Annotated in this window: 101 protein-coding genes, 2 tRNA genes, 3 rRNA genes, 1 other RNA gene and 1 pseudogene (2 of these 108 cut by a window edge); 48 read left to right on the top strand and 60 right to left on the bottom strand. The window is 59.2% G+C overall.

Annotation, left to right across the window (positions count from 1 at the left end):
• The 5 genes from ACA069_RS03845 to ACA069_RS03825 form a co-directional block, all read left to right on the top strand.
• Positions 1-2,374 carry the 3' portion of an FAD-binding and (Fe-S)-binding domain-containing protein gene (locus ACA069_RS03845; RefSeq protein WP_497616383.1) on the top strand. The gene continues 437 nt to the left of window position 1, outside the view, so only the last 2,374 of its 2,811 coding nucleotides appear in the window; the start codon falls outside the window, past its left edge; it ends in the stop codon at positions 2,372-2,374.
• A gap of 130 nt (positions 2,375-2,504) precedes the next feature.
• Complete coding sequence (locus ACA069_RS03840; protein ID WP_497616382.1) at positions 2,505-2,786, top strand: PA2433 domain-containing protein; 282 nt, start codon at positions 2,505-2,507, stop codon at positions 2,784-2,786.
• Positions 2,787-2,990: 204 nt separating this feature from the next.
• Positions 2,991-3,266: a PA2433 domain-containing protein gene (locus ACA069_RS03835; protein WP_489879272.1), complete on the top strand. Its 276-nt coding sequence runs from the start codon at positions 2,991-2,993 to the stop codon at positions 3,264-3,266.
• 96 nt (positions 3,267-3,362) lie between these two features.
• Positions 3,363-3,755, top strand: a transfer-messenger RNA (tmRNA) gene (gene ssrA / locus ACA069_RS03830).
• An 861-nt stretch (positions 3,756-4,616) separates the two neighbouring features.
• Entirely contained in the window at positions 4,617-5,240 is a 624-nt protein-coding gene (locus ACA069_RS03825) for a hypothetical protein (protein WP_497616381.1), read from the top strand.
• 297 nt (positions 5,241-5,537) lie between these two features.
• Here the strand turns inward: ACA069_RS03825 and qatC are convergent, their stop codons facing one another.
• The 4 genes from qatC to ACA069_RS03805 all read right to left on the bottom strand — a co-directional run bounded on the left by qatC (position 5,538) and on the right by ACA069_RS03805 (position 10,666).
• Positions 5,538-6,866: a Qat anti-phage system QueC-like protein QatC gene (gene qatC, locus ACA069_RS03820; RefSeq protein WP_497616379.1), complete on the bottom strand. Its 1,329-nt coding sequence runs from the start codon at positions 6,864-6,866 to the stop codon at positions 5,538-5,540.
• Positions 6,845-7,597 carry a Qat anti-phage system associated protein QatB gene (locus ACA069_RS03815; protein ID WP_497616377.1) on the bottom strand — a complete coding sequence of 251 codons (753 nt, stop codon included), beginning with the start codon at positions 7,595-7,597 and terminating at the stop codon, positions 6,845-6,847. Before ACA069_RS03815 ends, qatC begins: the two co-directional genes overlap by 22 nt.
• Positions 7,597-9,393: a KAP family P-loop NTPase fold protein gene (locus ACA069_RS03810; RefSeq protein WP_497616376.1), complete on the bottom strand. Its 1,797-nt coding sequence runs from the start codon at positions 9,391-9,393 to the stop codon at positions 7,597-7,599. Before ACA069_RS03810 ends, ACA069_RS03815 begins: the two co-directional genes overlap by 1 nt.
• Before the next feature lie 232 nt (positions 9,394-9,625).
• A complete protein-coding gene (locus ACA069_RS03805; RefSeq protein ID WP_497616375.1) occupies positions 9,626-10,666 on the bottom strand; it encodes a DMT family transporter in 1,041 nt (346 codons plus the stop codon).
• Positions 10,667-10,903: 237 nt separating this feature from the next.
• Between ACA069_RS03805 and ACA069_RS03800 the strand changes: the two genes are divergently transcribed.
• The 4 genes from ACA069_RS03800 to ACA069_RS03785 all read left to right on the top strand — a co-directional run bounded on the left by ACA069_RS03800 (position 10,904) and on the right by ACA069_RS03785 (position 14,742).
• Positions 10,904-11,830: a hypothetical protein gene (locus ACA069_RS03800; RefSeq protein WP_497616373.1), complete on the top strand. Its 927-nt coding sequence runs from the start codon at positions 10,904-10,906 to the stop codon at positions 11,828-11,830.
• A 197-nt stretch (positions 11,831-12,027) separates the two neighbouring features.
• Positions 12,028-12,399: a DUF6124 family protein gene (locus tag ACA069_RS03795; RefSeq protein WP_187676633.1), complete on the top strand. Its 372-nt coding sequence runs from the start codon at positions 12,028-12,030 to the stop codon at positions 12,397-12,399.
• 246 nt (positions 12,400-12,645) lie between these two features.
• The gene (gene rimJ / locus ACA069_RS03790) at positions 12,646-13,233 is read left to right on the top strand and encodes a ribosomal protein S5-alanine N-acetyltransferase (RefSeq protein WP_401270491.1); all 588 of its coding nucleotides are present in this window, start codon (positions 12,646-12,648) and stop codon (positions 13,231-13,233) included.
• Positions 13,234-13,302: 69 nt separating this feature from the next.
• Positions 13,303-14,742, top strand: coding sequence for an ArnT family glycosyltransferase (locus ACA069_RS03785; RefSeq protein ID WP_497616371.1), 1,440 nt, complete (start codon positions 13,303-13,305; stop codon positions 14,740-14,742).
• Here ACA069_RS03785 and ACA069_RS03780 read toward each other — a convergent pair.
• Positions 14,724-15,563: a phosphatase PAP2 family protein gene (locus ACA069_RS03780; RefSeq protein WP_497616370.1), complete on the bottom strand. Its 840-nt coding sequence runs from the start codon at positions 15,561-15,563 to the stop codon at positions 14,724-14,726. The genes ACA069_RS03785 and ACA069_RS03780 overlap by 19 nt on opposite strands.
• On the bottom strand, positions 15,560-16,231 hold the full coding sequence (pmrG, locus tag ACA069_RS03775; protein WP_497616369.1) for a lipopolysaccharide core heptose(II)-phosphate phosphatase PmrG: 672 nt from the start codon (positions 16,229-16,231) through the stop codon (positions 15,560-15,562). The genes ACA069_RS03780 and pmrG overlap by 4 nt, the downstream gene beginning before the upstream one ends.
• Before the next feature lie 244 nt (positions 16,232-16,475).
• Here pmrG and ACA069_RS03770 point away from each other — a divergent pair.
• Positions 16,476-17,537 (top strand): annotated as a pseudogene (locus tag ACA069_RS03770) (methyl-accepting chemotaxis protein); the annotation flags it as partial.
• Positions 17,532-18,395: a methyl-accepting chemotaxis protein gene (locus tag ACA069_RS03765; protein WP_497618187.1), complete on the top strand. Its 864-nt coding sequence runs from the start codon at positions 17,532-17,534 to the stop codon at positions 18,393-18,395. The pseudogene ACA069_RS03770 and the gene ACA069_RS03765, both read left to right, overlap by 6 nt.
• An 80-nt stretch (positions 18,396-18,475) precedes the next feature.
• On the opposite strand, the gene ACA069_RS03760 is transcribed toward ACA069_RS03765, so the two are convergent.
• From ACA069_RS03760 to ACA069_RS03750, 3 genes are all read right to left on the bottom strand, one after another.
• The gene (locus tag ACA069_RS03760) at positions 18,476-18,748 is read right to left on the bottom strand and encodes an RNA recognition motif domain-containing protein (protein WP_497616368.1); all 273 of its coding nucleotides are present in this window, start codon (positions 18,746-18,748) and stop codon (positions 18,476-18,478) included.
• A gap of 300 nt (positions 18,749-19,048) precedes the next feature.
• Complete coding sequence (locus ACA069_RS03755) at positions 19,049-19,468, bottom strand: type II toxin-antitoxin system VapC family toxin (protein ID WP_497616367.1); 420 nt, start codon at positions 19,466-19,468, stop codon at positions 19,049-19,051.
• Positions 19,465-19,710 carry a FitA-like ribbon-helix-helix domain-containing protein gene (locus tag ACA069_RS03750; protein WP_187676626.1) on the bottom strand — a complete coding sequence of 82 codons (246 nt, stop codon included), beginning with the start codon at positions 19,708-19,710 and terminating at the stop codon, positions 19,465-19,467. Before ACA069_RS03750 ends, ACA069_RS03755 begins: the two co-directional genes overlap by 4 nt.
• A gap of 193 nt (positions 19,711-19,903) precedes the next feature.
• Here ACA069_RS03750 and gliR point away from each other — a divergent pair, with 193 nt between their 5' ends.
• Both gliR and ACA069_RS03740 read left to right on the top strand, forming a co-directional pair.
• Entirely contained in the window at positions 19,904-20,920 is a 1,017-nt protein-coding gene (gliR, locus tag ACA069_RS03745) for an AraC family transcriptional regulator GliR (RefSeq protein ID WP_497616366.1), read from the top strand.
• Positions 20,921-21,335: 415 nt separating this feature from the next.
• Positions 21,336-21,701 carry a DUF6124 family protein gene (locus tag ACA069_RS03740; protein ID WP_187676624.1) on the top strand — a complete coding sequence of 122 codons (366 nt, stop codon included), beginning with the start codon at positions 21,336-21,338 and terminating at the stop codon, positions 21,699-21,701.
• A 227-nt stretch (positions 21,702-21,928) separates the two neighbouring features.
• Here the strand turns inward: ACA069_RS03740 and ACA069_RS03735 are convergent, their stop codons facing one another.
• The 4 genes from ACA069_RS03735 to ACA069_RS03720 form a co-directional block, all read right to left on the bottom strand.
• Positions 21,929-22,297, bottom strand: a complete 369-nt coding sequence (locus ACA069_RS03735) for a glyoxalase superfamily protein (RefSeq protein WP_497616364.1) — start codon at positions 22,295-22,297, stop codon at positions 21,929-21,931.
• Positions 22,298-22,415: 118 nt separating this feature from the next.
• The gene (locus ACA069_RS03730; protein ID WP_497616363.1) at positions 22,416-23,873 is read right to left on the bottom strand and encodes an N-acyl-D-amino-acid deacylase family protein; all 1,458 of its coding nucleotides are present in this window, start codon (positions 23,871-23,873) and stop codon (positions 22,416-22,418) included.
• Between the two features lies 1 nt (position 23,874).
• A complete protein-coding gene (locus ACA069_RS03725) occupies positions 23,875-24,735 on the bottom strand; it encodes a MurR/RpiR family transcriptional regulator (RefSeq protein WP_187676621.1) in 861 nt (286 codons plus the stop codon).
• A gap of 15 nt (positions 24,736-24,750) precedes the next feature.
• Positions 24,751-26,100: a GntP family permease gene (locus tag ACA069_RS03720; RefSeq protein ID WP_497616361.1), complete on the bottom strand. Its 1,350-nt coding sequence runs from the start codon at positions 26,098-26,100 to the stop codon at positions 24,751-24,753.
• Between the two features lie 476 nt (positions 26,101-26,576).
• On the opposite strand from ACA069_RS03720, the gene ACA069_RS03715 reads away from it, so the two are divergent.
• Entirely contained in the window at positions 26,577-26,738 is a 162-nt protein-coding gene (locus ACA069_RS03715; protein WP_187676619.1) for a hypothetical protein, read from the top strand.
• A gap of 375 nt (positions 26,739-27,113) precedes the next feature.
• Here ACA069_RS03715 and ACA069_RS03710 read toward each other — a convergent pair whose 3' ends face one another.
• The 3 genes from ACA069_RS03710 to mdaB all read right to left on the bottom strand — a co-directional run bounded on the left by ACA069_RS03710 (position 27,114) and on the right by mdaB (position 29,804).
• Positions 27,114-28,007, bottom strand: coding sequence for an NAD-dependent epimerase/dehydratase family protein (locus ACA069_RS03710; RefSeq protein WP_497616360.1), 894 nt, complete (start codon positions 28,005-28,007; stop codon positions 27,114-27,116).
• Positions 28,008-28,110: 103 nt separating this feature from the next.
• Positions 28,111-29,022: a LysR substrate-binding domain-containing protein gene (locus ACA069_RS03705; protein ID WP_497616358.1), complete on the bottom strand. Its 912-nt coding sequence runs from the start codon at positions 29,020-29,022 to the stop codon at positions 28,111-28,113.
• 191 nt (positions 29,023-29,213) lie between these two features.
• The gene (gene mdaB / locus ACA069_RS03700) at positions 29,214-29,804 is read right to left on the bottom strand and encodes an NADPH:quinone oxidoreductase MdaB (RefSeq protein WP_401270458.1); all 591 of its coding nucleotides are present in this window, start codon (positions 29,802-29,804) and stop codon (positions 29,214-29,216) included.
• Between the two features lie 182 nt (positions 29,805-29,986).
• Here mdaB and ACA069_RS03695 point away from each other — a divergent pair, with 182 nt between their 5' ends.
• Entirely contained in the window at positions 29,987-30,301 is a 315-nt protein-coding gene (locus ACA069_RS03695) for a putative quinol monooxygenase (RefSeq protein ID WP_497616357.1), read from the top strand.
• Here the strand turns inward: ACA069_RS03695 and ACA069_RS03690 are convergent.
• Positions 30,291-31,055, bottom strand: a complete 765-nt coding sequence (locus ACA069_RS03690; RefSeq protein ID WP_497616356.1) for a sulfite exporter TauE/SafE family protein — start codon at positions 31,053-31,055, stop codon at positions 30,291-30,293. The genes ACA069_RS03695 and ACA069_RS03690 overlap by 11 nt on opposite strands.
• A 134-nt stretch (positions 31,056-31,189) precedes the next feature.
• Between ACA069_RS03690 and ACA069_RS03685 the strand changes: the two genes are divergently transcribed.
• From ACA069_RS03685 to ACA069_RS03670, 4 genes are all read left to right on the top strand, one after another.
• The gene (locus tag ACA069_RS03685) at positions 31,190-32,071 is read left to right on the top strand and encodes a LysR family transcriptional regulator (protein ID WP_497616355.1); all 882 of its coding nucleotides are present in this window, start codon (positions 31,190-31,192) and stop codon (positions 32,069-32,071) included.
• Between the two features lie 46 nt (positions 32,072-32,117).
• A complete protein-coding gene (locus ACA069_RS03680) occupies positions 32,118-32,693 on the top strand; it encodes an NAD(P)H-dependent oxidoreductase (protein WP_401270448.1) in 576 nt (191 codons plus the stop codon).
• A 47-nt stretch (positions 32,694-32,740) separates the two neighbouring features.
• Positions 32,741-33,112 carry a MerR family transcriptional regulator gene (locus ACA069_RS03675; protein ID WP_401270446.1) on the top strand — a complete coding sequence of 124 codons (372 nt, stop codon included), beginning with the start codon at positions 32,741-32,743 and terminating at the stop codon, positions 33,110-33,112.
• A gap of 106 nt (positions 33,113-33,218) precedes the next feature.
• A complete protein-coding gene (locus tag ACA069_RS03670) occupies positions 33,219-33,569 on the top strand; it encodes a cupin domain-containing protein (protein WP_016770579.1) in 351 nt (116 codons plus the stop codon).
• A gap of 104 nt (positions 33,570-33,673) precedes the next feature.
• Here ACA069_RS03670 and mmsB read toward each other — a convergent pair whose 3' ends face one another.
• Together mmsB and ACA069_RS03660 are read right to left on the bottom strand one after the other, a co-directional pair.
• Positions 33,674-34,561 carry a 3-hydroxyisobutyrate dehydrogenase gene (gene mmsB, locus ACA069_RS03665; protein ID WP_497616354.1) on the bottom strand — a complete coding sequence of 296 codons (888 nt, stop codon included), beginning with the start codon at positions 34,559-34,561 and terminating at the stop codon, positions 33,674-33,676.
• A gap of 10 nt (positions 34,562-34,571) precedes the next feature.
• Positions 34,572-36,098 carry a CoA-acylating methylmalonate-semialdehyde dehydrogenase gene (locus ACA069_RS03660; protein ID WP_497616353.1) on the bottom strand — a complete coding sequence of 509 codons (1,527 nt, stop codon included), beginning with the start codon at positions 36,096-36,098 and terminating at the stop codon, positions 34,572-34,574.
• A gap of 149 nt (positions 36,099-36,247) precedes the next feature.
• On the opposite strand from ACA069_RS03660, the gene ACA069_RS03655 reads away from it, so the two are divergent.
• Entirely contained in the window at positions 36,248-37,195 is a 948-nt protein-coding gene (locus ACA069_RS03655; protein WP_187681270.1) for a LysR family transcriptional regulator, read from the top strand.
• Here the strand turns inward: ACA069_RS03655 and yfiB are convergent.
• The 13 genes from yfiB to aptA all read right to left on the bottom strand — a co-directional run bounded on the left by yfiB (position 37,192) and on the right by aptA (position 57,808).
• Positions 37,192-37,692, bottom strand: a complete 501-nt coding sequence (gene yfiB / locus ACA069_RS03650) for an outer membrane lipoprotein YfiB (protein WP_187681269.1) — start codon at positions 37,690-37,692, stop codon at positions 37,192-37,194. The genes ACA069_RS03655 and yfiB overlap by 4 nt on opposite strands.
• Complete coding sequence (gene dgcN / locus ACA069_RS03645) at positions 37,692-38,960, bottom strand: diguanylate cyclase DgcN/YfiN (RefSeq protein ID WP_187681268.1); 1,269 nt, start codon at positions 38,958-38,960, stop codon at positions 37,692-37,694. Before dgcN ends, yfiB begins: the two co-directional genes overlap by 1 nt.
• Complete coding sequence (gene yfiR, locus ACA069_RS03640; protein ID WP_187681267.1) at positions 38,957-39,532, bottom strand: regulatory sequestration protein YfiR; 576 nt, start codon at positions 39,530-39,532, stop codon at positions 38,957-38,959. Before yfiR ends, dgcN begins: the two co-directional genes overlap by 4 nt.
• A gap of 122 nt (positions 39,533-39,654) precedes the next feature.
• Positions 39,655-41,760 (bottom strand): exodeoxyribonuclease V subunit alpha, encoded by a 2,106-nt coding sequence (gene recD, locus ACA069_RS03635; RefSeq protein WP_497616351.1) that lies wholly within the window; start codon positions 41,758-41,760, stop codon positions 39,655-39,657.
• Positions 41,757-45,446 (bottom strand): exodeoxyribonuclease V subunit beta, encoded by a 3,690-nt coding sequence (gene recB / locus ACA069_RS03630; protein WP_497616350.1) that lies wholly within the window; start codon positions 45,444-45,446, stop codon positions 41,757-41,759. Before recB ends, recD begins: the two co-directional genes overlap by 4 nt.
• The gene (recC, locus tag ACA069_RS03625; RefSeq protein WP_497616348.1) at positions 45,443-48,895 is read right to left on the bottom strand and encodes an exodeoxyribonuclease V subunit gamma; all 3,453 of its coding nucleotides are present in this window, start codon (positions 48,893-48,895) and stop codon (positions 45,443-45,445) included. The genes recB and recC overlap by 4 nt, the downstream gene beginning before the upstream one ends.
• A 155-nt stretch (positions 48,896-49,050) precedes the next feature.
• Positions 49,051-49,166, bottom strand: a 5S ribosomal RNA gene (rrf, locus tag ACA069_RS03620).
• A gap of 149 nt (positions 49,167-49,315) precedes the next feature.
• Positions 49,316-52,209: ribosomal RNA gene (locus tag ACA069_RS03615) — 23S ribosomal RNA — on the bottom strand.
• A 250-nt stretch (positions 52,210-52,459) separates the two neighbouring features.
• Positions 52,460-52,535: transfer RNA gene (locus tag ACA069_RS03610), tRNA-Ala, on the bottom strand.
• 31 nt (positions 52,536-52,566) lie between these two features.
• Positions 52,567-52,643, bottom strand: a tRNA-Ile gene (locus tag ACA069_RS03605).
• An 82-nt stretch (positions 52,644-52,725) separates the two neighbouring features.
• A 16S ribosomal RNA gene (locus ACA069_RS03600) occupies positions 52,726-54,262 on the bottom strand.
• Together the 16S, 23S and 5S rRNA genes with 2 tRNA genes alongside form the textbook arrangement of a ribosomal RNA operon.
• 626 nt (positions 54,263-54,888) lie before the next feature.
• Entirely contained in the window at positions 54,889-56,382 is a 1,494-nt protein-coding gene (locus ACA069_RS03595) for a CoA-acylating methylmalonate-semialdehyde dehydrogenase (RefSeq protein WP_497616346.1), read from the bottom strand.
• A 76-nt stretch (positions 56,383-56,458) separates the two neighbouring features.
• Positions 56,459-57,808: an omega-aminotransferase AptA gene (gene aptA, locus ACA069_RS03590; protein WP_187681303.1), complete on the bottom strand. Its 1,350-nt coding sequence runs from the start codon at positions 57,806-57,808 to the stop codon at positions 56,459-56,461.
• A 138-nt stretch (positions 57,809-57,946) separates the two neighbouring features.
• Here aptA and ACA069_RS03585 point away from each other — a divergent pair, with 138 nt between their 5' ends.
• The 7 genes from ACA069_RS03585 to ACA069_RS03555 all read left to right on the top strand — a co-directional run bounded on the left by ACA069_RS03585 (position 57,947) and on the right by ACA069_RS03555 (position 65,849).
• On the top strand, positions 57,947-58,867 hold the full coding sequence (locus ACA069_RS03585; RefSeq protein WP_187681304.1) for a LysR family transcriptional regulator: 921 nt from the start codon (positions 57,947-57,949) through the stop codon (positions 58,865-58,867).
• Positions 58,868-59,000: 133 nt separating this feature from the next.
• On the top strand, positions 59,001-60,389 hold the full coding sequence (locus ACA069_RS03580; protein ID WP_489880620.1) for a uracil-xanthine permease family protein: 1,389 nt from the start codon (positions 59,001-59,003) through the stop codon (positions 60,387-60,389).
• An 89-nt stretch (positions 60,390-60,478) separates the two neighbouring features.
• On the top strand, positions 60,479-61,129 hold the full coding sequence (locus tag ACA069_RS03575; RefSeq protein WP_187681306.1) for a TetR/AcrR family transcriptional regulator: 651 nt from the start codon (positions 60,479-60,481) through the stop codon (positions 61,127-61,129).
• A 7-nt stretch (positions 61,130-61,136) separates the two neighbouring features.
• A complete protein-coding gene (locus ACA069_RS03570) occupies positions 61,137-61,718 on the top strand; it encodes an IMPACT family protein (RefSeq protein ID WP_401268713.1) in 582 nt (193 codons plus the stop codon).
• A 537-nt stretch (positions 61,719-62,255) separates the two neighbouring features.
• Positions 62,256-63,803 (top strand): ABC transporter ATP-binding protein, encoded by a 1,548-nt coding sequence (locus ACA069_RS03565; RefSeq protein WP_497616344.1) that lies wholly within the window; start codon positions 62,256-62,258, stop codon positions 63,801-63,803.
• A 13-nt stretch (positions 63,804-63,816) separates the two neighbouring features.
• Complete coding sequence (locus ACA069_RS03560; protein WP_187681309.1) at positions 63,817-64,923, top strand: ABC transporter permease; 1,107 nt, start codon at positions 63,817-63,819, stop codon at positions 64,921-64,923.
• On the top strand, positions 64,923-65,849 hold the full coding sequence (locus ACA069_RS03555) for an ABC transporter permease (RefSeq protein WP_497616342.1): 927 nt from the start codon (positions 64,923-64,925) through the stop codon (positions 65,847-65,849). The genes ACA069_RS03560 and ACA069_RS03555 overlap by 1 nt, the downstream gene beginning before the upstream one ends.
• A gap of 17 nt (positions 65,850-65,866) precedes the next feature.
• On the opposite strand, the gene ACA069_RS03550 is transcribed toward ACA069_RS03555, so the two are convergent.
• Positions 65,867-66,316 carry a hypothetical protein gene (locus tag ACA069_RS03550; protein WP_497618184.1) on the bottom strand — a complete coding sequence of 150 codons (450 nt, stop codon included), beginning with the start codon at positions 66,314-66,316 and terminating at the stop codon, positions 65,867-65,869.
• Positions 66,317-66,399: 83 nt separating this feature from the next.
• Here ACA069_RS03550 and ACA069_RS03545 point away from each other — a divergent pair, with 83 nt between their 5' ends.
• The 3 genes from ACA069_RS03545 to ACA069_RS03535 all read left to right on the top strand — a co-directional run bounded on the left by ACA069_RS03545 (position 66,400) and on the right by ACA069_RS03535 (position 69,063).
• Entirely contained in the window at positions 66,400-66,756 is a 357-nt protein-coding gene (locus ACA069_RS03545; protein WP_187681311.1) for a MerR family transcriptional regulator, read from the top strand.
• Positions 66,757-66,773: 17 nt separating this feature from the next.
• Positions 66,774-67,460: an SDR family oxidoreductase gene (locus ACA069_RS03540; RefSeq protein WP_497616341.1), complete on the top strand. Its 687-nt coding sequence runs from the start codon at positions 66,774-66,776 to the stop codon at positions 67,458-67,460.
• A gap of 244 nt (positions 67,461-67,704) precedes the next feature.
• Positions 67,705-69,063, top strand: coding sequence for an 8-oxoguanine deaminase (locus tag ACA069_RS03535; protein ID WP_489880625.1), 1,359 nt, complete (start codon positions 67,705-67,707; stop codon positions 69,061-69,063).
• A 52-nt stretch (positions 69,064-69,115) separates the two neighbouring features.
• Here ACA069_RS03535 and ACA069_RS03530 read toward each other — a convergent pair whose 3' ends face one another.
• On the bottom strand, positions 69,116-70,207 hold the full coding sequence (locus ACA069_RS03530) for a calcium:cation antiporter (RefSeq protein ID WP_497616339.1): 1,092 nt from the start codon (positions 70,205-70,207) through the stop codon (positions 69,116-69,118).
• A 275-nt stretch (positions 70,208-70,482) separates the two neighbouring features.
• Between ACA069_RS03530 and ACA069_RS03525 the strand changes: the two genes are divergently transcribed.
• The 3 genes from ACA069_RS03525 (at position 70,483) to ACA069_RS03515 (ending at position 73,698) form a co-directional block, all read left to right on the top strand.
• Positions 70,483-71,556, top strand: coding sequence for a BMP family ABC transporter substrate-binding protein (locus ACA069_RS03525; RefSeq protein ID WP_489880626.1), 1,074 nt, complete (start codon positions 70,483-70,485; stop codon positions 71,554-71,556).
• 142 nt (positions 71,557-71,698) lie between these two features.
• Positions 71,699-72,664, top strand: a complete 966-nt coding sequence (locus ACA069_RS03520) for a 2-oxoglutarate and iron-dependent oxygenase domain-containing protein (protein WP_497616337.1) — start codon at positions 71,699-71,701, stop codon at positions 72,662-72,664.
• 80 nt (positions 72,665-72,744) lie between these two features.
• Positions 72,745-73,698: an adenosine deaminase gene (locus tag ACA069_RS03515; RefSeq protein ID WP_497616335.1), complete on the top strand. Its 954-nt coding sequence runs from the start codon at positions 72,745-72,747 to the stop codon at positions 73,696-73,698.
• A gap of 46 nt (positions 73,699-73,744) precedes the next feature.
• On the opposite strand, the gene ACA069_RS03510 is transcribed toward ACA069_RS03515, so the two are convergent.
• From ACA069_RS03510 to vimR, 3 genes are all read right to left on the bottom strand, one after another.
• Positions 73,745-75,124, bottom strand: coding sequence for an MFS transporter (locus tag ACA069_RS03510; RefSeq protein WP_401268737.1), 1,380 nt, complete (start codon positions 75,122-75,124; stop codon positions 73,745-73,747).
• Between the two features lie 126 nt (positions 75,125-75,250).
• Positions 75,251-75,985, bottom strand: a complete 735-nt coding sequence (locus ACA069_RS03505; protein ID WP_401268739.1) for an ArsR/SmtB family transcription factor — start codon at positions 75,983-75,985, stop codon at positions 75,251-75,253.
• Positions 75,986-76,302: 317 nt separating this feature from the next.
• Positions 76,303-77,232, bottom strand: coding sequence for a transcription regulator VimR (vimR, locus tag ACA069_RS03500; RefSeq protein WP_497616333.1), 930 nt, complete (start codon positions 77,230-77,232; stop codon positions 76,303-76,305).
• Between the two features lie 128 nt (positions 77,233-77,360).
• On the opposite strand from vimR, the gene ACA069_RS03495 reads away from it, so the two are divergent.
• Positions 77,361-78,374, top strand: coding sequence for a zinc-binding alcohol dehydrogenase family protein (locus ACA069_RS03495; RefSeq protein WP_497616331.1), 1,014 nt, complete (start codon positions 77,361-77,363; stop codon positions 78,372-78,374).
• Positions 78,375-78,527: 153 nt separating this feature from the next.
• Positions 78,528-78,701 (top strand): hypothetical protein, encoded by a 174-nt coding sequence (locus ACA069_RS03490; protein WP_163024159.1) that lies wholly within the window; start codon positions 78,528-78,530, stop codon positions 78,699-78,701.
• A gap of 6 nt (positions 78,702-78,707) precedes the next feature.
• Here the strand turns inward: ACA069_RS03490 and ACA069_RS03485 are convergent, their stop codons facing one another.
• Positions 78,708-79,904 (bottom strand): multidrug effflux MFS transporter, encoded by a 1,197-nt coding sequence (locus ACA069_RS03485; RefSeq protein WP_497616329.1) that lies wholly within the window; start codon positions 79,902-79,904, stop codon positions 78,708-78,710.
• 90 nt (positions 79,905-79,994) lie between these two features.
• The gene (locus ACA069_RS03480; protein WP_497616328.1) at positions 79,995-80,192 is read right to left on the bottom strand and encodes a heavy-metal-associated domain-containing protein; all 198 of its coding nucleotides are present in this window, start codon (positions 80,190-80,192) and stop codon (positions 79,995-79,997) included.
• 148 nt (positions 80,193-80,340) lie between these two features.
• Here ACA069_RS03480 and ACA069_RS03475 point away from each other — a divergent pair, with 148 nt between their 5' ends.
• The 3 genes from ACA069_RS03475 (at position 80,341) to cueR (ending at position 83,651) form a co-directional block, all read left to right on the top strand.
• A complete protein-coding gene (locus ACA069_RS03475) occupies positions 80,341-80,724 on the top strand; it encodes a hypothetical protein (protein ID WP_489880633.1) in 384 nt (127 codons plus the stop codon).
• 123 nt (positions 80,725-80,847) lie between these two features.
• On the top strand, positions 80,848-83,241 hold the full coding sequence (gene cueA / locus ACA069_RS03470; RefSeq protein ID WP_497616326.1) for a copper resistance metal-translocating P1-type ATPase CueA: 2,394 nt from the start codon (positions 80,848-80,850) through the stop codon (positions 83,239-83,241).
• Positions 83,238-83,651 carry a Cu(I)-responsive transcriptional regulator gene (gene cueR, locus ACA069_RS03465; RefSeq protein ID WP_401268755.1) on the top strand — a complete coding sequence of 138 codons (414 nt, stop codon included), beginning with the start codon at positions 83,238-83,240 and terminating at the stop codon, positions 83,649-83,651. The genes cueA and cueR overlap by 4 nt, the downstream gene beginning before the upstream one ends.
• Here cueR and ACA069_RS03460 read toward each other — a convergent pair.
• From ACA069_RS03460 to ACA069_RS03450, 3 genes are all read right to left on the bottom strand, one after another.
• Positions 83,605-84,819, bottom strand: a complete 1,215-nt coding sequence (locus ACA069_RS03460; RefSeq protein ID WP_497616324.1) for an MFS transporter — start codon at positions 84,817-84,819, stop codon at positions 83,605-83,607. The genes cueR and ACA069_RS03460 overlap by 47 nt on opposite strands.
• Positions 84,820-84,963: 144 nt before the next feature.
• The gene (locus ACA069_RS03455; RefSeq protein WP_187681148.1) at positions 84,964-85,860 is read right to left on the bottom strand and encodes a PA4780 family RIO1-like protein kinase; all 897 of its coding nucleotides are present in this window, start codon (positions 85,858-85,860) and stop codon (positions 84,964-84,966) included.
• 231 nt (positions 85,861-86,091) lie between these two features.
• Positions 86,092-87,369: an acetyl-CoA C-acetyltransferase gene (locus ACA069_RS03450; RefSeq protein ID WP_497616322.1), complete on the bottom strand. Its 1,278-nt coding sequence runs from the start codon at positions 87,367-87,369 to the stop codon at positions 86,092-86,094.
• Positions 87,370-87,701: 332 nt separating this feature from the next.
• Here ACA069_RS03450 and ACA069_RS03445 point away from each other — a divergent pair, with 332 nt between their 5' ends.
• From ACA069_RS03445 to ACA069_RS03430, 4 genes are all read left to right on the top strand, one after another.
• Positions 87,702-89,054 (top strand): 3-oxoacyl-ACP reductase, encoded by a 1,353-nt coding sequence (locus tag ACA069_RS03445; protein WP_401268762.1) that lies wholly within the window; start codon positions 87,702-87,704, stop codon positions 89,052-89,054.
• A 2-nt stretch (positions 89,055-89,056) separates the two neighbouring features.
• Positions 89,057-89,911, top strand: a complete 855-nt coding sequence (locus ACA069_RS03440; RefSeq protein WP_497616320.1) for a MaoC family dehydratase — start codon at positions 89,057-89,059, stop codon at positions 89,909-89,911.
• A 506-nt stretch (positions 89,912-90,417) separates the two neighbouring features.
• Positions 90,418-91,965: a collagen-like triple helix repeat-containing protein gene (locus ACA069_RS03435; protein WP_497616318.1), complete on the top strand. Its 1,548-nt coding sequence runs from the start codon at positions 90,418-90,420 to the stop codon at positions 91,963-91,965.
• Between the two features lie 133 nt (positions 91,966-92,098).
• Positions 92,099-93,769 carry a ShlB/FhaC/HecB family hemolysin secretion/activation protein gene (locus ACA069_RS03430; protein WP_187681153.1) on the top strand — a complete coding sequence of 557 codons (1,671 nt, stop codon included), beginning with the start codon at positions 92,099-92,101 and terminating at the stop codon, positions 93,767-93,769.
• 116 nt (positions 93,770-93,885) lie between these two features.
• Here ACA069_RS03430 and ACA069_RS03425 read toward each other — a convergent pair whose 3' ends face one another.
• The 9 genes from ACA069_RS03425 to cpaB all read right to left on the bottom strand — a co-directional run bounded on the left by ACA069_RS03425 (position 93,886) and on the right by cpaB (position 102,222).
• Positions 93,886-94,245: a DUF6124 family protein gene (locus ACA069_RS03425; RefSeq protein WP_187681155.1), complete on the bottom strand. Its 360-nt coding sequence runs from the start codon at positions 94,243-94,245 to the stop codon at positions 93,886-93,888.
• Positions 94,246-94,760: 515 nt separating this feature from the next.
• The gene (locus ACA069_RS03420; RefSeq protein WP_187678492.1) at positions 94,761-95,033 is read right to left on the bottom strand and encodes a DUF3613 domain-containing protein; all 273 of its coding nucleotides are present in this window, start codon (positions 95,031-95,033) and stop codon (positions 94,761-94,763) included.
• An 11-nt stretch (positions 95,034-95,044) separates the two neighbouring features.
• Positions 95,045-95,734, bottom strand: coding sequence for a tetratricopeptide repeat protein (locus tag ACA069_RS03415; protein ID WP_401268775.1), 690 nt, complete (start codon positions 95,732-95,734; stop codon positions 95,045-95,047).
• A 10-nt stretch (positions 95,735-95,744) separates the two neighbouring features.
• On the bottom strand, positions 95,745-96,635 hold the full coding sequence (locus ACA069_RS03410; RefSeq protein ID WP_187678494.1) for a type II secretion system F family protein: 891 nt from the start codon (positions 96,633-96,635) through the stop codon (positions 95,745-95,747).
• Positions 96,632-97,516 (bottom strand): type II secretion system F family protein, encoded by an 885-nt coding sequence (locus ACA069_RS03405; RefSeq protein ID WP_187678495.1) that lies wholly within the window; start codon positions 97,514-97,516, stop codon positions 96,632-96,634. Before ACA069_RS03405 ends, ACA069_RS03410 begins: the two co-directional genes overlap by 4 nt.
• Positions 97,517-97,526: 10 nt before the next feature.
• Positions 97,527-98,798 (bottom strand): TadA family conjugal transfer-associated ATPase, encoded by a 1,272-nt coding sequence (locus ACA069_RS03400; RefSeq protein WP_401268782.1) that lies wholly within the window; start codon positions 98,796-98,798, stop codon positions 97,527-97,529.
• Entirely contained in the window at positions 98,795-99,985 is a 1,191-nt protein-coding gene (locus tag ACA069_RS03395; protein WP_187678497.1) for a CpaE/TadZ family protein, read from the bottom strand. Before ACA069_RS03395 ends, ACA069_RS03400 begins: the two co-directional genes overlap by 4 nt.
• On the bottom strand, positions 99,982-101,253 hold the full coding sequence (locus ACA069_RS03390) for a type II and III secretion system protein family protein (protein WP_401268785.1): 1,272 nt from the start codon (positions 101,251-101,253) through the stop codon (positions 99,982-99,984). The genes ACA069_RS03395 and ACA069_RS03390 overlap by 4 nt, the downstream gene beginning before the upstream one ends.
• A gap of 21 nt (positions 101,254-101,274) precedes the next feature.
• Positions 101,275-102,222, bottom strand: a complete 948-nt coding sequence (cpaB, locus tag ACA069_RS03385; protein ID WP_497616315.1) for a Flp pilus assembly protein CpaB — start codon at positions 102,220-102,222, stop codon at positions 101,275-101,277.
• 337 nt (positions 102,223-102,559) lie between these two features.
• On the opposite strand from cpaB, the gene ACA069_RS03380 reads away from it, so the two are divergent.
• Positions 102,560-102,769 (top strand): Flp family type IVb pilin, encoded by a 210-nt coding sequence (locus ACA069_RS03380; RefSeq protein WP_497616314.1) that lies wholly within the window; start codon positions 102,560-102,562, stop codon positions 102,767-102,769.
• Between the two features lie 71 nt (positions 102,770-102,840).
• Complete coding sequence (locus ACA069_RS03375; protein WP_401268794.1) at positions 102,841-103,248, top strand: response regulator; 408 nt, start codon at positions 102,841-102,843, stop codon at positions 103,246-103,248.
• 38 nt (positions 103,249-103,286) lie between these two features.
• Here ACA069_RS03375 and ACA069_RS03370 read toward each other — a convergent pair whose 3' ends face one another.
• Together ACA069_RS03370 and ACA069_RS03365 are read right to left on the bottom strand one after the other, a co-directional pair.
• A complete protein-coding gene (locus tag ACA069_RS03370; protein ID WP_497616312.1) occupies positions 103,287-104,066 on the bottom strand; it encodes a response regulator in 780 nt (259 codons plus the stop codon).
• 124 nt (positions 104,067-104,190) lie between these two features.
• Positions 104,191-104,661, bottom strand: a complete 471-nt coding sequence (locus ACA069_RS03365) for a prepilin peptidase (protein WP_401268798.1) — start codon at positions 104,659-104,661, stop codon at positions 104,191-104,193.
• Positions 104,662-104,736: 75 nt separating this feature from the next.
• Here ACA069_RS03365 and ACA069_RS03360 point away from each other — a divergent pair, with 75 nt between their 5' ends.
• Both ACA069_RS03360 and ACA069_RS03355 read left to right on the top strand, forming a co-directional pair.
• Positions 104,737-105,177 (top strand): TadE/TadG family type IV pilus assembly protein, encoded by a 441-nt coding sequence (locus ACA069_RS03360; RefSeq protein ID WP_497616310.1) that lies wholly within the window; start codon positions 104,737-104,739, stop codon positions 105,175-105,177.
• Positions 105,174-107,909, top strand: a complete 2,736-nt coding sequence (locus tag ACA069_RS03355) for a PAS domain-containing sensor histidine kinase (protein WP_497616309.1) — start codon at positions 105,174-105,176, stop codon at positions 107,907-107,909. Before ACA069_RS03360 ends, ACA069_RS03355 begins: the two co-directional genes overlap by 4 nt.
• Here the strand turns inward: ACA069_RS03355 and ACA069_RS03350 are convergent.
• The 5 genes from ACA069_RS03350 to ACA069_RS03330 all read right to left on the bottom strand — a co-directional run bounded on the left by ACA069_RS03350 (position 107,906) and on the right by ACA069_RS03330 (position 112,301).
• A complete protein-coding gene (locus ACA069_RS03350) occupies positions 107,906-109,894 on the bottom strand; it encodes a TadG family pilus assembly protein (RefSeq protein ID WP_497616307.1) in 1,989 nt (662 codons plus the stop codon). The genes ACA069_RS03355 and ACA069_RS03350 overlap by 4 nt on opposite strands.
• A gap of 116 nt (positions 109,895-110,010) precedes the next feature.
• Positions 110,011-110,568 (bottom strand): DUF4136 domain-containing protein, encoded by a 558-nt coding sequence (locus tag ACA069_RS03345; protein WP_401268807.1) that lies wholly within the window; start codon positions 110,566-110,568, stop codon positions 110,011-110,013.
• A 54-nt stretch (positions 110,569-110,622) separates the two neighbouring features.
• Complete coding sequence (locus ACA069_RS03340; RefSeq protein WP_187678508.1) at positions 110,623-111,237, bottom strand: DUF4136 domain-containing protein; 615 nt, start codon at positions 111,235-111,237, stop codon at positions 110,623-110,625.
• A 12-nt stretch (positions 111,238-111,249) separates the two neighbouring features.
• Positions 111,250-111,999 (bottom strand): methyltransferase, encoded by a 750-nt coding sequence (locus tag ACA069_RS03335; protein WP_401268809.1) that lies wholly within the window; start codon positions 111,997-111,999, stop codon positions 111,250-111,252.
• Positions 111,999-112,301: a MazG-like family protein gene (locus ACA069_RS03330; protein WP_187678510.1), complete on the bottom strand. Its 303-nt coding sequence runs from the start codon at positions 112,299-112,301 to the stop codon at positions 111,999-112,001. Before ACA069_RS03330 ends, ACA069_RS03335 begins: the two co-directional genes overlap by 1 nt.
• 134 nt (positions 112,302-112,435) lie before the next feature.
• On the opposite strand from ACA069_RS03330, the gene ACA069_RS03325 reads away from it, so the two are divergent.
• Both ACA069_RS03325 and ACA069_RS03320 read left to right on the top strand, forming a co-directional pair.
• Entirely contained in the window at positions 112,436-112,729 is a 294-nt protein-coding gene (locus tag ACA069_RS03325; protein WP_126359744.1) for a hypothetical protein, read from the top strand.
• Positions 112,730-112,892: 163 nt separating this feature from the next.
• A complete protein-coding gene (locus tag ACA069_RS03320) occupies positions 112,893-114,242 on the top strand; it encodes an MATE family efflux transporter (RefSeq protein ID WP_187678511.1) in 1,350 nt (449 codons plus the stop codon).
• Here ACA069_RS03320 and ACA069_RS03315 read toward each other — a convergent pair.
• On the bottom strand, positions 114,236-115,111 hold the full coding sequence (locus ACA069_RS03315) for an alpha/beta hydrolase (protein ID WP_497616305.1): 876 nt from the start codon (positions 115,109-115,111) through the stop codon (positions 114,236-114,238). The two genes, ACA069_RS03320 and ACA069_RS03315, sit on opposite strands and share 7 nt — an antisense overlap.
• Before the next feature lie 11 nt (positions 115,112-115,122).
• A protein-coding gene (locus tag ACA069_RS03310; RefSeq protein ID WP_497616303.1) for a DUF4123 domain-containing protein crosses the window boundary here: on the bottom strand, positions 115,123-115,343 show its 3' end. 574 nt of this gene lie beyond the right edge of the window; the window shows 221 of its 795 coding nt (coding positions 575-795); its start codon lies off the right edge, out of view — the gene reads right to left on this strand; it ends in the stop codon at positions 115,123-115,125.

Below are 115,343 nucleotides of genomic sequence, written 5' to 3'. Positions count from 1 at the left end.
CGCCAGCGGCATGTGCTGCGGCACCGCGCAAAACACTTATCACACGCTGGCCGGGATTCGTCTGGTACTGGCAGACGGCACGCGCCTTGATACGGAAGATGCCGCCAGTGTTGCGGCGTTTCACGCAAGCCATGCGGATCTACTGGAACGCTTGGCGACTCTGGGCCGCGAGACCCGCGCCAATGCCGAACTGGCTGCAAGAATTCGCCACAAGTATCGTCTGAAAAATACCACCGGCCTGTCGCTCAACGCCTTGGTGGATTTCGACGACCCTGTGGATATCTTGAGCCACTTGCTGGTGGGTTCCGAAGGCATCCTTGGCTTCATCAGTGCGGTGACTTACGACACGGTGATCGATCATCCGAACAAGGCTTCGGCGCTGATCGTATTCCCGGATGTGGAGACCTGCTGCAACGCCGTCACCGTACTGAAAAGCCAACCGGTGTCGGCGGTGGAGTTGCTGGATCGGCGGAGTCTTCGCTCGGTGCAGGACAAACCGGGCATGCCCTCTTTCGTACAACAGCTGTCGAATAATGCCTGTGCGTTACTGATCGAATCCCGCGCGGCGTCTTCCACGTTGCTACAGGAACAACTGGCGCAGATCATGACGTCGCTCATCGGCTTCCCGGTGGAAAAACAGGTCGACTTCACCGAAGACCCGGTCGAGAACGCCCGACTCTGGGCAATCCGCAAGGACACCTTCCCCGCCGTCGGTGCCGTGCGTAAAACCGGGACCACGGTGATCATTGAGGACGTGACCTTCCCGATCGAGCAACTGGCCATCGGTGTAAACCGCTTGATCGAACTGTTCGACAAACATTCCTACGACGAAGCGATCCTTTTCGGGCACGCCCTGGAAGGCAATCTGCATTTCGTCTTCACCCAAGGCTTCAACAGCCCGGAAGAAGTCGCACGCTATCAAGCGTTCATGGACGACGTCGCGCAACTGGTGGCGGTCGAATTCGGCGGTTCGCTGAAGGCTGAACACGGCACCGGGCGCAACATGGCGCCGTTCGTCGAGCTGGAATGGGGCAGCGATGCCTATCAATTGATGTGGCAACTCAAACGCCTGCTCGACCCGAGCGGCATTCTTAACCCGGACGTAGTGCTGAGTGAAGATCCGCAGATCCACCTCAAGCACCTGAAGCCGCTGCCGGCAGCCGACGAGATTGTCGATAAATGCATCGAGTGCGGTTTTTGCGAACCGGTCTGCCCGTCGAAAGGCCTGACCCTCAGCCCACGCCAGCGCATCGTGATCTGGCGCGACATTCAGGCGAAAAAACGTTCAGGCGTCGATACCACTGAACTGGAAAAAGCCTACGAGTATCAAGGCATCGAGACCTGCGCGGCGACCGGGTTGTGCGCACAACGTTGTCCTGTAGGCATCAACACCGGAGACCTGGTGAAAAAGCTCCGTGGCCGACACGCGACGCATCAGAAAACCGCTGACTGGATTGAAGGAAATTTCGCCAAGACCCTGCAAGGGGCGCGCTTCACCCTGCACGTGGCCAACGGTGCGCGGATGCTGCTGGGTGCGCCGCGTCTGGCGAAACTTTCGGCAACACTGACTCGCCTTTCCAAAGGTCAGGTACCGCTTTGGACGAATGCCATGCCGCAGCCGGAGAAAGCCATTCGCTTCAGCCCGAGCGTGTGGGATGAGCGCCCGCGTGTGGTCTATCTGGCCGCTTGTGTATCGCGGGTCATGGGCCCGGCGGCGGGTGATAAAGAGCAGATGTCGCTGTACGACAAAACCCGTGGATTGCTGGAAAAGGCTGGTTATCAAGTGATCTTCCCGGACAATCAGGACAACCTTTGCTGCGGCCAACCCTTCGCTTCCAAAGGCTATGCCGAACAAGCCGAACACAAGCGTCAGGAGTTGATCAGCGCACTGCTGCACGCGAGTCGCGGCGGGCTTGATCCGATCTATTGCGACACCAGCCCATGCACGTTGCGATTGGTGCAGGATGTGGGAGATGTTCGCCTGGACCTGTACGACCCGGTGCGTTTCATCCGTACGCATCTTCTTGATCGATTGGACTTCACCCCACAGGAAGCGCCGATTGCCGTACACGTGACCTGCAGCACTCAGCACCTTGGCGAAAGCCAGGCGCTGATTGATCTGGCGCGCAAGTGCAGTAAAAACGTGGTGATTCCGGAGGGCATTCACTGCTGTGGTTTTGCAGGCGACAAGGGCTTTACCACTCCAGAGCTGAACAGCCACTCGCTGCGCACACTCAAGGACGCGGTGCAGCATTGCAGCGAAGGAATTTCCACCAGCCGGACGTGCGAAATCGGCCTGACACAGCATGGCGGGATCGACTATCACGGATTGGTTTACCTGGTCGATCGGGTGACTCAGGCAAAGGCCTGCTGAAGAAAAACAGAACCCTTGAGCAAGACGACAGTCCACAGAACAAGCCCCGAACACTCGGGGCTTGTCCTCTTTTCGGTGGCCCGCTTTGACGGTCAGCGAAGTCTGGATTCCTCAGTGCAAGGAGATACTCATGAAGCGTTCTGTACTGTTAGGTCTGTTCGTTACTGCCTCGATGATAGCTTCCATTTCGTTCGCCGCAGGCAAGCCAGAAAGCCTGTGCGATGCCAATTTGAATCAAATCGAAAGTGCCAAGACGCAATACCAGACGTCGCCCGATCTGAATGCACGCGTCTCGGCCAGTGTTAGTAAAGCCCAGGCCCTCAGGGCCCAAGGCAAAACCGACGAATGTCTTGCCGAAACCCAGCAAACCCTTCTGGAAATCCAGAAATCGACGGGGAACACCAACAAATAACCCAAGAGCCGACTAACATTCGAGTCGGCCTGATCGGTTTGAAGGGGTGATCCTACTTTTTCATACCCGCTACAAAAAAACCGAATTCCTGCGTGCCGTCGCGGTCGATTGAACAGGTCCGCTACGAAACGCGGCCTGTTACGAACTCGGCATCGCCGCCAGATCATCCGGCAGCACCGAGCCCAACCGTTCAAGGAGATACCCATGAAGCTTTCTGCAATTGCTGGATTGTTCATCGCTGGTGCCCTGCTGACGTCGCCGGTGTTTGCGGCAGACAAAGACCTTTGTGCCGGGAATCTTCAAACCATAAAAGACTTCGTGACCAGTCAGCCATCCATTCCTGAATCGTCCATGAACAACGTCAAGGAAGCACAGGAGAAGGCCCAAGCGTCGCAGGCGGCCGGCAATGACAAAGATTGCGTAGAGGTCACCTCTGCCCTGATCACCAAAATGCAGATTCGCAATCCAACACGTAACTGACCCACCACAAGGCCAACCTTCGGGTTGGCCTTGCTCGCCGATTGGCGTACACTGCGCAGGCTTGTTGCTCACCAAGATGTACTGAGCAATGAGTTCGGGGCCGTTTAGGATTCGACGCCGGTTGCGAAACTTTAGGTGCATGCCGAGTTGGTAACAGAACTCGTAAATCCACTGTTGCAACTTCTTATAGTTGCCAATGACGAAACCTACGGGGAATACGCTCTCGCTGCGTAAGCAGCCTTAGCCTTCCCTTCTGGTACCTTCGGGTCCAGCAATCATCAGGGGATGTCTGTAAACCCAAAATGATTGTCATATAGAACAGAATCGCCGTGCAGTACGTTGTGGACGAAGCGGCTAAAACTTACACAACTCGCCCAAAGCACCCTGCCCGTCGGGTCGCTGAGGGTTAACTTAATAGACACGGCTACGCATGTAGTACCGACAGCGGAGTACTGGCGGACGGGGGTTCAAATCCCCCCGGCTCCACCAACTCTCAACGACAAGGCCCGCCCAGTGCGGGCTTTGTCGCATCTGGGGTTTGGACAATCCCGCCCCTGAGCTTTTTGCATGAGGAAAGTGAGTGGAGGGCCACTATGAAGCCACCCTACATCACTACCGCCTTGACACACCTGAATTGCTTACATTGTTGACATTTCACTTGACAGATGATTATCTCGGTGAAGATCGTGACATCTTCGCAGTTAAGAGCCGTCTAGGGGCAAGGGGCCTGCTTCACCGGCCCCTTGCCCCTAGACGGCACCATGAGACGTCGTATTTCGTCGGTTAATGCCTTGCAATCGCAGCTATTCGCCTATAAATGCGCAGACTGAATGTGCTAACCTAAAATCCAAGTCCATTTCACCCGTATGGGTACATTCGCCATGATCAGCGGCCACCAGCATTCAAATGACCTTAGCTTCGCGGAAATGATGAGCCTTAAAAGCAGCTCACGTGACCGGCAGGTTGATGCTGTCTATGCAGCTGACCCTCAGATGCTTGAAATGGCTGCTGCCCGTGCTAAAGCTGCCCTTCGTGGCAACTCTGCTTCAATCGCCCGCCCACAACGATTCTCTGCGCTAAGCAACTGATGCCCGAGGCGGTAAACGAAGACGCTCCGTTCTCCCTACTTGAACGTTCAGATCTCTTCGCTTTTCTGCTCGATCTAATTCAGCGCGTCTACCGACCCTCTGTTCTTTCCGCTGTTAACGATTACGGCCTTGTGATCGTGGGCGGCCAATCGCTCACGCTTTGGGCCCGGCAATACCTCATCGACGAAATGACAGGCGAGGACGTCGGATTCGTCACCAGCGATGACTTGGACTTTATCGGCAAGCCCAACTCAATTGATTATTGCGCCCGCATGATGGGCGTCCCTTTTCGCAAAGCGAAGATGGAAGACAACACAATAAATATGCAGCCGCGTACATTCACTGGATTGACGATAAAGAGGTCATCGTCGATATCCTCGAAATGGACAGCGTCGGGGGCGCGCCCAAAAAAGAGATTTTCAAGTATTTATCCGTCTTGGATATCGAAGGCGTGCAAGTCGCCGTCATCGACCCCATCACATGCCTAAAGTCTCGCCTGTTCAACCTATTTGCTCACTGGCAGGATCGGCGGCACAGGGAATCCGTGCGGGTGAAGATCGCAATTCGCGCCTCGAACCATTACCTGCGCGACCTGCTTGTACATGACGGATACCGAGCCATATCAGAACATATCCGCCGAATTAAGGCTTTGGCCCTGACACCGCTCGGCAAGCGTGTTTATGTCGAATATGGAATCGACGTGCTGGACGCCATTCCCTATGATCCGGCGCTGTATCCAACTGCCTACATGGATCGGGAGCGACCGAACATGCTCCGCCAAATTGGTGGCGTACGCCGACGAAAGTTAATTCAGTACCAACGATTCGCCTGTGGCCCTATTCACCCTAGCCATCTTCAGCCCGCCGCAGAGAACGATCCGAGATAAAGGAATCAGGACGACGCGAAACACTCGCGCCGTCATGACCTTGACTTCTTGCCTACAAATCTGATCTTTCCCGCACGCCTACGGCAAGCCTGAATCACCAAGCGGCCATTCAACAATGATGACAGCAATGCAATACCCAGACCTTGCAGTTCAAGCATGTGTACTGGTTTTACTCAATACCTGAAAGACCTTCCAGTGCCATCCGGTTTGCTATCGACTCACCACCCTATTGGCCTGGAAGCGATTAGGGTATCGCCGAAAGCCGCTATTCTCGCACTGAGGGATTACAGACCCCATTCACAGCAGACCGAGAGACGATAGATAGCTTCTAACCTCTCCCATGCCTCTAGTGGCCACGCCTATTAAATAATCACGAGACTGGCGGTGGAGTGGAAGCGGGCCGGATTGACGCACCCATTTCGCGACATCTTCTGCAGGCAATCTGCGGGCCGCCAGGATCATGGCCATCAAATCATCTCTGGCATTCGCATCCCGAACTACTGAAGTCAGATCCGCTCCTCTAGCATGGTACGCGGTGCCGTCCGTCATTCCGGCAGCGTGGAACGAGGCGCGTCGGATGACGCACGGGACGCACTTACCACACTGCTGGTGTGTCCGCTTCCACTTACCACACGATACCGTTTCCGATGCCAGAACCCTCAAGTTCGCTTGATCTAAGCACCCAGAAAGCATCTCTCCCTTCGTCTGAAGCGCGTACGGATTCTCGACTCGTACAGGCAGGCCGACCGTCTCCAGGATTTTTTGGAATAGGCCCAAAAAATGTGGGTGCGTCGTCCTAGTACTCAACGCGCCAATGCGGCGAGCAGTCATTGGAGGGTTCAGCGCAATGAGCCCGTTCTCGGGAACGAAAAGCTCTACTGGTGAGCCAGTGACTCGTAGCTGCGCCAGTGTGGCCCCAACCAGTGCACCATAGGCGAGGAAATTGAAGCTTCGAGTGCGCATCTGCACATCGGTTTTTCTCCCAGTCAAGGACACCGGATTTGCTACCGCAGCGAATCTTGAGACCTCCACCGGTAGATGATCCCGAACCATGATTTGCTTTTCCGAGTCACCTCGATATGCATGACTTATCAACAATGGGCGCCTGCCCTCTGCTAATAAATTCAACGCTCCAATGCCGCTATCCATCCCCCCCGAGAACAAACTGACGCAATCGTGGCCGGCCATAACGGTGATGCGACCACGGTTCTGAGACGTGAGCTGTCTGGGTCCATCAGGCAATAGGATGATCTCCCAAAGATCGCCGCTTAAGAAATGCAGAGCCTTCTGTAAAAGCGGTATCGCGGGCTGCCAAAGTTGCGGATCAGCGATGGGGATGAATAAGCGAAGCTCCCGGGCCCAACCATCATCAGCTTCTGCCTTATCAACAAAAGTATCTGCGGCTGTTACGGCCATGGCTATCGTCAACAAATCGAACCCAGTTCTACTGACCGGAGCACCCAAACGCCTCACTGCAGCGCGAACCGGCCCCCCAATAGAGCAAGTGCCCCGCGCCGGTGGGCGACTGCCGTACATCAGTACGGGAATTTCATCAGCCGTTTGCGTGCGAAGCTGATCAGCTTCGTGATGGAAAATGAGGTCTGTCACTCTTGGTATGCCTCCCATTCACTCCACACTTCGCGGATGGCGGCCATCTGAATCTTTTCAATTTGAGTGCTGGAGAGCGCTTTCAGACTGCCTCCCAACAAGGGACGCATGTGCTTGTCGGTCACCGATTCAACGAGAGAGTACAGTTCCTTCTCGGCCTGCTCGACTTGGCCAGGTGATTCAGCTTTTGCGAACGCATCGTTCGAATCGAGTACCACTTGTCCAAACACGCATTTGGTAACGTACACCAGCATCATCTGTACAAGCATCTCGTCAGTGATGCTCGCGAAATCAAACTCTTGGTAACCTTCTAGGCATTCAGAGAGCGCCTCGTTCATCGCAACCCGAACGCGATCAGAATCACCGTCCTCAGTGGCAAGCGCCTGCACGATCATGTCGATAGCAATGTCCGTGTCCTGGCCGTTCAACGCAGCGAGATCCAGCCCCAGAAGGGAATGCCCTTCCCTCAATGTGGCCATCGCACCAAATAAGGCTCCACCGGCTCCGGCCATGGAGCCAAACCGGGCAGGTCCAATGCTACTGCCACCGGTTGCACCGCCTGCATAGCTGCTTATCGCAGAGCGAAGGTAATCGCCGTCTCCTGTCGAGACGAATCTCCCCAGATTTGTGCGAAAGTCTTTAAATCGCTGCGGAGGAGCCTCGGGTACCTGCTGCCCACCGGTGTCCACCCACCCAGGCACAAATGGAGAGTTACCCCCAGGCCCTTTGCTTGACGTAGAGGTTCCCATTACTTCTTATCCCTCTCCTTGTACCAGCTCGCGCCCTTAAGCTTGCTGCTGAGCCAAGGCCGAATTTTGTCCGGCATTACGGTGTGAATGAAGTCCGATAGCAGCGCACCGGCTTCTGGTGACTTCTCGGCAAGCAACTGTGCACCGTCGAAGCCGACTGGCTTACTTGTCCACTCAGAATGCGACCGCATCGATTCAATTAACTGGGTCATGACGGCCGCGTGCTCACCACCGGATATGGTCTGTAGAGCAGCTTTTGCAGAAGGTGACGAGGTGTTGGACGTCCGTTTGAGCACAGCAAGCGCTTCGGCCGCATCAGCAGAAAGACCTGCGCGCAATACCCGTAAGGGAGTGGTTTCCCTGCTCAGATAAACGACCGGACGAAGGTCTACAGTCGAAAGCTGCGGTTCGAGCCTGATCCAATCTCGCACGAGATCTACTTTGGTCCATAAATCCGGACAAGCCTCCGCAAATTTCACGGGGTCTTCCAGTAGTCCCTCCAGTTCGGCCAGCACTTCAGGTTTGCCACCGGCAGCACCATTTATCATCGAGTAAAGATGGGCGACCGCTTTCTCCTCCATACAACGCTCAAAAAGAGCTACCTTGGCGATTAGGGCCTCGTTTACAGGCATTTCACGCAGTGCCGCTACCCGTACCCTCATTCGAACGACGTTGAGCATACGCTTCACGATTCTGGGGTTACCCAACACGGAGCTGGAGCTCGCGAGCATTGGCGCAATTCGATCAGCAATCGGAAAAGCTTCGGCAACCTCCACTGGCACTTTCGAGCCCAGCAACTCTAAGGCCCTCTCTGTGCTGATGGGCTCGTCTCTCCATGCCTTGCGCAAGTTATCTTCAAGTCCGAGCCTCAAGGCCTCGATGCGTTCGCCAGGGACCTTGTTACCGGCCGAGGCAAACAGCATGAATAGGTACGCCCGAACCTCCTGAACGCCCAACCTTGGCACACGAACAGGCACTTGAATAAGTTTGTCCAAGTAATCAGTTACATGACGATCACCAGGATCTTTGAAATGCTCACTGACCGAATGGCGAACCATCTCCTCATCTGCCGCCACGACAAAAGCCGTATGGTTCATGAAGAGGAATAGACGCAAAGCCTCCAAGGTATGGATCGTCTGCTTGGGCAAGCAGCGATCTAAGTTGTCGACAAAAACGACCAACGTTTTGTTGAGACCATTGAGGACATCTGAAAACTCCTTTCGGAACGCCTCGATCTGTTGGGGGGGAGTTTGCTGCTTTTCTGGGCCAAGCAGCCCGGTAAAGTTGTCCTTCGCTTTACCACCTTCATCTTTGATAGTTCCTAACGAGTCATGATCCGCTTCACCGGAAAAGAGCTTCCCCAGAGCTTCCACCCCTTTCGCACCAAAACCGAAAGCAGGCATACCCAAAGCAAGCGCTCCGCCTTCGACCATGAGACCAAGCATTCGCATTTTGTTGGCCCGCGCAAAAAGCTTCTTCGCTTCAGGTAGAAAGCTGGTTTCTTTGGCAGCGTCGATAAGGGTGGAGGCGATGACCTCCATTAGCGCTGCGCGGGAGTCATCGAAGCCCTGATACAACCAGGCGTCAAAACGAACGACGACGAATTCAGACGCTCCCTGAGGAGGGTTCAGTCCATGCTCGATCAGATTGAGCAGCGTGGACTTTCCAGTACCCCAGGAACCGAACACGCCTACGGTAACCGGACGCATGGACGGATCACGGATGACGTCCACAACAAGATCGGCCACTTCTGAGTAATTCAGAAAATCGTTTTTTGTATCGACATCAGCCCACATCTGAGCCTCCTTGCTTGCGGACCATCCCTTTCTTGCGAGTTGGGCTTGCTGCCACAGACACGCAGCATCGCCTTCATGATCGATCATCATTCGTTAAAAAGCGATTCAATGCCACTATTTCGGCATCTAGTGACAAACCTCTTCGTATCAGTCCGTCGGGCTTTTGTAGTCATGCCGCCCATGAATCCGACACGACACCCAGCACCTGCCGTCCTTCCCCCCTCCAAACGTATCAATGACCATGCCGATGATGAACATCGGGAAAGTGCGCATGCGTGTGGCGGATCGGCGAGTGCTTGTGCGGGTGAGTGTGACGCTCGGTTCCGTCCCACGCAAAGTCATGTTCATGCTGGTGATGTTCGTCGTGGGTGTGGCGATGGTCGTGCTCTAGCGGTTCATGTTGATGCTCGTGTGTATGGTTTTCCATCAGGTGAACCCACACACCGAAGGCCATCAACGCTGCCGCGAGTGCGAACATCAGCGATACCGACTCGCCCAGCACCATGATCGAAATAACCGCGCCGAGAAACGGCGCCGTGGAAAAGTACGCGCCCGTACGAGCGCTGCCCAGTCCGCGAAGGGCGAGAACGAACAGCACCAGGCTGACACCGTAGCCGAGAAATCCCACCAGCATGATTGAGACCAATGAGCCCGCAGCAGGCAGTTGCATGCCGATGACCAATGCCAGAGAGCAATTGACCACACCGGCCGCCAGACCTTTGCTGCCGGCGATAAACAGCGCGTCCGAGGCCGAGACTTTACGGGTCAGATTGTTATCGATCGCCCAACACAAACAAGCGAAAGCCACCGCCAGCGGCCCCGTCCAGTCATGGGTCGTCGCCGTCTCTTGTGGCCATGCCAGCACGACACCGCCCAGGACAATCGCGATCATGCCGATCACGATCCGGCGATCAGCATTTTCCTTGAACACCACCCACGCCAGCACCGCCGTCAGCACCGACTCAAGATTGAGCATCAGCGAGGCTGTGGCCCCGGTCGTTCGAGTCAGACCGAACATCAGGGCGGTCGGCGCCAGTACACCGCCAAAGACGATGGCACCGATCAGCCAGGGCCACTCTTCTGCCGTTAGCCCTGAACGCTGCCACGCTTGATCGCGAACAACACGAACAACGCCCAGCCCCAGACCACTTCCCAGATAGAGCAGCCCGGCCAACAGGACGGGGTTTGTCTCCACCCCCAAAAGCTTGGCGAGTGGCGTGCTGGCGCCGAACAATGCCGCAGCCGCCAACGCGTAGAGAACATTCAAATTCATAATGGAGCCGCCCTGTCTGGCCCAATGCACATGCCCGAACATCATAGCTTTGCTTGCGTAAGAATTATGTGAACAGCCGATGCGCAACTGACTGTCGCCTCATCGCCGGGCCAATCGGATGACTCACGTCAAACACACCCTGAAATCCACCGAGATTTAAGCAACGGTGCGGTTGGACGGGGGCGCGCCTGTGGAACTATCCTTCGAGGCACCCAGGCCATTACCCCAAGGACACTCATGAATATCTGGCTCGGCGCCGCACTGGCGGCCCTCGTTTCACTGTCTGCCAACGCAGCCAACAGCGAGAACCCTCCAAGGATCCAGCCAGTCGTCTACAAAAGCGGCTATGGCAGCGTGCAATTCAAACAGTCGATCAAGGGCTATAAAACGGCCGAGTACACGCTCAACGCCAAGGCTGGGCAGATCCTGACGGTGGGTTTTAAAACCTCCAACAATTCCGCCAACTTCAACGTCACCGCCAAAGGCGCTGATTACGCCCTGTTCAACAGCTCGATCATGGGCCATCACTTCACTGGCTCGCTGCCCGCCGATAGCGAATACACGGTTCAGGTCTATCTCATGCGCAATGCGGCACGGCGCGATGAAGTGGCCAATTACGAAGTTTCCCTGGTTCTCGCCAATGGCGACGCTGTGGATAACAGCCAATCCTTCGACAAGAACCTGGCGTTGCAGGGCATCGACTTTTATGTGAAAGCGGATGAGGTCGACGGCAAACCCGCCTTGCGCATCGAGCCTAAAGGGCTGGAAATCGATAACTCGACGATCACCCGCCCGCTCAACGGCAACATCGTGCGCGCCGAAGTCGCCGATCTGAATAACGACGGCTCCCCCGAGATCTACGTATTCACACGTCCTCCCGGGCGCAGCATGCCGGGCGAATTGATCGCCTACTCGGCCAACAACAAAAAATCCCTCAGCGAAATCTACCTGCCACCGGTCAGCGACAACCCGAAAATAGCCGAGGGCTACCAGGGCGAGGATTCATTCTCGGTGGTGGAAAATACGCTGGTGCAGCGCTTTCCGGTGTACGACAGCGCGGATGCCAACGCAGGGCGAACAGGGAAGATGCGACAGATTCAATACAAGTTGATACAGGGTGAAGCGGGATGGGTCTTGCGCGAGGATAAAGTCTCGGAGTACTGAAAAACCTCTCGGACGTGGTTAGCCAGCGACTTTCGCTTCCTACATTCCACGTCCTAGGAAATTTCCCTCAACACGCGTCGACTTTCATGAACTGGTGAACCGATTTTCAGGGCGCTACCCTCCAAGACTCGCTGCCCTCCAGCGGACGGTTTGACAGACCGCCCCCGCAGAGATTGTTCACTCCACGGAGCCACGTCATGAAAAAAATCACCCGACTTACGCTTGTTGGACCGGTACCTGCCGATGCGCAAATTTCCGGACCGCAACAACAACCCGGCACCACCGGTTCGAACCCACGCAAACGCCGCCGCACCGTTCCCCTCAAGCAGATGCTCAGCGTGCGCGACGATGTCGACACATTGACCCTGCTCACGCATGCCAGTGATCTGCTCGAGTCCCTTGTGGACATCAGTGCAAACTTTGCCGACGAATTCGATGGCTCCAAGCGCCATGTCGCTGTGGTCATGAAGCAATTGAGTGCGCTGGCCGAAATCGTGATCTGCCGGGCACGGGATCAGGTTGCTCAACAGGGATCGCCTGACTCGCCCACCCCTGAAGTTCGCCACTGACCCACGAAGTCTGTACAGGCCGGCAGCGGCATCGAAGCGGTCCATCGAGATGAATTTTTCTTCACTGCCGCTGTTCAGCCGAAGCTGTACAGTCCACTCGCTCATTCAAGAAACTACGGTTCGCCCGCGGCTCTCCCGCGGGCTTTTTTTTGCCTGGCATTCAACGTCCCCCCACTCTCCATCACTTGCCGAACCCTGGGTATTGCGCGAACCTGCCAGCAATCTTCTCGCCCACCGGAGCGCCCGATGCCGCTGCTGACTTTGCCCTGCCAACGCCTGACGCTGGCGATACTTGCTCCGGAGCAAGCAGAGCTGGAAAGTGATTTCTACCAACGCAACCAACGTCACCTCGCACCGTGGTCGCCGATCCGCACCACCGACTACTTTTCCACGGCACAGATTCGCCGCCGCCTCGACATCCAGGCCAGCGCCTTTGAAGCCGGGCTGGCCATGCATTTCGCCCTGCTGACGCCGGACGGCCAGCAGATGATCGGCGCGTGCAACTTCAGCGGCATCATTCGCGGGGCGTTTCAGGCGTGTTATCTGGGCTATCACATCGATGAAGGGCATCAGGGCCAAGGCTTGATGCAGGAAGGCCTGGAGGCTGGCATCGGCTACATGTTCGATACCCAGAACCTGCACCGGATCATGGCCAATTACGTTCCCGGCAACGAGCGCAGCGCACGATTGCTGGAGCGACTGGGCTTCGAACAGGAAGGCTATGCCAAGGCATATCTGAACATTGCCGGGCGCTGGCAGGATCATGTGCTGACGGCGCTGGTCAATCCGGCATTCGAAGCGCCAGATCAGCGTTGGTCGCGCCGTCTGGGGTGATGTTCACAATTTGTTCAGCAATGGCGATTTATGCTCAGGCCTCCCGCCCCTTCCGGTTGCCTGAAACCCATGTCGCGTGCCGCCACTTCGCTGTTTCTACTTGCTGCCCTGCTGTTTTTCTTCGCGCTGGGCAACCATCAATTGCAAGGTTCCACCGAAGCCCGCGTCGCCGGGATCGCCATGGAGATGCATCTGGACAATGACTGGGTGACGCCCCGTCTGTTCGGTGAGCCATTTCTAGAGAAACCGCCGCTGAGTTTGTGGCTGGATGCCGGCGCGATGCGCGTATTCGGCGTTTCGCCGTGGGCGGTGCGGCTGGCGTCGGCGGTGGCCGGGTTGGTCAGCGTAATGTTGCTGTACGGCATGCTGCGCCGCTTTGAACGGCCGAAAGCCATCGCGTGGACGGCCGGGATTCTGCTGGCGACGATGGCCAGTTACTGGAGCAACGTGCGTGGGGTTGGCGAGGACGCGCTGCTGGCGCTCGGCGTGACGGCAGCGCTGCTGGCGTTTTTCCAGGCGCAACGCGCATCAACTGCGGGCAATTCGCTGCTGTTTGTCGTCGGGATTGCCATCGCCACCTTGAGCAAAGGTGTGCTGGGACTGGCCATGCCGGGGGTGGTGATTTTTGCTTATCTGCTGGCCGATAACCTGATCGACAGACGTCTGAAGATCGGCGACTGGCTGCGCCCGGGATTGCTCACCTTGGCAGGGCTGATTCCACTGCTGATCTGGCTCGTCGTTCTTTATCAACACGGCGGTGTGCAAGCGGTAAAAGAAGTGTTGCTGACCAACAGCGTCGGTCGCTTCAGCGGATCGTTCGTCGAGGCCGGGCACTATGAGCCGTTCTATTACTACCTGGCCAAACTGCCCGAAGCGTTCCTGCCGTGGAACGTTCTGGTGTACCTGGGGCTGTGGCATTTCCGTAAACAGTTGAAGACCAATCGTTACCTGCTGTTTTTCAGCCTGTGGATAATTGCGCAATTCATCATGCTCACCCTGGCCTCAAGCAAGCGCACGGTGTACCTGATGTCGATGACACCAGCGGCTGCGGTGATTGCTGCGGAATATGCGAGCGTGCTGTTCGAGCGATTGAAAGAGTACGAAAGCACCAAACGATTTATCGGAAGGATCGCCCGTCATCGTCAGGCACTGGGCGCCGGTGTGCTGACCCTTGTGATCGCCAGTTATCTCGCCGCCGCGCAGTGGGCGCTGCCCCATGCCGATAAAAAACTGTCGTTCCTGCCGCTGACCGAACACATTCAGACGCTGCAAGCCGAAGGGCATCAGGTCGCATTGTTTCAAGCCAATGAGCGGGTCGGCGGCGCCAGCGTTTTCTACACCCAACAGGTGCTAAGGGGCTTGGACACCGACGCGCAACTGAGGGAATTCCTCGCGGCCGCGCCTGCGAACGTGGTGGTGATGGCCGGTGACAGCATTCCCGCCGCACCGCTCAAAGTGCTCAAGACCCTGATGGTCGGGCGCCAGGCGTATTACTTCGTCAGCGACTGAAGCCCATCAGATAGCGGCTTGGCGACGTAATCAGGCGGCTGAGGCTTGTGCAACACCGGTACCTGCAACCGTGCCCGCCCATAAAACGCCAGCGCCGTCAGCAAACATGCCAGCCACACAAAGATTCCGGCCCAGAACGTGTGGGACATGTAGTGCCACCCCTGCAGAACCCGCGTCGTGCCGTAGACGAAACCGAGCAACAACGAGCCCCACAACAATGCACTGGAAAAACGCCACTGGTAACGGCGCCCCACGAAATACAACGCCAGCATGGTGAAACCGCCGGATGCATGTCCGCCCGGCCAGCAGCGGCCACTACCCGCTTCGTGGAACAGCTGGAAATTGCTGTACCACTCGATGTGGGCCATTTTGCCGCCATACAACGTTGTCTCGATCGGGCAGTAAACGCTGGTGTGGGATTTGAGGAAATGGATCACCCCGGTACACACCGCGAAAGCAACGACAACAAACAGAAAATCCCTACGATGATCAGCGGCAAATCGCAGCACTGGCGCGACTTTACTGCGTTCCAGAAACGCGCCGAGTCGCGGGCGTTTCTGTGGATTGACCAACGGCCAGACCATCGACAGCATCGCGCCGATGAGGGCAATTTCGGCAGTCCAGTTCGGAATGATCCGCGCCCACTTGTGGGTGAGCTTTTCAAAGAAGTGAATCTTGTCGAGCGGGAAGCTCTGGGTCAGCGGATCGAATAGCAGATTGCTGAAGGCGATATCGATCTTGGTCATGTCGAACATCAGGAACACCAGCGCCGCGCAGACCAGCGGGATGCCGAAGTTGTAAGCGTAAAAACGTGATTTCATCGGGTGGTCACCGTGCGCCAGTCGGAGGCTTCAATAAAGCCGAGCATTTTTGGAGCCGCCGGGCTGGCAGCGGAAACAAACAGTGAAGCGCCGTAACCCAGATTGGACGTCGGTACTTTCAGGTCTTTTTCCAGTTGTGCCATGCATTCACTGTGGGTCACCAGAATCAGGTTGCGACCGGGAATCTTGTGGGCGAGTGCGTCCTGCAACATGCGGCCCTTGCAGTTGATCAGCCAGTCTTCGCCGCTGGCGGCATGGTTGAACATGTAACCGGCGGTTTGCACGGTACGCATTACCGGGCTGTTATAGATGTCGGCGTTGTTCAGGCCCAAATTCTCGAACTGCGCGCCAACGGCTACCGCGACACTGCGCGAGCGGTCGGTGATGCCGTCATGGCCACTCAGGCACGCAGCCTTGGAGTGATCGCAACGCTCGACATGGCGCACCAGCACGATCATGTCACCCTTGGCCCACCCTGCCGCCAACGCCTGCGCACCGGCGACATTGCCGTGGGCCAGATCCGGTACCGCCGCCGGAGCCAGCAGCCATAAGGTCAGCGGCAGCACCAGCACCGATGCCGCCAGCACCACCCAGGTGTTGCGAAAGCGCGCAAAACCACTCAGGTCAACCGAGCGCTTGACGCCGAACAGACTCAGTCTCAATTCCACAGAAAAGCCACCATCACTTGTCATTCGATGCGGCGAAGCTACCGATGTCCGCGTAGGCAGCCGGTGAAACCCTTGTGAAAAAAATCTTGGGATGAGCTTGTTACAAATTCTGTCGGACAAAATCCTTTCAGCTCTCGGGTTTGCGGCCGATACAAACCTGCTAACACCCTTGCTGGCTCAAAAAAACAACAATCTTCCAGCCTGACCGACGATCAAGAAGCACAACGTTCCTGGAGGAATTGTGATGAATAGCTGGTTCGGCAACATCAGCGTGAACATGAAATTGGGGCTGGGCTTCGGCCTTGTCCTGGCACTGACCTGCGTCCTGGCCCTGACCGGCTGGACGAGCCTGGGCGGCCTGATTGACCGCAGCAACTGGATGAGCGACATCACCCAGTTGAACTCTGGCCTGACCAAACTGCGCGTGGTGCGCCTGCAATACATGCTGACCAACGGCGACGAAACCGCCGCGCAGAATGTGCAGACCACCCTTGAAAGCTTCGCCGCACAGCAGCAGGCGCTGATCAGCAAATTCAAGAGCCCGGAAAACGTCAAACTGCTCAAGGCGCAGGCGGCGACCATCGCCGAGTACCAGACGTCCCTGAACAAAATGCGCAACGCCTACCGCACCGGTAACAGCGCCCGCGACGTCATGGGCACCAACGCCGACACCGCTTACAACCTGATCGAGTCGATCAGCAAGCGCGTCCAGCAGATGGACTTGAGCGAGCAGCGTTTCGAACAGTTCCAGGCCATCACCGCCGCCAAGGAAGCATTCATCCTCGCGCGCTATGAAGTGCGCGGCTACACCGCCAGCACCAATGCCGAAACCGAGCAGAAAGCCATCGGCCAGATCGACGTGGCAATCGCCAGCCTCAAGCAACTGAACGTGCGCTTCGCCGATACCCAGCAAGACGCTCTGCGTCAGTTGGAAACGGCATTGACCAACTATCGCAGCGCATTGATGGCGTACAAAAACGCCAACAGCGAAGCCGTGCAGGCACGTAAGGAAATGACCGATCAGGGCACCACCATCGTGAGCCTGAGCGAGCAGCTGTACCAGATCCAGCTTGACCGTCGTGACATCGAAAGCGCCCAGGCGCGCACCTTCCAGTTGATCAGCACCCTGCTGGCCCTGCTGGTCGGTGTGATTGCCGCCGTGATCATCACCCGTCAGATCACCCGTCCGCTGCAAGAAACCCTGGCCGTGGTCGAGCGCATCGCCAGCGGCGACCTGACCCAGAATGTCACCGTGACCCGCCGCGACGAACTCGGCGTGCTGCAACAAGGCATCGCCCGCATGGGCGTGACCCTGCGCGACCTGATCAGTGGCATCCGCGACGGCGTCACCCAGATCGCCAGCGCGGCTGAAGAACTGTCGGCCGTGACCGAACAGACCAGTGCCGGCGTGAACAGCCAGAAGATCGAGACCGATCAGGTCGCCACCGCCATGCACGAGATGACCGCCACCGTGCAAGAAGTCGCGCGCAACGCCGAAGAAGCCTCGCAAGCCGCAGCGGCCGCTGACGGCGAAGCCCGTGAAGGCGACAAGGTTGTGAATGAAGCCATTGCCCAGATCGAGCGTCTGGCCAGCGAAGTGGCGCGTTCCACCGAAGCCATGAGCGTGCTGCAACAGGAAAGCGACAAGATCGGCAGCGTCATGGACGTGATCAAGGCTGTTGCTGAACAGACCAACCTGCTGGCGCTCAACGCGGCCATTGAAGCGGCGCGTGCCGGTGAAGCCGGTCGTGGTTTTGCCGTGGTGGCCGACGAAGTCCGTGGCCTGGCCCAGCGTACCCAGAAATCCACCGAAGAAATCGAAGGCCTGGTCGCCGGTCTGCAAAACGGCACCCAGCAAGTCTCGGCCGTGATGAACAACAGCCGCGCCCTGACCGACAGCAGCGTCGCCCTGACCCGCAAGGCCGGCGTATCACTGGAAAACATCACCCGCACGGTGTCGAACATCCAGTCGATGAACCAGCAGATCGCCGCCGCTGCCGAACAGCAAAGCGCCGTGGCCGAAGAGATCAGCCGCAGCATCATCAACGTGCGCGACGTGTCTGAACAGACCGCCGCCGCCAGCGATGAAACCGCAGCGTCCAGTGTTGAACTGGCGCGGTTGGGTGGTCAGTTGCAGCAGATGGTGAGCCACTTCCGCGTCTGATTCAGTCACCTGGTAAACATCAACTACAAAGCCTTTGAGAACAAAGGCTTTGTAGTTAATAAGCTCCAGCGTTTGAAAACTTATCCCTCTTCAGTGAGGTCTCTAATCATTATGGTTCCACCTTCAAACTCCGTTCCACCCAGACCATCAACAGCACTTTGCGCATCTAATTGATCATTATAAATAACAAAGCCGAATCCTGTAGGCCGCCCCGTATCCCTACCGAGAACTACCCTTGCGTCTGTAACTACCCCATACACTTCGAACTTAGCTCTTAGTGACTCATCTGTAGTCATATGCGAAAGCCCGCCTACAAAAATCTTCGTTTTCGGTCCAATCGGTTTCACAGCCATAACCTGCACCTCTTGAAATATAGGTAGATTTCCTGCAATCCAAACCTAACTACTTCAAAAGAATTTGAGACCTGTAAAAAATACTAGTTTTTTAGAACATTTCGAACTAGGCACCAGTCCCGCCAGATATAAATTATTTTTTGTTTCAGCCAGTGGAAATCGACCGCACTGGGTAAGGCATTAATTAGGCGGCGCCAAGCAATTGGCATGGCTAAGCCATAAATCAAAACAGTTTCGGTTTCGCGCTCATAAATCCGCTCAGCCACCCATTCTGCAAAATGTCGCAGGTGCAAGAGTGCTTCAGGCTTGCCAAGGATTGATCACCTCAATTGCGGAAAACTCAAAATCCTTCACATTACGAGTGGCAATCGATGCGCCATGCGCTCGGCAGATGGCAGCTATTTGCGCATCAGCCATGGACACCGCGCGGCCCTTAGCTTCGCAATCAGCAACCAGTGTCGCGTATTCGACGGCGGCGTGAGCATCGAACGGCAAAATGCGCCCGGCGAAGTCCTCTTCGAACATGGCCATAGCATGCGCCTCAAGTTTTTGTTTGCGCTTGCCAGAGGGCAGGCGTGCGATGCCGTGGAGGATTTCTGCCACGGTGACGGCGCTGATTGCCAGATCCATCGCTGGCTGCGCATCTACCCAATCAAGCACCCGAGCTGCAGGCTCGGCTCGCATAAACTCTGAAAGAACATTGGTATCGAGCACTATCATTCAGAAAAATCCACCCCGGTGGCTTTCTCTGAACGCTTTGGTAACACCAGTTCCACTGCGTCCACATCGCTGAATCTGTTGCGTATCCGGCTGCCAAGTCCACCGGCGCGATCAACCGTCGCCAAGGCTCTGCCGAGAATCAGACGAGCCTCTTCTTCCATGGAGTGCCCGTTATGAGCAGCGGTGATGCGCAACTGTTCCTTGAGCTTCTCGTCAAGGTTTCGAATCGTGATGCTGGCCATGACGCCCCCTGCAATCAATGAAATCATTGATTGCAGGCTAGCACATCCCATCATGCTCAAATCCGGCAATCTTCCCGGCGGCGCATAGCAGCCTCACCGCATTCCACGCTGGGAATTTACTTCAGCCATGGTTTGCAACTACCTTTCAAGGCACTCATCCGCTCACGCGCGCCTTGATCCAGGAATGACGATCATGCAATCGCTCGGCTTCACCTCCGTTCCGCCGCTGCTCAAATACCTGCGCCATGCCGAGCATTTGGGCATGGCCATTGAGCCTGCGTTGGCGGCAGCCGGGTTGCAGGCGCAGCAGTTGAGCGACAACACCCTGCGCTTGCCGGGTGAGGCCCATGAAAAGTTGCTCGATTATTTCTGCGAACACTCGGGTGATCCGTTGTTCGGGCTTAACGCGGCGAAATTTGTGTTGCCCAATTCCTGGAGCGTGTTGGGTTACATCACCATGAACTGCGCGACGCTGGGCGATGCCATGAGCCGGATCATGCCGTTCGAAAAACTGGTGGGCGACATGGGCGTGAGTCGCGCCGAGGTGCAGGACGGCCATGTGCATCTGATCTGGAGCTGCCGCTATCAGCGCCCGCGGATTCGCCGGCATCTGGTGGAAAACGTGCTCGGTTCGTGGTTGCACTATGCGCGCTGGATTGCTGATACGCAGGTGTCGCCTGCCGCTGTCTGGCTGGAACATTCGCGCTCGGCCGAGACGACGTTGGCGCAGTACGAAGCGTTTTTCGGTTGTCCGGTTTTGTTCGATCAGCCTTATTCGGCGTTGATTGTGCCCTTGGCGTATCTGCAACTGCCGTTGCGCCAGGCCGATGCGCAATTGCTGCGCACGCTGGAGGAGCATGCCATGGGGTTGATGGCGACGCTGGAGGACGCATCGCTTGCGCAGCGGGTGAAAAACATTCTGCGTCAATTGCTCAAGGAGGGGCTGCCGCGCAAAGAGCAAGTGGCCGAGCAGCTCAAAGTGTCAGTGCGTACGTTGCAGCGTCAATTGCAGCAGGCGGGGACGTCGTATCAGCAGATTCTTGACGATCTGCGTCAGGAACTGGCTGAGCATTACTTGCTCAACAGCAATCTGCCCATCCAGGACATTGCGCAGTATCTGGGGTTTACCGAACCGCGCTCGTTTCATCGCACATTCAAGAGTCGGCGCGGGATGCCGCCCGGCGAGTTTCGGCAAATGCATCGAGGGTGACTGTTCGGGCCTCATCGCCGCCCGAATTCCGACAGGCAAATCCTCAATCTCTGTAGCGCAATAAACCCATTCCACCCTAGCCGTTTAAAGACACTCAGTGTTACGCCCGAAAGCCTACAAATCCTTGCGCCGCTGCCTACGCCTACGCCAGAATCCGCCGGCTTGTGCGCCCCGTAGCCCATCGGTAACTTGAGTCCGTCACTGATTTCCAGTGAACGGGTTTAGTAGCCCGAGGTAATTCGCTTGGTCGTACATTCATCACAGGTGCTTGCGTACCTGAGTTTTATGGTGGCTGTACGTAGGGCGCTTCGGCGCGCCGGCTTAAGCTGAGTTCCCCGGTCTACTAACCTGCGTACAGCTGCCACCCCTTCGTTTAGTAGCAAAGGGTTGGGGCTCAATGAAGGGAACACAGCTTATGTTCAAACCAACGCCTAACCCGCCGGTCACCGACCCGGGCTCTCCTTACGAATCGCCCGATTCAAAGAAATTCCACGACGCCGCCGAACGTGCCCTCGACCACTATCTCGGCCCACCGACCGCCGCCATCATGGCTGCGCCCTACAAACCCAACGCCTTGTACATGGCACACCCCGAGGCCAACACCGAATCCCTGATCGCGGACGCCAGTGAAACCCTAGGCTCGGCCATCGTGTTGCTGCACAACCATGTCGCGATGGTTGAAGGCACGCACCGCAAGACCCTGCAAGGCATCGCTCAGGTGGTGATGCTGGCCGAGTTGGCGGTCAATCGAGTGCTGGATAAGTTAGTGCCGACCGAGTAACGAAAAAACCCGCTGTCAGGCAGAACGGGTTTGGCAGCGGCCCTCACCCCAGCCCTCTCCCGGAGGGAGAGGGGGCCGACCGAGGTGTCTTGCGCTGTACATCGACCTGAACGCCCCAGTCGATTATGGATTCGGTCAATCACTTTCAGGTCGGCGTACTTCTCAAGCATCCCCCAATCAGTCCCCTCTCCCTCCGGGAGAGGGCTAGGGTGAGGGGTTTTTCCAGCTCAGACGCTGATCGCATTGGTAAACACCAACCGATTGCCAAACGGATCAGCAATGGTCATGTCCTGGCTGCCCCATGGCATCGCCTGAATCTGCGGGTGCGAGAATTTGTAGTCCTTGGCCACCAATTGCTGCTGAAACGCCTCCAGCTCATCGGTTTCAATCCGCAATGCCGACCCCGGCGTCGCATCACCATGGTGCTCGGACAAGTGCAGCACACACTCACCCCGCGACACCTGCAGATACAACGGGGAGTTCGCTTCGAAACGATGCTGCCAGTCGATCTTGAACCCGAGGAAGTCGACGTAGAATTCTACGGCTTTGGCTTCATCGAAAATCCGCAGGATCGGGGTGGTTTTGCCGAAGCTCATGGGGTGCTCCCTGACTGGTTGGCCCAAGAGTTTAGCTGGGCTTGATGTCAGCAATTCGGCTTGTTGATGGCTTTCTTTAATTGCAATGTGCCACTACTGTGACGCACTGCGCGAAACGTTAACAAAAGCCATCACGCAAATCGCCCTGCCGCGCAAGAAAACGCCCTTCCCTTCGACCGCTTGCCTGACCATCGCGGTAACTCAAAACGCCGTTTATCCAAACGCCGTCGATGCCCTGTGCCGCGCGTTGCGGGTCATTGAAATCAGCCACATCACGCACCGTCGCCGGATCAAACAACACCAGATCCGCCCAATGTCCTTCACGAATCTCACCCCTTTCCTTCAGCCCGAATCGCGCGGCCGACAGACCGGTCATCTTGTGCACGGCGGTGTGCAGCGGAAACAGCCCGACGTCGCGACTGAAATGTCCGAGCACCCGTGGGAAAGCGCCCCACAAACGTGGATGCGGGAACGGGTCTTCCGGTAGTCCGTCAGAGCCGACCATCGACAACGGATGCGCGAGGATTCTTCTTACATCGGCCTCGTCCATGCCGTAATACACCGCACCCGCCGGTTGCAGGCGTTTGGCGGCGTCGAGCAGCGGCAGGTTCCATTCGGCGGCGATGTCGATCAGGTCGCGGCCGCTGACTTCCGGATGCGGCGTCGACCAGGTGATGGTGATGCGGTGGGCGTCGGTGACTTGCTTCAGATCCAGCGTCGAAGAACTCGCCGCGTAGGGATAGCAATCGCAGCCCACCGGGTGAGTTTTCGCCGCTTCTTCCAGCGATGCAAGCAACTGCGGACTGCGCCCCCAGTTACCGACTCCGGCACACTTGAGGTGGGAAATGATCACCGGTGACTGTGCGTGTTTTCCGATGCGAAACGCCTCGTCCATTGCCTCCAGCACTGGTGCAAATTCGCTGCGTAGATGGGTGGTGTAAACGGCGCCGAATGCCGTGAGCTCTTCGGTCAGTTGCATGACTTCATCGGTGGAAGCGTTGTAGGCGCTGGCGTAGGCCAGGCCTGTGGATAACCCAAGCGCACCGGCCTCAAGGCTTTCGCGTAACTGCTCGCGCATGGCGCTGATTTCTTCCGCCGTTGCGGTGCGAAACAAATCGTCGAGGTGATTGCTGCGCAGTGCCGTGTGCCCAATCAACGCGGCCACGTTCAACGTGGTATTGGCCGCTTCGACCGCCGCGCGGTAATCGCTGAAGCGTGGATAAACGAACGCTGCGGCAGTGCCGAGCAGGTTCATCGGGTCCGGCGGATTGCCTTTCAAACTGACCGGTGAGGCGCTGATTCCGCAGTTGCCGACAATCACCGTGGTCACGCCTTGGCTAAGCTTGGGCAGCATCTCGGGTTGGCGGATGACCACGGTGTCGTCATGGGTGTGTACGTCGATAAAACCCGGCGCCAGCACGCGACCGGCGGCGTCGATTTGTTCGCTGGCGGTGGCGTCGTGCAAGTCGCCGATTCGCTCGATGCGACCATTGAGAATCGCCACGTCGGCGCGGTAACCGGGCGTGTTGCTGCCGTCGATGATCAGGGCATTGCGAATCAGCGTGTCGTATTGCATGTCAGTCTCCCAGTGGCAGGTGATCGTCGCCGCCACGGTATTCGTCGAGGGCGAGTTTGATCCGCCGCAGACGCTCTTGATTGTCTTCAGGATTGACCAGCGCCAGTTCGGTGGCGAGCACGTCGATGGCGAGCAACATGCCGTAGCGCGCCGCCGTCGGTTTGTAGATGAACGAGGTTTCTGCGCCTTGCAGCGGCAGGACGATGTCGGCCAGTTCGGCCAGTGGCGAGTCGGCGCGGGTGATGGCAAGAATGCGGGCGCCGTAATTGCGCGCCAGTTCGACGGTTTCCAGCAGTTCGGGGGTGATCCCGGTCAGCGAGCAGACGATGACGACTTGCTCGGCATTCAAGCTGGCGGCGGTGACGCGCATCATCACCGCGTCGTGACACACCGCAATCGGGTAGCCGAGGCGCACCAGCCGCACCTGCAATTCATCACTGCACAGGGTCGAGCAACCGCCCATGCCAAACGCGTGAATCATCCGCGCCTGGCCGAGCAATTTCACCGCGTCGGCGAAGCGTGATTCGTCGAATCCAGCGAGATGCTGACGCAGTGTGGTTTCGATATCGCCGACAATCTGCCCGTAAAACGCCGACTGCTCAGGCGTGCCCGCCGGGTCTAGAAAGCGACTGCCGACGCCGCTGGCCTGGGCCAGTTGCAGGCGCAGATCGCGCAGGTCACGACAGCCGACGGTGCGGGCAAATCGCGACAGTGTGGCGGTGCTGACTTCGGCCCGTTGCGCCAGATCTTCGAGGCTGGCGGAGGCGGCAAAGCCAACGTCGTCGAGCATCAGTCGGGCGATGCGGCCTTCGCCGGCGCTGAAGGAATCCTGGCGGGCGCGGATCTGGTAGAGGATGTCCATGGCGGCGGGCTCCGGTTACAGCAGGTAGGAAAGGCCGACGGTCAGACCGAAAGCGACCAGCGAGATCAAGGTCTCAAGCACGGTCCAGGTCTTGAACGTCTGCGCGACCGTCATGTTGAAGTATTCCTTGATCAACCAGAAGCCGCCGTCGTTGACGTGGGAAAAGATAACCGACCCGGCGCCGGTCGCCAGCACCAACAATTCAGGATGTGGATAACCCAGACCGATGGCGACGGGCGCGACCACGCCAGACGCGGTGGTCATCGCCACGGTTGCCGAGCCAGTGGCAACGCGCATCAGCGCCGCAAACAGCCAGCCCATGATCAGCGGCGACAGGTGGAATTCGTGGGCGAGGCCGACAATCTGATCGGTCACGCCTGCGTCCACCAGAATCCGGTTCAAGCCGCCGCCGGCGCCGACCAACAAGGTGATGCTGGCGGTCGGTGCCAGGCATTCGTTGGTGAATTTGAGGATCGATTCGCGGTTGAAACCCTGGGCAATCCCCAGCGTCCAGAAGCTCAGTAACGTTGCCAGCAACAGCGCAATCACCGAGTTGCCGATGAACAACAGGAATTGATTGAAACCGCTGCCCGGCGTGGAAATCAGGTTGGCCCAACCGCCAATCAGCATCAACACCACGGGCAACAGAATGGTCGCCATGGTGATGCCGAAACCCGGCAGTTTGTCGCGGGGTTCGCGGTCAAGTAATTGTTTCTCCAGCGGGTTATCCGCCGGCAACTGAATACGCGGGACGATGAATTTGGCGTACAGGGGACCGGCGATAATCGCCGTCGGAATGCCGATGGCAATCGCATACAGCAGCGTCTGCCCGACCGACGCCTGATAGACCTGCACCGCGAGCATCGCCGCCGGGTGCGGCGGCACCAGCGCGTGCACCACCGACAAGCCTGCAACCATCGGCAGGCCGACCATCAGAATCGACACGCCGACCCGCCGCGCCACGGTGAAGGCAATCGGCACCAGCAACACGAAACCGACTTCGAAGAACAGCGGCAGCCCTACCAGAAACGCGATGCAGACCATCGCCCAGTGCGCGTTTTTCTCGCCGAATTTGTCGATCAACGTGCGCGCCATCTGCTCGGCACCGCCGGACTCGGCCATCATCTTGCCGAGCATCGTGCCCAGCGCGACCACCAGCGCAATGTGCCCCAGCGTCTTGCCCACCCCGGCCTCATACGCGCCCACCACACCGGATGGCGGCATACCCGCCACCAGCGCCAGACCGATGGAAATCAGGGTGATGACAATGAACGGGTTGAGCCGGTAGCGAGCGATCAGCACGATCAAAGCGATGATGGCGACGGCGGCATAGACCAGCAGCCAATAGCCGAAGGAAGGCGTCATGCGGTACTCCTCGAAAGGGTCACGTTCGAATGGGTTGTGAAACTCATAAATCATTTCGAGATCGAGTTTTCAAACCACATGAAAGTAATTTTCGTGGAGAGGTAAGAGGTGTCGCTAATAGATATGCCGTGTCGCGATTAATGAAAATCGAGGGGCGGGATTTACATCACTTTCCGGTAGACGAGAAACCAAGGTGGGAGCGAGCCTGCTCGCGAAGATGGTCTCACATCAACATTTCTGTCGACTGAAGCACCGCTTTCGCGAGCAGGCTCGCTCCCACAATTGTTCGCATTCCTTCAACCAGAATGCAGACACCTGTGGGAGCTGGCTTGCCAGCGATGGCGGCGGCACGTTCAACATAGATGCTGACTGGTCGACCGCTGTCGCTGGCAAGGCAGCTCCCACAGGTTTAAGGGGTATTCGGAAAATTGAGGCAAGCGCTATACTCGCCTGACGTTCTCTATCGAGCCTGCGACATGACAACTGCGCGCCGCACCAGAAAAAAAATCACTGCCGAAACGCTGATCCGTGCAATCGCGAGCTCAACAGCCATCGAGACAGGTGAGAGTGTCGAGGCGATTGAACACAAGCTCAAAGTCAAATCCAGCAAGTTCCTGCACCTATCCCTGGCCAAGTAACGTCAAGTCCACAACGCCTGTCTTACCCAATACTCCATAGGTTCGTAGTTGCAGTTCAGACCTTGGTGGATCGCAGAAAAATAAGCCTCTTTATTTCGTTCCCAACTGCTGTAGTCCAGCGGTACGTAACCTGCCTGCACGGCCTTGTAATTCCCAGTTTATTGCTCAGCACTTGCTCATTAGAGCCTGGCTGAAAGCTGCTCTGTGCCCCTTCTGCGTCGTAACGGTTAATCATCCTTGTACCTGCTGAACTGGCAATTTTCAGAGCACCATAGGTCTGGCGTCACGCAAGAGCAAAGCCTGAAATAAAAACGGCTGCCCGATGGCAGCCGTTCTAAAGGTTGAAGGCGAAGCCCGGCGGGGCTTAAACGCCCATCACACCATTTCGTTACGAATCCATTCAACCACCGACGTACTCTTCGGCGCCCAGCCCAGCAATTCGCGGGCATGTTTGCCACGTACACGGCTGTTGGAGCCGAGGCCGTAGTTGGCCATTTCGTAGCCCCATTCGGCTTCGGCGTCTTTCAGTGGCCAGTCTTGTGGCTGGTCCAGATTCAGCGCTTGCGCCATGGCAGTGGTCATGTCGATGAACGACGCTTCGCCGCTTTCAACGAAGTAGAACGTGCCCGGGACGTTTTTGGTCAGCGCCAGCAGGTACAGCGCAACAACATCTTCGATGTGTACGTTGGACCAGATGTTCTGACCCGTGCCGACATGGCGCACCACGCCGCTTTTGCGCGCCTGTTTGAGCAAGCGCGGCAACTGCACGCTGTCGCGGTTGACGCCCAGGCTGTGGCCGTAGATCAGGGTGTTGCAGATCACCGCCGAGTTCACGCCGTCGTTTGCCGCTGCGAGGATCAGGTTGTCGATCGCCACGCGGGCGGCTTTGTCGACGGTCGGTTCCGGCAGGTTGTCTTCGTAGTAGATGACGTCGCTGGACTTACCGCCCGACGCATCGCCGACGATGCTCGAACCGCTGGTGTGCAGGAATACTTTATTGGAACCGCGCAAGGCGTCGAGCAAGGCTTCGACCGCGCCGCGATGGTCGCTGCTGGCGGCGTTGATCACCGCGTCGGCGGCGCGGGCCTGTTCGGCGAGCAGCGTTTTGTCGTCGAGGGTGCCGATCACCGGAGTGATGCCCAGAGCTTTCAGTTCATCAGCCTGCTCAGTGCTACGCACCAAGCCAGTGACGTTATGCCCGGCCTGAACCAGACCGGTGGCGATGGAGCCGCCGATAAAACCGGCAGCGCCGGTAACAAATACGTTCATGGAGAAACTCCCTGCGTGAATAAGTGATGGGACGAGTATCGACCGACGAGCCCTGTGGAAAAACCCGTCCTCGCCCAATTCACTCTTGCGCAGAGGTCACGAATCAGCCCTTGAAATCGGCGCTGGCGTAGGCAGCGAGTTTGCTCTGGATGAAGTCGAGGAAGCACTGAATGCGCAGCGCCAGTTGTGAGTTACGGTAGTACACGGCGTTGATCGGCTGGCGATAGCCGCTGTTGAATTCCGCCAGCACCACTTTCAAACGCCCGGCGCGGATGTCCTCAATCGTCATGAAGTGCGACAGGCACGCGATGCCCTGCCCCTTCAACGCCAGGTGCCGCACGGTCTCGCCGCTGGAGGCGCTGATCGCCGGGGTGATCGGCCAACGGTCACCGTGCACGTAACGCAGCGGCCATTGGTTGAGGCCTTCGTTCTGGGTGAAGCCGAGCAAGGTGTGTTCGCTCAAGTCCGCCACTTGTTGCGGCGCGCCATGTTTTTCCAGATACGCGGGACTGGCGACGATCAGCAGCGGACTGCAACCGAGCGAACGCGCGTGCAGCGTCGAATCAGCCAGGGTGCCGATGCGGATGGCGACGTCGGTGCTTTGTTCCAGCAGATCAATGATCAGGTCATTGCTGTTGAGTTCGAGCTGGATGTCCGGGTAGAGCCGGCGGAATTCGTCGATATACGGCACGACCGCATGAAGCATGAACGGCGACGCGGCGTTGATCCGCAGGCGTCCGGACGGGGTTTGCTGGCGTGAGGACAGCCGTTCTTCGAGTTGATCCATCTGATCGAGAATCAGCTTGGCCTGCTCGAAGAAATACTTGCCCTCCTCGGTCAGATCCATACGCCGCGTGGTGCGGTTGATCAGCGTGGTGTCGAGCTTGGCCTCCAGCCGCGACAACGTCCGGCTGACAGCCGATGGCGTCTGCCCGACCTGCTCGGCGGCGGCGGAAATCGAACCGCATTCGATCACGCAGACAAAAATCTGCAACTCATCGGATCTGGCTTTCACGGGTGTCCCTTAATTGATCGTCGGCACAAATTCATTGTGGAGAGAGAACACCTTTGTGGCGAGGGGATTTATCCCCGATGGACTGCGCAGCAGTCCCCTTCTTTATCAGGATCAAGAGCGGGGCCGCTGTGCGACCCATCGGGGATAAATCCCCTCACCACAGATAAATCCATTTGCCAGAGGAAAGCACCTCAAGCCTTGAGAGCGAACACCTCTTTCAGGTGCTGCTCATACCGCGCCACATCGTTTTCGATGTTCGGGCGTTTCATCACGTCTACGCAGAGGAACGTCGGCAAAGCAGTCATGCCTAAAAACTCGTTGGCCTTGTGAAACGGGAAGTACACGGCGTCGACGCCTTTGGCTTCGAAGAAATCGGTCGGGTCATCGAAGGCTTGCTGCGGCGCGTTCCAGGTCAGCGACAGCATGTATTGCTTGCCCTGAATCAGGCCGCCGCTGCCGTACTTCTGCGACGCATCGGAACGGGTGCGGCCATCGCTGGCGTAGAGGCTGCCGTGGCCTTCGGTGAAGACTTCGTCGAGGTACTTTTTCACCGTCCACGGCGCGCCCATCCACCAGCCCGGCATCTGATAAATGATCACGTCGGCCCAGAGGAATTTGGCCACTTCTTCGGCGACGTCATACCCCTCGTCGATGAAGGTGGTCTTGACGTCGAGACCGCCGCGATCCAGCACGCTCAGCGCGGCTTCGTGCAGGGTGGCGTTATAGCGACCGTCGGAGTGGGCGAATTTTTTACCGCCATTGAGCAACAAAACTTTTTTCATGAGAAAGCCTCGGCGCAGCCATTGGGCTGGAGGGAGAAGGGAAAATCGAATGGCGGCAGATTAACGATCTGCCTCGCGCGGAATAAGCCAGGGTTGCGCAAAATACATTTGAGTAAAACGCACGAATCAAGCGCCGATTGTTGCCGTAGCATTTGCAGCTATCAGAATTTGAGGAGTTTGTGATGACTGAACGTCTGGGTTTCATCCTGCACGCCAAGACCCGCCCGGAAAAAGCCGAGGCTTTCGAGGCGCTGTTCCGTGCCTACGTTGAGCCAAGCCGCGCCGAGCCGGGCTGTATCGAGTACCACATGCTGCGCGATAAAGAAGATCCGACGCTGTTCATCTTCTACGAGATCTGGGAATCCCAGGCGCATCTCGATGTGCATTCAACGCTGCCGCACATGAAGCAGTTTTACGATCAGCGCATGGACTTTCTGGAGCGCGATTTCGATATTCGCCTGATCGACATGCTCAGCGAAGCATCGGCTAACCGCTGATCAGCAAATGGGCGCCGAGCGTGCCCAGACCGATAAAGAACACGCGCTTGAACAGCACGGCGCTGATCCGCTGACGCAGCCATTGGCCGAGCAACATACCAAGCACCGCCGGGATAAACGCCAACAGCGACGCACTCAATTCGCCGCCGCCAAGGGCGCCGCGCCAGAGCAGTCCGGCGGCCAGTGCCAGGGTCGAAACGGTGAAGGACAAACCGAGCGCCTGCACCAGTTCATCGCGACTTAAATTGAGCGCCTGGATATACGGCACGGCCGGGATGACAAATACGCCGGTGGCCGACGTGATGACGCCAGTGATGACACCGCAGACCGGGCCGAGCCACGGTTCATGACGCGGCTTGATGTGCAGCGTTGGCAGGAATAATCCGCTCAACGCGTATAGCAACAGCGCCGCGCCGAGTCCGCGCCCGACCCAATGCCCACCCGCCATGCCGATCCACAACGTGCCGACGCCGGTACCGAGGAAGATCATCAACAGCATGGGCCACAAGCGTTCGATCAGCCCTTTCAAGTGACCGCCGAATGCCAGTTGCCAGAGATTGGTCAGTGTGGCCGGAATGATCAGCAACGCCGCAGCCTGTGACGGTGCCATAGCCAGACCAAGCAGGCCCATGGCGACGGTGGGCAGGCCGAGGCCGATCACGCCTTTGACCAGGCCGGCCAGGACGAAAGTGACGATCACCAATACAGACAGGGCGAGACCGAGGTTTTGGTAGAAATCTGCGAGTGTATTCATGGCGCTAATGTGCGCCGGTCGAGGGCGGTTGAAAATCTGCCATATACTGAGGTTGCCTCTCTCCATACAAGAGGCTGGCATTTTCTTTGAAGCTTCGGGCCTCAGCCCGGACACCACCACTCCAGAGGCTACCCATGCACTTCGACCTCACCGACCTGCGCCTCTACCTGCACATCCTCGACACCGGCAATATCACCGCCGGCGCCGCCCGCAGCCATCTGTCCCTCGCCGCCGCCAGCGCACGCATTCGCGCCATGGAAGCCTCATTGGGCACCGATTTCCTGGAGCGCGGCCGCCGCGGCGTCACCCCGACAGCGGCCGGCAAAGCCCTGGCACAGCACGCCCGCATCCTCCTGCAACAGGCCGAACGCATGCAGCAGGACTTGGCCGAATACGCCCAAGGCGTCAAAGGTCAGGTGCGTTTGTTGTGCAACACCACCGCGATCACCGAATACCTGCCGGAAGTGCTGGCGGACTTCTTGCGCAGTCATCCCAACCTCGACATTGATCTGCAAGAGTTGCCGAGCGCGCGCATTACTCACGCCTTGCGCCAGGGCGCGGCGGATCTCGGGATTGTTTCCGACGCGGTGGACACCAGCGACTTACAGACCCAGCCGTTTCGCGACGATCCACTGGTGCTGATTCTGCCCCTCGACCACCCCTTGTCCGACGCCGCCGAGGTCAGTTTCAGCGACACCCTGCACCATGACTTCGTAGGACTGAGCGCCGACAGCGCCTTGGCGATCTACCTCGAAGAACAGGCCCTGCACAGCGGCTCACGCCTGCAGATCCGTATCCGCGCGGATGGTTTCGATGGCGTGATCCGCATGGTCGCCCGTGGCGCCGGGTTGGCCATCGTGCCGCTGGCCGCCGTTGAGCGCGCAAAGCCGCAGTCATTCAAAAGCATCGCTCTCGATGAGCTGTGGGCGCGTCGCAGGTTGATGTTGTGCGCCAGGGATTTCAGCGCCCTGCCCAATTACGCCAAAGCCCTGCTGCACGCCTTGACTCTCCCCTAAGGGGCAGACTTCATCCTTGGCTTTTTCATCAGCAAGGACAGTGACCATGGGCAAACGCATTCTGCTGATTCTCGGCCATCCTTCGACGTCAAGCTTGTGCGCCGCACTCGCCGATGGGTACGCACAATCGGCACTCGATGCCGGACATGAAGTGCGCCAGTTGCGGCTGGGGGAACTGAACTTCGACCCCGTGTTGCGCGAGGGTTATCAGCAGATTCAGGCGCTGGAAGATGACTTGCGCGCAGCACAGTCCGACATCCTCTGGGCCGAACATCTGACCCTGGTTTACCCGATTTGGTGGGGCGGCATACCGGCACTGCTCAAAGGCTTTTTTGATCGGGTGTTGCTGCCGGGTTTCGCCTTCAAATACCGCAAAGGCAAAGCCTTCCCCGACAAATTGCTGAAGGGGCGCACTGCGGATTTGCTGGTGACCATGGACACGCCGCCCTGGTATTACCGCTGGTTTTATCGCATGCCGGGGCTGCATCAGGTACGCAAAACCACCCTTGATTTCTGCGGCATCAAACCACTGCGCACGCTCACGTTCGGCCCGGTGCTGGGCTCAAGCGATCAGCAGCGACACGCCTGGTTGCGACAGGTGCAGGCTATCGCGAGTCGCTGAGTGTGCTGATAATGCGCCGCACAGTTACACACTGAAAAAGGACTTTTATGTACATCGGCCAAGCCGCGCAACGCTCCGGCACCACCATCAAAAGCATCCGTCACTATGAGTCGATTGGTCTGTTGCCCACGCCCCGGCGACAGGGCAACTACCGCCTCTACGATCAACAGAGTGTCGAACTGCTGATCTTCATCAAATGCGCCAAAGACATGGGTTTCCGGCTCAAGGAGTTGCAGGTGATTTTCGCCGAGCATCACGGTGAGGCGATGCCGTGGGAGCGAGCCCGACAAGCTATCGAAATGAAGAAACGCGAAATCAGCGCGGCCCTGAGCGAACTCACCCGGCAATACGCGCAACTTGAAGTGTTCGAATCCAGCCTCGAACAGGCCAGGGTCAGTTGCCCGTTGGAAAAGCTATAACAGTCAGCGCGTTTCTGAGCAGCTCGATGTCGAGCACAGACAACTGACCCGCGACCGGGCGCTATAGGGTGCGACTTCAGTTCACAGCCAACCGCCCGGAGTTCTCATGACCGCCACCGCCCCTATCACCGTTCTGCGCGACACCCACCCACTACCGGTACTCGACGCCTGCAAATGGGAAAAACTCGAAGGCGACCCGCACACCGTCAACCTCAACGCCTACACCAGCGAAGACGGCAGCAAGATCATGGGCACGTGGATTTGCACCCCGGGCAAGTGGCGCGTGGATTACGTGAAGTGGGAGTACTGCCATTTCCAGGAAGGCTACTGCGTGATCACGCCGGATGGCATGGCACCGATTCATCTGCGCGCCGGCGATATCTTTGTGGTCGAGCCGGGCATGAAAGGCACGTGGGAAGTGGTCGAGACCGTGCGCAAATATTTCGTGTTCGCCTGATGCAAAAAAGCCGGGAGATCACCCGACGTGATTTCCCGGCAACACCTACTGCATCTGAAGGTTGGACACGGTGGCAAGATGCCTCGCCACCGTTCTACAAATGATTACTGCGGCTTGCGATAGCTGTTGATGATCGCCGAGAAGTCTTTCCCGCCGTCCCCACGCTGGCTCATCGCTTGATACAACTGCTGCGCCACCGCGCCGAGCACCACCGGCTGATGCGCCTGACGTGCCGCCTCCGTGGCCAGGCCCAGATCCTTAAGCATCAACTCCGCACCAAACCCGCCGGTATACCCGCGCGAGGCCGGCGCCGTTTCGACGATGCCCGGCCATGGGTTGTACATTTCCGAACTCCAGCAGCGACCGGTGGAGCTGTTGATGATCCCGGCCAGCACCGAGGTGTCGATCCCCAGTGCATCGCCCAACGCCATGGCTTCACTGACGCCGACCATCGAAATCGCCAGCAGCAGGTTGTTGCAGATCTTGGCGATCTGCCCGGTGCCGACTTCGCCACAATGGACAATGTTGCGGCCCATCTGCGCCAGCACCGGTTGCAGGGTAGCGAACAGCTCCGGGGTGGCGCCGACCATGAAGGTCAGTGTCCCTGCGGTCGCGCCACCCGTGCCGCCGGAGACCGGTGCATCAGCCATGGCCACGCCTTGTTTCGCAGCGGTCGCCGCCACATCGCGAGCGGTCTGCGGATCGATGGTGCTGCAATCGACTGCCGGCACGCCTTTGCCGATACCGGCCAAGACACCCTCCTCACCGAGCCAGACGCTGCGCACATGCACAGCGGCAGGGAGCATGGTGATTACCAGTTCGGCGTCCTCGGCAGCCTCGCGGGCCGAAGCGCGGATGGTACCGCCCAGTTGCTCCAGTTCCGCCAGCACGGTTTTGTTCAAGTCGACCAGATTCAGCGAATGGCCGGCCTTGATCAGGTTGCGCGCCATCGGCGCGCCCATGTTACCCAGACCGATAAATGCGATTTTCATGGCACGTTCCTCAGCGCAGGTTGATGGTGGTGTTCACGCCGTCGTTGACGCTGTCGTCATCGAACCAGCGCGCCGTGACCGTTTTGGTCTGCGTGTAGAACTGCACCACTTGCTTGCCGTACGGGCCGAGGTCGCCGAGTTTCGAACCACGGGAACCGGTGAAGCTGAAGAACGGCACGGGTACTGGAATCGGGATGTTGATGCCGACCTGACCGACGTCGATTTCAGTCTGGAATTTGCGCGCCGCTGCGCCGCTTTGGGTGAACAGGCCAGTGCCGTTGCCGAACGGGTTGGCGTTGACCAGCGCAATGGCCTGGTCGAGAGTGTCGACTTCCAGCACCACCAGCACCGGGCCGAAGATTTCCTGGGTGTAGATCTGCATGTCAGTCGTCACCCCGGAGAATAGGGTCGGGCCGACGAAGTTGCCTTGCTCGTAACCCGGCACGCTGATCTCGCGACCGTCCAGCTCAAGCTTGGCGCCTTCCTTGATGCCGCTTTCGATCAGGTCGAGAATCCGCGCCTTGGCCTTTTTCGAAATCACCGGGCCAACATCAGTGCCCGGCTCGCTGCCGGCGTTGACCTTGAGTTTCTGCGCCAGCGCTTTCAGATCCGGCAGCCATTGTTTCGCCGCAGCGACCAGCACCACCACCGAAGTGGCCATGCAGCGTTGCCCGGCAGCACCGAAACCGGCACCGACCAGGGCGTTCAGCGCTTGCTCGCGGTTGGCATCCGGCAGCACCACGGCATGGTTCTTCGCGCCCATCATCGATTGCACGCGTTTGCCGTGCTTGCCAGCCAAGTCGTAGACATGAGTGCCGACAGCGGTAGAACCGACGAACGAAATAGCCTTGATGTCCTTATGCGTGCACAGGCCATCCACCACATCTTTACCGCCATGCACCACGTTGAGCACGCCGGCCGGAACGCCAGCCTCGATGGCCAGTTCCACCAGCAGCATGGTCGACAACGGATCCTGCTCCGAAGGCTTCAATACGAAGGTGTTGCCGCAGGCGATGGCCATCGGGAACATCCACAGCGGAATCATCGCCGGGAAGTTGAACGGTGTGATGCCGGCGCAGACACCGATTGGCTGACGCAGGGTGTAGGTATCAACGCCGCCCGCCACGTTCTCGGCGAACTCGCCCATCTGCAGGCTGCCGATGGAGCAAGCGTGCTCGACCACTTCCAGGCCACGGAAAATATCGCCCTCGGCGTCGGCAATGGTTTTGCCCTGCTCGGCGCTCAGCACCACGGCGATGCGCTTGGAATGCTCGCGGATCAGCGCTTGCAGCTTGAGCATGATGCGCATGCGTGCGCCGATCGGGGTCAGTTTCCAGGTCTGGAAGGCGTGCTGCGCGGCGCTTACGGCGGCGTCGACTTCAGCGGCAGTGGCGAACGGGACTTTGGCCAGCACTTGTTGGGTCGCCGGGTTGACGATGTCGTGCCACTCGGTGGTCTGCGACTCGACCCATTCGCCGTTGATCAGCAGCTTGACCTTCTGGACCGTGGTTTCGTTGGGCGTAAGCGATGCGTTCATGCTGGTCTCCGAAATTTGTTTTTATCGTAGGAGCCAAGGCGAAAGGTTCGCCTTGAGATGAGGCGTGTGTCACGAATTGGTTGTCGGACTGTTTTTGGAGTATAGATGTGCAAACTTCTAATAAGAACGCACATATAAGCCCGTCCATCATGCAAAAAAACATCACCTCTCTAGGTTCACTGAACTGGGACGACCTCAAGTTTTTCCTCGAAGTCGCCCGCACCCGCAAGGCCAGCACCGCCGCCAAACGGCTGGCCGTCGACTACACCACGGTGTCGCGGCGGATCAGTTCGCTGGAAGCGGCGCTGGGTACATTGCTGTTCGAAAAGTCGCGCACCAGCGGCTTCGTCTTGACCACCGAAGGCCAGCGCTTGCTGGGTTATGCCGAGTCGATCGAAAGCACGCTGCATATGGCCTGCGAGCAGGTGTCAGGCTCCGGCGTGGCGCTGTCCGGACATGTGCGCATGGGCTGCACCGAAGGGTTCGGCAGCTTTTTCATCACCCCGCAGTTAAGCCATTTCGTCGACGCTTACCCGGCGATCTCAGTGGACATCCTGCCGCTGCCGCACTTCATCAGCCTGTCCAAGCGCGAGGCCGATATCGTCATTGCCCTGGAGCGCCCGGAGCACGGGCCATACGTGTGCTGCAAACTCTGCGACTACCGGTTGCAGCTGTACGCGACCCAGGACTACCTCGACAAACACCCACCGATCCGCCGCCCGGCGGATTTGAGCAAGCATCAATTCATCAGTTACGTGGATGACCTGGCGTTCAGTTCGGAGCTGCTGTACCTGGCAAACGTGCTGCCCGGCGCCAACGCACATTTGCGCAGCACCAGCGTGATCGCGCAATTCGTCGCGGCGCAGCAAGGGCGCTCACTGGCGATTCTGCCGTGCTTCCTCGCCGCGCAGGATCCGCGCCTGCTGCCAGTGCTGCCAGATGAAATCGACATCACCCGGCAGTTCTGGATGTACTGCCGCGAGGACCTGAGGAAGCTCAAGCGGATCACCCTGTTGTGGGATTACATCCGTGAGGTGACCGAGCGCAATCAGGGGCTGTTGATGGGGCAAACCCGCGAGATGCAGTTCGCCGATTAATCGGCGCTGACCACAATCGACACTCGGCGGTTTTCCGTGCGGCCCTCCGGGGTGTCGTTGGAGGCCACCGGTTCGCTGCTGCCCAGACCTTGCAGTTGAATGTTCTCTTGCTTCATGCCGACCGTGCCCAGCACTTTGGCGACACTTTTGGCTCGGCGCAGCGACAGTTGCTGATTGTAGGTTTCCTTGCCCGAGGCATCGGTGTGGCCATCGACCCGCACGCGCTCGATGCCGACGCCCAACAACGCCTTGCCGATACGTTCGACGATCTCGGTGCTCTGGTTGTTCAGGCTTTCGACATCGCTGCCAAACAGTACTTTGCCGGACAGGCCAAACTCCCAGCCCTCGTCGGTCAGCTCAAAGCCTTGTTGTTTGAGCACGGTGACTTGCGCCGGGGTCAGGCCTTTTTGCGGTGCGGTCTGGCAACCGGTCAGGGCCAGTGCGGCCATCAACAGCAAAGCGGAAAAAAATCGAGTAGGAAGTGTGAACACGGGCATCAGCTCCTGGATTGCACGGGATCGACCGGGTGCTCCGACCCGGCCGTGAATTGGGCGCCGCGCGACAAGCGTTTGGCTTGATACATCGCCGCATCTGCAGCATTGAGCAAGCCGCCCGGCGTAGCGCCATGATCGGGGTAAACCGCAATGCCGATACTGAGCGACGTCATGACACTAGACTCGTCCGGTAGCACGATGGGCATGTCCATGCTGGCCAGAATCTTGTCGGCGATGCGTTCGGCGTCTTCGACCTTGTGCAGCGGTGTGAGCAAGACGGCGAACTCGTCACCACCCAATCGCGCCACCAGATCTTCCTCGCGCAGTTGCGCGCGCACCCGACTGGCGATCGCCACCAACACCGCGTCACCGGCGGCATGACCGAAATTATCATTGATGCCTTTGAACCGATCACTGTCGAGAAACAGCACCGCCACCCGCTCGTTGAGTTTGCTGGCATTACGCAGCGCGCGAATCAATCGGCCCTCGAAAAAGGCGCGGTTCGGCAGCCCGGTCAGGCTGTCGTGACTGGCCTGGTGAGCGAGCGTTTCGTTTTCGTTTTGCAAATGGGTTTGCCAAGACTCGAGCTCATCGAGCAAGGCGTTGAAGTCGTTGCCGAGGTTGTCGAGTTCAGCGATCTTCGCGGGCGGCACTCGACGGTCCAGCGCTCGGTCGCTGCGAGCAGCGTGAGCCACAGCAGCCAGGCTGCGCAGCGGGCCAGTAATGCCGCGCAGTTGCCGACGCGCCAGATAGAGCGCGACCCAGGCACTGATCGCAGTACAGAGGATGATTCCCGCCAGACCGCTGAGCAGAAAGCGCATCAGACTGCCGCCGTGACCGGTGAGCAGGACGCGCCCGATTTCGCGATCCTGGTGCACGATCGGCAGGCTGACCGGTTTCTCCAGAAGGGTGCGGGTGACCTGCATTTCCAGCTCGGAGAACAGACCATTTTCCGGTCGCTGCCAACGTGCGAGCAACTGGCCCTTAGCATCGAGCACTTGGGCATCGGCCACCTCCTCGGTGGAGGCGATCAGCGCCAGTGCTTCAGTTGCAGCAGACTTGTCGTTGAACACTACTGCCGCTTCGACGGTGTAACTGATCGAGCGGGCGATCAGGTGCAAGTTGTGATCGGCGTAAACCCGTAGCGCCAGAACCCCCAGCAGGGTCAACGAGACACTGGCCATAGCCACGGCCACCAGCGCAACAATCAAATGCCCGCGACCGATGACCGAGCCCAGCGTGGGGCGGATTTTGGAACTGAACAGTTTCATGGCGCCGCCGGTTTGCGGCGCGACAACTGCAGCACGCTTGGGTGAATGCGCACACCGCTGCGGGCAACGGAGTCGAGATTGACTTCGAAAGACACCTGATCGTCGCCAACCCGCAGGCAGAACAGACTGCCAACCGTGCACTGATCGTCACTTTCACTGATGCTCAGCACCGGATGGCCAATCAATGAGGTAAACAGGCGACTGCGTTCATCCGCCGTGAGTTTGCCGATGTAAACCGCATCGCATTCGCTGATGATGGCCGGATTATCCGCCAACAGTCGTCGCACGATGACCGCCCGGCCAGTGGCTTGTGTAGTGCCTTTGACCAAGTCGTCGGTGTATTCGGTAGGGCCGACGATGCACAGGCGCAACTGCGCAGGCTCCACCGGCCAACGCGCGTAGCTGAGAATACCAAGCACGACTTTGGTGACAGACTGGGCACGTTGCTCGGCCATGCCCGTCGGCGTTGGCGATTGTGCGACGGCTGCCCCCGTCAACAACCAGAGCAGACCGACAAGCACTGCGTGCTTGCAGCCAACCACGCGATCTGTCGCCCAGACAGCCACCTTCATGCAGGGATTCTCTTGGATCGTAACGAAATGATGCCGCAACGATAGCACAGCGCTGAATCACCAGCGAGACAGCGAATCCTGACTGGCTGGTCAGTAATCGCCGCAAATCGCAGCGTTCATCATCACCGAACCTCAGCGCCCTCTTCCAGTTCCAGCATGAGCCCGCTAAGACGCTTCACCTTGCGCTGCACCGCCTCTTCAAAGACCCCGGCGCGCGGCTCGATCAAGGTGAACCAGTGCTTGGCCCGGGTGATACCGGTGTAGATCAACTCCTTGGTCAGCACGGGATTCAGCGCGTCCGGCAGGATCAACGCGGTATGGGCGAACTCCGAGCCCTGGGATTTGTGCACGGTCATGGCGTACACGGTTTCGACGTCGTTGAGCCGACTCGGCAACACGAAGCGCACGCCGCCCTGACCATCGTTACGCGGGAAGGCCACGCGCAACACCGGTTTGCCAGCGTCAGGCCCTTCGCGCTCGGGGAGTTTCAAGGCAATACCGATATCGCCGTTCATCAAACCCAGACCGTAGTCGTTGCGGGTCATCAACACCGGGCGGCCCTCGTACCATTGCTGGTCGCTTTCGATCAGGCGAGCCTTGAGCAGTGCGGCCGTGATGCGCTGGTTCAGACCTTCAACACCCCACGGGCCCTTGCGCACGGCGCACAGCAACTGGAAGGTGTCGAACGCTTGCAATACTTCACGGGCCCAATTGATCCAGTCCGGATGTTCGAGCGGCCTGCCGAGCGGTGGGCGCTGATTGCGCAGCACGCTCAGATAATGCCGATAACCTTGCGGGCCATCACCATGCCCCTCAAGCAGCAGTTGCTCCAGTTTGTGATCGTGCTCGCCTTTGAGCGGCAATGAATACACATCGTTGTAATGCCCCGCCGCCAGTAGCTGGCGCGCCTCATCCGGCAACTGTTGATTGACCCGCCGCGCGAGTTGGCCGATACCACTGCCTTCGCCGAATCGCCGGGAGTGGCGCAACATCACCACTTGTTGCGCAAGCGGATGGGTGCCGTCGACGTCTTCATGCAAACCGCTGTCCTGCAAGGTTTCACCGCTGACCGACTCAAGCCACTGCCGCGTCTGAGGGCTATACCAACCGCTTTCGGCGTCGCGGCACAGATCTCCCAGCACCGCTCCGGCCTCTACGGAAGCCAACTGATCCTTGTCACCCAGCAACACCAATCGCGCATGGGCCGGCAAGGCATCAAGCAGATTGGCCATCATTTCCAGGTCAATCATCGAGGCCTCATCGACCACCAGCACATCCAGTGGCAAGCGATTGCCTGCATGGTGGCGGAAGTGTCGGGTGCCGGGACGGCTACCGAGCAAGCGGTGCACCGTGGTCACGTCGCAGGGGATTTTGGCCCGCACGTCTTCAGCGACTTTCAGCGATTGCACTTGCTGACTGATGGACTCGGTCAACCGTGCCGCCGCTTTGCCAGTCGGCGCCGCCAGACGAATTCGCAACGGATGCCCCGCCTCCACCGCTGGCGCCTGAAGCAATGCCAGCAAACGCACCACCGTGGTGGTTTTGCCGGTGCCCGGGCCGCCAGTGACAATGCTGAAGGCTCCGCGTGTCGCGATGGCGCAGGCGAGTTTCTGCCAGTCGATCACATCGTCGGTTTTGGCCACTCCGAACAATCCGTTCAGCCGTTGTGGTAGATCAATTGGCGTCGCTTCGCCCTGAGAAAGGCGTTGGCGCAACGCCGTATCGATGCGGCGCTCATAGGTCCAATAGCGTCTCAGGTAAAGCCGTTTGCCAGACAACACCAGTGGACGTTGCTGTGCGGAATCACTGCTATCAGCCGACAATGCAACTAACGGGCTGCCTGCCAGCGCTTTGCACCAGTGTGCACCGTCGAGTGCCTCCAGCAATTGCGAAGGCAGCAACAGCACCCCGCCTTGTACATCGCCTTCGGGCGGTAGCGACAGGGCGAAATCCGGCGCTTTGAGGGTTTCGAACAGGTCCAGGCATACATGGCCATGACCGAGTTGATGGCTGGTCAGTGCGGCGGCGAGCAACACCAATGGATCAGTATCGGGGTCTAGCTCGTGAAGAAACGCGACGAATGCTTTGTCCAGCGCACGCAGCCAGCCTCGCTCGACCCACCGGGTGAGCAGCAACAGCAGATCATCGGAGCGCGTCAGTGGCGAGAGTGAAGACAAGCTGTCCGCAGTCAGCGGCGTCGGTAAGAGATCGTCGAAGGTGCGGCTCATAGCAGGACTCCCTGTTCCCATGCGGGTTGGGCTTTGGGTTCGGGTTTGCCTTGAAACATCCGGTCAAGACGCTCGATCAGCTCACGCGGCGGACGGGCAAAGTAAACGCCGCGACTGTCCGCGCGAGTACCGCGCAGGAACAGGTACAGCGCGCCACCGACATGCCGGTCGTAATCGTAGTCGGGCAATCGTGCCTTGAGCTGGCGATGCAACGCCAACAGGTACAACACGTATTGCAGGTCGTAGCGGTTTTCGAGGATCGACTGCTCCATGGCCTGTTCGGTGTAGGCCAGGTCATCGGCACCCAGCCAGTTGGATTTGTAGTCGGCCACGTAATAGCGACCGTCGTGCTCGAAGGTCAGGTCGATGAAGCCTTTGAACATGCCATTGAGCTGCACCGGTTCGGCCGCCACCCGCGCCACGCCATTGTGGGTGTACTGGCGCACCAGCTCGTCGAGTTTGAGTACGTCGACTTTATGGCTGGCGAACCAGAATTCCATTTCGACCCGGTACTGTTTCAGTTGCTCAAGAATGACCGGTGCTTGCCCGCCACCAACCAGTAGCGGGGATTTGAGCAAGTGTTGCAGCCAGTCAGTCAGGGTAATTATCCAGCCCTCCCAGCCGCGCAAATTACAACGCCGGGCAATCGCGTCCTCCAATGCCTCACGGGTAACGGCGAAACCATCGTCACCCGCCCACTCCAGCAAACCATGGAGAAACGTTCCCGGATTTGGGCCACGGGGGAAGCGATGGATATCGGCACCACCGGCAATGATTTCTCGCGGAGCATCGGGGTCGAGACGTTCGTCATCGAACAGTTTCTGGGCCTGAGGACTGTCCGGCGCTTCATCACTGCCGACACTCAATACGTCGCTGATGCGCAATGCGCTGTATGACGCGATCCACCAGTTTTCGCTGGCCTTGCGTTTGGGTAACAGAGTGGCACTGAGGACCGAGTCATTGCGCGGTGGCTGGTAATGCTCGTCGGTGGGTTGCGGCATTTCACCCATGCTGATGGCCGTGCAGTCTTGTTGCAGATCTTGCAGCCAACGACTCAGTCCGATGGACTCCTTCAAGGAGTCGCCACCACCCAGCAAGTAACCCAGCGCAGAAAGATTCAGAACGGAGCTATTGTTGTTGCCCCGTTTGAGATCCGTCACCCCGAGCCAGCAAGCATGTTGCGCCCGGGTCAGGGCGACGTAGAGCAAGCGTAAATCCTCGGCCAGACGCTCATCGTCCGCTTGCGCAATCAGCTCGGGGGTTGGCTTCAAGCTCACTTGAGCCTTGCCCGAAGCGTCGTGGTAATGCAGCGGCAATCGACTACCGTCCACCGGTTTTGCCGAGCAGATGAAGGGCAAAAACACCAACGGATATTCGAGGCCTTTCGACTTGTGGATGGTCACGACTTTGACCAGTTGTTCGTCGCTTTCCAGGCGCAGAATCTGCTCTTCGCCGGCCTGACCGGACAACGCCAGAAGCTCGGCCAGATGACGGATCAACGCTTGCTCACCATCCAGTTCGGCGGCGGCTTGCTGCATCAGTTCCGACAGATGCAAAAGGTTGGTCAGCACACGCTCACCATCGCTACGTGCGATCAAGTTCTGCGGCAAGTGGAAGTCATGCAGCAGGCGCCGCAACATCGGCAGTACGCCTTGCTTGCGCCAAAGCTCGCGATAGCCCCGGAACTGCATGACGCGAGTTTCCCAGACCAGCTCATCCTGGTTCAGGCGTTCGAGCTCTGCCAACGGCAGGTTCAGGGTGATACAGGCCAGCGCCGCTTTCAGGGAACGTTCGACATCAGGCTCGGCGCAGGCCTTGAGCCAGGACAACAAGTCGTGAGCTTCCTGAGCCGCGAAAACCGAATCCTTGTCGGACAGATAAACGCTGCGCACACCGCGGTTGGCGAGTTCCCCGCGAACAGCCTGGGCCTCTTTTCCGTCACGTACGAGGATCGCAATGTCGGACGGTCGCAGGCCTCTGAAGGATTTGCCATCCTGAATGAACCCTGCGCTACCGGTTTGCCCGCCATTGAGCAGAGCGGTGATTTCGCTCGCGCAGGAAGCTGCCAACTGTTGACGGTAGACCGCGCCTGACAGGGGTTGATCGGTGGACAAGTGCCAGACATTCAGCGCCGCGACGTCCTGTCCGGCGATCTGCAGTTTTTCTTTACGACCCTGAGATTCCACCGGTTGAAACGGTACAGGGTTTTCACCACTTTTTTCCCGGAACAAAAACGCACCGCGTCCCTGCTCTCGGGACTCAGCGCGCTCGAATAGATGGTTGACCGCTGTCACCATGCCATGGCTGGAACGGAAGTTGGTGCCCAGCGTATGCAGACGACCGGTAGTGGCTTGGCGAGCGCGTAAATAGGTGTAGATGTCTGCGCCACGAAAAGCGTAAATCGCCTGCTTGGGATCGCCGATCAGAAACAGACCAGTATCGGGATTGTTTTCTTCGATGCGGTAGATGCTTTCGAAGATTCGGTATTGCACCGGGTCGGTGTCCTGAAACTCGTCGATCAGCGCGACCGGGAATTGCTCGCGGATCAGCGTTGCGAGACGTTCGCCGCCCTCCGATTGCAGCGCCGCATCCAGGCGCAGCAGCATGTCGTCGAAGCCCATCTCGGCGCGGCGACGTTTCTCTTCTTCGAAGCGCGCCCCTACCCATTTGGCGGCGTGCTGCAACACCGCCGCATCGGGGGTTGGCAAAGAATCGAGGCTCGACTTTAGCCCCGGCATCGCGTCGAGTCCCGGATGACTCGGGGCTTGGCCTTTCCAGGCTTCGGCCATCCCGTCGGGCGTCAGTCGCGTGAATCCGGTGCCAATGTCCAGTTGCTCCAATGACTCGTCTTCGGCCCAGGTCCTGAGCTTTTCGAACCACGGTTCAAAGTACCGTGCCTGCATCTTGCGACCGTCGACGGTTTTACTGGCAACGCCCTGATGACAGATCGCGAGCAACTCATCGGCCCATTGCCGCCATGGCATTTTCAGTTCGATCAAAGCTGCGCGGCGCTCTTGCAAGCACTCTTCGATCAGCTCTGCCGGAGCTTTGCCTTCATCGCTGTCGCGCTCACTGGCGAACAAACCGCGCACCCGAGGTAACAACGCCGCAGGCCCACCCCAATTGCTGCGAACCCAATTCAAGGCGTCACCTTGCATCGGGTAACAGAACAGGCGCCAGTAGTCGCGCAGCACTTCGCCGAGCAAATCGCTGTGGTCGGTTTCCAGGGATTGGGTGAACAAGCTGCCGCTATCGAAAGCATGCTCGCGCAGCATGCGCTGACACCAACTGTGAATGGTGGAGACGGCTGCTTCGTCCATCCATTGCGCAGCGATATCCAGACGATTGGCGCAACCGGGCCATTGCTGAGGGTCGAATTGATCGCGTAGTTCGGCGATCAGTGCATCAGGGGCTGGCGTTTCGTCACGGAAGAATCGCGCGGCCTCGGCAAGGCGTGTGCGAATCCGCTCACGCAGTTCTTTGGTCGCTGCATCGGTGAACGTCACCACTAGAATCTGAGGCGGCAACAGTTCGCGGGCGAAGCCGTTTGACTCGCCACCATGGCCAAGGATCAGCCGCAGGTAGAGCGCAGAAATAGTGAAGGTTTTGCCAGTGCCGGCACTGGCTTCGATCAACTGGCTGCCCCGCAGAGGGAATGCCAGCGCAAGTGGTGTCTTCGTGCTCATGAGCGCGCCCCTTCACTGGACAATGACTGCCAGGGCGCTTCAAACAGAGGACGATACAAGGCGTCGCACCAACCTGAAAAGGTCTCGTCCGAGAGTAATGCAACGAAGTCGGTGAATTGTCGGGACAGTGCAGGACTTTCGCGGCGCTCGCCTTCACTGGTCTGTCCATCGCCTTCGTAGGTTTTACGGGCAGCGGCCTCGGCCTTGACTGGGTCGGTCTGGGACAGCCAGGCAAAAGCGGTCTTCACTGCGATCGGCAGAGGCTGGCGCATGCCCGCTTGCCAGGCGAGTAGAAGATCCCCGAGGAAACGAATGGCTCTCCCCTGCTCCATGGGTTCAAGCAGTAACGTGTCGTCACTGGCCACCAACGCCGTGGTCAGCGAGAGACCGCTGGCGCAGGCCGCAAGGTGATTGACCCAGGGCTTTGTGAGTCGATGCCATTTGCGGCTTTTGATCGAGCCGATGCTGTTGGGAATGGTCGTGACCGACAACAGACCTCCGTCAGCGCGCTGATGCAAAGCCGAGAGCCAGCCTTCAAGACGCAAGCCCTGCAACTCGAGGCTGATCGGGGTCGCACTGGTCAACGGCGTCGGCCACAGGGTCAGGAGTTGCTGATAGCGTTGCAGCAGGTCGGGTAACGGTTCGATCAGTTCCCGTTGAAGGCACTCGCCAAACCCTGCCATTGGCAATAACCCACTGTTTTGCAGGCGTCGGGCCTGGGCTTCCAGTGCCTGATCAACATTGTCCGGTTGCCTGAGCGCCGCTTCGAGCAAGCTGTCGCTGAGCGTATATCGTTGCAGAGCGTCCAGTACAAAAGGCTCTTCATCGGCCTGCGGCGCTTGCGCGGCTTCAAAGTACACTTTGAGTCTCTGAGTGAAAAAGTGCCGAACCGGGTTACGCAAGAAGTCCTGCAACAGGGTGAGACTCAATGGCTCCTCCTGGACGTGGGGCGCGAGCAATTCCGCCTCGTTTTGTTTCTCGTGGCTTTGATGCAAAACCTGCCATTCGCTGGCATAGCTGAACAACTGATCGCCTTCGTGGAAATAGCGCGCACTGAAGGGCTGCAGCGGGTGTTCTTCCGTCATGGCGCTTAACAGATCCTGGCTTTCGTCGATTGATCGCCAGCCGCTGGCGAGATGATCGCGTAACTGGCCGATCAGCACCGAAGCAGGTCGCTCGCTATTGTCACGAATGCTGCGGCCAACCCAACTGATGTAGAGCTGGTTACGTGCAGACAGGAGGGCTTCGAGCAAAAGATAGCGATCATCCTCGCGCCGTGAACGATCCCCCGGCCGGTAGTCGCTGCCCATCAGATCGAAGTCGAGTGGTGGTTGCGCGCGGGGATAATCGCCATCATTCATCCCCAGCAAACAGACAAGCTTGAATGGAATGGCACGCATGGGCATCAGCGTACAAAAGTTCACCGCGCCGGCAAGAAAGCGCTGAGACAAACGGCCCTGATCCAGTCCGGCGAGCCAGGCTTCACGAACGACGGTAAGCGGAAGATCATCTTCAAGTCCTACAGCCCCACAGGTCTCCAGCCAGGTTTCGCGAAGCTCTTCAAGCTGAGTGAGCAAGTAATCGTCGTGCTCGTTGCTGGCTTTGAAGAACAGCTGCATCAACGCCTGCAAGCGATGCCCCCACTCTTTGGGTTGAGCCGGTTGTGTGAGTTCCTGATGGGCGAGTTCCAGCGCATCGAGCAAAGCTACCAAGGGCCCAATCAACGCGGCATCCAGCCCCCCGATTTCATCGTAGGGCTCGATACCCGCGCAGTCTGTTGAGCTACCGACCGCGTAACCAAGGAGCATTCGACGCAGGCCGAAGTGCCAGCTGTTCTGCTCCAACTCGTCCGGCAAACCTAGCCCGGCACGTTGCTGGGCGTTCATGCCCCAGCGCACACCGGCGCCTTCAATCCAGCGGTGTAGCGTCGGCAAGTCGCGCTCTTCCACTCCAAAACGGGCGCGCAATGCGGGAACGTCAAGCAGGTCGAGGATTTCACTGACGGGGAAACGACTGTCCGGCAGTTTGAGCAGGTGCTCAACCGCAATCAGTAATGGATCACGCCCGCGCTGTCCCTGATCCGCCAAGGTGAATGGGATGAAGCGTGGGTCATAGCGATCAAGTTGACCAAAAACCGCACGGATATGAGGTGCATAGCTGTCGATGTCCGGCACCATCACAATCACGTCGCGAGGGCGTAGATCCGGATTGGCACTGAACCGCGCCAGTAGTTGGTCGTGAAGGATTTCCACCTCGCGTTGAGCGCTGTGGGCAATATGAAAACGGATCGACTTGTCGTGTGCCAGATCCACCACAGGCCAATGCTCGCGAGTCTCATCGAGTGGGCGCAGTTCCAGGATGTCGTCCTGAAGTTGATTGAGCAGATTATGTGGCTGGGTTTCGCTGAACAGGTCGATGCGTCCGTCGCGAAATGCCGATCGATAGCTGTTGGGATCGTCATAGCTGTCGAGCAGGTTGATGTAATCGCGACCTTGTTTTCCCCATGCCGCAAGGAGAGGGTGAGCATGTTGATGCAGGGTCTCGGGATCAAGTACTACGGGCATACCGCTCTTGCGCGATTGGCGCTTGTACTGGTGACGCAGCAAATCCTTGTCAGCGACGATGTCGGCCCAGTGATGGCGGCATGGGTTATGGACACACAGCAGAACCTGACTGAAACGCGCGAGTCCGGCCAACGCTTCAAGCACTTGGGCCGGCAATGAGGAAATCCCGAAAACGATCACTCGTGAAGGCAGCCCCGCTGGCGCTTCTGCGAGGTTACCGATGCGCTCGATAAAACGCTGATGAACACCGGCGCGGCTCTGAGCCATACCTTGGGCACCCACATCTTCCAACAACGCACGCCAGAGCTCAGCCTGCCAGCAACTGGTGGGCGATAGTGGCTTTACTTCGCCTCTGACGTTACGCAGTTGATGTCGACCTTCAGCCCAATCTTCAAGCCAGTCAGCTCTATACACCTGGTATTGGTCGAACAGATCCGCCAGGCGCTCGGATAATTGATATCGCTTGCGCAGGTCAGTGTCGTGAGTCAGGAAACGTTGCAAAGGTTCGAAATGCGCGCGGTCGATAACCTGAGGTAGCAGCCTCATGAGGCGCCAGGTCAGCGGGGCTTTATCGAGCAGGGATTTGGCCGGAATTTCATCTCGGCCCAAAACCATGCGGTAGAGCTGCCACATGAAACTACCGGGCAATTGCACATCAATCGCCGCAGCGATACCGCAACCCCCAAGGTCGTCTTCTTCAGGGTCCTCGGCCAAGGCCAATTTAAGCCACTGGGCGATGCCGTTACTCTGTACCAGGGCAATTTCATTTTCCAAGGGAGCCAGTGGATAGCGCCGCATGATGCTGACCACCAGGCTGCGCAGTTCGTCCAGGCTATTGCTCTGAACCACCATGAATGCAGCGTTGAGGGACTGGGCGTCCGGCATAAGACTTCCTTGGAGAAAAGTACAAAAGCTAGGTCAGAACCTTAGCATTGTCGGCAGGTGATGACAGCCGGACGGCGTCTGTGATTGCTGTACGAACTTTCCTGCGGACAAAACAAAACCCCAACTGCTTTCGCAATTGGGGTTTCGGAATTTAATCTTGACGATGACCTACTCTCACATGGGGAAACCCCACACTACCATCGGCGATGCATCGTTTCACTGCTGAGTTCGGGATGGGATCAGGTGGTTCCAACGCTCTATGGTCGTCAAGAAATTCGGGTACTGAGTCGTGACCTGATGGCCTCGCTTCAGCAAATTGGGTATGTGACAGCTATCGGTGTTTTGTGAACATCGAACTTTCGGTTCGTTTCGTCTTCACACCGCAACTTGGCCTTTCGACGCAAATTGCTTGGGTGTTATATGGTCAAGCCTCACGGGCAATTAGTATTGGTTAGCTCAACGCCTCACAGCGCTTACACACCCAACCTATCAACGTCGTAGTCTTCGACGGCCCTTCAGGGAACTCAAGGTTCCAGTGAGATCTCATCTTGAGGCAAGTTTCCCGCTTAGATGCTTTCAGCGGTTATCTTTCCCGAACATAGCTACCCGGCAATGCCACTGGCGTGACAACCGGAACACCAGAGGTTCGTCCACTCCGGTCCTCTCGTACTAGGAGCAGCCCCTCTCAAATCTCAAACGTCCACGGCAGATAGGGACCGAACTGTCTCACGACGTTCTAAACCCAGCTCGCGTACCACTTTAAATGGCGAACAGCCATACCCTTGGGACCGGCTTCAGCCCCAGGATGTGATGAGCCGACATCGAGGTGCCAAACACCGCCGTCGATATGAACTCTTGGGCGGTATCAGCCTGTTATCCCCGGAGTACCTTTTATCCGTTGAGCGATGGCCCTTCCATACAGAACCACCGGATCACTAAGACCTACTTTCGTACCTGCTCGACGTGTCTGTCTCGCAGTCAAGCGCGCTTTTGCCTTTATACTCTACGACCGATTTCCGACCGGTCTGAGCGCACCTTCGTACTCCTCCGTTACTCTTTAGGAGGAGACCGCCCCAGTCAAACTACCCACCATACACTGTCCTCGATCCGGATAACGGACCTGAGTTAGAACCTCAAAGTTGCCAGGGTGGTATTTCAAGGTTGGCTCCACGCGAACTGGCGTCCACGCTTCAAAGCCTCCCACCTATCCTACACAAGCAAATTCAAAGTCCAGTGCAAAGCTATAGTAAAGGTTCACGGGGTCTTTCCGTCTAGCCGCGGATACACTGCATCTTCACAGCGATTTCAATTTCACTGAGTCTCGGGTGGAGACAGCGCCGCCATCGTTACGCCATTCGTGCAGGTCGGAACTTACCCGACAAGGAATTTCGCTACCTTAGGACCGTTATAGTTACGGCCGCCGTTTACCGGGGCTTCGATCAAGAGCTTCGCGTTAGCTAACCCCATCAATTAACCTTCCGGCACCGGGCAGGCGTCACACCCTATACGTCCACTTTCGTGTTTGCAGAGTGCTGTGTTTTTAATAAACAGTCGCAGCGGCCTGGTATCTTCGACCGGCATGAGCTTACGGAGCAAGTCCTTCACCCTCACCGGCGCACCTTCTCCCGAAGTTACGGTGCCATTTTGCCTAGTTCCTTCACCCGAGTTCTCTCAAGCGCCTTGGTATTCTCTACCCAACCACCTGTGTCGGTTTGGGGTACGGTTCCTGGTTACCTGAAGCTTAGAAGCTTTTCTTGGAAGCATGGCATCAACCACTTCGTCATCTAAAAGATGACTCGTCATCAGCTCTCGGCCTTAGAATCCCGGATTTACCTAAGATTCCAGCCTACCACCTTAAACTTGGACAACCAACGCCAAGCTGGCCTAGCCTTCTCCGTCCCTCCATCGCAATAACCAGAAGTACAGGAATATTAACCTGTTTTCCATCGACTACGCTTTTCAGCCTCGCCTTAGGGACCGACTAACCCTGCGTCGATTAACGTTGCGCAGGAAACCTTGGTCTTTCGGCGTGGGTGTTTTTCACACCCATTGTCGTTACTCATGTCAGCATTCGCACTTCTGATACCTCCAGCAAGCTTCTCAACTCACCTTCACAGGCTTACAGAACGCTCCTCTACCGCATCACCCGAAGGTGATACCCGTAGCTTCGGTGTATGGTTTGAGCCCCGTTACATCTTCCGCGCAGGCCGACTCGACTAGTGAGCTATTACGCTTTCTTTAAAGGGTGGCTGCTTCTAAGCCAACCTCCTAGCTGTCTAAGCCTTCCCACATCGTTTCCCACTTAACCATAACTTTGGGACCTTAGCTGACGGTCTGGGTTGTTTCCCTTTTCACGACGGACGTTAGCACCCGCCGTGTGTCTCCCATGCTCGGCACTTGTAGGTATTCGGAGTTTGCATCGGTTTGGTAAGTCGGGATGACCCCCTAGCCGAAACAGTGCTCTACCCCCTACAGTGATACATGAGGCGCTACCTAAATAGCTTTCGAGGAGAACCAGCTATCTCCGAGCTTGATTAGCCTTTCACTCCGATCCACAGGTCATCCGCTAACTTTTCAACGGTAGTCGGTTCGGTCCTCCAGTTAGTGTTACCCAACCTTCAACCTGCCCATGGATAGATCGCCCGGTTTCGGGTCTATTCCCAGCGACTAGACGCCCTATTAAGACTCGCTTTCGCTACGCCTCCCCTATTCGGTTAAGCTCGCCACTGAAAATAAGTCGCTGACCCATTATACAAAAGGTACGCAGTCACCCAACAAAGTGGGCTCCCACTGCTTGTACGCATACGGTTTCAGGATCTATTTCACTCCCCTCTCCGGGGTTCTTTTCGCCTTTCCCTCACGGTACTAGTTCACTATCGGTCAGTCAGTAGTATTTAGCCTTGGAGGATGGTCCCCCCATATTCAGACAAAGTTTCTCGTGCTCCGTCCTACTCGATTTCATGACTAAGAGATTTTCGCGTACAGGGCTATCACCCACTATGGCCGCACTTTCCAGAGCGTTCCGCTAATCTCAAAGCCACTTAAGGGCTAGTCCCCGTTCGCTCGCCACTACTAAGGGAATCTCGGTTGATTTCTTTTCCTCAGGGTACTTAGATGTTTCAGTTCCCCTGGTTCGCCTCTTGCACCTATGTATTCAGTACAAGATAACCATCTTATGATGGCTGGGTTCCCCCATTCAGACATCTCCGGATCAAAGTCTGTTTGCCGACTCCCCGAAGCTTTTCGCAGGCTACCACGTCTTTCATCGCCTCTGACTGCCAAGGCATCCACCGTATGCGCTTCTTCACTTGACCATATAACCCCAAGCAATCTGGTTATACTGTGAAGACGACATTCGCCGAAAATTCGATAATACTCAATTCAGAGTAACTCACAAATTTTACCTTAGCCTGATCCGTTACCAGTGAAAGTAACGTTCAGTCTATCTTTCTATCACATACCCAAATTTTTAAAGAACGATCTAATCAAAGACTAGAAATCAACATTCATCATCATACTGATGGAATGCTCATTTCTAAGCTTTCAAAACTTCAGAAGCAGTAGTGGTGGAGCCAAGCGGGATCGAACCGCTGACCTCCTGCGTGCAAGGCAGGCGCTCTCCCAGCTGAGCTATGGCCCCGTATTCTCTACAGGCGTTTCCCACACAAAATTGGTGGGTCTGGGCAGATTCGAACTGCCGACCTCACCCTTATCAGGGGTGCGCTCTAACCAACTGAGCTACAGACCCAATTTCGGGCTGCTTCTTATCGTCTTCTTCAATGAATCAAGCAATTCGTGTGGGAACTTATGGAGCAGCTGATGTCGTCGATTAAGGAGGTGATCCAGCCGCAGGTTCCCCTACGGCTACCTTGTTACGACTTCACCCCAGTCATGAATCACACCGTGGTAACCGTCCTCCCGAAGGTTAGACTAGCTACTTCTGGTGCAACCCACTCCCATGGTGTGACGGGCGGTGTGTACAAGGCCCGGGAACGTATTCACCGTGACATTCTGATTCACGATTACTAGCGATTCCGACTTCACGCAGTCGAGTTGCAGACTGCGATCCGGACTACGATCGGTTTTATGGGATTAGCTCCACCTCGCGGCTTGGCAACCCTTTGTACCGACCATTGTAGCACGTGTGTAGCCCAGGCCGTAAGGGCCATGATGACTTGACGTCATCCCCACCTTCCTCCGGTTTGTCACCGGCAGTCTCCTTAGAGTGCCCACCATTACGTGCTGGTAACTAAGGACAAGGGTTGCGCTCGTTACGGGACTTAACCCAACATCTCACGACACGAGCTGACGACAGCCATGCAGCACCTGTCTCAATGTTCCCGAAGGCACCAATCCATCTCTGGAAAGTTCATTGGATGTCAAGGCCTGGTAAGGTTCTTCGCGTTGCTTCGAATTAAACCACATGCTCCACCGCTTGTGCGGGCCCCCGTCAATTCATTTGAGTTTTAACCTTGCGGCCGTACTCCCCAGGCGGTCAACTTAATGCGTTAGCTGCGCCACTAAGAGCTCAAGGCTCCCAACGGCTAGTTGACATCGTTTACGGCGTGGACTACCAGGGTATCTAATCCTGTTTGCTCCCCACGCTTTCGCACCTCAGTGTCAGTATCAGTCCAGGTGGTCGCCTTCGCCACTGGTGTTCCTTCCTATATCTACGCATTTCACCGCTACACAGGAAATTCCACCACCCTCTACCATACTCTAGCTTGTCAGTTTTGAATGCAGTTCCCAGGTTGAGCCCGGGGATTTCACATCCAACTTAACAAACCACCTACGCGCGCTTTACGCCCAGTAATTCCGATTAACGCTTGCACCCTCTGTATTACCGCGGCTGCTGGCACAGAGTTAGCCGGTGCTTATTCTGTCGGTAACGTCAAAACACTAACGTATTAGGTTAATGCCCTTCCTCCCAACTTAAAGTGCTTTACAATCCGAAGACCTTCTTCACACACGCGGCATGGCTGGATCAGGCTTTCGCCCATTGTCCAATATTCCCCACTGCTGCCTCCCGTAGGAGTCTGGACCGTGTCTCAGTTCCAGTGTGACTGATCATCCTCTCAGACCAGTTACGGATCGTCGCCTTGGTGAGCCATTACCTCACCAACTAGCTAATCCGACCTAGGCTCATCTGATAGCGCAAGGCCCGAAGGTCCCCTGCTTTCTCCCGTAGGACGTATGCGGTATTAGCGTTCCTTTCGAAACGTTGTCCCCCACTACCAGGCAGATTCCTAGGCATTACTCACCCGTCCGCCGCTGAATCCAGGAGCAAGCTCCTCTCATCCGCTCGACTTGCATGTGTTAGGCCTGCCGCCAGCGTTCAATCTGAGCCATGATCAAACTCTTCAGTTCAAACATCTTTGGGTTTTTAAGAAACCCTAAACTTGGCTCAGCAATCGTTGGTTACATCTTTGATTTCTCGCGGAGTAACTTGTGATGCTGATAATCTTGTTGACTATCAGTCTGACTCCACAAGCACCCACACGAATTGCTTGATTCAGTTGTTAAAGAGCGGTTGGTTAAGATCTTTCGTCTCAACCGAGGCGCGCATTCTACAGCAGCCTCATTTGATGTCAAGTGATTATTTTCAGAAGTTTTCGAAGAATTCTTCAACAACTTCAACCACTTGCGCTTCCGATCTCTCGTTAGCGGGAGGCGAATTCTACAGCGTTACTCGCTGTTGTCAACACCTCTTTTTCTCCGCTTTCGACCGAGAAGATCGAACCGTTAAAAGAGCCAAACATCACCGCTCTTTCAACTCCTTCCAGGCTTCGATGAACTGAAGCAACCCGCTGCCGAAAACCGTGTAACTCATTGAATCTCAAGGAGTTTTCCGTTTCGACTGCGCCGGAAGTGGGGCGAATTATAGACTTCCAGAATCTGCCGTCAACACCTATTTTCATAATTCTGTCATATAAGTCAAAAAAGCCCGAAAACACGAAGGCCGACCCTGAGGTCGGCCTTCTCATCCCCTCTACTTACAAGCTAGGGAAGGCGAATTGCGATGCTTCATGGCTTGCACGCTGCGGCCAGCGCTGGGTGATGGCCTTGCGACGGGTATAGAAGCGTACGCCATCCGGACCATAGGCATGCAGGTCGCCGAACAGCGAACGCTTCCAGCCGCCGAAGCTGTGATAAGCCACCGGTACCGGCAGAGGCACGTTGACGCCGACCATGCCGACTTCGATCTCGTCGCAGAACAGACGCGCCGGTTCACCGTCACGGGTGAAGATGCAGGTGCCATTACCGTATTCGTGATCGTTGATCAGTTGCATCGCCTCTTCCAGGCTGTTGACGCGAACGACGCACAGCACCGGTCCGAAGATCTCTTCTTTATAGATGCGCATCTCAGGGGTGACGTTGTCGAACAGGCAGCCACCGAGGAAGAAGCCTTCTTCATGACCGGCGACGCTCAGACCACGACCGTCAACCACCAGGGTCGCGCCCGCCGCCACGCCGTCATCGACATAACCGCTGACCTTGTCACGCGCCTGACCGGTGACCAGCGGCCCCATATCCAGACCACACGAAGTACCGGCACCGATTTTCAGCGCCTTGATCTGCGGCACCAGTTTGGCCACCAGCGCATCCGCCACCTGGTCACCGACGCACACCGCCACCGAGATCGCCATGCAACGCTCGCCGCAGGAACCGTAAGCCGCGCCCATCAGTGCGCTGACCGCGTTGTCCAGATCGGCATCCGGCATCAGCACCGCGTGGTTCTTCGCGCCGCCCAAGGCCTGAACGCGTTTTCCGCGCTTGGTGCCTTCGGCGTAGATGTATTCGGCAATCGGCGTCGAACCGACGAAGCTCAGTGCTTTGACTTCCGGTGCTTCGATCAGCGCGTCGACCGCAGTCTTGTCGCCATGCACCACGTTCATCACGCCTTTCGGCAGACCGGCTTCCAGCAGCAACTGAGCAATCAGCAGCGTGGAGCTTGGATCACGCTCGGACGGCTTGAGGATGAAGCAGTTGCCGCAGACGATCGCCAGTGGGTACATCCACAGCGGCACCATGGCCGGGAAGTTGAATGGCGTGATACCAGCCACCACGCCCAGCGGCTGGAAGTCCGACCAGGCATCGATATTCGGGCCGACGTTGCGGCTGTACTCGCCCTTGAGGATTTCCGGGGCGGCGCAGGCGAACTCGACGTTCTCGATACCGCGCTTCAGCTCACCAGCTGCGTCTTCGAGCGTCTTGCCATGCTCTTCGCTGATCAATTGCGAGATACGCGCTTCGTTCTGCTCCAGCAGTTGCTTGAAGCGGAACATCACTTGGGCACGTTTGGCCGGCGGTGTGTTGCGCCACGCTGGAAAAGCAGCCTTGGCGGCATCGATGGCTTTCTGAATGGTTGCCTGGCTGGCCAGTGGCAACTTGTGGATCGCCTGACCCGTGGACGGGTTGAACACATCTACCGCGCGACCGTTCTCGGTCACCAGTTCGCCATTGATCAAATGCGGGATAACGCTCATCGAGTAACTCCTGAATTCTTGTCCACAGACGTCCCCGAAGAGACGTCTGCTGTTTGTACTTATATAGAGGGAAAAATCAGTCGAGCTTGTTCAGCACTTCGCCGACCGCGTCGAACAGACGATCAAGGTCTTGCGGCTTGCTGTTGAAGGTTGGGCCGAACTGCAGGGTGTCGCCGCCGAAGCGCACGTAGAACCCGGCTTTCCACAGCGCCATACCCGCCTCGAACGGACGCACGATGGCGTCGCCGTCACGATGGGCAATCTGGATCGCACCGGCCAGACCGTAGTTACGAATGTCGACGACGTTCTTCGAACCTTTCAAGCCATGCAGCGCGTTCTCAAAGTGCGGCGCGACTTCGGCCACGCTCTGCACCAGATTTTCTTTTTGCAGCAGGTCGAGTGCCGCCAGGCCAGCGGCGCAAGCCACCGGGTGCGCCGAATAGGTGTAACCGTGGGGGAATTCCACCGCGTATTCTGGGGTCGGCTGATTCATGAAGGTCTGGTAGATCTCGGAGCTGGCAATCACCGCGCCCATCGGGATCGCGCCATTGGTGATTTGCTTGGCGATGCACATCAGGTCCGGGGTGACGCCAAAGCTGTCGGCGCCGAACATCGAACCGGTGCGGCCGAAACCGGTGATCACTTCGTCGAACACCAGCAGGATATTGTGCTGATCGCAGATTTCGCGCAGACGCTTCAGATACCCCTGAGGTGGAACCAACACGCCGGCGGAACCGGCCATTGGTTCAACGAACACGGCTGCGATGTTCGACGCATCGTGCAGTTCGATCAGCTTCAACAGTTCATCAGCCAAAGCGATGCCACCCTGCTCCGGCATGCCACGGGAGAACGCATTGCTCGCCAGTAAAGTGTGCGGCAGGTGATCGACGTCCATCATCGCCTGACCGAACATTTTGCGGTTGCCGTTGACGCCACCGAGGCTGGTGCCGGCGATGTTCACACCGTGGTAGCCACGGGCACGGCCAATCATTTTGGTTTTGGTCGCCTGACCTTTCAGGCGCCAGTAGGCACGCACCATTTTCACCGCAGTATCGGCGCACTCGGAGCCGGAGTCGGTGAAGAACACGTGGTTCAGGTTACCCGGGGTCAGGTCGGTGATTTTCTCGGCCAGCTGGAACGACAGCGGATGGCCGTACTGGAAGCCCGGCGAATAGTCGAGAGTACCCAGTTGTTTGGAGACTGCTTCCTGGATTTCCTTGCGGGTGTGCCCGGCGCCGCAGGTCCACAGACCGGACAGCGAATCGTAGATCTTGCGGCCCTTGTCATCGAACAGCCAGCTGCCTTCGGCCCCAACAATCAAACGCGGATCGCGCTGGAAGTTGCGGTTGGCGGTGTACGGCATCCAGTGCGCGTCCAGCTTCAGTTGGCTGGCCAGTGGCGACGGAGCGGTTTCAGGCATGTTCATCGGGCAAAACCTCGCAGGGCATAAGCGTCAGGGAGATAGAAAGCGTTGTTGCAGCTAAATTGCCACGCGGATAAAGTCGGTGAAATCCAACACTTCTAACCTTCAGTTAGATCATCACTAAACTTTGAGCGATCAAGCATGAGCAGCCGCCGTCCCGATCCGCTGGCCCAGGTCAGTGACTTTGATATTCGCCTGCTGCGGATTTTTCGCAGCGTTGTGGAATGTGGGGGGTTTTCAGCGGCGGAAACCGTGCTCGGCATTGGTCGATCGGCAATCAGCCAGCAGATGAGCGATCTGGAACAACGCCTCGGCCTGCGCCTGTGCCAACGCGGCCGCGCCGGATTCTCGCTGACCGAAGAAGGTCGCGAGGTCTACCAGTCAGCCCTACAGCTATTGAGTGCGCTGGAAAGTTTCCGCACTGAGGTCAACGGTCTGCACCAGCACTTGCGCGGTGAGTTGATCATCGGTCTGACCGACAACCTCGTCACCCTGCCCCACATGCGCATCACCCACGCCCTCGCCCAGTTAAAGGAACGCGGGCCGGACGTGCAGATTCAAATCCGCATGATCGCTCCCAATGAAGTCGAACAAGGCGTGCTCGATGGTCGGTTGCATGTCGGTGTGGTGCCGCAGGCCAGTGCGCTTTCCGGCCTGGAATACCAGCCGCTGTACAGCGAACGCTCGCTGCTTTACTGCGCGGTCGGTCATCCGCTGTTTTATGTCGATGACAAGCAACTGGATGACGAGCGCCTGAATAGTCAGGATGCGATTGCCCCGACGTTCCGGTTGCCGGCGGACATTCAGGCGCATTACCAGGCACTCAATTGCACCGCCAGCGCCTCCGACCGCGAAGGCATGGCGTTTCTGATTCTGACCGGGCGCTACATCGGTTACCTGCCGGATCACTACGCCAGCCTTTGGGTGCAACAGGGCCGCTTGCGTGCACTCAAGGCGCAGACGCGTTTTTATGACCTGAGCCTCGCATCGGTCACGCGCAAGGGCCGGCGCCCCCATTTGGTGCTGGAAAGCTTTCTTGAAAGCTTGGCGGCGACGCGTTGAAAGCAAGATCAAAAGATCGCAGCCTTCGGCAGCTCCTACATTTGAGGGTCCCAACCTCATAAAGCTGAGCAAGTGGACAGCTTTTTGCAAAGCAGGATCAACCTCGATCCTCCAAACAAGAAGCGCCCCACCCATGCAGCCAGATACCGAACCGAACAGCGATCTGATCTACGGCCTCAACGACCGTCCGAAACCACCCGCCGCGATCCTCGCCGCCCTGCAACATGTGCTCGCCAGTTTCGTCGGCATCATCACTCCGCCACTGGTGATCGGCTCGGCACTCGGGTTGACCGCGCATTTGCCTTATCTGATCAGCATGGCGCTGATGGTTTCCGGTGTCGGCACGTTTATTCAGGCGCGTCGGCCGTTCGGCATCGGTGCCGGGATGATCTGTTTGCAAGGCACCAGTTTCGCCTTTCTCGGCGCGGTGCTGTCGGCGGGTTTTCTGGTCAAACAGCGTGGCGGCAGCCCGGAGGACATTCTGGCGATGATCTTCGGCGTGTGCTTTTTCGGCGCGATTGTGCAGATCGTCCTCAGTCGTTTCATTGGCCAGTTGCGCCGCGTCGTTACGCCTCTGGTGACCGGGATTGTCATTACGCTGATCGGTATCAGCCTGATCAAGGTCGGCATCACCGATCTGGGCGGCGGCTTCAATGCGCCGGATTTTGGCGCGCCGGGTAATCTGGCGCTGGGTGTATTTGTTTTATTGACGATCATTCTGCTCAACCGCTCAAACACACCTTGGGTGCGGCTTTCGGCGATCATCATCGGCCTGGTGCTCGGCAGTCTGGCGGCGTGGTTCAGTGGGAAACTGGTGCCGCAGCCATTGCCTGACCTGCCACTGGTGAGTTTTCCCACACCATTCAAGTTCGGATTCAGCTTCGACTGGACGGCTTTCCTGCCGGTCGCGCTGATTTATCTGATCAGCACCATCGAAACCGTCGGCGACCTCACCGCCAATTGCATGCTCGCTCGCCAGCCAATCAGCGGTCCTTCTTATATAAGCCGCTTGCGTGGCGGCGTGCTCGGTGATGGCGTGAGCTGCATGATCGCCGCGACATTCAGCGCATTCCCCAACACCACGTTTGCGCAGAACAATGGCGTGATCCAGTTGACCGGGGTTGCCAGTCGCTATGTCGGGTTGTACATCGGCGCCATTCTGTTTTGCCTCGGTCTGTTTCCAATGATCGGCGCGGTACTGCAACAGATTCCGAAACCGGTGCTCGGCGGTGCGACGCTGGTGATGTTCGGTGCGGTCGCCGCTGCTGGCGTGCGCATCCTCGCGCAGTCGCCGCTGGATCGGCGCAGCATGTTGATCATCGCCACCTCGTTCGGCGTCGGCCTGGGCATCGCCGCGCAACCGAACCTTTTGCACCTGCTGCCGAAACTGGTGCAAAACCTGTTCGACTCGGCGATCACCAGCGGCGGGCTGACAGCGATCATCCTTTGCCTGCTGCTCCCGGAAGCCAAACCGGAGGCCGCAGAAGCCCATGCACCGCTGAACAAGATCGAACAGGCGTAACGGTTTTATTGCTTGAGGACTTGTCGGATGCCTGTGGGTGCGCTATCAACGCAACTGGTTGCACCCACAGACAAAACCCGGAAGTGCCTATGACCTTTGAAGTCCCAGCTCACGGCGGCAAGCCCGCCAGCCGCATTCGTCAGAAGAACGAAGAGACCATCCTCAAAGCCGCCGAAGACGAGTTCGCCCGTCACGGGTACAAAGGCACCAGCATGAACACCATCGCCCAGAATGCCGGGTTGCCCAAGGCGAATCTGCATTACTACTTCACCAACAAACTCGGTTTGTATGTGGCGGTGCTGAGCAACATCATCGAGCTGTGGGACAGCACCTTCAACACCCTCACGGCCGAGGACGATCCGGCCGAAGCGCTGACCCGTTATATCCGCGCCAAGATGGAATTCTCCCGCCGTCAGCCGCAAGCCTCGCGCATTTTCGCGATGGAAGTGATCAGTGGTGGCGAATGCCTGACCGAGTATTTCAATCAGGACTACCGCGCCTGGTTCACCGGACGGGCCGCCGTGTTCCAGGCGTGGATCGATGCCGGCAAGATGGACCCGGTGGACCCCGTACACCTGATCTTCCTGCTGTGGGGCAGCACCCAGCATTACGCCGACTTCGCCACGCAGATCTGCCGGGTCAGCGGTCGCAGCAAGTTGACCAAGCAGGATATGGAAGACGCCGGTAACAACCTGATCCGTATCATCCTCAAAGGCTGCGGCCTCACTCCTTCTATATAAGACGTTTATGCCTTTCACCCTCAGCGGTCTTTGCGAGTACCGCGAAGAGATTCGCAAAAGCCGCTTCATCACCTTCGCCGCACCGATCGGCAGCCCCGCCGACGCGCAGGCGTTCTTCGAACAACACAGCGACTTGAACGCCTCGCACAATTGTTGGGCGTGGAAACTCGGCGATCAGTACCGCAGCAATGACGACGGCGAACCCGGCGGCACGGCCGGGCGACCGATTCTGGCGGCGATCGAAGCGCAGGATTGCGATCAGGTCGCGGTGCTGGTGATCCGTTGGTACGGCGGCATTCAACTGGGTACTGGTGGGTTGGCCCGGGCCTATGGCGGCGGCGCGAACAAGTGCCTGCAAACGGCGGCGAAGGTCGAGTTGATCAGTCGCGTGCCGTTGAGTTGCGCCTGTGGGTTTGCCGAGTTGGCGTTGGTGAAGTTGCGGGTGGCGGATCTGGGCGGGTTGGTGGTGGAAGAGAATTTCACCGCCAATGGCGTTGAATTGCAGTTGGCGGTAGGTGAGGCGCAGATCGACATCCTGCAAACCCAGCTCGCCGATTTGAGCCGTGGGCGAATTCTGCTCCAGCGTTAGAAGGCTGCGATCTTTTAGGGCATCCACCCAATCTGTTATTCCAATGAGTTGCCCACACCTGCTGTGCACCCGACTGTGGATAACCTGAGCACATAACGCTGTAACCCTTCTGTCACGTGGCTTTGCGCGGTTTGTTCACTTTTCGCTCAATTCGTCCGACCAAGTATAAATTTCAAACAGAAACAAACAGTTAGCGTGGTTTATCACCATTAGAAGAAAGCACTGCAGTGCTTATGCCCGGGTTTGCGGCTTGCGCACAATAACTGTGGAACAACCTGTGGATAACCCGTTCATGGCTGGCGCAGTCGCAGGTTCTGCATAGGCCCGACGCTTTTGCTCGTTTTTTGATCAACTGCTCACGGGCAAAACTGGAGCCTGATCAACGGCTTTGCTCTCAATTGGTGCCGGCCACCACCACGATTCAGGCCGGGATGCTCTGCAATCGAGGCGCTGGAACAGCGGTTGCGCGAGTTCCTGACTCAATGGCCAGGAAATTGCTTTATCCACAGGCACAACTCCAAGTCAGTCGAGCCTGTCATGCCCACCCCCGATACAACGCCGCGCCTGCATCTGCGCCAAATCAGCAAACGCTATCCCGGTTGCCTGGCCAACGACGCCATCGACCTGAACATCGCGCCGGGTGAAATCCACGCGCTGCTCGGTGAAAACGGCGCGGGTAAAAGTACGCTGATGAAGATCATCTACGGCGTGACCCAGGCCGATTCTGGCGAGATGCTCTGGCAAGGTCAGCGGGTGAATATTCGCAACCCGGCGCAGGCGCGGCAGTTGGGGATCGGCATGGTGTTCCAGCATTTCTCGCTGTTCGACACCCTCAGCGTGGCGCAAAACATTGCACTGGCCATGGGTGCCAGGGCCGGCACGCCGAAACAACTTGAGCCGAAGATTCGCGAAGTTTCGCGTCGTTACGGCATGGCGCTGGAGCCGGAACGACTCGTCCACAGCCTGTCGATTGGTGAGCGGCAACGGGTGGAAATCATCCGCTGCCTGATGCAGGACATCCGTCTATTGATCCTCGATGAACCGACTTCGGTGCTGACGCCGCAAGAGGCCGACGAGTTGTTCATCACTTTGCGTCGCCTCGCCGCCGAGGGCTGCAGCATTCTGTTTATCAGCCACAAACTCGGTGAAGTCCGCGCGTTGTGCCACAGCGCGACGGTGTTGCGCGGTGGGCGCGTAGCCGGGCATTGCGTGCCGGCCGAATGCTCGGATCAGCAACTGGCGCAGTTGATGGTCGGCGAAGCGGCGGCGTTGATCGGTGATTATCCAAAGGTCAGCGGCGGCGCGGCGTTTTTGCAGGTCAGTGGCTTGAACTGGCACAACCCGGATCCGTTTGGTTGCTCGCTGGCGGATATCGACTTGCAAGTGCGCTGCGGTGAAATCGTCGGCATCGCCGGGGTTGCGGGCAATGGTCAGGATGAGTTGCTCGCCCTGCTCAGCGGCGAACAAACGCTGCCGCGCGCCGAGGCGGCGACGATTCGCTTCGGAGAACAATCTGTCGCCGATTTACGCCCTGATGCACGGCGCAAACTCGGTCTGGCGTTCGTGCCCGCCGAGCGCCTCGGCCATGGCGCGGTGCCGGAGTTGAGTCTGGCGGACAACGCTCTGCTCACGGCCTTCCAACAAGGATTGGTCAGTAACGGCCTGATCCAGCGCGGCAAGGTCGAAGCCCTCGCGCAACAAATCATTCAACGCTTCGGCGTAAAAACCCCGGACACGCAAACCGCTGCGCGCAGTCTGTCCGGCGGCAATTTGCAGAAATTCATTCTGGGCCGGGAAATCCTTCAGCAACCGAAACTGCTGATCGCCGCGCACCCGACCTGGGGCGTGGACGTCGGCGCTGCCGCCACCATTCACCGCGCACTGATTGCGTTGCGCGATGCCGGTGCGGCGATTCTGGTGATTTCCGAAGACCTCGACGAACTGTTCCAGATCAGCGACCGCCTCGGCGCGTTGTGCGGCGGGAACATATCTGCACTGCACAACACGGCGGACACCCAACTGAGCGATGTCGGCGGCTGGATGGCCGGCCAGTTCGATACCCCTCAACAACACGCCACGGTTTAACGGAGTTTTCAACATGCTGCTTTCCCTCGAACCCCGTGGCCAGCAATCGCGCCTGATGCTCTGGTGCTCGCCGTTGTTGGCGGCGGCGTTGACGCTCGGTTGCGGTTCGCTGCTGTTTATCGCGCTCGGCCACGACCCACTGCAAACCTTGCACACTTTGTTGATCGCGCCGGTGAGCGACTTGTATGGCGTGTCGGAATTGCTGGTCAAAGCCCTGCCGATTCTGCTCTGCGCACTGGGGCTGGCGGTGGCGTATCAGGCGCGGATCTGGAACATCGGCGCCGAAGGTCAACTGCTGCTCGGCGCATTGGCCGGCAGTGCCTTGGCGGTGAACATCATCGATATGCAAAGCCGTTGGGCGCTGGTGCTGATTCTGCTCACCGGCACCCTCGCCGGCGCTGCGTGGGCCGGGCTGACGGCGTGGCTGCGCACGCGCTTCAACGCCAACGAAATCCTCACCAGCATCATGCTCAATTACATCGCACTGAACCTGCTGTTGTTCTGCGTCCACGGGCCGTTGAAAGACCCGGCTGGCTTCAACTTTCCCGAGTCGGCGATGTTCGGCGACGCCAGCCGTTTACCGCTGTTGATGGAGGATGGCCGCGTGCATGCCGGGGTGTATTTCGCCCTGCTCGCACTGGTTGCGGTGTGGGTGTTGTTGCAGAAAAGCTTTGTCGGTTTCCAGATCAAAGTGCTCGGGCTGGATAAGCGCGCGGCCGGGTTTGTCGGCTTTCGCGAGAAGCGCTTGATCTGGCTGGCGCTGTTGATCAGCGGTGGGTTGGCGGGGCTCGCCGGAGTCTGCGAAGTCACGGGGCCGATAGGCCAACTCGTGCCGCAAGTGTCGCCGGGTTATGGCTATGCGGCGATCACCGTGGCGTTTCTCGGGCGCCTCAATCCGCTCGGGATTCTGTTTTCCAGTCTGCTGATGGCGCTGCTGTACATCGGTGGCGAGAGTGCGCAGATGAGCCTGAATCTGCCGCAAGCGATTACCCAACTGTTCCAGGGAATGATGCTGTTTTTCCTGCTGGCCTGTGACGTGCTGATTCTCTATCGGCCACGGCTGAAACTGCGCTGGACGCGGCGCACCTCGACCACCGCCGTAACCGCCGGAGCGCTGTGATGGATATCGATCTGCTGAGCAATATTTTCTACGCCATGGTGCGTTGCGGTACACCGCTGCTGTTGGTGGCGTTGGGTGAACTGATCTGCGAGAAGAGCGGCGTGCTCAACCTTGGGCAGGAAGGGATGATGCTGTTCGGCGCGGTCATCGGTTTTATTGTCGCGCTGAACAGCGGCAACCTGTGGCTCGGCGTGTTGTTGGCGATGCTCGCGGGGATGCTGTTGTCGTCGCTGTTTGCTCTGGTGGCGCTGGTGTTCAACGCCAATCAGGTGGCGACTGGTCTGGCGCTGACGATTTTTGGCGTGGGCCTGTCGACGTTTGTCGGGGCGGCGTGGGTCGGTAAACCGCTGGCGGGATTTGAGCCAGTGACGATTCCGTATCTGAGTGACATTCCGCTGATCGGGCGGATGCTGTTTGCTCAGGATCTGTTGGTGTATCTGTCGTTTGCGCTGTTTGCGCTGGTGGCGTGGGTGATCATCAAAAGCCGTGTCGGGCTGATCATTCAAGCGGTTGGCGAGAACCCGGATGCGGCCAGTGCGATGGGCTTGCCAGTGTTGACCGTGCGCACGTTGGCGGTGCTGTTTGGCGGGGCGATGGCGGGTTTGGCCGGGGCTTATCTGTCGCTGGCATATACGCCGATGTGGGCCGAGAACATGACCGCCGGGCGTGGCTGGATCGCGCTGGCGCTGGTGGTGTTCGCCAGTTGGCGAGTGTGGCGGTTGTTGCTCGGGGCGTATCTGTTTGGCCTCGCCAGCATCCTGCACCTGGTAGCGCAGGGGTTGGGGCTGGCGATTCCGTCGAGTTTGCTGGCGATGCTGCCGTATGTCGCGACGATTGTGGTGCTGGTGTTGTTGTCGCGCGATGCGGTGAGGACACGGTTGTATGCGCCGGTGTCGCTGGGGCAGCCTTGGCAGGCAGGGCATTAATTGTTTTCTGAGCGGGCCTATTCGCGAGCCGGCTCGCTCCCACAGTAAACCGCATTCCCCTGTGGGAGCGAGCCTGCTCGCGAAAGCGTACTGACAGGCAACACCTGAGCAATGCCCCAAGCCAGTTCGAAGACCAGAAAAACAATCAAAATTGAACTGGCGCCCTGCAGCAAGGCATATCCCTGCCAAGCCGCAAACAGAAATCGCGCCACCGCGTCATACCGTCCATAAAGCGCCTGCGGATCCCGAATCCGCAGCACTGCCCACACACAAACCACCGAGCCCAACAGATTCGCCATCAACATGTGCACCGGTTGGAATGCCGGCAGTTCTCCGGGAAAATCCAGCGCGGTTAACAGCTCATGTAAAACAGCAAAACTCCACGGCGTAACAAACGCCGCCGTGACGATCAGGTCATACCAGGCACTGCCGCGCACCACGTTTCGATACTGGGTTGCCGTCCACATCATCCATGCTCCAGAAATTTGAGGAGCAACCACGGTAAAGCCTGGAGTATGCTCCAGGGTCAAGCCCTATTGAGTGCAGCACAATGCGCATCGGTGAGTTAGCCCAAGCCAGCGCCGTCAGCCGTGACACGCTGCGTTTCTACGAGCAGCGCGGATTGATCGCGGCGCAACGCAGTGCCAACGGTTATCGCGACTATCCGTCGGAGATGGTGCAACTGGTGCTCTACATCAAGACTGCGCAACGACTGGGCTTTACCCTCGGCGAGATCGGCGCCAGTGTTGCCGCGTTATGGAACGCTCCCGATCCGGAAAACGCCGTGGCGCAATTGCTGCGCGACAAACTGCAACTGATCGAAACCCGCATGAGTGAGCTCGACGCCTTGCGTCAGGAGTTGCAACTACGGCTCGGTCAGGCGTGTCCATTGAATCCTGAACTCTGACTTTCAAGGAACCCATCATGTCCCAGGCAAAAAACGCACTGATCATCGGCGCCTCCCGTGGCTTGGGTCTCGGTTTGGTGAAAACCCTGCTGGCCGATGGCTGGCAAGTGACGGCCACGGTGCGCAATCCGCAAAAAGCCGAGGCGTTGCAAGCGCTGGGCAAGGTGCGCATCGAGAAGCTCGACATGGATGACCAGCAAGCAGTGATCGCCCTGAGTCAGCAACTCAAAGGTGAAACCTTCGACCTGCTGTTCGTCAACGCCGGAGTCAAAGGCCCGGACGTGCAAACCCCGGGCGGCGCGACACTGGCTGAAGTCGGGAAATTGTTTTTCACCAACGCCGTGGCACCGATCAATCTGGCCCAGCGCTTTGTCGGGCAGATTCGCGACGGCAGCGGCGTGCTGGCGTTCATGAGTTCGAGGCTGGGCAGCGTGACTACGCCTGACGAGCCGGAACTGGCGCTGTATAAAGCGAGCAAGGCTGCGCTGAACTCGATGACCAACACCTTTGTGAGCCAACTGGGCGAGCAGAAACTGACCGTGCTGTCGCTGCATCCGGGTTGGGTGAAGACGGACATGGGCGGCGAAGGCGCCAACGTTGATGTCGAGACCAGCACGCGCGGCCTGGTTGATCAGGTGAATGCGTATACCGGCAAGGGCGGGCATCACTTTGTGAACTACAAGGGTGAAACCATTCCCTGGTAAGCACACAAATCTCCCTGTAGGAGCTGCCGAAGGCTGCGATCTTTTGATTTTAAAAAACAGGATCAAAAGATCGCAGCCTTCGGCAGCTCCTACAGGGGATCGTGGTGTCCTGTCGGGTGGGGGTTGCCCATAAAGCGGTTTTGTTTGAAACTCCGCACCTCGTCCCCGCGACGACCCTGGATCAGCAGACAGGGCAACACTGAGCTGGCAACCCTGAACCCCATTTTCAGAGGAGCCGGCCACAATGCCTGCCATCCGTACCTGGTTAAAAAATCCCCTCGCCATTTTCACGTCCAACGAGCTCGATGCCCGTGGCGGTCTGGTGCTGCAAGACGGTGTGATCGTCGAAGTCCTCGCTGCCGGTCAGCAGCCGTCCGCGCCATGCAATGAAGTGTTCGACGCCCGCGAACACGTGATCCTGCCGGGCCTGATCAACACCCATCACCACTTCTACCAAACACTCACCCGCGCCTGGGCCCCGGTGGTCAATCAGCCGTTGTTTCCGTGGCTGAAAACCCTGTACCCGGTGTGGGCGCGCCTGACCCCGGAAAAACTCGCCCTCGCGACGAAAGTGGCTTTGGCTGAATTGCTGCTGTCGGGCTGCACCACCGCCGCCGACCACCACTATCTGTTCCCGGACGGTCTGGAAAACGCCATCGACGTACAAGTCGAAACCGTGCGTGAACTGGGCATGCGCGCCATGCTGACCCGAGGTTCGATGAGTCTCGGCGAGAAGGACGGTGGCCTGCCGCCGCAGCAGACCGTACAGGAAGGTCAGGTGATTCTCGACGACAGCCAGCGCCTGATTCACGAGTATCACGAGCGCGGTGACGGCGCGCAGATCCAGATCGCTTTGGCGCCGTGCTCGCCGTTTTCGGTGACGCCGGAAATCATGTCGGCCAGCGCTGAACTGGCGAATAAGCTCGACGTGCGCCTGCACACGCACCTGGCCGAAACCCTCGATGAAGAAGATTTCTGCCTGCAGCGTTTCGGCCTGCGCACCGTGGATTATCTAGACAGCGTCGGCTGGCTCGGCCCGCGCACCTGGCTGGCCCATGGCATCCACTTCAACCCGGACGAAATCGCCCGCCTCGGTCAGGCGGGCACCGGCATTTGCCACTGCCCGAGTTCGAACATGCGCCTGGCTTCCGGCATTTGCCCGAGTATCGACCTGACCGACGCTGGTGCGCTGTTTGGTCTGGGCGTCGACGGTTCGGCGTCCAACGATGCGTCGAACATGATCCTTGAAGCGCGTCAGGCGCTGTACATCCAGCGCCTGCGTTACGGCGCCGAGAAGATTACTCCGGAACGTGTTTTGGGCTGGGCAACCAAGGGTTCGGCGAGCCTGTTGGGGCGTACTGACATTGGCGAACTGGCGGTGGGCAAGCAGGCGGATCTGGCGTTGTTCAAGCTCGATGAACTGCGTTTCTCGGGTAGCCATGATCCGGTTTCGGCGTTGCTGTTGTGCGGCGCAGATCGGGCTGATCGGGTGATGATTGGTGGCAAGTGGCGTGTCATCGATGGTCAGGTTGAAGGGCTGGATCTCAAAGGTCTGATCGCTGATCACAGCCAGGCGGCGCGTCAGTTGATTGCTGGTACCTGATCTTTCCCAATCTGATCGTTCCCACGCTCTGCGTGGGAACGATCATCCGTCGTTAGAGGCCCAGCAAGGACAACATGATAAACGTCGCAAACAACACGAAGTGCGTCATGCCTTCGATGGCATTGGTCTCGCCGTCATTGAGGTTGATCGCGCTGACGATCAGCGTCAGGAAAATCATCACCGTCTGCACCGGTGTCATCGCCATCTGAAACGGCTGGCCGGTATACAGCGCCATCGCCTCCATCACCGGCACAGTCAGGATCACCGTCGACAGTGACGCGCCCATCGCAATATTGACCACCGACTGCATGCGGTTGGCCAATGCGGCGCGCAACGCGGTCAAAATCTCCGGCGCGGCCGAGATCGCCGCCACCAGAATCGCCGTGATCACCGGCGGCGCCCCCGTGCCTTCCAGGCCCAGATCGAGGGTCTTGGACATCACCTCGGCCAGTGCGCCGATCACCACTACACCCGCGACCAGAATCCCGATAGACAGCGCCAGGCTGACCGGTTTCGGCTCCTGTTCCGCCGGCTCTTTTTTGCGGCGTTTGTCCGGGTAGCTGTAGCTGAAAAAGTAGCTGTGCGGGCCGACCTGCATGCGCAGGAACAACGCGTAAAGCACCACCATCGCGCCGATGGTGAACGCCGAATAAATCTTCCAGTTGGCCTCGGGAATGAACTCCGGCACCACCATCGACACGCCCATGGCGGTGAGGATCATCACGCTGTAGCTGCGCGCCGAATCATCGTTGTAGGACTGCTCGCCGTGCTTGATCCCGCCCATCAGCGCGGCGAGGCCGAGGATGCCGTTGATATCGAGCATCACTGCGGAATAGATGGTGTCGCGCACCAGCGTCGCCGAGGCTTCGTTGCTCATCATGATCGCCAGGATCACCACTTCCACCAGCACGGCGGCCAGGGTGAGGATCATCGTGCCGTAGGGATCGCCGACTTTTTCCGCCAGCAGTTCAGCTTGATGGGCGACACGCATCGAGGCGGCGACGATGAAAGCGATCAGTACCAGACCTGAAATCAGCGCGACCATCTGGCCGCTGTGCAGCATCCAGTGTTCCAGTGGATAAGCGACGAGTGCGGCGAGCAGGGCCAGCACAAGAAAGCTTTCTTGCTTGAGGATTGAGAGCATTGCGGGCCTTTTTACCGAAGAGTGCGAATGAGCTACTGACTGCGGGGCGGCGCTAACGTTTCGTTACACCTTAGCGCACCAGTGGATGGCGTGAATTCGCAGAGTTGCACTGCGTTGGTTCCGGCCTGAAAAGATCGCAGCCTTCGGCAGCTCCTACAGGAGTACGCCGATCCAATGTAGGAGCTGCCGAAGGCTGCGATCTTTTGATTTTTTGTCCTGTTGGTCAGCAATTTGCATTGGTGCTGACCACACACAACAAAATGGAGCTCCAATTCATGCAAATACGTCCGCTGCACAAACTGCTGTGCGCCGCTATCGGTCTGGGGATCAGCCTGAGCGCCAGCGCTGCCGATCCGCTGAAGGTCGGTTTCGTCTACATCGGCCCGATCGGCGACCACGGCTGGACGTATCAGCATGAACAGGGGCGCAAGGCGCTGGCGGAGAAGCTCGGCTCACAGATCACCACCAACTACGTGGAGAACGTTGCCGAAGGCGCCGACGCCGAGCGGGTGATCCGCAACATGGCCAAGGACAAGTACGACCTGATCTTCACCACATCTTTCGGCTACATGAACCCGACGCTGAAAGTCGCCAAGCAATTTCCCAAAGTGACCTTCGAACACGCCACCGGTTACAAGCAGGACAAGAACCTCGGCACCTATCTGGCGCGCACTTACGAGGGCCGCTACGTCGGCGGTTTCCTCGCGGCAAAGATGACCAAGACCAAGAAGATCGGCTATGTCGCCTCGTTCCCGATTCCGGAAGTGATCCGCGACATCAACGCGATTCAACTGGCCCTGAACAAGTACAACCCCGGCACCGAGATCAAAGTGGTGTGGGTCAACTCGTGGTTCGATCCGGGCAAGGAAGCCGATGCCGCCAACGCACTGATCGACCAGGGTGTCGACGTGGTGTTCCAGCATACCGACAGCCCGGCACCGATTCAGGCGGCCGAACGCCGTGGGGTGTACGCGGTGGGGTATGCCTCGGACATGGCGCACTTCGGCCCGAAAGCGGTGCTGACCTCGATCGTCAACGACTGGGCGCCGCACTACATTCAGGCGACACAAAGCGTCATCAATCACACCTGGAAGTCGCAGGATTACTGGGGCGGGCTGAAAGAAGGTACGGTTGAACTGCCGATCAGCGATCTGGTGCCGGCGCCGGTTAAAGCCGAGGCCGAGCAGATCATTGCCGACATCAAGAGCGGCGCGTTGCAACCGTTTACCGGGCCGATCAAGGATCAGGCCGGGGTCGAGAAAATTCCGGCGGGTGTGAGTGCGACCACGGCGGAATTGGCGTCGATGAACTATTACGTGGAAGGCATGAAGGCTGAGATGCCGAAGTAATTTTTACTCACTACACAAAACCCTGTGGGAGCAAGCCTGCTCGCGAAAGCGGTGTGTCATTGAACAAAGATGTTGTCTGACACGCCCTCTTCGCGAGCAGGCTCGCTCCCACATTGGAAACTCACCGCCCCAAGGATTGTGTATGGATCAGCTTCCCATCATCGACATCAGCCCGCTCTACAGCGACAACCAGAACGCCTGGCCCGCCGTCGCCGCACAAATCGATCGGGCCTGCCGCGAGTGGGGCTTCTTCTATATCAAGGGCCATCCTATCCCGGCGCAGCGCATCGACGCCCTGCTCGACCATGCGCAACGCTTTTTTGCGCGACCTGCGCAGGAAAAACTTCAGATCGATATCACCCAGACCCGCCACCATCGTGGCTATGGCGCCATCGCCACCGAACAACTCGACCCGGATAAACCCAGCGACCTGAAAGAAACCTTCGACATGGGCCTGCACCTGCCGGCGAACCATCCTGATGTGCTGGCAGAAAAACCCTTGCGCGGGCCGAACCGCCATCCTGCGCAAGCGGGATGGGAAAGCTTGATGGAGCAGCATTACCTCGACATGCAGGCCCTCGCGCAAACGTTGCTGCGCGCCATGACCATTGCCCTCGGCATTGAACGTGATTTCTTCGACAGCCGTTTCAATGAGCCAGTCAGTGTGCTGCGGATGATCCACTACCCACCGCGCCACACCGCCAGTTCCGCCGAACAGCAAGGTGCCGGCGCGCACACTGATTACGGCTGCATCACCCTGCTCTATCAGGACAGCGCCGGTGGCCTGCAAGTGAAGAACGTCAACGGTGAATGGATCGATGCGCCGCCGATTGACGGCACCTTCGTGGTCAACCTCGGCGACATGATGGCGCGCTGGAGCAACGACCGTTACCGCTCGACGCCACATCGGGTGAACAGCCCGCTCGGGGTGGATCGCTATTCGATGCCGTTCTTCGCCGAACCGCACCCGGACACTCGCATCGAATGCCTGCCCGGTTGCCAGGACGCACAGCACCCGGCGAAATATCCGACCACCACTTGCGCCGAATTCCTGCTGTCGCGCTTCGCCGATACCTACGCCTATCGGCGGGAACAGGAAGCGGTGTGACGGATCGGTTGGTCAGGTTTTGCCAATTGTTTCGGCGAGCATCTGTAGAATGCCGCCATTGCACCTGATGAGAAAAGAATATGTACGACTGGCTCAACGCCCTGCCCAAGGCTGAACTGCACCTGCATCTGGAAGGCTCGCTGGAGCCCGAGCTGCTGTTCGCCCTGGCCGAACGCAACAAGATCGCCCTGCCGTGGAATGACGTCGAAACCCTGCGCAAGGCTTACGCCTTCAACAATCTGCAGGAATTTCTCGACCTGTATTACCAGGGCGCCGACGTGCTGCGCACCTCCCAGGATTTCTACGACCTGACCTGGGCCTACCTGCTGCGCTGCAAAGCGCAGAACGTGATTCACACCGAACCGTTCTTCGATCCGCAGACCCACACCGACCGGGGTATCCCGTTCGAAGTGGTGCTCAACGGCATCGCCGCCGCTTTGAAAGATGGTGAGCAGCAACTGGGTATCACCAGCGGTTTGATCCTGAGCTTCCTGCGCCACTTGAGCGAAGACGAAGCACAGAAAACCCTCGATCAGGCGCTGCCGTTCCGTGACGCGTTTGTCGCGGTCGGTCTGGACAGTTCCGAGATGGGCCATCCGCCGAGCAAGTTCCAGCGCGTGTTCGACCGCGCCCGTCACGAAGGCTTCCTGACCGTCGCCCACGCCGGTGAAGAAGGCCCGCCGGAGTACATCTGGGAAGCCATCGATCTGCTGAAAATCCAGCGTATCGACCATGGCGTGCGCGCCATCGAAGACGAGCGCCTGATGCAACGGATCATCGACGAGCAGATCCCGCTGACCGTGTGCCCGCTGTCGAACACCAAGCTCTGCGTGTTCGATCACATGTCGCAGCACAACATCCTCGACATGCTCGAACGTGGCGTGAAAGTCACGGTCAACTCCGATGACCCGGCGTACTTCGGCGGTTATGTCACCGAGAACTTCCATGCGCTGTACGAGCATTTGGGCATGACCCAGGATCAGGCCAAGCGCCTGGCCCAGAACAGCCTGGATGCGCGGTTGGTAAAACCGTAATAACGCTGAAGATCCAATGTGGGAGCGAGCTTGCTCGCGCCCACATTTATACCGATGTCGACTCTGTCAGCTCTTCCAGCGTCTTGCCTCGCGTCTCCATCCCGAACAGCCACACCACCCCCGCCGCAATCGCGAAGCACAACGCACCTAACGCAAACACCCCACCCTGCCCGGTGATCGGGAACACCAGCCCGGTGATCAACGGCCCGAGCAAGGAACCCACACGGCCAATCGCCGAGGCAAACCCCGAGCCTGTCGCCCGAGCCGAGGTTGGATACAACTCCGGCGTATAGGTGTAGAGCACCGCCCACATGCCGAACAGGAAAAACTGCATCAGCAATCCCGTGCTGATCAGCAAGGCCACGTTGCCGCCAAACACCGCGCTCTGCCCGTAGAGAAACGCCATCACCCCGCCGCCGAGCAACGTGACGATGCACACCGGTTTGCGTCCCCAGCGCTCCACCAGCCACGCGGCCATCAGAAATCCGGGAATCCCGCCGAGGGAAATCAGCACGGTGTAGTAAACCGACTGGGTTACGGCGAAACCCGACTGTTGCAGCAATGCACTGAGCCACGACGTCAGCCCGTAAAAACCCAACAGCGCAAAGAACCACAGGCTCCAGATCATCGTTGTGCGCTGGCGGTATTGCGGCGACCAGATCTGCTTCAGCGCCGAGAAAAAGTTGCCCGGAGGCGTCACGGTTCGCGGCAGGCGCAGCGGTTGCGGCAATGTCGCAACGCCAAGGGACGATCGCACGCGCTCTTCGATCCCGTTCAAGACTTTATCGGCATCTCCATGCCGCCCGGCCTGTTCCAGCCAGCGCGGTGACTCGGGTATGAAAAACCGGATCGCCAGCACAAACACCGCCGGCACCGCCAACACCAGAAAGATGTCGCGCCAGCCAATCACCGGCAACAGGAAGTACGACAGCACCCCGGCTGCGACAAAACCCAGCGGCCAGAAGCCATCCATCAATGCGATGTAGCGACCGCGCCGTTGCGCCGGAATCAGCTCGGACAACATCGACTGCGCAATGGGAAACTCCATGCCCATGCCGATCCCCAGCAGGATGCGGAACAGCGTCAGCGTCTCGACCGTTTGCGCCGTCGAGCACAGGTAACTGGCCACTCCCCAGAGAACGATGCTCCACTGAAACACCGGTTTGCGCCCGAAGCGGTCGGCGAGCATGCCGGAAAGCGACGCGCCCAGCACCATGCCGAAGAAGCTCGAACTGGCGAGCAGACCCGCCTGCGCGCTGCTCAGACCAAACTCGGCTTTGATCGAACCGAGCAGGAACGTCATCATCGCCAGATCCATGGAGTCGAAGAAAAACGCCAAGGCGATGATGATGAAAATAATCCGGTGATAACCGCTGATCGGCAGCCGTTCCAAACGTTCTGCCGCGCTGAAGCCTTGAGTGTCCATGCCGCCTCCCCCATCCGAAAAGTCCCCGGATCGAGTGTGCGCGATGGTGATTCAGAGTTAGTACTGGATGCGACCTGCTCGCAGTCGTAGACGACGCCGTAACGCCCGACGTCCTTCTCAATCGCTCTACAACGCCATTTCCAGCTCGGTTTCCCGGGCGAAACGGTGCAACTCGCGCTGTCCGGTGGCCGTCAACTGCAGGGCTCTTGAGTCATTGGGCAACGTCAGCCAACCGGACTGCATGAACAACTGCAGCAACGCCGCGCCGAGTGAACCGCCCATGTGCGGACGGCGCTCGCTCCAGTCCGGGCAGGCACAGGCTACCTGTACATTGCGATGGGCGAGTGCCTGGATGAATACCCCGCGACCGGCCAATTGTTTCGCGCCTTTTTGCGTCACCACCACGCGCTGTTCAAGCTGTTCGATCCAGCCGGCGTCGAGCAGGCGCTGGTACAGATCGGCAGCCAGCGTGCCGCCCAGGTGGTCATCGCAAAAGCGTGCGCGCAACAGCGAAGAAGGCGCTGCCTGAGGTTTGGCCATGGGTGTGGCGCGCTTGAATACTTCGGGTATTTCCCGAGGGGCACTGGCGATGGTGGCGCTGGCCAGGGCTTCTATCGCCGCCCCGACCTCCGGCGCCGAGAGACGGAAAAACCGTTTGCGACCACGGACTTCGACCTTCAACAGACCGCCGGTGGCCAGCCGTGCCAGATGCGCACTCGCCGACGACGGCGACAGCCCTGCCAGTAGCGCAAGCTCCTCGGTGTGCCGGGCCGAGCCGTCCATCAACGCCCACATCATCGCGCTGCGCTTGGGGTCGGCCAGCAACGTGGCGATCTGGCTGATGCAAGGTGCATGTTCCATGTATTCACTCCCTGTGGAATCGTATCGTCTACTGCTCGCAGACATCTTGACCAGTAATGGGTCGGCGGCCAAGACGCGAAAATCGCCCTGAACCGGGGCAAGGCAGGCCGTTGACATAACATGTTCCGGCACAGAACCCGGCGACGAAATGCAGCCCTGATCCAAACAGTGGCAGTTCGGCATTGACGGCGTTCGGGCCATGTTTCGGTACCGGCATGAGGCGGGCGCTAGTATAAGCGGGATGCAAGCCCCGTCCCGCGCCTAAGCCTGCACGGGTGGTGATTGTTCCTGACAGAAATTTCTCTATTTAGCTGCGACTAATGATCAAGTTTCTGGAAAGCGGGAAATTGACTACTCAATTCAGCGCATCGGCTGGCGAGCATTTCCCTCAGAAGGTTCACCGGCTTACTCAATTGTGCGCGATGGGCGCACAGCAAATTCAGCGGAGCGCGTTCGCACAGCAGCTCTGGCAGCAGCACTTTGAGGCGCCCGGCAAGGACATCGGCGCCCACATCCAGCCATGACTTGTAGGCAATTCCCGCTCCTGCCACCGCCCATAGACGCACGACGTCGGCGTCATCACTGAATCGGTCGCCACTGACCGTCAGGCCGACCTCGCGTTTACCGTCGTGAAAACTCCAGTGGTCATGAACCCGACTGCCGAGCATGTACAACAGGCAATTGTGCTGAGCCAGTTGTTCGAGCTGGCGCGGTTCGCCGTGCCGCGCCAGATAGGCCGGTGATGCGCAGAGCACGCGATGGTTGTCCGGGGCGATAGGCAGGGCAACCAGGCTGGAGTCTTCCGGCTCGCCATAGCGCAGAGCGATGTCCACGGGCTGGCGAAACAGATCGGCGATACGGTCGCCGAGCAGCAGGCGTACGGTGAGCTTCGGGTGCTCGCGCTGGAACTCGTCTAGCCATGGCAACAACAAGTTGCGGCCGAAGTCCGAGGGCGCCGACAGCTGCAAAATCCCGCTGACCTGTTCCTGTCCACTGGCCAGTAACCGCCGGCCCTCATCGAGATTACTCAATGCCGCACGGGCGTATTCGAGAAAACCTTCGCCCTCGGCGGTCAGGCGCAGGCTGCGCGTCGAACGGGCCAGCAGGCGCGCACCGAGTTGCTGTTCGATACGCTTGAGCGCCGCACTGGCCACGGCGGCGGACATGTCCATCACCCGCGCCGCCGCCGACAGACTGCCCAGATCCGCCGCCCGGACAAACAACTGCAAATCATCGAAACGCAGCATCCACAGCCCCGATTATCAAAAAAATATTGAAAGAGACTGCGGTTTTAGCCGGTTTTATCTTGTGAAGAAATAGCCAATCATCTGTCCCATCGAATTTGCCCTGCATTACTTACTGTTCGGAGCCACTCATGAAAGCCATTGCCTATTACGCTTCCTTGCCCATCAGCGACGCAAAAGCCCTGCAAGACATCGAACTGCCTGAGCCGATGGCCGGCCCGCGCGACCTGTTGGTGGAAGTCAAAGCCATCTCGGTCAACCCGGTGGACACCAAGGTACGGCAGAACGTAGCCCCTGAGGGTGGCGCCGCGAAAGTGCTGGGCTGGGACGTGGCCGGTGTGGTCAAGGCGGTTGGCAGTGAAGTGACGCTGTTCAAGGCTGGTGACAAAGTCTTTTACGCCGGCTCCATTGCCCGCGCGGGCGGCAACAGCGAATTGCACGTGGTCGATGAGCGGATTGTCGGCCATATGCCCAAGTCCCTCGGTTTCGCCGAAGCCGCCGCCCTGCCCCTGACTGCGATCACCGCGTGGGAGTTGTTGTTCGAACGCCTGCAAATCGGCGAAGGCCAAACCGATGAAGGCCAGAGCCTGCTGATCGTCGGCGCGGCGGGCGGGGTCGGTTCGATCCTTACTCAATTGGCCAAGCAACTGACCGGTCTTAAGGTGATCGGTACTGCATCGCGCGAGCAGACCCGTGATTGGGTCACGGAGCTGGGCGCGGATCTGGTGATCGACCATAGCCAGCCGTTGAGCGAGGAACTGAAACGCACCGGCATTAACAACGTGACCCACGTCGCCAGCCTGACCCAGACCGATCAGCATCTGGATCAATTGGTCGAAGCACTGGCGCCGCAAGGCAAACTGGCATTGATCGATGATCCGAAGTCGCTGGACGTGACCAAGCTCAAACGCAAGAGCCTGTCGCTGCACTGGGAGTTCATGTACACCCGCTCGCTGTTCGAGACGCCAGACATGATCGAGCAGCACAACCTGCTCAACCGCGTGGCCGAGCTGATTGATGCGGGGACGTTGAAGACGACGGTCGGCGAACACTTCGGCACGATCAACGCGGTCAATCTGCGCCGGGCACATGAGCTGCTGGAGAGCGGCAAAGCCAAGGGGAAAATTGTTTTAGAAGGTTTCTGAAGAGCAGAAGATCGCAGCCTGCGGCAGCGCCTGCATGGGCTGCGGTCTTTTTTTGCCGTCAGTCAGATGCTTGACCGTTGTCACAATTGCGATCGTATTCGGGTCTACAATCGAAACCTCTGCGGTACATCTTTTACGTAAGGGAGGTCAGCAATGAAGATCCTGATAAAAGAAGTGGCAAAGTCTCAATGGCAGGTTCGACTCGACCAGCACGCCGTGACATTCCGCAGTGAAGCCGAAGCCCTGGCCTTCACCCGCACCCTCGAAGCGCGAATTTGCGCGCCGCACCAGTTTCCCGACCGCAGCCAGCAGCGCGCCGCCGGCTGAGTCACCTTACGCAGCGGCTTGCGCTACCGCCCGGGCATTCTGCAAACGCCGGGTGAGCATCGCGACGCTCACTACCAACAACCCGCACAGGCTGATGACCATGGCCATCGGCATTGCGCTGCCGTCGTGCAGGATTGCCACCAGAGAAGCGGCGCCGGATGCAACGCTGAATTGCAAGCAGCCCATCAGCGCCGACGCACTGCCGGCCCGCGCTCCTTGGCCGTTCATCGCACATGCCGAAGCGTTGGGCAGGATGCAACCGAGGCTGGCGATGCAGATGAACAACGGAATCAAAAGCGGCCACAGCGCTTCGGTGTGCAGCGCACTGACCGCCAGCAATGCCACACCCGCCAACAGGTACACCCACACTGCACGCGCCAGCAGAAAGGCCGGGCCGCGTTTGGCCAATAGCCGCGCATTGACCTGAGCCACCAGAATGAAACCCGCCGCGTTGGTGCCGAACAACCAGCCGAAATGCTCGGCCGGCACGCCGTAAAGTTTGATGAAGACGAACGGCGAACCGGCGATGTAGGAAAACATCCCGGCGACGGCGATACCCCCGGTCAGGGCGTGGCCGAGAAATACCCGATCCTTGAACAGCCGCCCGTACTGACGCAGTGCACCGGACAACGGCTGGCGCGGCACATGGTCAGGCAGACTTTCCGGCAGACCGAGGGCCACGGCCAAGCCCGCCAATGCACTGAACCCGGTCAACACCAGGAAGATCGACTGCCAGCCTGTGGTGTTGACCAGCAGCCCGCCCAGCATCGGCGCCAGAATCGGTGCCAGGCCCATCACCAGCATCAATTGCGAGAACACCTTCGCCGAGCCCACCGCATCGCATTTGTCGCTGACCACCGCCCGGGCAATCACCATCCCCGCGCAACCGCCCAGCGCCTGGACAAAACGCGCGCCGATCAGCCACTCAAGGTTTGGCGCATAAGCACAGGCCAGTGACGCGACGGTGAATAACCCAACGCCGCTGAGCAGCGGAATCCGCCGACCGAAACGATCGGCGACCGGGCCGTATAAAAGTTGACCAATCGACAGGCCGAGGAAATACGCAGCCAGCGTCAGTTGAACGTGTTTTTCATCGGTGCCAAAGGCCAGCGCCATCGACGGGAATGCCGGCAGATAGAAGTCGATCGCTAAAGGACCGAAGGCGCTCAAGGCGCCAAGGATCAGAATGGTACGGAGGTTCATCAGGCATCCAGGTTGGCAAGTCGGCAGCCCGACAGTCTAGCCGCGCCCGGACGCCTTGAACATTCCGATAGCTCGCTAACTATAAAAACCTCAGGCCAGTTTTGCCGGATAGCCTTCTTCGCTGATGATCGCGATGACCTGTTCTGCGCTCAGCGCACTTTCGACGCCGACTTCTTTGGCAGCCAGATCGACGCGCACACTGGCCGCCGGATCCTTGGACTGCAGGGCTTGAGTGACGGCTTTGACGCAGTGACCGCAGGACATGCCTTGAACATTGAACACTTGCATGGAGTGACTCCTTTGAGTGAGGTTGCCGGCAGTTTCGAGCTTGCCACGATGGTAAGGTCAAGTTCTTGAATAAACTGCCGGGCTGGCAATCGGCGCCGCGCTCGGCCAAGCTGCATGCATCTATGACATGAACTCAGGAGATTCAGCCATGCGCTGGTCAGCATTCAGCCTGTTTGGCTTTCTCAGTCTTTTTGCCGCTTTCCCTTCGGCGCACGCCGCCGGAGAGGACTACGGGGTGCTGATCATTTCCCGCGAGCGCCTGGAAGTGGCGACCTCCTGCGAGATTGGCGTGTATATCCAGGATCAATTGTCGGCGCGGCTGTTTCAGGAACAGAGCACCTCGTTCAACCTGCCGCCGGGCAATGTGTCGCTGCGTCTGAAACTGTTGCCGGGGCAAGTGCCGGGCTGCAATCCGGGATTGCTGGCGCCAGGTTCACAGAACATCACGCTCAAGGCCGGGGACGTGTTGAAGTTCCGGATTGCGATGGCGCAAGAAGGGATGTACCTCAAACCCGCCGCTCTCGGGTACTAAGTCGCTCCCACATGATCGTTCCCACGCTTCGCATGGGAACGATCAACGGTAGAAGATTGGCGCTTGACCTTGCCCGCGTGGCAAGGTTGATCCTGTAGGCAACTTCTACAGGGAGCGTGACCGATGTCCGAATCCATCACTTTCGATCTGCCGATTGCCGGCATGACCTGCGCCAGTTGCGCCGGGCGTGTCGAGCGCGCCTTGAGCAAAGTCATCGGCGCCAGTGCCGTCAGCGTCAACCTCGCCACCGAACAGGCGCGAGTCCACGCGCCCGGTGACAGTTTGCCGGCGTTGATGGCAGCCGTTGAGCGCGCCGGTTACAGCGTGCCGCAACAAACCATCGAGTTAAGCATCGACGGCATGACCTGCGCTTCCTGCGTGGGTCGCGTCGAGCGCGCCCTGAACAAAGTCCCGGGCGTTAAAAGCGTCAGCGTCAATCTGGCCAACGAACGCGCCCACCTCGAACTGCTCGGCCAGGTCGACTCACAAACCCTGCTCGACGCCGTGAGCAAGGCCGGTTACTCGGCCAGCATCTGGCAAGCCGAACATCCGCAAACCGATAACCAGCAACAGCGCCTGCAACATGAACGCTGGGCGCTGATCTGCGCGATTGCCCTCGCGCTCCCATTGGTGTTGCCGATGTTACTGCAGCCATTCGGCATCCATTGGATGCTGCCGGCCTGGGTGCAATTCGCCCTCGCCACACCTGTGCAATTCATCTTCGGTGCGCGCTTTTACGTGGCCGCGTGGAAAGCCGTGCGCGCCGGCGCAGGCAACATGGACTTGCTCGTCGCGCTCGGCACCAGCGCCGGGTATGGCTTGAGTCTTTACGAGTGGGCGACCGCCGCCGGGCGCATGCCGCATCTGTATTTCGAAGCCTCGGCCGTGGTGATTGCACTGGTACTGCTCGGTAAATATCTGGAGAGCCGCGCCAAACGTCAGACCGCCAGCGCCATTCGCGCCCTTGAAGCCTTGCGTCCGGAGCGGGCGATTCAAGTGATCGACGGCCGCGAACAGGACGTCGCCATCAGCGCCCTGCGCCTGAACGATCAGGTACTGGTCAAACCCGGCGAGCGTTTCCCGGTCGATGGCGAAGTGCTGGAAGGCCAAAGCCACGCCGACGAAGCCTTGATCAGCGGCGAAAGCCTGCCGGTGCCGAAACAACCGGGTGATAAAGTCACCGGCGGCGCGATCAACGGTGAAGGCCGCTTGCTGGTGCGCACCACCGCCCTTGGCGCCGAAAGCGTGCTGGCGCGGATCATTCGTCTGGTCGAAGACGCTCAAGCGGCGAAAGCACCGATCCAGAAACTGGTGGATAAAGTCAGCCAAGTGTTCGTGCCGACAGTATTGGTGTTGGCCCTGGCGACGCTGATCGGCTGGTGGCTATACGGCGCGCCGCTGGAAACCGCGCTGATCAATGCTGTCGCGGTATTGGTCATCGCTTGCCCCTGTGCGCTCGGCCTCGCCACGCCGACCGCGATCATGGCCGGCACTGGCGTGGCCGCGCGTCACGGCATTCTGATCAAGGACGCCGAAGCCCTGGAACGTGCCCATGAAGTCAGCAACGTGGTGTTCGACAAAACCGGCACGCTGACCTCTGGCACGCCGCGCATCGCCCATTTCAGCGCGGTCGATGGCGACGAAAACACACTGCTGAAACTGGCCGGCGCGCTGCAACGTGGCAGTGAGCATCCGTTGGCCAAAGCCGTGCTGGATGCGGCCGCTGAACGTGATCTGAAGGTGCCCGACGTCAGCGATAGCCAATCCCTGACCGGTCGCGGCATCGCCGGCAGCCTAGACGGTCGGCGTCTGGCGCTGGGCAATCGGCGGATGCTCGAAGAAAGTGGTTTGAGCACCGGCAGTCTGGCTGACTCTGCGCAAGCCTGGGAAGCCGAGGGCCGCACCCTTTCATGGCTGATCGAACAAAGTCCGCAGCCGCGCGTGCTCGGTCTGTTCGCTTTCGGTGACACGTTGAAACCCGGCGCACTGGAAGCGGTGCAACAACTCGCCGCCCGAGATATCCAAAGCCATCTGCTGACCGGCGACAACCGTGGCAGCGCGCGCGTCGTGGCCGAGGCTCTGGGCATCAAAAATGTTCACGCCGAAGTGTTGCCGGCGGACAAAGCCGCCACCGTTGCCGAGCTGAAGAAAACCGGCGTGGTCGCCATGGTCGGCGACGGTATCAACGACGCCCCGGCACTCGCGGCGGCGGACATCGGCATCGCCATGGGCGGTGGCACCGACGTGGCCATGCATGCGGCCGGCATCACCCTGATGCGCGGTGATCCACGGCTGGTGCCGGCGGCGCTGGAAATCAGCCGCAAGACCTACGCGAAGATCCGCCAGAACCTGTTCTGGGCCTTCGTCTACAACCTGATCGGCATTCCGCTGGCGGCGTTCGGCTTCCTCAACCCGGTGCTGGCCGGTGCGGCGATGGCGCTGTCGAGCGTCAGCGTGGTGAGCAATGCGCTACTGTTGAAAACTTGGAAACCCAAGGATCTGGAGGAGCACCGATGAACATCGGCCAAGCGGCCCGCCACAGTGGCCTGAGCGCGAAAATGATCCGTTATTACGAGTCGATCGGTTTGCTCAAAGCGGCCCATCGTACCGACAGCGGCTATCGGATTTACGGCGATGACGACTTGCACACATTGGCCTTCATCAAGCGTTCGCGGGACCTGGGGTTTTCTCTGGAGGAAGTCGGCAAGCTGCTGACGCTCTGGCAGGACCGGCAACGGGCCAGCGCCGATGTGAAGGCCCTGGCGCGGCAGCACATCGACGAGTTGAACCAGAAGATCCGCGAGCTGGGCCAGTTGCGCGACACCCTGCAGGATCTGGTCGAACACTGCCAGGGCGACCATCGCCCCGACTGCCCGATCCTCAAGGAGCTGGCGTCGGGCTGCTGCGCAACACCCGCCCGCGCCTGAGCGCCAATACTTTCACCGTGAGCAAGGTGCCGAGGGGAATGCCGTGGAACAGCATGACCACGGCACCGGGCGTCCACCATTGGTAGAACGGCGCGGCGATCAGCATGCCGATGCCGAACCCGGTCATTTGCAACAGCGTCAGGAAGCTGAAGATCGGCAGACGCAAATCCTCGGGCTCACGTTGTAGCCGCGAAAGCAGACCGACCTCGGAAAAGCCGTCGCCCAAACCCGCCGGCAATGAAAACAGCAGCAACCCGAACAGACTGTGCTGCTGGAACATCAGGATAAAACCGCAAGACATCAGCGCCACGCCGAAGAAAAACCGCCGTTCCAGGTGAATGTTGTCGGAGCCTTTCAGGCGGCTGGCGATACGCGCTCCGAGCAGCTTGCCACTGGCCCACACCGCCAGCATCAAGCCCAATGTGGTGCTTGCCGAATCCGGTGACAGCAGTTTTGAAATGATCGGAAAACCGACGTTGTGCGCGGCGCTGCCCAAGGTGTCGGCCATCGTCACGGCAAGCATCGCGGCAATCACCGGGGCACTGCGCAGACCTTGCCTGAGGGCTGACCACTCGCCGCGTGCGGATTTTTCATTGAGGATCGGGGTGTCGAAACGCAGCGGCACAATCAACAACGCTGCCAGCAAGTAGGTCAGCGCGTTTAGCGCGAACACCACTTCAAAACCGAAACCGGCCACCAGCAATCCCGAAACCAGACTGCCGCCAACCATCGCCGCCGATGAGGCCGAGGTGATCCAGGCGTTGGTCTTGAGCAAATGCGCAGGCTCAATCAAGCGCGGCAACTGGCTATTGAGACCGATGGCGAACATCGAATTGCCCAGGCCCAGGCCGAAGGCGATAAACGGCAACAGCAGCGCTTGCTGAGCGACCGGCACGATCAATAGCAACCCCAACACACCGGCACGCAACAGATCGAAGGCGATCAGCGGCAGACGGCCGCTGAAGCGTCGGTAAAACCCCGTGCCGATCAGACTGGCGAAGATCCCGCCACCGACGCGGCTGGCCAGGAAGATGCCGACGCTCATTGCGCTGTTGCTCAGCAGATAGACGTAAGTGGCCAGCGCGACCATGTTGAGGAAGGCGCCGAAATCGGAAATCAGCCGGGCGGTGATGATCAGGTGGGCGTTGCGCGGGCTGGTCACATACATTCCTTGTAGGAGCTGCCGAAGGCTGCGATCTCTTGATCTTGCCCTTAAAAAACAGGATCGAAAGATCGCAGCCTTCGGCAGCTCCTACAAGGGGTAATGCAAATATAAAAAAACCCGGCCGAAGCCGGGTTTTTTGTTACGCAATCACTGCATCCACGGTGGCGGCGGTGGTTCATCCGACTTGCCTTTGGGCTCGTCGTCTGCCGCACGAATCGCTTGCTTGCGCTCTTCGTCCAGCCGCGCCGCTTCGATCTCGCGCAGCACCCCGCCAACATCGGCCAGATCCTCCGGATCGTCGAACTCGCCGGTCAGCACGCTGGCCGGGTGCAAGGTGCCGGCTTCGTACAACGCCCACATTTCCTTGGCGTACTTGGTCTTCTTCAGTTCCGGCGCGAAACGGCCGAAATACGAAGCCATGTTGCCAACGTCACGTTCGAGCATGCTGAACGCGTGGTTGTTGCCCGCAGCATCCACCGCTTGCGGCAGGTCGATGATGACCGGCCCGGTCGGTGTCAGCAGCACGTTGAACTCGGAGAGGTCACCGTGCACCAGACCGGTACACAACATCAGCACGATCTGCGAAATCAGGAACGCGTGATACTCGCGCGCCTGATCCGGCTCCAGCACCACGTCGTTCAGACGCGGTGCCGCCTCGCCGAATTCGTCGGCCACCAGTTCCATCAACAGCACGCCGTCGAGGAAATCGTAAGGCTTGGGTACGCGTACCCCGGCACTGGCCAGACGGAACAGCGCCGCAACCTCGGCGTTCTGCCAGGCATCCTCGGTCTCTTTGCGACCGAACTTGGAGCCCTTGGCCATCGCGCGAGCCTGTCGGCTGTTGCGAACCTTGCGGCCTTCCTGATACTCGGCCGCCTGGCGGAAACTACGTTTGTTCGCCTCCTTGTAGACCTTTGCGCAACGTAACTGATTGCCGCAGCGCACCACATAAACAGCTGCTTCTTTACCACTCATCAGTGGGCGCAGCACTTCGTCGACCAGACCGTCCTCGATCAGGGGTTCAATGCGTTTTGGAGTCTTCATCAGCTTTTATTGTGGGTCCTTTATTACCAAACACGCGAATGTCACTCGTTATACGGCAATCCTCGCATCACGGGGAGGGGTTGCCGACCTGTGAACCGTGAAGATGCACACACTGTGCCGGAAAATCGACCGCTGCGAATGATAGCTGAGCCTGTCGGGAATGTTGGCAAATGACGTTGAGGGCATTTGCGACAGAATCTGACACGGCTCACTCCTGCGATGGGATTGTGGTCAGCGTTCAATAATTGCAGTTACCCCCTGCCCGCCCGCCGCACAAATCGAAATCAACCCACGCCCCTTGCCCGCCGCATCCAGCAACTTCGCCAAATTCGCGACAATCCGCCCACCGGTCGCAGCAAACGGATGCCCCGCCGCCAGCGAGCTGCCTTTCACGTTGAGTCGGCTGCGGTCGATCGAACCCAGCGGCGCATCCAACCCCAACCGGGTTTTGCAGTATTCGGGATCTTCCCAGGCCTTGAGCGTGCACAAAACCTGCGCGGCGAACGCTTCATGAATTTCGTAATAGTCAAAATCCTGCAGTCTCAGCCCATTACGCGCCAGCAGCCTTGGCACCGCATACACCGGCGCCATCAGCAGCCCCTCGGCGCCGTTGACGAAGTCCACCGCCGCCGCTTCGCCATCGCGCAGGTACGCGAGGATCGGCAAGCCGCGTTCCTTCGCCCATTCCTCACTGCCGAGCAGCACCACGGAAGCGCCGTCGGTGAGTGGCGTGGAGTTGCCCGCTGTCAGCGTGCCTTTGGCGCTTTTTTCGAAGGCCGGTTTCAGCGAGGTGAGTTTTTCCAGGGTCAGATCAGGGCGCAAATTGTTGTCGCGGGTCAGACCGAGGAACGGTGTCATCAGGTCGTTATGCCAACCCTCGCTGTAGGAAGCCGCGAGTTTGTGATGGCTTTCGAGGGCCAGTTGATCCTGATCCTCGCGAGGAATATTCCAGGTCTGCGCCATCAGCTCACAATGTTCGCCCATCGACAGGCCGGTGCGCGTTTCGCCGTTGCGCGGGAATTCCGGGATCAGGTGTTTGGGGCGCAGTTGCAGGAAAGTCTTCAGTTTGTCGCCGGTGGTCTTGGCGCGATTGGCTTGCAGAAGGATCTTGCGCAGACCTTCGCTGACGCTGATCGGCGCGTCCGACGTGGTGTCGACGCCGCCAGCGATGCCGCAATCGATCTGGCCAAGGGCGATTTTGTTGGCCACCAGCAACGCGGCTTCAAGGCCGGTGCCGCAAGCTTGCTGGATGTCGTATGCCGGGGTGGCCGGTGACAGGCGCGAGCCGAGCACGCATTCGCGGGTCAGGTTCATATCCCGTGACAATTTAAGTACCGCACCCGCCACCACCTCGCCGATGCGCTGGCCGTGCAGGTTGTAGCGTTCGATCAGGCCTTCAAGGGCTGCGGTGAGCATCGCCTGATTGCTGGCAGCGGCGTACGGTCCGTTGGAACGGGCGAAAGGGATACGGTTACCGCCGATGATCGCGACGCGGCGCAGCTGACTCATGAAAAGCTCCTTGTTAAATGATCGAAATTTCACGCAGCCCCCCTGTGGGAGCGAGCCTGTGGTGAGGGGATTTATCCCCGATGGGACGCGCAGCGGCCCCAAATTCTGCAATCGCGGTTTATCAGGCAAATCGCGTCCGCAGGTCAGGGGCCGCTGCGCACCCCATCGGGGATAAATCCCCTCGCCACATAAACTGCTCTCCCACAGCTTCCGCATTTATCTGCAAGACCTGCTAAACCTCAGTGTTCTAGCGTAGGCCTTATTGCGTGGATCGAACGATTGATTGCCGTGAGTAGTCCACACTTTGAACCCCAACTTTTGGAGAGCGTTCCATGTCTGACCGCTATATCGACTTCGCCAACTCGTCCATCGGCCATCGTCTGGTCGGGGCACTGGGCCTGCCGTCGCCGGTGCGACTGGAGCGCTGGCAGGCCGGACGCCTGCGGCCGGTGGAAGGTGCGCTGCTGATCGGCGGCGGGCCGCTGGCCGAGCGCGTCAGCGCGTTTGCCAACCGTTTGACCGAGGGGATTTATCGCTACGGCGAGCAACCGGCGACGGCCACCGAATGGATTCCCGGCCTCGGCCCGAAACTCAAAGCCGTGGTCTTCGACGCCAGTGATTTGCAGCACACCGACCAGCTCAAGCAACTGCGCGAGTTCTTTCAGCCCCTGATGAAGAATCTTGATCACAGTGCCCATCTGGTGATTCTCGGCCGTGCGCCGGAAACCCTGCGCGATCCGTTCGCCGCCAGTGCCCAACGGGCCCTGGAAGGTTTTTCCCGCTCGCTGGCCAAAGAGCTGCGCAGCGGCGGCACCCTGCAATTGATCTATGTTGGCGAAGGCGCCGAAGATCAACTGGAAGGCCCGCTGCGGTTTTTCCTCTCGCCGAAAAGTGCCTTCGTGTCCGGGCAAGTGATTCGCCTGACTGCGTGTGCCACGCCCGTGACGGACTGGACGCGACCATTGGCCGGGCGCAAGGCGCTGGTCACCGGCGCGGCACGTGGTATCGGCGCATCGATTGCCGAAACCCTGGCACGCGATGGCGCTGAGGTGATTCTGCTCGATGTACCGCCGGCCAAGACCGATCTCGAAGCCCTCGCTGCACGACTTGGCGGGCGCAGCATCACCCTCGATATCTGCGCCGAAGATGCCGCCGCGCAACTGATCGAACAATTGCCGGACGGTCTCGACATTCTCGTGCACAACGCCGGGATCACCCGCGACAAGACCCTGGCCAACATGACCCCGGAATTCTGGGACGCGGTGTTGGCGGTCAACCTCAACGCCCCGCAAGTGCTGACCAAAGCCCTGCTCGACAGCGGCACGTTGCACGACAACGCGCGGGTGGTTTTGCTCGCCTCGATCAGCGGGATCGCCGGCAATCGCGGGCAAACCAACTACGCCGCAAGCAAGGCCGGTTTGATCGGTCTTGCCCAAGCCTGGGCGCCGACGCTGCTGGAACGCGGCATCAGCATCAACGCCGTGGCCCCCGGTTTCATCGAAACCCAGATGACCGCACACATTCCCTTTGGCCTGCGTGAAGCCGGGCGACGCATGAGTTCGCTGGGCCAGGGTGGCTTGCCCCAAGACGTCGCCGAAGCCGTCGCGTGGCTGGCGCAACCGGGCACCGGCGCGTTCACCGGGCAGGCGCTGCGGGTCTGTGGACAAAGTGTTCTGGGGGCTTAGGCATGAGCATCGAATGGCACACACTGGAACGCGAACCGAGTCTGCCCGGGCTGTATGCGCGGGCAGCGACGCGTCGCAAAATCACCGGCACGCAACTGCCCGACAGCGGCCTGCGCTGTTTAGTCGATGTCGATGGCAAACGCCTGGCAAACTACCGCAAGGTCTGCGGTTTTGCCGACGACGGCCTGCTGCCGCCGACTTATCCACACATCCTCGCGTTTGCCTTGCAGATGCAATTGCTCACGGCGAAGGATTTTCCGTTTCCGCTGCTGGGGCTCATTCATCTGAGCAACCGCATTCGCGTGCTGCGCCCGATGGGTGGGATCAGTCGTGCGCAAGTCAGCGTGCGCGTGCACAACCTGCAACCGCATCCCAAGGGCGCGACGTTCGATCTGCTGACCACGCTGGATGATCAACTCGGGCCGTTGTGGGAAGCCGAAAGTCAGATGCTCTGCCGCGGGGTGAAACTTGACGGTGAGCCTGTCGAGCAGAATTGGGAATCGACCCAGGCGCTGGTGGAAACAGCGAAGTGGCAAGCCCCGGCGGACATTGGCCGGCAATACGCCAAAGTGTCGGGCGACTACAACCCGATCCACTTGAGTGCGGCCAGCGCCAAGCTGTTCGGCTTTCCCACGGCCATCGCCCACGGTTTGTGGAACAAGGCGCGCACGCTGGCGGCGTTGGCGGATCACTTGCCCAAGGCCAATCTGGAGATCACTGTGCACTTTCGCAAACCGGTGCGATTGCCAAGCGAAGTGACGTTGCTGGCGAGCGCGGCGGGCTCGAGTGGGGAACTGCGGCTGGTGGGCGCTGGAGACCTGGAACATATGGTGGGGAATTGGCAGCCGATCGCCTGATCCACATAAAGCTCGATGAAAGCAGCCTATGTGTGAAGGCATCTGTGGCGAGGGGATTTATCCCCGATGGGCGGCGCAGCCGTCGCAAACCTGCGCACAGGGTATATCTGCCCCACCCCGCTCTCAGGTTTTTGGGGCGGCTGCGCCACCCATCGGGGATAAATCCCCTCGCCACAAGAGCCTCTTTCAACACAGAGCTCTGGCATCCTGGGAGAAGGACAGCCTGTTAATTGTGTATATATCACTTAAGTTTTTACGCGACCTGTCCCCTTCCCCGATAAATACCAGGCCTTGATTCTAAAGGCTTTTTTTGCCCTTCTATACCTTGGGTATTAGTCCTTAGGCGCTGTGCATCGCCTTATATATAAAGGCGTTAATACCAACTTGAGAATGGCGTGAATCCGCCCCCGGATCGAGATTGGCACCACGGACGAGGCATCACCGACAACAGATCGGTGAGCCATCGAAAACGACGAATGTTGTTACAGGTGCAAGGAATCTCGATCATGAAAACTCAAGACGTGTGGTGCAAATCGGCAATCGCTCTGGCATTGATCCTTTCCCTCGGCCTCACCGGTTGCAGCAGCGGCGGTGGCGGTCATAAGAGCAGTTCCGGCAGTTCCTCTCCGGCAACCAGCACCGATGGTACCGGAGGCACAGGCGGAACCGGAGGGACCGGAGATACTGCCGGTACAGGTGGAACCGGTGGGACAGGCGGTACAGGTGGAACTGGCGGTACCCCGACCGATCCAACCAACCCAACCAATCCGACAGACCCGACCAATCCGACCAATCCATCCACCCCGGCTGCACTGGTGACGACCACCCTTGTGCAGGATGTCGGCAAAACGGTCAGCGGCGTCGGCGACGGCGTCGGCCAGATTGGTGACTCCTTGAGCACCGTGCCTGTGGTCGGTGGCGTAGTGCAGAGCGCGGCCAACACCGCCGGCAACGTCGTCACGACTTTGGGCGATGGCGTGGCCAATGGCATCGGCAAGCTGGCCACTGATCCCAAAGGCCTGACCACCACCGTGGCCTCGGTCGGTGGCGTCGTAACGGATGTCGGCGATGGAGTGTCCGACCTCAGCGGCAAACTGGCCACCGCGACCAGCAGCGTTCCCGTGGTCGGCGGCGTGGTCACTAAAGTCGCACCGGTACTCGATGGCGTAGGGGAGAAAGTCACCATGCTCGGCGACACCCTCAACACCACCCTCAGCAACGGCCCGACCAGCCAATTGACCAATAAAGTCGGCAGCGGCCTGGTGCCGGTGATTGCCATGGTTGAAAGCACCACCGACAAAATCGGTGATGCCACCGGTCTGGGCGACCCGCTCAAAGGCGTGATCCAGAAAGTCGGCAGCACCGTTGATGGTGTCGGCGACAAAGTCACCGACGCGGGTAACGGCAATGCCCTGACCAACACCCTCGGCGGCGCACTGAGCAATGTCGGTACGGCGGCGGGCAAGGCTGGCGGCCTGGTGTCCAACGGCACCGGTTCAGGGAGTGGCGGTATCGGCGGTGGCCTCGGCGGCACTGGCTTACTGCAAACCGTCGGCGGCGCAGTCGTCAACGTTGGCACAGGCTTGAACGCCGGTAATACCAACGGCGTGGTCAGTGCCGGTGGTGTCACTGCTGGCGGGCTGGGCAATACCATCGCCTCGCTGAACACAGTTCTGGGTGGCTCGGGCGCACCGATCACAGCGACAACCTCACCACTGGCCACCGTTGGCGCCACACTGGGCGGCGCGCTGAATCCAGTCACCAGTGGCGTCACCACCGTGACCCAACAACTCGGCGCGGCGACCGGCCTCGGCTCGCCAGTCGCTGGTCTCACCGGCCAGGCCGGTAGCGCGGTCAGCAACCTCGGTGGCGCGATTGCTGCCACCAACAACCCGGTCACTACAGCTGTCGGTGGCCTGGTCACTAACGTCGGCGGCACCGTCGCAGCGGTCGGCGGTCTGGTTAACGGTGGCACCACAACGGGCGGCACCACTGGCGGATTGGGCGGCGTACTCGGTGGTTTGACCGGCGCTCTGGGAGGCAACAAACGCTAAATTGCACCTGGCCGATTCGACGGCCTCACCTACAGCGCCTACGCTTGGTTGAAGGCGGAAGATTCCCACGAGTCTTCCGCTTTTTTCTTAGGAAAAAATCAGCCCTCGCTGTGATCTGACCATGGAGTGTCCTATGCGCGTTATGGCATCCCTGCTGTTCCTCAGTCTCAGTTCCACCGCCCTCGCCGACACCCTGCCCAGCTTTCTCAATAGCAACGAAACCATCCGCAACCTGCCCGTGCCGAATCTGCCGGCCGATGCCTATCGCCCGGCCGCCGCGCCGCTGCAAGTGCCTGACCCCGGCGCGACCGCCGCGCAACCGTTGTTGATGGAGACCAAAGTCAATCTCAAAACCGTGCAGATCGAAGGCGGGACAATCTATCCACTCAACGAACTGGCCGAAATCTACAAGCCACTGATCGGCCGCGAGGCCAGCCTCGCCGACTTGATCGAAGCCACACGCACCATCACCCGCCGCTACCAACAGGATGGCTACCTGCTGTCCTACGCCTTCCTGCCGCAACAGAGTTTCGATGACGGCGTGGCGCGGGTGGTGCTGGTTGAAGGCTATGTGCGCGACGTGCAGATGCAGGGCGATGTCGGCCGAGTCAAAGGCCTGCTCGACAAACTGGCGGCGAAAATCCAGGCCGAACGGCCGCTGACCCGCAAGACCTTCGAGCGCTACACCACGTTGATGACGCGCATTCCCGGCGTGACCATCCAGGCCCAGGTGCCACCGCCGGGCACCACCGACGGCGCCACGACACTCGTCGCCCAGGCCAGCCGCAAACCGTTCACCAGCACACTGAGCACCACCGAAGACAACCGCAACGGCCCCCAGGCCTTGCTCGGCGTCAGCAGTAACTCGCAGACCTCCATGGGTGAACAACTGAGCCTCAGCGGTCTGTTCCCGCCCGGTGACGACCACGAACGTTACTACCGCCTCGACTACAGCCAGTTCCTCGACGCCGAAGGCACGCAACTGAATCTGTCGGCCTCACGCTATCGCGCCGACCCCGGAACCGAAGTGTTGATCAACGGTGGCGGACGCCTGGATACCCATCGCGAAAACGACCGATATTCCATCGGCTTCAACGTACCGTTGATTGCCGCGTCCAACGAACTGCTGACCGCCGGCTCGCGCCTGTATGCGGTCAATGACAAGACTCGCTACGACGGCATCAACTTCCCGTTCAGCACGGAGTTCCGCACCGACATCCGCGCCCTCGCCTTCGAAGGCGACTGGCGCAAGGCCGATGCGCGGCAACTGCGAATTCTCAGCGCCGGGGTTTATCAGGGCTTTGACAGCTTGGGCGCGAAGACCAATTCCAGCGATATCGACCTGGATTTCTTCCGTGTGCGGCTCTCTGGCGTACAGAGCGACAAGTTCCTCGACAACTGGCAAGGCGTGCTGTCGGCGGCGTTGTACTGGAGCGACGACACCTTGCCCGACAGTGAACGGGCGGTGTTCGGCGGGCAGAACTTCGGTCGCGGCTATCCCGATGATCAGGCGTCCGGCGACAAGGGTTGGGGGGTGGCTTACGAGGTCAACTACAGCTTCAACCGCGACGGCAACTGGGTGCGAATCCTCCAGCCGTACGTCGTGCTCGATCGTTCGCGCAGTTGGTTCAATGAACTGCCGGTGCAAGCCAACAATCTGTCATCGGCGGCGATCGGTCTGAGGTTTGGCGATGCCAAGTACTACAACATTGCACTGGAGGCGGCGAAGGCGATGTCGGATGAAGCGCTGGATACGTTCAATCGCAAGCCGCGGTACAGCATCAGTTTCAGTTATCAGTTGTAGATAGGCGGCGCTTGTCATACCGCTTTCGCGAGCAGGCTCACTCCTACAGGGGAACGCATTCCAAATGTAGGAGTGAGCCTGCTCGCGATGAACGATAACGCGGTTTTTTCTGCGGATCAGGTTTGCGGGTCGACCCGATCCAGCGCCCGGTTCACCGCCAGTTCGGCGAGCATGACAATTTGCTGGATGCCCAACACGGTGCTGCGTTGCGCGCCGCTCAGTTCATTGGCGAAGTTGCTGGCCGCTGTGCTGGCGCTGGCCAGTGATTCGCAGGCGTGGGCGAGCAGGCTTTCGGTGTCGACACTCGGATTGACGAGGAACATCGTGCTCGGCTGGCGCGGTTTTTTCGGTTCGGGGCAGAGATAGAAATCGAGCGCGCGCTTGATCGCTTCGCGGTTTTTCGCCTGGTCATCGGCGCGGATGGCGTCGGCGAGTGGGGTGGTTTCGAGGGGTGGATCGGGAATCAGTTTGTCCATGAAAAACTCCTACTTGGCTGAAGGAGCCACCTGTTGTCGTTTCCACACGACAAAAAGGTGGCAGCTGTACGCGGGGTGGAAATACCGATAAGTAGGCAACCGGCCAGACCGAAGTCTGCCCACGCACAGCCGCCGCGACGCAGTTTGCAGACGAACGAAGACGTCGGCAACGATTACGGTGCTGGTGCAATGCATCTACTTAACATTCAGGTTTCCACACCCGATCGCTGAGGTGTCAGCGACAGCCCAAGACTAGTGAGCGCACGTCCGACGGACAACCTGAAAACCTTGTGGGATGCTTCTGAGATTTCGATACACGATTAAACATCCCGACTTGAAATCCACTCCCTGTAGGAGCTGCCGCAGGCTGCGATCTTTTGATCTTGACCTTCAAAAATCAAAGTCAAAAGATCGCTGCCTGCGGCAGCTCCTACAAAGGTATGCGCGATTTTCAAGCCCATGTAGAACCTGTGGGAGCGAGCCTGCTCGCGATGAACGATAACGCGGTGAACCTGCTAGCCCCCCGAACCGCTATCGACCTCGCCACCCTGATCCTGATCAAAAAACTGCGGTATCTGATGCTCGTAGCTTTTCAGCCAGCGCTGCATCGCCAATTCCCGTTCAGTCGGCGTCACCGTCTGTACTTTCGGCGAGGCCACTTTGTTGCGGCTTTGCAGTTGCAGCCAGCCCTCGGTTTCCTGTTGCTGGGCCGAGGCCGGGCCGGCGTCGATGGCATGACCGGTGAGCGGCAGAGCCAACAGAGCAAGACAAAAAATCGCGGTTTTCATCGCGGCTCTCCTTACTTGAGCATCGCTGTGACGGCGGCAGTGGCAGGGCTCGGGACTTTGAGTTTTTCCGCGCGGCTCTGAGCTTCGCTGAATTGCGCGGGGCTCAACCCGAAGCGGCTGACCAGTTCGGCGGCGCGGTTCCAATCGTCCTGATACAGCAACAGCGTGACCAGATTCAGCGCGGCCAATTTATCGCTTTGCTTGAGCTCCATGGCGGTGAGGAATTCAAAACGCGCGTCTTCGATGCGCAATTGATTGAGGTAAACCACGCCAAGATCGTTGCGGATTTTTTCATCGGTGGGCGCCAACCGCGCGGCGCGTTGCAGGTGCGCCTGTGCCTGACCGTAATCGGATCTGGCCGCCGCGAGCTGGCCCAGACCATGTTCGGCCTCGGCCGCCAGGCAGGTGCCGAGCAGGCTGCGATACAACGGTTCGGCCTCGCTGCGACCGAGCAAACGGTAAACCTTGGCCTTGCGCAACCGCACATCGGCGAGGTTGTCCGGCAGGCTTTGCAGGTTGGCCAGGCTGGCGTGGAGCTTGCCGTCTTTGGCCATGTCATCGGCCAGGTTCAACGACAGTTGCTGATCTGAACTGAGCTTGCCGCAACTGGCGCTGTTGGTCAGCGCTTCCCAGGGGTTCTGCCCGGTGCTGGCACAGCCACCGAGCAACAACAGACATGCACCGGCAATCATTGCTTTCATCACCACTCCTTCAAGCCCCCAAGGCCTTGGCCAGGGCGGTAAAGCCCGGGCCGGCGAGGACGATCAATAACGCCGGGAAGAGAAACAGCATCATCACGACGGACATTTTTGCGGACATCTTCGAGATGTATTCCTGCAGGCGCGTGAGGCGCCGGTCATCAAGCAGTTGCTTGAGCGAGAGCAGCGACTTCATCGCCCCGCCGCCCTGATGCAGCAACTGCTGAAGGATCACACAGGTGTCGGTGAACTCGTCCACCGCCAGCAATTGCGTGGCTTTGTTCAGTTCCTCTCCCAGCTCAAGACCGGAGTCGACCCGCGCCAGCACCAGACGTAATTCCTGAGTCAGCACTGGCAGCAACGCCTGACTTTCGTGGCTCAACACGCGCAGCGCCTGCTCCACGGCCATGCCGGATTCGAAGAGGATGCGCAGCAGTGGCAGGAAGGTGCCGATCTCGGTCGACAGTTGTTTTTGCCGCCGCGCCACCGCCATCACCAGCAACCGTTTGGGCAACAAGTAGCCGACACCGAGGGCGAACAACGGCGCGATCCATTGTTTTTCTACGGTCGGAAAAAACACCGATTGCAGCAACACCGTCAGCGCCAGCAGTAACAACGGCGTACCGATCTGGCAGGCGGCGAACAGCGAGCGCTGACGAGCGCTGCGCCAGCCGAGACGGTTGAGTAACGTCTGGGTTTCGTTGTCGAGCTTGACGCTGCGCTGGCCGACCTGGCTCTCGCCGAGCACGTGCAACAGGTTGCCGAAACGGTTTTCGCGGATCAGGTCACCGTCCAGTCGCCGGCTGATCTGCCGCGCACGGCGGCGTTGCTCCAGCAGGCTGGCAATCAGTAACAGGGCGGCGCCGAGCAACAACACGGCGCTGATCATCAGGGGTGTGGTCATAGGCTGCGCAACATCCGCCAGAGCAACAGACTGCCAATCACCTGCATGCCGAACGCCGTGGCCAGCATTCGCTGCCCGGACGGGTCGTGCCACATGGCGACCAGATAAATCGGATTGGCCATCAGGAAATACCCGGCCATGGCAATCGGCAGCAAGCCCAGCACCCACGCGGTAAGGCGGGTTTCGCCAGTCATGGCGCGCAACTGGCGCGAGGCCTGATCGCGCTCGCGGATCATCTTGATCAGGTTTTCCAGCAGTTCGCTGGCGTTGCCGCCATAGCGATGATTGACCTTGAGGCCGAGGGCGAACAGGCGAAACTCGTCCTTCTCGTAAAGCTCGGCCATGTCCGACATCGCGTCCGGCAAACTCACGCCCAACTGGACGTTGCGCTGCACACGGCCCATGGCGTTTTTCAGTGGATCTTCGCTGGCCTCGATGCCGCCGAGCACCGCATCGGCCAAGGTGCGACCAGACTTAAGACTGCGCACAGTGTGGTCGAGCAGTTGCGGCAATTGTTCGATCATCCGCCGCAAGCGCCGTTGATAGCGCCAACTGACATACAGGCGCAGCATCACTGGCGGCAACACCAGCAAAACCAGCAAACCGACCCATCCGGCCAAGGCAAAACCGATCAGGATCGCAAAAGCCCAGAGCAGCAGCCAGATACCGATGCGCTCGGTCGGACGGCCCAGCCCTGCGCGCAAAAAGGCCCGCTCAAGACTGGCCCAACGGGGCGAATCCACCGTCAGTTGCGGCTGGCCCTGATTCAGTCGATCCAGTACCCGTTCGGCGCCACTCTGGCGCCAGCCGTTGTAGAACAGGCGCAGCGACAAACCGAGCAGGCCCAGGCAAATCACAATTAGCAGCAGCGGTTTGAGCATGCCGTGGCCCTCAGTGCGCCAGCGTCGGTTCGCGGCGCAACTTGTCGCCGGCCGGGTTCACTGCTTCGCGCAGGAAACCGAAACCTGTGCGGCGGTCGAGGCGGAACAAGGTGTTGGTGACGTAGACGTCATCGCGCACGCCAACCACTTCCACCACCTCGCTGACGCAGCGGCGGCCATCGGGCATGCGGGTCAGTTGAATCACCACATCCAGTGCCGCGCAGATCATCTGGCGCAGGGTGCGTTCGGCGATGGTGCGGCCAGTCAGGCCGACCAGGGTTTCCAGGCGCAACAAGGCGTCCTGGGCGTTGTTGGCGTGCACGGTGCTCATCGAACCGTCGTGGCCGGTGTTCATGGCGGTGAGTACGTCGACCACTTCAACACCGCGAATCTCGCCGAGGATGATTCGGTCGGGGCGCATGCGCAGGGCGTTGCGGATCAGGTCACTGGCCTTGACCTCACCGTGGCCCTCGGCATTCGGCGGACGGGTTTCCAGGCGCACGACGTGCGGGTGGCCGAGTTGCAACTCGGCGACGTCTTCGATGGTGACGAGGCGTTCGTGGGGGCTGATCAACTGGCTGAGGATGTTCAGCAGCGTGGTCTTGCCGGTACCGGTACCGCCGCTGACAAGAATGTTGCAGCGCTTGCCGACCGCCTCTTTTATGAAGTCGTAGATCGCCTGATCGATGGTTTGCATGGCCATCAGGTCAGTGCTCTTGAGCATGTCCTTGCGAAACTTACGAATCGACAGGCACGGGCCATCAAGGGCAATCGGCGGGATGATCGCGTTGACCCGACTGCCATCGGGCAGGCGCGCATCGACCATCGGCGAGGACTCGTCGAGACGTCGACCCAATGGTGCAAGGATGCGCTGCATGACCCGTTCGACGTGGTGGGCATCGATGAAGCGCAAGTCGCTCAGGTGCAATACGCCGTCGCGTTCGATAAACACCCGGTGCGGGCCGTTGACCAGAATCTCGGTCACCGCTGTGTCGCGCAGCAGCACTTCCAGCGGGCCGAAACCGGTCAGTTCATCGACGATCTCTTCGGCCAGGCGCTCCATTTCATAACGGGAAATCGCCAGGTGCAGGCGTGCGATGTATTCGGCGACCTTGTCGATGACGAATTGCGAAAGCACCTGCCGCGAACCCTCCAGCAGGTTTTTCCCGGACTCTTCGATGGCATCGATGATGTAGCGGTGCAGCACCAGTTTCAGGCCATCGTGATCGGTGTTGCCGGTGGCGTGGCGCTGAGGGCCGCCGAACAATTGCTCGCCGTTCATGAGGTGCCTCGCAAGCGGTCGAACCAGGTGACTTTCGGTTTGGCCAGACTTTCCGAGCGTTTCGCCAAGCGTTCGCCAAGGGTGCGCAGACTTTGGCTGAGGGCTTCACGCGGGGCCAGTTCGAACAGGGTCACGCCCTGATTCTTGGCGTTGAGTCGAACTTCCGGGCTGTAGGCGAGTACGGCAATCACCTCCAGACCGAAGGTCTTGCCGAGGGTGTCGGAATCAGGCGCAACGTTGCGTAGATAGCGATCCACCAGCAGGCGACCGTGATCGAGTTTCATGCCCTTCTCGCGCCACAGATTGAGCACGGCAAGGTTGCGGCGACAGTCGAGCACGTTCTGATCGGTGTACCACAGGAGTTTGTCGCAGTGACTGACGAAGGTGCGCAGCGCTTCGCTGTCGGGTTGCCCGGTGAGGTTGACCACGATGTGCTGGAAGTGTTGGCGCAGGGCGCTGAGCAACATGTACAACTCGGCGGCGCTGGTGCGTTCCAGTGGCTCGTCGGAACCGGCGTAGGCGAGGATGCGCAGCCCTGCTTCGGCGCTGGTGAAGGCGCTGTCGATGAGGGTCGCGTCGAGGCGCCGCAGGTGGCGCAACGCATCGCCGAAATGAAACGAGCTCTCCAGCCCCAACAGCGCCAGACTGTCACCGCGTGGCAGGCCCAGGTCGAGCAACAGGGTTTGCTGCCCGCTCTTCTGCACCACCAGCGCCATGTGGTTGGCGAGTAGCGCGCCGTCGGCGTCGCTCTGTACCCCGTAAAGCACGGTCAAACCGCCGAGTTGGGTGTTTGGTGTGACCGCCGGCAGGCGTTTACTCAGGCGTCGCACCAGCCCGGCGACTTCGCTGGAGCGCGAACCGTAGGCGACAAAATCCCGTGCCCCGGCGCGCATTGCATTCAGCACAAGTTGATTGTCCATACCGTCACCGAGGGCGACGATGGCGAGCATCGGTTTGGCTTCCAGCACGCCTTCGATCAGTGCGCTCTGGGCCACCAGATGCTCGCGGTCGAGACCGACGAAAACCAGGCTGGCAAAGGTCACGTCTACCAGCGCCAGCAGCTCGTCAAGACTGCCGCCGCCAGCGCTGACCACTTGCCCCAGCGGCGCCAGCGACCCTTGCAACCACTCAAGATCCGTGTCGTTGCGGGTGATGGCGAGGAAGGTCTGACTCAGGTTCTGGCTCATTGCGATAATCCGCTGCGTTTATCGAAGTTGCCGTTTTCGAGGAAGTACAGGCGATACCAGTTCGGGTCGTAGTTGCGCAGTTTTTCGCCGGGCAGCGACGGCAGCGGCGCATTGGCGGCCAGCGGCTGGACCAGGTGCGGCGTAACGATCATCAGCAACTCGCGCTCTTCACGGTTGATCGAGGAGTTGCGAAAGAACGCGCCGATGACCGGTATGTCGCCCAGCCCGGGAAATTTGTTCACCTGAGAGGCATTCTGCGTGCTGATCAAGCCGCTGATCACGAAACTCTCGCCATCGGCCAGGGAGATGCTGGTGTCGGTGCGGCGGATGGTGAACGCCGGCACCGTGGTGCCGCCGATGGTGACGCCGTTGTTGTAGTCGAGCTCGCTGACTTCCGGGGCAACCTTGAGGGCGATGCGATCGCGGCTGACCACGGTCGGGGTCAGTGTCAGGCGGATGCCGAATTCCTTGTATTCGATGGAGTAGCTGTTGCTGTTGGCGCTCGGCACCGGGATCGGGATTTCGCCGCCGGCGAGAAAACTTGCGCTCTGCCCGCTCAACGCCACCAGGCTCGGCCGCGCCAGGGTGTAGGCAAAACCGCTGCCCTCCAGCGCATTGACGATGCCGAGGAATTTACTGCTGCCGCCGCCCCAGACGATGTTGAACATGTCGTTGGCCAACGGGATGCCGGGCACTGCGATACGCGGGTCGATGTTGGCCAACGGCACAACGCCGGGGGTGACGCCGGTGTTAGGCACGGTACCCGGTGCGCCGAACAGAAAGTTGTTCGAGCCTTTGCCGTAAATCGACGTGCCCGCCTCCTTGAGTTTGGTACGACTGACTTCGACGAAGCGGATGTCGGTCTGTACTTGCGACGGCAGGTTCGGGTCTTCGGAGGCCGGCAGCGAGACCGTAGTCATGGCCGCACTGGCCTTGCCCTGCACGAACACCATGCTCTGGCGCGGGGCGCTGGAACAGGTGCTCCAGATCATCAGCGTGGTGGCGCCGGGGCCGACACCCGTGAGCAACACCGCGTTATCGCCGGTCACCCGCACGTCGGCGATTTTCGGATCGCCCACTGCCACCCGGGTGATCGCGACCGGCGATTGCAACGCCTGTTGCAAACCTTCGCCGACCTCCAGCACCGAAGGCAACGGGCCGAGCGCGGCGCAATTGCCGGCGGCGGCGACGGCACTGCCGATCGAGGCAACACTCAGCAGCGAGGCCCGGAACAAGCCGTTGAACAGGGGCGTGAAGCGTGTGCGCATGTAAAGGCGTCCTTGCTCGATTCAGGGAGTGGGTTGTGCGGTTTCAGCACCGCGGATAACTTCCACGGTCGGTTTGCGCGCCGCCGGTTGACCGGCCACGGCCATGGGTTTGGGTGGAGCGGTGAGGGACAATTGACTGAACTCGACCAGCTCGCGCCGAGGCGTGTCGAGTTGAGTGGCGACATCGTTTTCGCCGGCCCAATATTTCGCCAGTTGCTGTTCATCGGCACTGCGCACCGCGAGGCGCAACACCCCGGCGCTGGACGCCAGCATCAAGCGGCTGACCAGTGGTTCCGGCACTGCCAGCACCACACTGCGGGCGGCCATGCGCTGTTGTTCCTGTTTGAGTCGCTCGTCATCACTGCGCGCCGGGCCGGCGGATTGGCCGTCGTTGGTCAGGCCCATCTGGCTGCCGACGCCGAGTACGCGTACAGCCGTCACCACCCGTTGCGCCGAGGCCTGCGGATGGTTTTCGTCCTTGCGCAAGAACAGCAACACATCGACGTAATCGCCGGGGGCCAATTGCCCGCCGGCGTTGATCACTTCATCCACCGCCACCGCCAGTGCCCGCTCACCGGGACGGATCATCCGCGCCAAAGGGCTGCCCGGCTGGAAGCTTTCATCACTGAGCCAACTGCCGGCGCTCAAGGGCCGCCACGGTGTGCGGCCGATGACCTGATCGACATTGCCCAGGCTGCCGGCCGGCGCGGTGCGCAGTTTTTCCACGGCCACATCGGCGGCGGTGATTTTCACGAAAGGCGGGATGTCGCGCAGCAACACAACGACCGGCTGACGCGTTGGATCTTCAACAGGTTCGGTGCTGGCGACGGGCGTTGCGGCTGGCGCCACGGCGGGAGCAGCAACCGGTTCGGCCACCGGCGGCCGGCTCAAGGTGAGCCCCCAATACCCGGCAATGATGGCGCCTACCAGAAACAACCCGGCCAGACCCAGAGTGACGCGACTGTTCATGACGGCTCTCCCTTTCCCGCTGCGTTTTGTCTCTCATGCAATGACCCGTGACTTCAACGAGATAACTTCGCAATCAGGCAGCTATGAACAAGCAACTATTTCGCTATTTGACGGTAGCGCAGCCAGAACAAAACGCCATTACGAACAGCAAAAAATCCAACGAAAGTAGCGGCTTGAAGCGCCAAATGTCGTTTTCTGCCGTTAAACGGCCCACTACTACTTAGGTATTAATCTGTTCTTACAGTTGTAGGCTCGGGATTTGCCAACAATGCTGATGCTGGCACAGGGAGATCATGTTGCGAACGCGCAACACCTGGCGTGCTCAAGGAGAATTCTCATGTCGTATTCCCGCGTTGTACAAAAAATCAAATCCGAGATCGCATTCTTCAAAGGCCTGGCCAAAGACACCGAGGGCGCGTCCGCCATCGAGTACGCACTGGTCGTCGGTCTGGTCGCGCTGGTGATTGCCGCGTTCGGTAACGGTATTGGCACTCAGGTCACCGCAATCCTGAACGCCATCCAGACCGCGCTCACTCCAACCCCATGATCGGACCGATAACTTGTCAATGCGGCCATTGAGTTCTAACGTCAGCACTCAGTCCATTGCAGGTGTTGCCCATGAACTCCTCACATACTCCGCGCCAGCAGTTGCTCCTCGTCGACGATGAAGAGGACGCACTGCTGGAGCTTGCGGAGTTGCTGGAGGGCGAAGGGTTCATCTGTCATACGGCAACGTCGGTGAAACTCGCCCTGCATCACCTGACCCGCCATCCCGATATCGCCCTGGTGATTACCGATCTGCGCATGCCGGAAGAAAGCGGCATCTCGCTGATCAAGCGCCTGCGTGAACACACCTCGCGCCAGCATCTTCCGGTGATCGTCACTTCGGGGCATGCAGACATGGAAGACGTCAGCGATATGCTGCGCCTGCAGGTGCTGGACCTGTTCCGTAAACCGATCTATCACGTGCGCTTGCTGGAAACCCTGGACAACCTGTTTCCCAAGTCCAAGGCCAACATCGGTTGAGGGGTTTGACCCCGCTCAATGGGCGGGGTCATCAGCAATCAGTGCGCAGTCACCCGTTGACGCAGTCCTGAATTGCTCGGCGACAACGCAAGGGCTAACTGGGTGCGGTTATGCATGTGCGTCAGGCGCAAGACCTGCGAGACATACAGCTTGACGGTGTTCTCGGTGATCCCCAGTTCACAGGCAATCTGATAGTTGGTCTGGCCCTTGCCCACCAACCGGGCAACGTCCAGTTGACGCGGCGACAACTGATTGAAAATCGTCGGTATCTCCACCGCCCCTTCGGCATCACCCGCCCCCTCGTCTCTCACAGGCGCAGGGCCGCGGCGGACTTTGTCGAGGTCCTGATAAAGATCGTCGATCGACTCGGAGAGGAACTGCAGCTTCTGATTCAGGTTGCCCAGTTGCAGGGTTTTCTGCCGTTCCTGCAACGCCACTTCCTGGCGCTGCAAACCCTGGAGCAGTTCGTTCAGATCAATCGGTTTCTGGTAGTAGTCGGCAATCCCGGCGCGCAAAGCTTTGATCACGTCCTGCTTGTCGGCACGCCCGGTGAGCATGATCGCTTCAAAGGCCCGATGCTTGCCCGATAAACGTTGCAGTTCCTGCACCAGTTGAATGCCGTCCATGTCCGGCATATGCAGGTCACACAGCACCAGACCGATGGCGGTGTCTTCGATAAATTGCTCGATCGCCTGCTTGCTCGATATGCAAGGCACACAACGGTAGCCGCTGCTCTCAATGAATTCGCAGAGTTCTTCGACAATCAGCGGCTGATCATCGACCACCAGAACTTTTACCGCAGACGTAAGCTTGTTCACTTGCCACTCCATGCCCAGGCCAAAGGCTGACCGTTCCTGTACTTACAGCGCGAGGCTGTACAACGTTGATTTGAAAGTAGACGCACTTTCCGACTATGTACATAGCAGTAGTGACAGGTGGCGACTAGCGGATCCAAAGCAACGCCAGGATTGTCCCAACCAGCACGAACGGTGCAAATGGCAGCTTTTTTGACTTTTCAGGGGCCATATATCGAAGACGTTCTCTAAGCCCTTGACTCATATGCAGCCAGAGTTTTGGCACCAGCAATAACCAGATCGCACTGGTCAGCGCTGCGCCGATAAACGCGCCAAGCAGGTGTGCACCGTCCGTCGCCAGCGCCAAGGCTGTCATTAGTTTCACATCACCGGCGCCAAAATGTTTCAACACGTAACCAGGAAGGGATAGCGCCAGGGCCAGCAGGACAGCCCAGCCCGCCTGCGTGGCTTCAGCGCCGAGCCAGGTAGTGCCGGTGATCAGCAAATACCCCAACGCCAACCCGCCAACTCCCAGGGTCAGCCCGTTGCCGATATGCCGTTGGCGGGCATCCTGTGCCGCGCAAAGGGTCAGCCAAATCAGTAGGACAAAGCTGTGCATGCGGTAAAAAACGTCCGTTTTGGCCGATTGATTCTATGCTGACATTACGTAGTGATTGTCAGGGTAGACGCACTCATGAAAACCGCCCTCCCCCGCAAGCAAAAAGGTGCTGTGGCCATCGAGTTTGCCTTGGTGTTCGTCACCTTCTTTGCCGTGTTTTATGGTTTGGTCAGCTACAGCCTGCCGCTGTTGTTGATGCAGTCGTTCAATGAGTCGACGGCCGAAGCCGTGCGCCGCAGCGTGGCGCTTGACCCGGCCACGGCCAATTACTCTACCGCTGTCACCGCCACCGCCCGAGCCGAACTGGGCCGGCAATTGGCCTGGCTGCCCGGTGCACTGAACTTCAACACCGCCACGGACAGCAACATCACCTATGTCGGTGGCGTGCTAACGGTGACCATCAACTATCCCACCAGCAAATTGAATCAGGCGTTGCCGTTTCTGGTGCTGCCGGGCATCGGTACGGTGCCGCGCCTGCCTGCGACTTTGCGCGCCTCGTCGAGCCTGCAATTTTGAGTTCCGGTGACAAGCTGTTCGGCCGCCTGCTCAATCGCCCCACCGAAACGGTCCAGCCGATGGACAGTCCTTTGGTGCCGAGCGTCGGCCTGCAGCTCCATCTGGATAGTGAAGGCCGGGTCAATCATATGAGCGGGCCGTTGCGGCATGTGCTGGCGCAGCGGATATCCACCAGCCATCCCGCGCCTCTGCTGGAGTATGTGTTGCCCCACAGCAGCCTCGCACTAGAGGGACAGCCTGCGGACTGGCAAGGACAATTGCTCGACCTGGATTTTTTCAGCCTGAGCGGCCCGCCGCTGCACCTGCGCGGTTGGGTGCAGGCGCAGGGTGACGGCTGGATTTTGCAGTTGTTGGACATCGGTGATCTGCTCAGCGAACGACGTCAGGCGCACAGCCGCGAGCAATGCCAGTGGCTGGCCACGCAGATTCGCGATCAATTGCGCCTGGGCAGCCTCGCACGCCTGCCCGAGGTGCTGGGCGAACAGTTGCAGCGCTTGAGCCAGCATTTGCACATTCCCTGCCTGGCAGTGGCGTTGCTCGATGAGCAAGGTCAGGGCTGGCAGATTCATCAGCATTACGCGGCGCTGAACGCGCCGCAGGTGTGGCGTGATCAACAGCAACTGGGCACGGGCCTCGACAGCCTGAACGGCGCATTGCCGCAACGTTTACTGGCTGGCGAGCAGCCACGCCTGAGCGCGCTGCTCGGCCCGAATGAGGGTTTCGCCGTGCCTTACCGCGATGCCCAGGGCGTGGCCGCGTGGTTGCTGTGCGCCGGCTATAACGCGCAGCAGCAGGCACCCGATCTCGGCGATCACGACTGGCTGTTGCTGGCCGCTGCCGTGGCCGCGCCCCTGCTGGAGCGCCTGCGCGAGCATCGCCATCATCTGCAATTGGAACGTCTGGAAAGTCTGCAAGCGCTGCTCGGCAGTGGATGGTGGGAAATGAGCAGCGACAGCACAGCAGTGCAACTGGCCCCGACTCTGGCTGACAGCTTGGGTTTGACGACTGCGCGGTTGCCGATTCAGGACTGGTTCAACCAGGTGCACCCTGCCGACCGTGATGAGCTACGCAGTCGTCTGCGAGCTTTGCAGGATGAAGGCGCACCGCTGGAGTTGAACGCGCGCTGGCAACGCAGCGATCAATCGTTGCCGCTGTGGTTTCGCTTGCAAGGCCGGTCTTTGGGCATCGGCGCCGAGCGGCGGCTGGTGGGGTTCATGCTCGACATCAGCGACATCAAGAATCAGCAGCAACAGGCGGCCGCTGCCCATGCGCGACTGGACAATCTGATCGCCAGCTCACCCGCAGTGATCTACGTGCAACGCTACGTCGAAGGGGCGCTGCAACCGACGTTTTTCAGCGCCAGTCTGCAACCGTTGCTGGGCTGGAATCTGGCCGATTGTGACGGCGGCCGACTGGTGGAACACGTCCACCCCGAAGACCGCCCTCGCTATTTCGAACGCACGCGGCAGTTGCTGCGCGAAGGCTCGGTGAGCGCGCGTTATCGGGTGCTCGACCGCCAGGGCCACGCACACTGGTTGCTCGACGAAGCCAAATTGCTGCGCGACGATCTCGGCCTGCCGGTGGAAGCTGTCGGGCTGTGGCTGGACGTCACCGAAGCGACCCTCGCCGCCGAGCAGGTCAAGGCCAGTGAAGAGCGCTACCGGATGCTGGTGGAAGATTCGCCGGCGATGATTTGCCGCTATCGTCCGGACTTGACCCTGACCTTCGGCAACCGGCCCTTGGCGACTTATCTGGAGTGCGCGCCGGAGCAATTGCCCGGCGTGAACCTGGGCAGCTGGATGTCCGACGAACAACGCCAGGCGTTCGTCCAGCGCTTGGCGCAACTGACCCCGGAACTGCCGGTGAGCACCGCCGAAATCAATCTGCGCCTGCCCGGTCGCGAACATGCGTGGTGGGTCTGGTCAGATCGCGGGGTGTTCGATGAGCACGGGCAACTGATCGAGGTGCAGGCGGTGGGCCGTGACAACACCGAGGTGCGCCGCTCGCAACAACAGCTGACCCAAAGCGCGAAAATGGCCACCCTCGGCGAAATGGCCACCGGTCTTGCTCACGAGATCAATCAGCCGCTGAACGTGATGCGCATGGCCATCGTCAATGTGCTCAAGCGCTTGAGCAACGGCGATGTGCAGATCGACTACCTGACCGACAAGCTCAATCGTATCGATGCGCAAGTCCAACGGGCGGCGCGAGTGGTGGATCACATGCGCGTGTTCGGCCGCCGTTCGGAAATCGAACAGCATCCGTTCAACCCCCTCGATGCAATCGAAGGCACGTTGTCGCTGTTGTCTGAGGGGCTGCGCGGCAAAGGCGTCGAGTTGCGCATCAAAGAGGCAGGCTTTGCGGTTCAGGTGCGCGGTTACGTCGATCAGCTTGAGCAGGTGCTGATCAACCTGATGGTCAATGCCCGCGATGCCTTGCTCGGCAAGCGCGAGGCCGATCGCGACTTCCAGCCGTGGATCGCCCTGTACGCCGAGTGCGACGAGCATGTGGTGCGGCTATGGGTCGAAGACAACGGTGGCGGCATTGATCCGCGACTGCTGGAGCGGATTTTCGAGCCGTTCTTCACCACCAAACCGGTCGGTGTCGGCACCGGTCTGGGCTTGTCAGTGAGTTACGGCATCGTCGAAAACATGGGGGGACGCCTGAGCGTGCGCAATGGCGACGAGGGCGCGCGATTCTGTATCGAGTTACCGATTGCGCTGACCGACTAGATCACCAGGATCGGTTGCCCCGGTGGTCGACAACTGAGGTTGGCGCCTACATCGACCTTGTTCAGGGTGATGCCGAGGTTGGCGAGCAAACCGTCGAGAATCGGGTCGAGCACCGGGCTGAGCAGGTTACCGATGACCACGCCCAGCGTGCTGTTGACGCCGGCCAGCACGTCGGCGGTAGTAGTGAGCAAGCCACCCAGCAGGCTCGAACCGGTGGGTTTGTAAGCCTGCACCTGAACCCCGCTCAAGGTGCCTTTGAGGCTATTGACGACCCCTTGCGTGCCGAAGCTGTAGTTCTGCGGCGTTTGCTTGATTTCCGGTGGCTGGTTGTAGGTGTGGATGCTCTGCATACTGGCCACCGAGGTATCCACCATCACGCCGAGGCCACCGCCGTAGAACGGTTTGCGCGAGTTGGGATCGCAAGTTGGCTGGCCCAGGCCCAGCAGTGGAATGGTGCAGGTAATAACGCCGACATCAATCAACGCCAGCGGCTGCACGGTGACATCCGCCGAGGATGAAAACGCGTTGGTGGCGTCGATCTTGCCGACCTTGAGTTTGACCACCGAGGAGTTGGTCTGGGTGGTCAGGGTCTTGGTCGCATCGCTGGTGCAGCTGTAATCGGTGACATGGCTGTCGGCGGCGGCGGCCTCCAGCAAAATGTCGATGGTCGAGGTGGGCAGAATCTTCAGATCGGTGCGCTGGCAGGTGCCACCCAAGGCACAGAACACCGAGTTCAATGCCCCGGCAATGTTCAGGTGCAGCACATTGTTCAAGGTATCGGTCAGCCCGCCCACCAGCGGCGTACTGACAATGGCATTGGCAAGCCCGGCCACGCCAGACAGCACCGGCAGATTCAGAGAGATCAGCGTGCGCACCTGCGCGGTTTTCACGTAGATCCGGTTGGCACCCATGGGATCAGCCTTGGCCAGCAGCGGATTGCCCACGGCCGACAATTGCGGCGGCTGGATGACTTTGGTTTTGACCGAGCCATTGACCAGTCCCGGAATGCTCAACGGCACGCTCGCTACCAGCGCGTTTTGACTGTTAGCCACTTGCACGACGGCTTCGATCAACTGGAACACTTGCAGATTGGCATTGAGCGCCGCCGATGTGGCCCCGGTCTGCAATTGCAGCAATTGCCCGAGCGCCACCGAAGTGCTGCCAACCGCCCCCTTCAGTCCGAGCAGACCGTTGACCGCCACGCTGGTGGTGGTACCGCCCTTGGTCAGTACGGTGATGGCGGTGTCGATCAGTTGGGTGATCTGGATGTTCTTGCTCAGCAATTGGGTGTAATTGCCCGCGTCCACATTAACGTCGACCGCCAGTTGATTGAGGTAACTGAGCAGATTGATATGGGTCTCGACCAGCCCCTGCCAGCCAGCGACGCTGAGGTTGAGGCTGCCGCCGAGCATCTGCCCGATCAACGAATTCAGAGCAGCCGACTTACTGGCATCGATGGTCAGCGCCGTGGTGCCGATGGTCAATTGGGCTTGCGGCGGCAGAATAGCCGAGGCACCAACCGCCGTCGCCGAGAGCCGCGTGGTCGGGGACACGCTGCCCGGCGAAAACAAGGCGTAGAGCGCGGCGGCCACACTGGTGGGCACAACATGGGTGGCGACCACACTGATGGCTTCTTTTTTCGAGGCGTCGGCGGCGAAGGCTCGCAGGTTGTTTGCACCGGTTTGCACGGTGCCGCACGTTACGGTCAGGGTCCTGCCCTGCGCCACGGTAAAACTGTTGCGTGCCGCACTGGCCGTGGCGTAGCCGTTTGCGCTGGCGCCTGTCAGGCAATCGCCACCGCGCGAAATCGCCTCCAGCGCGGCCACATCGACCACCCGCTGCAAGCTGCGTTGCTCCATGTATAAACGACCGCTGTCGACCACCAGCACCATGCACACCAAGGCCAGGCCGAGGGTCAGCGCCGCCACCAAACCGATCGCCCCGCGCTGGCGGGCCGGGCCATTGAATTGCGAACGAGGTGACATCGCGCACTCCTTTGCCGGCGCACTGCCGAGCGCTACCTCCGTGGGTGGTTTTGAGTGTAGACGGGGCTGGTGGCAACGCGCCATTCCGTGCGCCACAAAACAACAAGGGGTGGATGCTAGCGCGGTGGGTAGTTGGTGAGGATACGCGCCACCGTCTCGCGAATGGCATTGCTGCGATCCGTCGGGTTCGGCGTGCTGCTGAGCATCTGCTCATCGCTGCCGCGCCACACCAGTTTGCCGTCCTTGCCATCGAGCAGGTCGATCTGGATTGTCGCCACCTTGTAGGTAATGTTGCGCGTCTCGTTGTACATCGGCGCGCCCCAGTAACCATTCCACGGGCCACCCCAACCGCCGCCGTAGTTGGTCGTCACTTGCTGCTGACGATCCTCGACGATCAGGTAGGTCTGCACGCTCAAGTCACCCTTGGCGCCGGCAGGCGCCGGGCGCAAACCACGCTGGTCCAGTTGATCGGTGACGGCCTGACGAATGCGTTGCTCGGTCAGGTCGCTTTTGATCCGTGGATCATCGGGACGGTATTGCAGGGCGGGGTCTTTCCAGCTCCAGTTGCGATAGCCGGCAAAGTCGCGGCTGGCGTCGAAGTCGTGATTGACCCGGTTGGCGGCACAGGCGCTGAGCAGCGCAACCATGGCTAATAAAGCAAGACGGCGGTACATGGTTTTTCTCCGGTTGAAGACATGAACCTGCTAGAGCTTCTCGATTAACCGAAGCTAGCTCGGAGGATACGCCGACATGGCCTTTTCCACAGCCTCGCGAATCGCGTCGGTGCGGTCGATCTGGCTGCCCTTGTTGGCGGTTTCGGCGCTGGCACTCCACACCGGTTGGCCGGTGCCGGCGTCGAACAGGTCGACTCGCACCACCACAACCTGTTCCTGATAGGTGCGCACGACCGGCACGCTGTTGTACATGCCATAACCGCGACCATAACGATCATAGCCACTGTATCCGCCGTAGCCGTATCCGTAATCGTCCTGGACCTGTCGCAAGCGGGTTTCCAGACGCAGATTGGCGGTGACGAACAGGTCCGCCGGGCGATTGTCGTGCAGCGGACGCAAGCCGCGCTGATCCAGCGCGTTGCTCACCGCTTCAGCCACTTGCGCCGAATCCGCCCAAGCGGTGCCTGGCGGCAGTTGGCCGTTGAGCCAGGCCCAACTGCGGTAGCGCCCGTAATCACGCGGCGGCGCCGGATACGCGCTGCGGTCAAAGGTGTTGGCGGCTTGCGCTGGCGCCGGCGGCAAGGGCCGCGATTGCGCCACGTAGGGGTTGCTGCCCTGGCAGGCGGCCAACCCCAGACAGATCAGCAGTAACCCCGATTGTGCTTTCATTTTGCGCTCCGATCAGATCGGCCGGCAGATCCAGTGCAGGTAGCGCCCAAGCCCGGCGAAGCTTGGGTGACGACGGTGGGCAAGTTCCATCTCGAGCAAATCCACGAGTTCGGCGCGGGCCTGGAACTCCACCGGCATGTAGTCGTGGAAAACCCGCACCCCGCTTTGGCTTTCGACCTGCCACAAGCCTTCGAGTTGCGTTGCCAATTCTCGTGGGTCAAGCGGCATCTGCGGGGTCAGGCTCTGCTTTTCGCCGGCCATGACATTCTTGCGCATTTTCTTGAAATGGCCCTTGAGCAGATTGCGGTAGATCAGCGCGTCGCGGTTGTAGAACGCCAGCGACAGCCAGCCACCGGGCTTGGTCAACTGATGCAGCACCGGCAGGATTGCGTGGGGTTCACCCAGCCATTCCAGCACGGCGTGGCAGATCACCAGATCGTAGGGTTCGGTGAGTTGCCCGAGCAGTTCCTGCCACGGCGCCTGAATAAACGTCGCCGTCTGCCCCGCTTCGGCGAACCGCTGGCGGGCGCCTTCGAGCATCGGCTCGGCCGGCTCGGTAAAGGTCACGTCGTGCCCGCGCTCGGCCAGCCACAGCGACATGTGGCCCAGACCGCCACCGATGTCGAGTACCCGCAACGGACGATCCGGCAGTGCTTCGGCAAGGTCAGCCTGCAACACCGCGAGGCGAATCGCGCCCTTGGCACCGCCGTAGATTTTCTCGGCGAAACGGGTCGCCAACTGATCGAAATGCCGGTCGCTCATCAGCCGAACCGCCGTTCGCTGTCGGCGAGCTTGCTGCGCACCACTTCATTCATGTCCAGCCCCAACTCGCTGCACAGCAGCAACAGATACAGGACGATATCGCCGACTTCCTGCCCGGCGTGGGCGAGTTTGTCCGCCGGCAACTGGCGCGACTGGTCTTCCGTCAGCCACTGGAAAATCTCCACCAGTTCAGACATCTCGACGCTGGCGGCCATGGCGAGGTTTTTCGGGCTGTGAAATTGCCGCCAGTCATTGCGGTCGCGAATGGCGTGCAGGCGTTCGGTCAGTTCAACAAGGTTCATCGGGCTCTCCTGAAGTCGTATAGCTTCGGGGGGTTGCCGGTTGAAGGCAAGGGCCAAAGAAAGCTCTATGCTTGCAGGGAACTCGGCCACCTGCGTTGTGGCCCAAGGCTCAGCTCTTTCATCAGGATGCACACATGCAGGTAGAAAGCTTTTTCGAATGGCTCGGCCAGGCACTCGGTTCGGTCATCCGCTTTATCGTCGATGGCCTCAGTGGCTTGTTCAACATGCTGAGCAATGCCGGCGGCAACTTTGTCGATGGGTTGGCCAAGACGCTGGGGATGGACACTTCGATCATCAGCATCATCGCGCTGATCGTCGGGTTGATGCTGCTGTGGTCGGCGATTCGCGCGTTCATGAATGCGTCGATCATTGCCGGGATTATCTGGTTGCTGCTGGGGTTGTGGCTTTTGAGCTGGATTATTCACTGACACGGCCATTCTAACTGTGGGAGCGAGCCTGCTCGCGAAAGCGGTGTGTCATTCAACAATGATTTGACTGACCGGACGTCTTCGCGAGCAGGCTCGCTCCCACAATGAATCACGTTGCAGCCTGAATGAATCGCTACAATCCCCGCTCCCCCAAGGAGCCCGCATGTCCAACCTGATTGCCGACTGGCGCGACCGCCCGACTCACCGCAAGGTCTGGGTGCTTGCCGCGCCGATGATCCTCTCCAATATTTCCGTGCCGCTGGTAGCGCTGGTCGACAGCACCGTCATCGGCCACTTGCCCCACGCTCATCAATTGGGCGCCGTGGCGGTTGGCGCCAGTCTGTACACCTTTCTCGCCTGGGCCATGGGTTTTCTGCGCATGGGCACCACCGGTTTCGCCGCGCAAGCGGCCGGACGCAGCGATGGCGCGGCGTTGCGGCAGATTCTCTTGCAAGGGCTGCTGCTGGCGATGGGGCTGGCGCTGGTTCTCGGCACCTTGGGCGTGCCGCTAAGCGGCGTTGCGCTGCACTTTATGCAGCCGTCGGCGGAACTCGATCAGCTCACTCGCGACTTCTTCCATACCCGACTTTTCGGCCTGCCTGCCGCACTGGCCAGTTATGCGCTGGTCGGCTGGTTCCTCGGCACCCAGAACGCCCGGGCGCCGCTGGCGATTCTGCTGACCACCAACCTGATCAACATTGCGCTGAATCTGTGGTTCGTCATCGGTCTGGACTGGGGCGTGGTCGGCTCGGCCCGGGCCTCGGTGATTGCCGAATGGAGCGGCGCCCTGCTCGGTCTGCTGCTGACCCGCAAAGCGTTGCGCGCCTATCCCGGGCACATCGCCTGGGCTGCGCTAAAAGTGTGGCAGAGCTGGCGCCCGCTGCTGGCGGTCAACCGCGACATTTTCATCCGCAGTCTGGCCCTGCAATCGGTGTTTTTCCTGATCACCGTGCAAGGCGCGCGACTCGGTGATGCGACGGTCGCCGCCAACGCGCTGTTGCTCAACGGCTTGCTGCTGACGGCCCACGCGCTGGACGGTCTGGCTCACGCGGTCGAAGCCCTGTGCGGACATGCCATCGGCGCCCGCGATCGCCTGGCCTTGCGCCGCTCGCTGGTGGTGTCCGGTGGCTGGTCGCTGATCGCCAGCCTTGGCTTTGCCCTGCTGTTTTTACTGGCCGGGCATTTGTTCATCGAGATGCAGACCAACATCCAGAGCGTGCGCGACACCGCGTTCGTCTACCTGCCTTACCTCGCCGTGCTGCCATTGATTGCGGTCTGGAGCTACCTGCTCGACGGCCTGTTCATCGGCGCCACCCGCGCCCGGGAAATGCGCAATGGCATGCTGCTGACGGTGGTTCTGCTGGTGCCATTCGCCTGGGCATTGCAAGGTCTGGGCAATCATGGCCTGTGGATTACGTTCCTGCTGTTCATGGTGCTGCGCAGCCTGACGCTCGGCGCACAGGCCCTGTGGCTCAAGCGTAATGACGGCTGGTTTAACGGCGCTGCTCACTGAGCCGGCGTGTGTTCGATAAAGCCGACCACTTGATCGAGCACCGGCGCCAGCCGCCGCAGTGGCCGTGACAATGTCGCCACCAGCGTGATGTGATTGGGTCTCGAGTAATACAAGTCCTGCACCGGCACACCCGCCTCGCGCAGTTTATGGGCGAGACCGCCGGTGTTTCGCGTCGGGTTGACCAGATCATCCTTGCTCGCAGCAATCAGCAGCGCTGGCGGCGCGCCGCGATTGACATGGTTGATCGGCTGCGATTGCGGCGGTGAGTCCGGCCAGAAAAACACCGGGCGCACATCAGGATTCACGATTGGCAGAAAATCGTACGGCCCGGCCAGACCGATCCAGCCACTGATGTCCTTGGGCGACATCCCCACCGCTGCGAGCAAGTCGCCATCCAGCGCCAGCATCGCCGCGTTGTAGCCACCGGAGCTGTGCCCCATCAGATACAAGCGCTGCGGATTACCGGAAAACTCGCGAATGTGCGCACGGGTCCACGCCACCGCCCGCGCGTTGTCTTCAAGAAACAGTGGATAACGCACCTGCGGATACAACCGATAATCCGCCACGACCGCGACAATCCCCCGGGACGCCAGCGCCTCGCCAACAAAAGCGTAATCCTCGCGCGCGCCGCTGTTCCAGCTGCCACCGTAGAAAAACACCACGACCGGCGCATCGGCCAATGCATCACGCGGCACGTAGACATCGAGTTTCTGCCGGGGATCGTCACCGTAGGCAATGCCCGTGGTTTTTTCGAACGTGCTGTCCGGGGTCAGCGCATTGAGCAGTTTTACCGGCGAACACGCGCTGAGCAGCAACAGCACTAAAGCGCCGATCACTGCGCCGAACCCTTGCCGGAAAAAACCTGCCATACGCGTGAACCTCACGATTGATCGCCACCCCATTGGCGACGCACATGGTCGAGCCGCTCCTGCTGGGTCAGCCCCACCGGCGGCGGCACCAGCACGGCACGCGGATGCAGCAAGCGTAGCCACAACCAGCCATCGAGCACACTGCGGTCGCTGAAGCCCAGCGCCAGACCCTGTTGAACATGGGAGGCCATCGTTGCGTAATCGGTTCCGAATGATTGGCACCAGCGCCAGA

This window comes from Pseudomonas sp. LBUM1652 (assembly GCF_059716105.1).
Note: the sequence above shows the minus strand (reverse complement) of the source record. Positions and strands in the feature narration are given on the sequence as shown.

Coding starts and splice junctions, on each gene's coding strand:
- ACA069_RS03840 (WP_497616382.1), top strand. CDS start 2,505: ATGAAGCGTTCTGTACTGTTAGGTCTGTTCGTTACTGCCTCGATGATA.
- ACA069_RS03835 (WP_489879272.1), top strand. CDS start 2,991: ATGAAGCTTTCTGCAATTGCTGGATTGTTCATCGCTGGTGCCCTGCTG.
- qatC (WP_497616379.1), bottom strand. CDS start 6,866: ATGGGAGGCATACCAAGAGTGACAGACCTCATTTTCCATCACGAAGCT.
- ACA069_RS03815 (WP_497616377.1), bottom strand. CDS start 7,597: ATGGGAACCTCTACGTCAAGCAAAGGGCCTGGGGGTAACTCTCCATTT.
- ACA069_RS03810 (WP_497616376.1), bottom strand. CDS start 9,393: ATGTGGGCTGATGTCGATACAAAAAACGATTTTCTGAATTACTCAGAA.
- ACA069_RS03805 (WP_497616375.1), bottom strand. CDS start 10,666: ATGAATTTGAATGTTCTCTACGCGTTGGCGGCTGCGGCATTGTTCGGC.
- ACA069_RS03800 (WP_497616373.1), top strand. CDS start 10,904: ATGAATATCTGGCTCGGCGCCGCACTGGCGGCCCTCGTTTCACTGTCT.
- ACA069_RS03795 (WP_187676633.1), top strand. CDS start 12,028: ATGAAAAAAATCACCCGACTTACGCTTGTTGGACCGGTACCTGCCGAT.
- rimJ (WP_401270491.1), top strand. CDS start 12,646: ATGCCGCTGCTGACTTTGCCCTGCCAACGCCTGACGCTGGCGATACTT.
- ACA069_RS03785 (WP_497616371.1), top strand. CDS start 13,303: ATGTCGCGTGCCGCCACTTCGCTGTTTCTACTTGCTGCCCTGCTGTTT.
- ACA069_RS03780 (WP_497616370.1), bottom strand. CDS start 15,563: ATGAAATCACGTTTTTACGCTTACAACTTCGGCATCCCGCTGGTCTGC.
- ACA069_RS03765 (WP_497618187.1), top strand. CDS start 17,532: ATGGGCGTGACCCTGCGCGACCTGATCAGTGGCATCCGCGACGGCGTC.
- ACA069_RS03760 (WP_497616368.1), bottom strand. CDS start 18,748: ATGGCTGTGAAACCGATTGGACCGAAAACGAAGATTTTTGTAGGCGGG.
- ACA069_RS03755 (WP_497616367.1), bottom strand. CDS start 19,468: ATGATAGTGCTCGATACCAATGTTCTTTCAGAGTTTATGCGAGCCGAG.
- ACA069_RS03750 (WP_187676626.1), bottom strand. CDS start 19,710: ATGGCCAGCATCACGATTCGAAACCTTGACGAGAAGCTCAAGGAACAG.
- gliR (WP_497616366.1), top strand. CDS start 19,904: ATGCAATCGCTCGGCTTCACCTCCGTTCCGCCGCTGCTCAAATACCTG.
- ACA069_RS03740 (WP_187676624.1), top strand. CDS start 21,336: ATGTTCAAACCAACGCCTAACCCGCCGGTCACCGACCCGGGCTCTCCT.
- ACA069_RS03735 (WP_497616364.1), bottom strand. CDS start 22,297: ATGAGCTTCGGCAAAACCACCCCGATCCTGCGGATTTTCGATGAAGCC.
- ACA069_RS03730 (WP_497616363.1), bottom strand. CDS start 23,873: ATGCAATACGACACGCTGATTCGCAATGCCCTGATCATCGACGGCAGC.
- ACA069_RS03725 (WP_187676621.1), bottom strand. CDS start 24,735: ATGGACATCCTCTACCAGATCCGCGCCCGCCAGGATTCCTTCAGCGCC.
- ACA069_RS03720 (WP_497616361.1), bottom strand. CDS start 26,100: ATGACGCCTTCCTTCGGCTATTGGCTGCTGGTCTATGCCGCCGTCGCC.
- ACA069_RS03715 (WP_187676619.1), top strand. CDS start 26,577: ATGACAACTGCGCGCCGCACCAGAAAAAAAATCACTGCCGAAACGCTG.
- ACA069_RS03710 (WP_497616360.1), bottom strand. CDS start 28,007: ATGAACGTATTTGTTACCGGCGCTGCCGGTTTTATCGGCGGCTCCATC.
- mdaB (WP_401270458.1), bottom strand. CDS start 29,804: ATGAAAAAAGTTTTGTTGCTCAATGGCGGTAAAAAATTCGCCCACTCC.
- ACA069_RS03695 (WP_497616357.1), top strand. CDS start 29,987: ATGACTGAACGTCTGGGTTTCATCCTGCACGCCAAGACCCGCCCGGAA.
- ACA069_RS03690 (WP_497616356.1), bottom strand. CDS start 31,055: ATGAATACACTCGCAGATTTCTACCAAAACCTCGGTCTCGCCCTGTCT.
- ACA069_RS03685 (WP_497616355.1), top strand. CDS start 31,190: ATGCACTTCGACCTCACCGACCTGCGCCTCTACCTGCACATCCTCGAC.
- ACA069_RS03680 (WP_401270448.1), top strand. CDS start 32,118: ATGGGCAAACGCATTCTGCTGATTCTCGGCCATCCTTCGACGTCAAGC.
- ACA069_RS03675 (WP_401270446.1), top strand. CDS start 32,741: ATGTACATCGGCCAAGCCGCGCAACGCTCCGGCACCACCATCAAAAGC.
- ACA069_RS03670 (WP_016770579.1), top strand. CDS start 33,219: ATGACCGCCACCGCCCCTATCACCGTTCTGCGCGACACCCACCCACTA.
- mmsB (WP_497616354.1), bottom strand. CDS start 34,561: ATGAAAATCGCATTTATCGGTCTGGGTAACATGGGCGCGCCGATGGCG.
- ACA069_RS03660 (WP_497616353.1), bottom strand. CDS start 36,098: ATGAACGCATCGCTTACGCCCAACGAAACCACGGTCCAGAAGGTCAAG.
- ACA069_RS03655 (WP_187681270.1), top strand. CDS start 36,248: ATGCAAAAAAACATCACCTCTCTAGGTTCACTGAACTGGGACGACCTC.
- yfiB (WP_187681269.1), bottom strand. CDS start 37,692: ATGCCCGTGTTCACACTTCCTACTCGATTTTTTTCCGCTTTGCTGTTG.
- dgcN (WP_187681268.1), bottom strand. CDS start 38,960: ATGAAACTGTTCAGTTCCAAAATCCGCCCCACGCTGGGCTCGGTCATC.
- yfiR (WP_187681267.1), bottom strand. CDS start 39,532: ATGAAGGTGGCTGTCTGGGCGACAGATCGCGTGGTTGGCTGCAAGCAC.
- recD (WP_497616351.1), bottom strand. CDS start 41,760: ATGAGCCGCACCTTCGACGATCTCTTACCGACGCCGCTGACTGCGGAC.
- recB (WP_497616350.1), bottom strand. CDS start 45,446: ATGAGCACGAAGACACCACTTGCGCTGGCATTCCCTCTGCGGGGCAGC.
- recC (WP_497616348.1), bottom strand. CDS start 48,895: ATGCCGGACGCCCAGTCCCTCAACGCTGCATTCATGGTGGTTCAGAGC.
- ACA069_RS03595 (WP_497616346.1), bottom strand. CDS start 56,382: ATGAGCGTTATCCCGCATTTGATCAATGGCGAACTGGTGACCGAGAAC.
- aptA (WP_187681303.1), bottom strand. CDS start 57,808: ATGAACATGCCTGAAACCGCTCCGTCGCCACTGGCCAGCCAACTGAAG.
- ACA069_RS03585 (WP_187681304.1), top strand. CDS start 57,947: ATGAGCAGCCGCCGTCCCGATCCGCTGGCCCAGGTCAGTGACTTTGAT.
- ACA069_RS03580 (WP_489880620.1), top strand. CDS start 59,001: ATGCAGCCAGATACCGAACCGAACAGCGATCTGATCTACGGCCTCAAC.
- ACA069_RS03575 (WP_187681306.1), top strand. CDS start 60,479: ATGACCTTTGAAGTCCCAGCTCACGGCGGCAAGCCCGCCAGCCGCATT.
- ACA069_RS03570 (WP_401268713.1), top strand. CDS start 61,137: ATGCCTTTCACCCTCAGCGGTCTTTGCGAGTACCGCGAAGAGATTCGC.
- ACA069_RS03565 (WP_497616344.1), top strand. CDS start 62,256: ATGCCCACCCCCGATACAACGCCGCGCCTGCATCTGCGCCAAATCAGC.
- ACA069_RS03560 (WP_187681309.1), top strand. CDS start 63,817: ATGCTGCTTTCCCTCGAACCCCGTGGCCAGCAATCGCGCCTGATGCTC.
- ACA069_RS03555 (WP_497616342.1), top strand. CDS start 64,923: ATGGATATCGATCTGCTGAGCAATATTTTCTACGCCATGGTGCGTTGC.
- ACA069_RS03550 (WP_497618184.1), bottom strand. CDS start 66,316: ATGTGGACGGCAACCCAGTATCGAAACGTGGTGCGCGGCAGTGCCTGG.
- ACA069_RS03545 (WP_187681311.1), top strand. CDS start 66,400: ATGCGCATCGGTGAGTTAGCCCAAGCCAGCGCCGTCAGCCGTGACACG.
- ACA069_RS03540 (WP_497616341.1), top strand. CDS start 66,774: ATGTCCCAGGCAAAAAACGCACTGATCATCGGCGCCTCCCGTGGCTTG.
- ACA069_RS03535 (WP_489880625.1), top strand. CDS start 67,705: ATGCCTGCCATCCGTACCTGGTTAAAAAATCCCCTCGCCATTTTCACG.
- ACA069_RS03530 (WP_497616339.1), bottom strand. CDS start 70,207: ATGCTCTCAATCCTCAAGCAAGAAAGCTTTCTTGTGCTGGCCCTGCTC.
- ACA069_RS03525 (WP_489880626.1), top strand. CDS start 70,483: ATGCAAATACGTCCGCTGCACAAACTGCTGTGCGCCGCTATCGGTCTG.
- ACA069_RS03520 (WP_497616337.1), top strand. CDS start 71,699: ATGGATCAGCTTCCCATCATCGACATCAGCCCGCTCTACAGCGACAAC.
- ACA069_RS03515 (WP_497616335.1), top strand. CDS start 72,745: ATGTACGACTGGCTCAACGCCCTGCCCAAGGCTGAACTGCACCTGCAT.
- ACA069_RS03510 (WP_401268737.1), bottom strand. CDS start 75,124: ATGGACACTCAAGGCTTCAGCGCGGCAGAACGTTTGGAACGGCTGCCG.
- ACA069_RS03505 (WP_401268739.1), bottom strand. CDS start 75,985: ATGGAACATGCACCTTGCATCAGCCAGATCGCCACGTTGCTGGCCGAC.
- vimR (WP_497616333.1), bottom strand. CDS start 77,232: ATGCTGCGTTTCGATGATTTGCAGTTGTTTGTCCGGGCGGCGGATCTG.
- ACA069_RS03495 (WP_497616331.1), top strand. CDS start 77,361: ATGAAAGCCATTGCCTATTACGCTTCCTTGCCCATCAGCGACGCAAAA.
- ACA069_RS03490 (WP_163024159.1), top strand. CDS start 78,528: ATGAAGATCCTGATAAAAGAAGTGGCAAAGTCTCAATGGCAGGTTCGA.
- ACA069_RS03485 (WP_497616329.1), bottom strand. CDS start 79,904: ATGAACCTCCGTACCATTCTGATCCTTGGCGCCTTGAGCGCCTTCGGT.
- ACA069_RS03480 (WP_497616328.1), bottom strand. CDS start 80,192: ATGCAAGTGTTCAATGTTCAAGGCATGTCCTGCGGTCACTGCGTCAAA.
- ACA069_RS03475 (WP_489880633.1), top strand. CDS start 80,341: ATGCGCTGGTCAGCATTCAGCCTGTTTGGCTTTCTCAGTCTTTTTGCC.
- cueA (WP_497616326.1), top strand. CDS start 80,848: ATGTCCGAATCCATCACTTTCGATCTGCCGATTGCCGGCATGACCTGC.
- cueR (WP_401268755.1), top strand. CDS start 83,238: ATGAACATCGGCCAAGCGGCCCGCCACAGTGGCCTGAGCGCGAAAATG.
- ACA069_RS03460 (WP_497616324.1), bottom strand. CDS start 84,819: ATGTATGTGACCAGCCCGCGCAACGCCCACCTGATCATCACCGCCCGG.
- ACA069_RS03455 (WP_187681148.1), bottom strand. CDS start 85,860: ATGAAGACTCCAAAACGCATTGAACCCCTGATCGAGGACGGTCTGGTC.
- ACA069_RS03450 (WP_497616322.1), bottom strand. CDS start 87,369: ATGAGTCAGCTGCGCCGCGTCGCGATCATCGGCGGTAACCGTATCCCT.
- ACA069_RS03445 (WP_401268762.1), top strand. CDS start 87,702: ATGTCTGACCGCTATATCGACTTCGCCAACTCGTCCATCGGCCATCGT.
- ACA069_RS03440 (WP_497616320.1), top strand. CDS start 89,057: ATGAGCATCGAATGGCACACACTGGAACGCGAACCGAGTCTGCCCGGG.
- ACA069_RS03435 (WP_497616318.1), top strand. CDS start 90,418: ATGAAAACTCAAGACGTGTGGTGCAAATCGGCAATCGCTCTGGCATTG.
- ACA069_RS03430 (WP_187681153.1), top strand. CDS start 92,099: ATGCGCGTTATGGCATCCCTGCTGTTCCTCAGTCTCAGTTCCACCGCC.
- ACA069_RS03425 (WP_187681155.1), bottom strand. CDS start 94,245: ATGGACAAACTGATTCCCGATCCACCCCTCGAAACCACCCCACTCGCC.
- ACA069_RS03420 (WP_187678492.1), bottom strand. CDS start 95,033: ATGAAAACCGCGATTTTTTGTCTTGCTCTGTTGGCTCTGCCGCTCACC.
- ACA069_RS03415 (WP_401268775.1), bottom strand. CDS start 95,734: ATGAAAGCAATGATTGCCGGTGCATGTCTGTTGTTGCTCGGTGGCTGT.
- ACA069_RS03410 (WP_187678494.1), bottom strand. CDS start 96,635: ATGACCACACCCCTGATGATCAGCGCCGTGTTGTTGCTCGGCGCCGCC.
- ACA069_RS03405 (WP_187678495.1), bottom strand. CDS start 97,516: ATGCTCAAACCGCTGCTGCTAATTGTGATTTGCCTGGGCCTGCTCGGT.
- ACA069_RS03400 (WP_401268782.1), bottom strand. CDS start 98,798: ATGAACGGCGAGCAATTGTTCGGCGGCCCTCAGCGCCACGCCACCGGC.
- ACA069_RS03395 (WP_187678497.1), bottom strand. CDS start 99,985: ATGAGCCAGAACCTGAGTCAGACCTTCCTCGCCATCACCCGCAACGAC.
- ACA069_RS03390 (WP_401268785.1), bottom strand. CDS start 101,253: ATGCGCACACGCTTCACGCCCCTGTTCAACGGCTTGTTCCGGGCCTCG.
- cpaB (WP_497616315.1), bottom strand. CDS start 102,222: ATGAACAGTCGCGTCACTCTGGGTCTGGCCGGGTTGTTTCTGGTAGGC.
- ACA069_RS03380 (WP_497616314.1), top strand. CDS start 102,560: ATGTCGTATTCCCGCGTTGTACAAAAAATCAAATCCGAGATCGCATTC.
- ACA069_RS03375 (WP_401268794.1), top strand. CDS start 102,841: ATGAACTCCTCACATACTCCGCGCCAGCAGTTGCTCCTCGTCGACGAT.
- ACA069_RS03365 (WP_401268798.1), bottom strand. CDS start 104,661: ATGCACAGCTTTGTCCTACTGATTTGGCTGACCCTTTGCGCGGCACAG.
- ACA069_RS03360 (WP_497616310.1), top strand. CDS start 104,737: ATGAAAACCGCCCTCCCCCGCAAGCAAAAAGGTGCTGTGGCCATCGAG.
- ACA069_RS03350 (WP_497616307.1), bottom strand. CDS start 109,894: ATGTCACCTCGTTCGCAATTCAATGGCCCGGCCCGCCAGCGCGGGGCG.
- ACA069_RS03345 (WP_401268807.1), bottom strand. CDS start 110,568: ATGTACCGCCGTCTTGCTTTATTAGCCATGGTTGCGCTGCTCAGCGCC.
- ACA069_RS03340 (WP_187678508.1), bottom strand. CDS start 111,237: ATGAAAGCACAATCGGGGTTACTGCTGATCTGTCTGGGGTTGGCCGCC.
- ACA069_RS03335 (WP_401268809.1), bottom strand. CDS start 111,999: ATGAGCGACCGGCATTTCGATCAGTTGGCGACCCGTTTCGCCGAGAAA.
- ACA069_RS03330 (WP_187678510.1), bottom strand. CDS start 112,301: ATGAACCTTGTTGAACTGACCGAACGCCTGCACGCCATTCGCGACCGC.
- ACA069_RS03325 (WP_126359744.1), top strand. CDS start 112,436: ATGCAGGTAGAAAGCTTTTTCGAATGGCTCGGCCAGGCACTCGGTTCG.
- ACA069_RS03320 (WP_187678511.1), top strand. CDS start 112,893: ATGTCCAACCTGATTGCCGACTGGCGCGACCGCCCGACTCACCGCAAG.
- ACA069_RS03315 (WP_497616305.1), bottom strand. CDS start 115,111: ATGGCAGGTTTTTTCCGGCAAGGGTTCGGCGCAGTGATCGGCGCTTTA.